The organism is Paralcaligenes sp. KSB-10 (assembly GCF_021266465.1).
Lineage (GTDB): Bacteria > Pseudomonadota > Gammaproteobacteria > Burkholderiales > Burkholderiaceae_B.
In genome coordinates this window covers 2628034-2739739 of sequence record NZ_CP089848.1, presented here as the reverse complement: position 1 = coordinate 2739739, position 111706 = coordinate 2628034, and the positions used below count along the sequence as shown (strand labels likewise).

Annotated in this window: 112 protein-coding genes (1 of these 112 cut by a window edge); 52 read left to right on the top strand and 60 right to left on the bottom strand. The window is 60.1% G+C overall.

Annotated elements, in window-relative coordinates:
- A protein-coding gene (locus LSG25_RS12530; RefSeq protein ID WP_232741260.1) for a winged helix-turn-helix transcriptional regulator crosses the window boundary here: on the bottom strand, positions 1 to 233 show its 5' portion. Its footprint begins 16 nt before the window's first position; 233 of the gene's 249 nt are visible here — the first part of the coding sequence; it begins with the start codon at positions 231 to 233; its stop codon lies beyond the left edge, outside the window.
- Positions 234 to 339: 106 nt separating this feature from the next.
- Between LSG25_RS12530 and LSG25_RS12525 the strand changes: the two genes are divergently transcribed.
- Together LSG25_RS12525 and LSG25_RS12520 are read left to right on the top strand one after the other, a co-directional pair.
- Complete coding sequence (locus LSG25_RS12525) at positions 340 to 1605, top strand: diaminopropionate ammonia-lyase (RefSeq protein WP_232741259.1); 1266 nt, start codon at positions 340 to 342, stop codon at positions 1603 to 1605.
- Positions 1606 to 1640: 35 nt separating this feature from the next.
- Entirely contained in the window at positions 1641 to 2414 is a 774-nt protein-coding gene (locus LSG25_RS12520) for a LamB/YcsF family protein (protein ID WP_232741258.1), read from the top strand.
- A gap of 159 nt (positions 2415 to 2573) precedes the next feature.
- Here LSG25_RS12520 and LSG25_RS12515 read toward each other — a convergent pair whose 3' ends face one another.
- From LSG25_RS12515 to dprA, 3 genes are all read right to left on the bottom strand, one after another.
- Entirely contained in the window at positions 2574 to 3095 is a 522-nt protein-coding gene (locus tag LSG25_RS12515; protein WP_232741257.1) for a hypothetical protein, read from the bottom strand.
- A gap of 1 nt (position 3096) precedes the next feature.
- Complete coding sequence (locus LSG25_RS12510; RefSeq protein WP_232741256.1) at positions 3097 to 4005, bottom strand: hydroxymethylglutaryl-CoA lyase; 909 nt, start codon at positions 4003 to 4005, stop codon at positions 3097 to 3099.
- A 114-nt stretch (positions 4006 to 4119) separates the two neighbouring features.
- A complete protein-coding gene (gene dprA, locus LSG25_RS12505) occupies positions 4120 to 5259 on the bottom strand; it encodes a DNA-processing protein DprA (RefSeq protein WP_232741255.1) in 1140 nt (379 codons plus the stop codon).
- A gap of 135 nt (positions 5260 to 5394) precedes the next feature.
- On the opposite strand from dprA, the gene def reads away from it, so the two are divergent.
- Both def and fmt read left to right on the top strand, forming a co-directional pair.
- A complete protein-coding gene (gene def, locus LSG25_RS12500) occupies positions 5395 to 5910 on the top strand; it encodes a peptide deformylase (RefSeq protein WP_232741254.1) in 516 nt (171 codons plus the stop codon).
- Positions 5911 to 5999: 89 nt separating this feature from the next.
- Positions 6000 to 6944: a methionyl-tRNA formyltransferase gene (gene fmt, locus LSG25_RS12495; RefSeq protein WP_232741253.1), complete on the top strand. Its 945-nt coding sequence runs from the start codon at positions 6000 to 6002 to the stop codon at positions 6942 to 6944.
- A 73-nt stretch (positions 6945 to 7017) separates the two neighbouring features.
- Here fmt and rimO read toward each other — a convergent pair whose 3' ends face one another.
- Positions 7018 to 8334: a 30S ribosomal protein S12 methylthiotransferase RimO gene (rimO, locus tag LSG25_RS12490; protein ID WP_232741252.1), complete on the bottom strand. Its 1317-nt coding sequence runs from the start codon at positions 8332 to 8334 to the stop codon at positions 7018 to 7020.
- 180 nt (positions 8335 to 8514) lie between these two features.
- On the opposite strand from rimO, the gene rsmB reads away from it, so the two are divergent.
- Genes rsmB through LSG25_RS12470 form a run of 4 tightly spaced genes read left to right on the top strand, consistent with a single transcriptional unit; the run spans position 8515 to position 13476 of the window.
- Positions 8515 to 9819, top strand: coding sequence for a 16S rRNA (cytosine(967)-C(5))-methyltransferase RsmB (gene rsmB, locus LSG25_RS12485; protein ID WP_232744677.1), 1305 nt, complete (start codon positions 8515 to 8517; stop codon positions 9817 to 9819).
- A 48-nt stretch (positions 9820 to 9867) separates the two neighbouring features.
- A complete protein-coding gene (locus LSG25_RS12480; RefSeq protein ID WP_232741251.1) occupies positions 9868 to 10443 on the top strand; it encodes a DUF4390 domain-containing protein in 576 nt (191 codons plus the stop codon).
- Positions 10440 to 12779 carry an ATP-binding protein gene (locus tag LSG25_RS12475; RefSeq protein ID WP_232744676.1) on the top strand — a complete coding sequence of 780 codons (2340 nt, stop codon included), beginning with the start codon at positions 10440 to 10442 and terminating at the stop codon, positions 12777 to 12779. The genes LSG25_RS12480 and LSG25_RS12475 overlap by 4 nt, the downstream gene beginning before the upstream one ends.
- A 10-nt stretch (positions 12780 to 12789) precedes the next feature.
- The gene (locus tag LSG25_RS12470) at positions 12790 to 13476 is read left to right on the top strand and encodes a response regulator (protein WP_232741250.1); all 687 of its coding nucleotides are present in this window, start codon (positions 12790 to 12792) and stop codon (positions 13474 to 13476) included.
- Between the two features lie 856 nt (positions 13477 to 14332).
- On the opposite strand, the gene LSG25_RS12465 is transcribed toward LSG25_RS12470, so the two are convergent.
- Positions 14333 to 15241 (bottom strand): methyltransferase domain-containing protein, encoded by a 909-nt coding sequence (locus LSG25_RS12465; RefSeq protein WP_232741249.1) that lies wholly within the window; start codon positions 15239 to 15241, stop codon positions 14333 to 14335.
- 88 nt (positions 15242 to 15329) lie between these two features.
- On the opposite strand from LSG25_RS12465, the gene LSG25_RS12460 reads away from it, so the two are divergent.
- Both LSG25_RS12460 and LSG25_RS12455 read left to right on the top strand, forming a co-directional pair.
- Entirely contained in the window at positions 15330 to 16109 is a 780-nt protein-coding gene (locus LSG25_RS12460; RefSeq protein WP_232741248.1) for a ComF family protein, read from the top strand.
- Positions 16110 to 16122: 13 nt separating this feature from the next.
- Positions 16123 to 16593: a tRNA (cytidine(34)-2'-O)-methyltransferase gene (locus tag LSG25_RS12455; RefSeq protein ID WP_232741247.1), complete on the top strand. Its 471-nt coding sequence runs from the start codon at positions 16123 to 16125 to the stop codon at positions 16591 to 16593.
- 46 nt (positions 16594 to 16639) lie between these two features.
- Here the strand turns inward: LSG25_RS12455 and LSG25_RS12450 are convergent, their stop codons facing one another.
- From LSG25_RS12450 to LSG25_RS12430, 5 genes are read right to left on the bottom strand one after another with little or no spacing between them, the layout of a single operon-like run.
- Complete coding sequence (locus LSG25_RS12450) at positions 16640 to 17641, bottom strand: tripartite tricarboxylate transporter substrate binding protein (protein WP_232741246.1); 1002 nt, start codon at positions 17639 to 17641, stop codon at positions 16640 to 16642.
- Between the two features lie 37 nt (positions 17642 to 17678).
- Entirely contained in the window at positions 17679 to 18782 is a 1104-nt protein-coding gene (locus LSG25_RS12445) for an NAD(P)H-dependent glycerol-3-phosphate dehydrogenase (RefSeq protein WP_232741245.1), read from the bottom strand.
- Positions 18783 to 18793: 11 nt separating this feature from the next.
- Positions 18794 to 19306, bottom strand: a complete 513-nt coding sequence (secB, locus tag LSG25_RS12440; protein ID WP_232741244.1) for a protein-export chaperone SecB — start codon at positions 19304 to 19306, stop codon at positions 18794 to 18796.
- A gap of 32 nt (positions 19307 to 19338) precedes the next feature.
- Positions 19339 to 19596, bottom strand: coding sequence for a glutaredoxin 3 (gene grxC / locus LSG25_RS12435; RefSeq protein ID WP_232741243.1), 258 nt, complete (start codon positions 19594 to 19596; stop codon positions 19339 to 19341).
- Positions 19597 to 19630: 34 nt separating this feature from the next.
- A complete protein-coding gene (locus tag LSG25_RS12430; RefSeq protein WP_232741242.1) occupies positions 19631 to 20041 on the bottom strand; it encodes a rhodanese-like domain-containing protein in 411 nt (136 codons plus the stop codon).
- An 89-nt stretch (positions 20042 to 20130) separates the two neighbouring features.
- On the opposite strand from LSG25_RS12430, the gene gpmA reads away from it, so the two are divergent.
- The 4 genes from gpmA to LSG25_RS12410 all read left to right on the top strand — a co-directional run bounded on the left by gpmA (position 20131) and on the right by LSG25_RS12410 (position 24753).
- A complete protein-coding gene (gene gpmA, locus LSG25_RS12425) occupies positions 20131 to 20883 on the top strand; it encodes a 2,3-diphosphoglycerate-dependent phosphoglycerate mutase (protein ID WP_232741241.1) in 753 nt (250 codons plus the stop codon).
- A 1-nt stretch (position 20884) separates the two neighbouring features.
- Complete coding sequence (locus LSG25_RS12420) at positions 20885 to 22360, top strand: peptidoglycan DD-metalloendopeptidase family protein (protein ID WP_370635866.1); 1476 nt, start codon at positions 20885 to 20887, stop codon at positions 22358 to 22360.
- A gap of 66 nt (positions 22361 to 22426) precedes the next feature.
- Positions 22427 to 23989 (top strand): S41 family peptidase, encoded by a 1563-nt coding sequence (locus LSG25_RS12415; protein WP_232741240.1) that lies wholly within the window; start codon positions 22427 to 22429, stop codon positions 23987 to 23989.
- A complete protein-coding gene (locus LSG25_RS12410) occupies positions 23989 to 24753 on the top strand; it encodes a molybdopterin-synthase adenylyltransferase MoeB (RefSeq protein ID WP_232741239.1) in 765 nt (254 codons plus the stop codon). The genes LSG25_RS12415 and LSG25_RS12410 overlap by 1 nt, the downstream gene beginning before the upstream one ends.
- Here LSG25_RS12410 and slmA read toward each other — a convergent pair.
- From slmA to LSG25_RS12375, 7 genes are all read right to left on the bottom strand, one after another.
- Complete coding sequence (gene slmA, locus LSG25_RS12405; RefSeq protein WP_232741238.1) at positions 24748 to 25317, bottom strand: nucleoid occlusion factor SlmA; 570 nt, start codon at positions 25315 to 25317, stop codon at positions 24748 to 24750. The two genes, LSG25_RS12410 and slmA, sit on opposite strands and share 6 nt — an antisense overlap.
- Before the next feature lie 17 nt (positions 25318 to 25334).
- The gene (locus LSG25_RS12400) at positions 25335 to 26063 is read right to left on the bottom strand and encodes a pyrimidine 5'-nucleotidase (protein WP_232741237.1); all 729 of its coding nucleotides are present in this window, start codon (positions 26061 to 26063) and stop codon (positions 25335 to 25337) included.
- 6 nt (positions 26064 to 26069) lie between these two features.
- On the bottom strand, positions 26070 to 26975 hold the full coding sequence (gene argB / locus LSG25_RS12395) for an acetylglutamate kinase (protein ID WP_232744674.1): 906 nt from the start codon (positions 26973 to 26975) through the stop codon (positions 26070 to 26072).
- A gap of 153 nt (positions 26976 to 27128) precedes the next feature.
- Positions 27129 to 27623 carry a peroxiredoxin gene (locus LSG25_RS12390; protein ID WP_232741236.1) on the bottom strand — a complete coding sequence of 165 codons (495 nt, stop codon included), beginning with the start codon at positions 27621 to 27623 and terminating at the stop codon, positions 27129 to 27131.
- Positions 27620 to 28333, bottom strand: a complete 714-nt coding sequence (locus LSG25_RS12385) for a BON domain-containing protein (protein ID WP_232741235.1) — start codon at positions 28331 to 28333, stop codon at positions 27620 to 27622. Before LSG25_RS12385 ends, LSG25_RS12390 begins: the two co-directional genes overlap by 4 nt.
- Positions 28333 to 28926, bottom strand: coding sequence for a phosphoheptose isomerase (locus tag LSG25_RS12380; protein WP_232741234.1), 594 nt, complete (start codon positions 28924 to 28926; stop codon positions 28333 to 28335). Before LSG25_RS12380 ends, LSG25_RS12385 begins: the two co-directional genes overlap by 1 nt.
- Positions 28927 to 28990: 64 nt before the next feature.
- Positions 28991 to 29479 (bottom strand): YraN family protein, encoded by a 489-nt coding sequence (locus tag LSG25_RS12375; RefSeq protein WP_232741233.1) that lies wholly within the window; start codon positions 29477 to 29479, stop codon positions 28991 to 28993.
- A gap of 34 nt (positions 29480 to 29513) precedes the next feature.
- On the opposite strand from LSG25_RS12375, the gene rsmI reads away from it, so the two are divergent.
- On the top strand, positions 29514 to 30455 hold the full coding sequence (gene rsmI / locus LSG25_RS12370) for a 16S rRNA (cytidine(1402)-2'-O)-methyltransferase (protein WP_232741232.1): 942 nt from the start codon (positions 29514 to 29516) through the stop codon (positions 30453 to 30455).
- Here the strand turns inward: rsmI and LSG25_RS12365 are convergent.
- From LSG25_RS12365 to LSG25_RS12320, 10 genes are all read right to left on the bottom strand, one after another.
- The gene (locus tag LSG25_RS12365; protein ID WP_232741231.1) at positions 30431 to 31507 is read right to left on the bottom strand and encodes a septal ring lytic transglycosylase RlpA family protein; all 1077 of its coding nucleotides are present in this window, start codon (positions 31505 to 31507) and stop codon (positions 30431 to 30433) included. The genes rsmI and LSG25_RS12365 overlap by 25 nt on opposite strands.
- Positions 31504 to 32376 (bottom strand): RNase adapter RapZ, encoded by an 873-nt coding sequence (gene rapZ / locus LSG25_RS12360; protein WP_232741230.1) that lies wholly within the window; start codon positions 32374 to 32376, stop codon positions 31504 to 31506. Before rapZ ends, LSG25_RS12365 begins: the two co-directional genes overlap by 4 nt.
- Positions 32377 to 32482: 106 nt before the next feature.
- The gene (gene hprK / locus LSG25_RS12355; RefSeq protein ID WP_232741229.1) at positions 32483 to 33412 is read right to left on the bottom strand and encodes an HPr(Ser) kinase/phosphatase; all 930 of its coding nucleotides are present in this window, start codon (positions 33410 to 33412) and stop codon (positions 32483 to 32485) included.
- An 11-nt stretch (positions 33413 to 33423) separates the two neighbouring features.
- Positions 33424 to 33882, bottom strand: a complete 459-nt coding sequence (locus LSG25_RS12350; RefSeq protein WP_232741228.1) for a PTS sugar transporter subunit IIA — start codon at positions 33880 to 33882, stop codon at positions 33424 to 33426.
- 205 nt (positions 33883 to 34087) lie between these two features.
- A complete protein-coding gene (gene hpf / locus LSG25_RS12345) occupies positions 34088 to 34414 on the bottom strand; it encodes a ribosome hibernation-promoting factor, HPF/YfiA family (RefSeq protein WP_232741227.1) in 327 nt (108 codons plus the stop codon).
- A gap of 204 nt (positions 34415 to 34618) precedes the next feature.
- A complete protein-coding gene (gene lptB / locus LSG25_RS12340; protein WP_232741226.1) occupies positions 34619 to 35407 on the bottom strand; it encodes an LPS export ABC transporter ATP-binding protein in 789 nt (262 codons plus the stop codon).
- A gap of 37 nt (positions 35408 to 35444) precedes the next feature.
- Positions 35445 to 36125, bottom strand: a complete 681-nt coding sequence (gene lptA, locus LSG25_RS12335) for a lipopolysaccharide transport periplasmic protein LptA (protein WP_232741225.1) — start codon at positions 36123 to 36125, stop codon at positions 35445 to 35447.
- Positions 36122 to 36742, bottom strand: coding sequence for an LPS export ABC transporter periplasmic protein LptC (gene lptC, locus LSG25_RS12330; protein WP_232741224.1), 621 nt, complete (start codon positions 36740 to 36742; stop codon positions 36122 to 36124). The genes lptA and lptC overlap by 4 nt, the downstream gene beginning before the upstream one ends.
- A gap of 5 nt (positions 36743 to 36747) precedes the next feature.
- A complete protein-coding gene (locus LSG25_RS12325) occupies positions 36748 to 37353 on the bottom strand; it encodes an HAD family hydrolase (RefSeq protein WP_232744673.1) in 606 nt (201 codons plus the stop codon).
- Positions 37350 to 38339 (bottom strand): SIS domain-containing protein, encoded by a 990-nt coding sequence (locus LSG25_RS12320; RefSeq protein WP_232741223.1) that lies wholly within the window; start codon positions 38337 to 38339, stop codon positions 37350 to 37352. Before LSG25_RS12320 ends, LSG25_RS12325 begins: the two co-directional genes overlap by 4 nt.
- Positions 38340 to 38522: 183 nt before the next feature.
- On the opposite strand from LSG25_RS12320, the gene LSG25_RS12315 reads away from it, so the two are divergent.
- From LSG25_RS12315 to LSG25_RS12285, 7 genes are all read left to right on the top strand, one after another.
- Entirely contained in the window at positions 38523 to 39065 is a 543-nt protein-coding gene (locus tag LSG25_RS12315) for a GbsR/MarR family transcriptional regulator (protein ID WP_232741222.1), read from the top strand.
- Positions 39066 to 39084: 19 nt separating this feature from the next.
- On the top strand, positions 39085 to 40665 hold the full coding sequence (locus tag LSG25_RS12310) for a cytochrome ubiquinol oxidase subunit I (RefSeq protein WP_232741221.1): 1581 nt from the start codon (positions 39085 to 39087) through the stop codon (positions 40663 to 40665).
- Positions 40666 to 40676: 11 nt separating this feature from the next.
- Positions 40677 to 41831 carry a cytochrome d ubiquinol oxidase subunit II gene (cydB, locus tag LSG25_RS12305; protein ID WP_232741220.1) on the top strand — a complete coding sequence of 385 codons (1155 nt, stop codon included), beginning with the start codon at positions 40677 to 40679 and terminating at the stop codon, positions 41829 to 41831.
- Positions 41832 to 41855: 24 nt separating this feature from the next.
- Positions 41856 to 41993 (top strand): cytochrome bd-I oxidase subunit CydX, encoded by a 138-nt coding sequence (gene cydX, locus LSG25_RS12300; RefSeq protein WP_232741219.1) that lies wholly within the window; start codon positions 41856 to 41858, stop codon positions 41991 to 41993.
- A gap of 20 nt (positions 41994 to 42013) precedes the next feature.
- Complete coding sequence (cydD, locus tag LSG25_RS12295; protein WP_232741218.1) at positions 42014 to 43786, top strand: thiol reductant ABC exporter subunit CydD; 1773 nt, start codon at positions 42014 to 42016, stop codon at positions 43784 to 43786.
- Positions 43783 to 45447, top strand: a complete 1665-nt coding sequence (gene cydC / locus LSG25_RS12290) for a thiol reductant ABC exporter subunit CydC (protein WP_232741217.1) — start codon at positions 43783 to 43785, stop codon at positions 45445 to 45447. The genes cydD and cydC overlap by 4 nt, the downstream gene beginning before the upstream one ends.
- A 104-nt stretch (positions 45448 to 45551) precedes the next feature.
- Positions 45552 to 46103, top strand: coding sequence for an adenine phosphoribosyltransferase (locus LSG25_RS12285; RefSeq protein WP_232741216.1), 552 nt, complete (start codon positions 45552 to 45554; stop codon positions 46101 to 46103).
- A gap of 10 nt (positions 46104 to 46113) precedes the next feature.
- On the opposite strand, the gene ilvA is transcribed toward LSG25_RS12285, so the two are convergent.
- On the bottom strand, positions 46114 to 47622 hold the full coding sequence (ilvA, locus tag LSG25_RS12280; protein WP_232741215.1) for a threonine ammonia-lyase, biosynthetic: 1509 nt from the start codon (positions 47620 to 47622) through the stop codon (positions 46114 to 46116).
- 141 nt (positions 47623 to 47763) lie between these two features.
- Between ilvA and LSG25_RS12275 the strand changes: the two genes are divergently transcribed.
- Both LSG25_RS12275 and LSG25_RS12270 read left to right on the top strand, forming a co-directional pair.
- Positions 47764 to 48300: a YqaA family protein gene (locus LSG25_RS12275; RefSeq protein WP_232741214.1), complete on the top strand. Its 537-nt coding sequence runs from the start codon at positions 47764 to 47766 to the stop codon at positions 48298 to 48300.
- Between the two features lie 165 nt (positions 48301 to 48465).
- Positions 48466 to 52407: an FAD/FMN-binding oxidoreductase gene (locus tag LSG25_RS12270; protein ID WP_232741213.1), complete on the top strand. Its 3942-nt coding sequence runs from the start codon at positions 48466 to 48468 to the stop codon at positions 52405 to 52407.
- A 457-nt stretch (positions 52408 to 52864) separates the two neighbouring features.
- On the opposite strand, the gene LSG25_RS12265 is transcribed toward LSG25_RS12270, so the two are convergent.
- From LSG25_RS12265 to phoB, 6 genes are all read right to left on the bottom strand, one after another.
- The gene (locus LSG25_RS12265) at positions 52865 to 53626 is read right to left on the bottom strand and encodes a LamB/YcsF family protein (RefSeq protein WP_232741212.1); all 762 of its coding nucleotides are present in this window, start codon (positions 53624 to 53626) and stop codon (positions 52865 to 52867) included.
- The gene (locus LSG25_RS12260) at positions 53607 to 54629 is read right to left on the bottom strand and encodes a biotin-dependent carboxyltransferase family protein (protein WP_232741211.1); all 1023 of its coding nucleotides are present in this window, start codon (positions 54627 to 54629) and stop codon (positions 53607 to 53609) included. Before LSG25_RS12260 ends, LSG25_RS12265 begins: the two co-directional genes overlap by 20 nt.
- The gene (gene pxpB / locus LSG25_RS12255; RefSeq protein WP_232741210.1) at positions 54626 to 55357 is read right to left on the bottom strand and encodes a 5-oxoprolinase subunit PxpB; all 732 of its coding nucleotides are present in this window, start codon (positions 55355 to 55357) and stop codon (positions 54626 to 54628) included. The genes LSG25_RS12260 and pxpB overlap by 4 nt, the downstream gene beginning before the upstream one ends.
- Before the next feature lie 13 nt (positions 55358 to 55370).
- Positions 55371 to 55802, bottom strand: coding sequence for a VOC family protein (locus tag LSG25_RS12250; protein ID WP_232741209.1), 432 nt, complete (start codon positions 55800 to 55802; stop codon positions 55371 to 55373).
- A 131-nt stretch (positions 55803 to 55933) separates the two neighbouring features.
- Positions 55934 to 57244 carry a phosphate regulon sensor histidine kinase PhoR gene (gene phoR, locus LSG25_RS12245; RefSeq protein ID WP_232741208.1) on the bottom strand — a complete coding sequence of 437 codons (1311 nt, stop codon included), beginning with the start codon at positions 57242 to 57244 and terminating at the stop codon, positions 55934 to 55936.
- A gap of 48 nt (positions 57245 to 57292) precedes the next feature.
- Positions 57293 to 57994, bottom strand: coding sequence for a phosphate regulon transcriptional regulator PhoB (gene phoB / locus LSG25_RS12240; RefSeq protein ID WP_232741207.1), 702 nt, complete (start codon positions 57992 to 57994; stop codon positions 57293 to 57295).
- A 109-nt stretch (positions 57995 to 58103) separates the two neighbouring features.
- Between phoB and ubiE the strand changes: the two genes are divergently transcribed.
- Positions 58104 to 58880, top strand: a complete 777-nt coding sequence (gene ubiE, locus LSG25_RS12235; RefSeq protein ID WP_232741206.1) for a bifunctional demethylmenaquinone methyltransferase/2-methoxy-6-polyprenyl-1,4-benzoquinol methylase UbiE — start codon at positions 58104 to 58106, stop codon at positions 58878 to 58880.
- 4 nt (positions 58881 to 58884) lie between these two features.
- Here the strand turns inward: ubiE and LSG25_RS12230 are convergent, their stop codons facing one another.
- Together LSG25_RS12230 and LSG25_RS12225 are read right to left on the bottom strand one after the other, a co-directional pair.
- The gene (locus LSG25_RS12230; RefSeq protein WP_232741205.1) at positions 58885 to 59676 is read right to left on the bottom strand and encodes a DUF2182 domain-containing protein; all 792 of its coding nucleotides are present in this window, start codon (positions 59674 to 59676) and stop codon (positions 58885 to 58887) included.
- Positions 59677 to 59729: 53 nt separating this feature from the next.
- Positions 59730 to 60080, bottom strand: coding sequence for a DUF899 family protein (locus tag LSG25_RS12225; protein WP_232744672.1), 351 nt, complete (start codon positions 60078 to 60080; stop codon positions 59730 to 59732).
- 128 nt (positions 60081 to 60208) lie between these two features.
- On the opposite strand from LSG25_RS12225, the gene LSG25_RS12220 reads away from it, so the two are divergent.
- The gene (locus LSG25_RS12220; RefSeq protein ID WP_232741204.1) at positions 60209 to 61429 is read left to right on the top strand and encodes a helix-turn-helix domain-containing protein; all 1221 of its coding nucleotides are present in this window, start codon (positions 60209 to 60211) and stop codon (positions 61427 to 61429) included.
- A gap of 9 nt (positions 61430 to 61438) precedes the next feature.
- Positions 61439 to 62080, top strand: a complete 642-nt coding sequence (locus LSG25_RS12215) for a glutamine cyclotransferase (protein WP_232741203.1) — start codon at positions 61439 to 61441, stop codon at positions 62078 to 62080.
- Here LSG25_RS12215 and LSG25_RS12210 read toward each other — a convergent pair.
- The 3 genes from LSG25_RS12210 to LSG25_RS12200 form a co-directional block, all read right to left on the bottom strand.
- Positions 62077 to 62871, bottom strand: a complete 795-nt coding sequence (locus LSG25_RS12210) for an exodeoxyribonuclease III (RefSeq protein ID WP_232741202.1) — start codon at positions 62869 to 62871, stop codon at positions 62077 to 62079. The genes LSG25_RS12215 and LSG25_RS12210 overlap by 4 nt on opposite strands.
- Before the next feature lie 64 nt (positions 62872 to 62935).
- Entirely contained in the window at positions 62936 to 63619 is a 684-nt protein-coding gene (gene pyrE / locus LSG25_RS12205) for an orotate phosphoribosyltransferase (RefSeq protein WP_232744671.1), read from the bottom strand.
- A 49-nt stretch (positions 63620 to 63668) separates the two neighbouring features.
- Positions 63669 to 64580, bottom strand: a complete 912-nt coding sequence (locus LSG25_RS12200; protein ID WP_232741201.1) for a LysR family transcriptional regulator — start codon at positions 64578 to 64580, stop codon at positions 63669 to 63671.
- A gap of 174 nt (positions 64581 to 64754) precedes the next feature.
- Between LSG25_RS12200 and LSG25_RS12195 the strand changes: the two genes are divergently transcribed.
- Positions 64755 to 65159: a DoxX family protein gene (locus LSG25_RS12195; protein ID WP_232741200.1), complete on the top strand. Its 405-nt coding sequence runs from the start codon at positions 64755 to 64757 to the stop codon at positions 65157 to 65159.
- Between the two features lie 30 nt (positions 65160 to 65189).
- The gene (locus tag LSG25_RS12190) at positions 65190 to 65981 is read left to right on the top strand and encodes a class III extradiol ring-cleavage dioxygenase (protein ID WP_232744670.1); all 792 of its coding nucleotides are present in this window, start codon (positions 65190 to 65192) and stop codon (positions 65979 to 65981) included.
- A 75-nt stretch (positions 65982 to 66056) separates the two neighbouring features.
- Here the strand turns inward: LSG25_RS12190 and gatB are convergent, their stop codons facing one another.
- From gatB to gatC, 3 genes are read right to left on the bottom strand one after another with little or no spacing between them, the layout of a single operon-like run.
- Positions 66057 to 67511 carry an Asp-tRNA(Asn)/Glu-tRNA(Gln) amidotransferase subunit GatB gene (gene gatB / locus LSG25_RS12185; RefSeq protein WP_232741199.1) on the bottom strand — a complete coding sequence of 485 codons (1455 nt, stop codon included), beginning with the start codon at positions 67509 to 67511 and terminating at the stop codon, positions 66057 to 66059.
- Complete coding sequence (gene gatA / locus LSG25_RS12180; protein WP_232741198.1) at positions 67511 to 69040, bottom strand: Asp-tRNA(Asn)/Glu-tRNA(Gln) amidotransferase subunit GatA; 1530 nt, start codon at positions 69038 to 69040, stop codon at positions 67511 to 67513. Before gatA ends, gatB begins: the two co-directional genes overlap by 1 nt.
- Before the next feature lie 3 nt (positions 69041 to 69043).
- Positions 69044 to 69352, bottom strand: coding sequence for an Asp-tRNA(Asn)/Glu-tRNA(Gln) amidotransferase subunit GatC (gene gatC / locus LSG25_RS12175; RefSeq protein WP_232741197.1), 309 nt, complete (start codon positions 69350 to 69352; stop codon positions 69044 to 69046).
- A gap of 268 nt (positions 69353 to 69620) precedes the next feature.
- On the opposite strand from gatC, the gene LSG25_RS12170 reads away from it, so the two are divergent.
- From LSG25_RS12170 to rodA, 5 genes are all read left to right on the top strand, one after another.
- A complete protein-coding gene (locus tag LSG25_RS12170) occupies positions 69621 to 70664 on the top strand; it encodes a rod shape-determining protein (protein WP_232741196.1) in 1044 nt (347 codons plus the stop codon).
- Between the two features lie 61 nt (positions 70665 to 70725).
- Entirely contained in the window at positions 70726 to 71616 is an 891-nt protein-coding gene (mreC, locus tag LSG25_RS12165; protein WP_232741195.1) for a rod shape-determining protein MreC, read from the top strand.
- Positions 71594 to 72175: a rod shape-determining protein MreD gene (gene mreD, locus LSG25_RS12160; RefSeq protein WP_232741194.1), complete on the top strand. Its 582-nt coding sequence runs from the start codon at positions 71594 to 71596 to the stop codon at positions 72173 to 72175. Before mreC ends, mreD begins: the two co-directional genes overlap by 23 nt.
- 24 nt (positions 72176 to 72199) lie before the next feature.
- On the top strand, positions 72200 to 74335 hold the full coding sequence (gene mrdA / locus LSG25_RS12155; RefSeq protein WP_232741193.1) for a penicillin-binding protein 2: 2136 nt from the start codon (positions 72200 to 72202) through the stop codon (positions 74333 to 74335).
- Positions 74332 to 75468, top strand: coding sequence for a rod shape-determining protein RodA (rodA, locus tag LSG25_RS12150; RefSeq protein ID WP_232741192.1), 1137 nt, complete (start codon positions 74332 to 74334; stop codon positions 75466 to 75468). The genes mrdA and rodA overlap by 4 nt, the downstream gene beginning before the upstream one ends.
- A gap of 3 nt (positions 75469 to 75471) precedes the next feature.
- Here rodA and mutY read toward each other — a convergent pair whose 3' ends face one another.
- From mutY to LSG25_RS12135, 3 genes are read right to left on the bottom strand one after another with little or no spacing between them, the layout of a single operon-like run.
- Positions 75472 to 76551, bottom strand: coding sequence for an A/G-specific adenine glycosylase (gene mutY, locus LSG25_RS12145; protein ID WP_232741191.1), 1080 nt, complete (start codon positions 76549 to 76551; stop codon positions 75472 to 75474).
- Entirely contained in the window at positions 76551 to 77459 is a 909-nt protein-coding gene (locus tag LSG25_RS12140; protein WP_232741190.1) for an ABC transporter permease, read from the bottom strand. The genes mutY and LSG25_RS12140 overlap by 1 nt, the downstream gene beginning before the upstream one ends.
- The gene (locus LSG25_RS12135) at positions 77456 to 78127 is read right to left on the bottom strand and encodes a cell division ATP-binding protein FtsE (protein ID WP_232741189.1); all 672 of its coding nucleotides are present in this window, start codon (positions 78125 to 78127) and stop codon (positions 77456 to 77458) included. Before LSG25_RS12135 ends, LSG25_RS12140 begins: the two co-directional genes overlap by 4 nt.
- 101 nt (positions 78128 to 78228) lie before the next feature.
- Between LSG25_RS12135 and LSG25_RS12130 the strand changes: the two genes are divergently transcribed.
- The 5 genes from LSG25_RS12130 to LSG25_RS12110 all read left to right on the top strand — a co-directional run bounded on the left by LSG25_RS12130 (position 78229) and on the right by LSG25_RS12110 (position 83841).
- Complete coding sequence (locus LSG25_RS12130; RefSeq protein WP_232741188.1) at positions 78229 to 79413, top strand: amino acid ABC transporter permease; 1185 nt, start codon at positions 78229 to 78231, stop codon at positions 79411 to 79413.
- Between the two features lies 1 nt (position 79414).
- The gene (locus LSG25_RS12125) at positions 79415 to 80515 is read left to right on the top strand and encodes an amino acid ABC transporter permease (protein WP_232741187.1); all 1101 of its coding nucleotides are present in this window, start codon (positions 79415 to 79417) and stop codon (positions 80513 to 80515) included.
- A gap of 47 nt (positions 80516 to 80562) precedes the next feature.
- The gene (locus LSG25_RS12120; RefSeq protein ID WP_232741186.1) at positions 80563 to 81303 is read left to right on the top strand and encodes an amino acid ABC transporter ATP-binding protein; all 741 of its coding nucleotides are present in this window, start codon (positions 80563 to 80565) and stop codon (positions 81301 to 81303) included.
- 739 nt (positions 81304 to 82042) lie between these two features.
- Positions 82043 to 83050, top strand: coding sequence for a Bug family tripartite tricarboxylate transporter substrate binding protein (locus tag LSG25_RS12115; protein WP_370635864.1), 1008 nt, complete (start codon positions 82043 to 82045; stop codon positions 83048 to 83050).
- A gap of 128 nt (positions 83051 to 83178) precedes the next feature.
- Positions 83179 to 83841, top strand: coding sequence for an OmpA family protein (locus LSG25_RS12110; protein WP_370635863.1), 663 nt, complete (start codon positions 83179 to 83181; stop codon positions 83839 to 83841).
- A 146-nt stretch (positions 83842 to 83987) separates the two neighbouring features.
- Here LSG25_RS12110 and thiC read toward each other — a convergent pair whose 3' ends face one another.
- The gene (thiC, locus tag LSG25_RS12105; protein ID WP_232741185.1) at positions 83988 to 85901 is read right to left on the bottom strand and encodes a phosphomethylpyrimidine synthase ThiC; all 1914 of its coding nucleotides are present in this window, start codon (positions 85899 to 85901) and stop codon (positions 83988 to 83990) included.
- Between the two features lie 184 nt (positions 85902 to 86085).
- Positions 86086 to 87336, bottom strand: a complete 1251-nt coding sequence (locus LSG25_RS12100; RefSeq protein WP_232741184.1) for a D-amino acid dehydrogenase — start codon at positions 87334 to 87336, stop codon at positions 86086 to 86088.
- A 157-nt stretch (positions 87337 to 87493) separates the two neighbouring features.
- Here LSG25_RS12100 and LSG25_RS12095 point away from each other — a divergent pair, with 157 nt between their 5' ends.
- Positions 87494 to 87982 carry an Lrp/AsnC ligand binding domain-containing protein gene (locus LSG25_RS12095; protein WP_305072083.1) on the top strand — a complete coding sequence of 163 codons (489 nt, stop codon included), beginning with the start codon at positions 87494 to 87496 and terminating at the stop codon, positions 87980 to 87982.
- Positions 87983 to 88106: 124 nt separating this feature from the next.
- Here LSG25_RS12095 and LSG25_RS12090 read toward each other — a convergent pair whose 3' ends face one another.
- Entirely contained in the window at positions 88107 to 88490 is a 384-nt protein-coding gene (locus LSG25_RS12090) for a DUF4148 domain-containing protein (protein WP_232741182.1), read from the bottom strand.
- A gap of 202 nt (positions 88491 to 88692) precedes the next feature.
- On the opposite strand from LSG25_RS12090, the gene LSG25_RS12085 reads away from it, so the two are divergent.
- Positions 88693 to 89613 (top strand): LysR family transcriptional regulator, encoded by a 921-nt coding sequence (locus LSG25_RS12085; RefSeq protein WP_232741181.1) that lies wholly within the window; start codon positions 88693 to 88695, stop codon positions 89611 to 89613.
- Between the two features lie 53 nt (positions 89614 to 89666).
- Here LSG25_RS12085 and proB read toward each other — a convergent pair whose 3' ends face one another.
- The 6 genes from proB to LSG25_RS12055 all read right to left on the bottom strand — a co-directional run bounded on the left by proB (position 89667) and on the right by LSG25_RS12055 (position 95170).
- Positions 89667 to 90848 carry a glutamate 5-kinase gene (proB, locus tag LSG25_RS12080; RefSeq protein ID WP_232741180.1) on the bottom strand — a complete coding sequence of 394 codons (1182 nt, stop codon included), beginning with the start codon at positions 90846 to 90848 and terminating at the stop codon, positions 89667 to 89669.
- 37 nt (positions 90849 to 90885) lie between these two features.
- Positions 90886 to 92034 carry a GTPase ObgE gene (gene obgE, locus LSG25_RS12075; RefSeq protein WP_232741179.1) on the bottom strand — a complete coding sequence of 383 codons (1149 nt, stop codon included), beginning with the start codon at positions 92032 to 92034 and terminating at the stop codon, positions 90886 to 90888.
- A 151-nt stretch (positions 92035 to 92185) separates the two neighbouring features.
- On the bottom strand, positions 92186 to 92446 hold the full coding sequence (rpmA, locus tag LSG25_RS12070; protein WP_232741178.1) for a 50S ribosomal protein L27: 261 nt from the start codon (positions 92444 to 92446) through the stop codon (positions 92186 to 92188).
- Between the two features lie 37 nt (positions 92447 to 92483).
- Positions 92484 to 92795 (bottom strand): 50S ribosomal protein L21, encoded by a 312-nt coding sequence (gene rplU, locus LSG25_RS12065; protein ID WP_232744667.1) that lies wholly within the window; start codon positions 92793 to 92795, stop codon positions 92484 to 92486.
- A 96-nt stretch (positions 92796 to 92891) separates the two neighbouring features.
- Positions 92892 to 94118, bottom strand: a complete 1227-nt coding sequence (gene argJ / locus LSG25_RS12060) for a bifunctional glutamate N-acetyltransferase/amino-acid acetyltransferase ArgJ (RefSeq protein WP_232741177.1) — start codon at positions 94116 to 94118, stop codon at positions 92892 to 92894.
- Between the two features lie 539 nt (positions 94119 to 94657).
- The gene (locus tag LSG25_RS12055) at positions 94658 to 95170 is read right to left on the bottom strand and encodes a MarR family winged helix-turn-helix transcriptional regulator (protein WP_370635862.1); all 513 of its coding nucleotides are present in this window, start codon (positions 95168 to 95170) and stop codon (positions 94658 to 94660) included.
- A 414-nt stretch (positions 95171 to 95584) separates the two neighbouring features.
- Here LSG25_RS12055 and LSG25_RS12050 point away from each other — a divergent pair, with 414 nt between their 5' ends.
- The 7 genes from LSG25_RS12050 (at position 95585) to LSG25_RS12020 (ending at position 104204) form a co-directional block, all read left to right on the top strand.
- The gene (locus LSG25_RS12050; RefSeq protein ID WP_232741176.1) at positions 95585 to 96667 is read left to right on the top strand and encodes a M14 family metallopeptidase; all 1083 of its coding nucleotides are present in this window, start codon (positions 95585 to 95587) and stop codon (positions 96665 to 96667) included.
- 213 nt (positions 96668 to 96880) lie between these two features.
- Entirely contained in the window at positions 96881 to 99220 is a 2340-nt protein-coding gene (locus LSG25_RS12045; protein ID WP_232741175.1) for a bifunctional salicylyl-CoA 5-hydroxylase/oxidoreductase, read from the top strand.
- The gene (locus LSG25_RS12040) at positions 99217 to 100005 is read left to right on the top strand and encodes an SDR family NAD(P)-dependent oxidoreductase (RefSeq protein WP_232741174.1); all 789 of its coding nucleotides are present in this window, start codon (positions 99217 to 99219) and stop codon (positions 100003 to 100005) included. Before LSG25_RS12045 ends, LSG25_RS12040 begins: the two co-directional genes overlap by 4 nt.
- A gap of 29 nt (positions 100006 to 100034) precedes the next feature.
- Positions 100035 to 100886, top strand: coding sequence for an enoyl-CoA hydratase family protein (locus LSG25_RS12035; RefSeq protein WP_232741173.1), 852 nt, complete (start codon positions 100035 to 100037; stop codon positions 100884 to 100886).
- Positions 100887 to 102059 carry an acyl-CoA dehydrogenase family protein gene (locus LSG25_RS12030; protein ID WP_232741172.1) on the top strand — a complete coding sequence of 391 codons (1173 nt, stop codon included), beginning with the start codon at positions 100887 to 100889 and terminating at the stop codon, positions 102057 to 102059. It abuts the gene before it with no gap.
- Positions 102060 to 102122: 63 nt separating this feature from the next.
- Positions 102123 to 103769, top strand: a complete 1647-nt coding sequence (locus LSG25_RS12025) for an AMP-binding protein (protein ID WP_232741171.1) — start codon at positions 102123 to 102125, stop codon at positions 103767 to 103769.
- Between the two features lie 24 nt (positions 103770 to 103793).
- Positions 103794 to 104204, top strand: a complete 411-nt coding sequence (locus LSG25_RS12020) for a RidA family protein (RefSeq protein WP_232741170.1) — start codon at positions 103794 to 103796, stop codon at positions 104202 to 104204.
- A 542-nt stretch (positions 104205 to 104746) separates the two neighbouring features.
- Here the strand turns inward: LSG25_RS12020 and hemL are convergent.
- From hemL to LSG25_RS12005, 3 genes are all read right to left on the bottom strand, one after another.
- Positions 104747 to 106024 carry a glutamate-1-semialdehyde 2,1-aminomutase gene (gene hemL / locus LSG25_RS12015; RefSeq protein WP_232741169.1) on the bottom strand — a complete coding sequence of 426 codons (1278 nt, stop codon included), beginning with the start codon at positions 106022 to 106024 and terminating at the stop codon, positions 104747 to 104749.
- Positions 106025 to 106095: 71 nt separating this feature from the next.
- Complete coding sequence (thiE, locus tag LSG25_RS12010) at positions 106096 to 106749, bottom strand: thiamine phosphate synthase (RefSeq protein WP_232741168.1); 654 nt, start codon at positions 106747 to 106749, stop codon at positions 106096 to 106098.
- Entirely contained in the window at positions 106746 to 107546 is an 801-nt protein-coding gene (locus LSG25_RS12005) for a hydroxymethylpyrimidine/phosphomethylpyrimidine kinase (RefSeq protein WP_232741167.1), read from the bottom strand. Before LSG25_RS12005 ends, thiE begins: the two co-directional genes overlap by 4 nt.
- A 146-nt stretch (positions 107547 to 107692) precedes the next feature.
- Here LSG25_RS12005 and LSG25_RS12000 point away from each other — a divergent pair, with 146 nt between their 5' ends.
- The 4 genes from LSG25_RS12000 to LSG25_RS11985 are packed head-to-tail and all read left to right on the top strand — an operon-like array spanning position 107693 to position 109650.
- Positions 107693 to 107857, top strand: a complete 165-nt coding sequence (locus LSG25_RS12000) for a rubredoxin (RefSeq protein ID WP_232741166.1) — start codon at positions 107693 to 107695, stop codon at positions 107855 to 107857.
- 30 nt (positions 107858 to 107887) lie between these two features.
- On the top strand, positions 107888 to 108481 hold the full coding sequence (locus LSG25_RS11995; RefSeq protein WP_232741165.1) for a YqgE/AlgH family protein: 594 nt from the start codon (positions 107888 to 107890) through the stop codon (positions 108479 to 108481).
- Complete coding sequence (gene ruvX / locus LSG25_RS11990) at positions 108474 to 108890, top strand: Holliday junction resolvase RuvX (RefSeq protein WP_232741164.1); 417 nt, start codon at positions 108474 to 108476, stop codon at positions 108888 to 108890. Before LSG25_RS11995 ends, ruvX begins: the two co-directional genes overlap by 8 nt.
- A 1-nt stretch (position 108891) precedes the next feature.
- Positions 108892 to 109650 (top strand): lysophospholipid acyltransferase family protein, encoded by a 759-nt coding sequence (locus tag LSG25_RS11985; RefSeq protein WP_370635861.1) that lies wholly within the window; start codon positions 108892 to 108894, stop codon positions 109648 to 109650.
- Between the two features lie 7 nt (positions 109651 to 109657).
- Here LSG25_RS11985 and LSG25_RS11980 read toward each other — a convergent pair whose 3' ends face one another.
- Both LSG25_RS11980 and lptG read right to left on the bottom strand, forming a co-directional pair.
- Positions 109658 to 110494, bottom strand: coding sequence for a symmetrical bis(5'-nucleosyl)-tetraphosphatase (locus LSG25_RS11980; protein WP_232741162.1), 837 nt, complete (start codon positions 110492 to 110494; stop codon positions 109658 to 109660).
- Positions 110491 to 111669: an LPS export ABC transporter permease LptG gene (gene lptG / locus LSG25_RS11975; protein WP_232741161.1), complete on the bottom strand. Its 1179-nt coding sequence runs from the start codon at positions 111667 to 111669 to the stop codon at positions 110491 to 110493. The genes LSG25_RS11980 and lptG overlap by 4 nt, the downstream gene beginning before the upstream one ends.
- Positions 111670 to 111706: the final 37 nt, after the last annotated feature.

Genomic DNA, 111706 nt, shown 5'->3' with positions numbered 1-111706 from the left:
TGCCTGGGCCGCCACCCCCGCTCGTGTGAGGTTTTTGGTGGGGTCGCATGCGCCGGCCCCGACAGCACCGCAGCTAGCTTGCGTATCACGCCCTCTTGCTGGAGGCGTCGCAGGCGGCGATTCACTGCGGCAGTCGACAAGTGAACTTGCTCGCCTAGCCCGCTTTGCGAAATCCTGCCGTCCTGCTGCACCAGTTCAAGGATTTTCAGATCCACTTCGTCCAATGATGTCATTTTTGATTTTTATGAAAAATTTTTGCGTTTTTGATGGCTAAATACGTAAGTATTACCTTGGCTAATTGAATAATATATCGTCATCCCTTATTTGTGGATGATATAGATGAAGCTATTGATGAATACGGCGCTTGCGGATGAACAAACCCGAGCATATGCCACAGGGCTCCCCAACCTGGACTCGGCTGACGTGCATGCCACGCTGCGGGCCGTCTTCGATTACACGCCCAGCCCATTGCGTGATCTTCCTACCCTGGCCAAGGATCTTGATATCGGCCGCCTATGGCTCAAAGACGAAGGCCGGCGTTTGGGGCTGCGCAGTTTCAAGGCATTGGGAGGGGCGTACACGGTCCTGCGCCTGGTCATGGAAGAGGCCACCAGATTGGACGGCAAGGCTATGACGACGGATGAACTTCCCCGTTCCGCGAGCGGGTCCCTGGCAATCGAACCCCGCGATGGCCGGCCTGCGCGGGACGCCCGTGCGCAACGCTTTTACCGTGCCGCCGCGACCATGACTTTTGTTTGCGCGACCGACGGCAATCATGGCCAGTCCGTGGCCGCTGGGGCACGCCTCGCTGGAGCGCGTGCCGTAATCCTGGTTCATGGAGGGGTGACGCAGGCACGGCGCAATGCTATCGCAAGATTCGGCGCCCAAATCGTGGAAGTAAAGGGAACCTATGACGATGCCGTGGCGGAGTCGATGCGCTTGGCGCAATCGAGTGGCTGGACCTTGCTCTCGGATACGACATGGCCCGGCTACGAAGACATCCCCAGATGGGTGATGCAAGGCTACACGCTCATTTCCCGCGAGCTTGCCGAACAGCTCGACACTGTGCCTACGCACGTTTTCTTGCAAGCGGGCGTAGGCGGATTCGCCGCGGCGCTCGCAAGATCCATGGCGCTGCAGTGGGCGGCGCATCCGCCCAAATTTATTGTTGTGGAGCCGTCCCGCGCCGCCTGCCTTTTTGAAAGCGCTAAGGCCGATCACCCCGTGCGGGTGGATGCGGGCGAGCCTACGCTGATGTCTATGCTGGAATGCTACGAACCATCGCTCGTGGCTTGGCGGGTCTTGCGTCAGTACGCGGCCGCGTATATGACCATCGAAGAAGAAGATGCCATCCAGGCCATGCGTGCCCTGGCAATGGCGAAGAAAGACGAAGAAGTCGTTCTCGCCGGAGAAAGTGGCGCAGCCGGCTTGGCTGGTCTGCTGGCTTTGGCTGGTGACCGCAAAGGGCGCGGGCAGTTGGGGTTGGATCAGGATTCACGCGTTCTTCTGGTGAACACCGAAAGCGCTACCGACGAAGCGCGATTCCACAGCCTGATGGGGTTTACCGCCTCTGAAGTGAGCCAGCGCGCCGGCGTCTTGGCTTGATGGTTCTTTTTTCAATCGATTAAAAGGAAGCCGCAATGACACAGCAGATCAACCTCAATGCCGACATGGGCGAAAGCTTTGGAAAATGGAAGATCGGCAACGATGCCGAACTGATCAAGATTATCCGTTCCGCCAACGTGGCCTGCGGCTTTCACGCCGGCGATGCCACGGTCATGGCCGAAACCGTTAATCTCGCCCTGAAGAACGGCGCTTCCATAGGCGCCCATCCTGGCTTCAACGATATCTGGGGCTTCGGCAGGCGGCAGATTCAAATGAATGCCCAGGATCTCGAATACATGATCACGTATCAGATCGGCGCCTTGCAAGCTCTTGCGGGGGCAATTGGCGCCAAGGTCACGCACGTCAAACCGCACGGAGCCTTGAACAATATGGCGCATCACGAAGAAGCCATTGCGCAAGCTATCGCCCGCGGCATCCGTGCCGCGGACCGTGAATTGATTTTCGTTGCCAACGCCTGTTCCGAAATGGTGAAAGCGGGACACAAGCTCGGACTGAAGGTCGCTGAAGAGGCCTACGTTGATCGTACCTATTCCGAAACCGGGCTGATGACTTCACGCAGTCTGCCTGGCGCCATGATTACCGATCCCGCCCAAGCGGCACGGCAAGTTCTTGCCATGCTTGAAGAGCAGGCCATCATCACGCCGTCAGGCAAGAGGATTCCTGCCGCGATACGTTCGTTCTGCACACATGGAGACGAACCCACCGCGGTGGCTGTCGCAAGCCACGTCCGTGTCGAGTTAGAAAAGAACGGCATTGCGGTCGTGCCATTGACCGAGATGAGCTTCTAAGCCATGCCGCCAAGATCTGCAGTGTGGTTTTCGAAAGACATCGAGAGATCCGCTGCTGTCGTCTGACCCATGTGCGCCGCCTTGAGTTCCAACTGCTAAAAGCCTTCTTCATGCATGCATGAAGAAGGCAAGAGTGGGCCTTATGGTGAAATGTCCGGGCTAGCGCCGTCGTCGATATACCAGCGCGATACGGGCAAAGGCGACTTGCAGTTCGCGTGTGCCGGCCTGGAAGACCACGGGGCGTCCGCGGCTGGTGAAGCACACCAGGCGCTTCGAGGTGAAAAGCGGAATGAACTTGGCGAACCGGATGTCTTCCCAGGCGACCTGGCGCCGCGTAATCCACGATTGCTCGATGCCGATCCGCGTGATTCGGGTTTCGGAAACCAGCATGAATCGCGCCACTACGAGCAGTGCCAGGAAGCACACCAGAATGCTGCCCGCCACCAGGGGGCTGACGTTGTGTCCGCCGGGACTGGTGGCGGTATAGGTGATTTGCATGCCGATAATCAGCACGATGATCCAGGCCAGTATTTTGATCCAGATGGGCCAGGCCTGGCCGTGCAATGGCAGAGGGCCGATTTCTTCGAGCAGGGCGGAACGCTCTTCGGGGCTGGGCATGGCCGTATCGAGCAGGGCGGAAAGATCCTGTTCGGCAGGTGCCGGCACCTTCGGCAAGCCCATCCTAGCCCGCCTTGCGCGCGGCTAGCGCATTGCCGGCCCGGCTTGCCGTCTTGCGGCCGAGATGGCCGGATATCCACATGCCGATGTCGACCACTTCATTCAGGTCGATGCCGGTTTCGATGCCGAGCCCATCCATCATGTACAGCACGTCTTCGGTCGCGACATTGCCGGTGGCTCCCTTGGCGTAGGGGCAGCCTCCCAGGCCGGCGACCGAGGTATGGAATATGCTGATCCCCGCTTCCAGGGCCGCCAGGATATTGGCCAGCGATTGGCCGTAAGTGTCGTGGAAGTGCCCCGCAATGCGCGTGGGGTCGACGACTTTGGTCACTGCGTTCATCACCTGGCTCACCCGTTTGGCGGTGCCTGTGCCTATGGTGTCGGCCACGTCGATTTCGTCGCAGCCCAATGCCAGAAAACGCCGGGCGACGTCGACGACCGATTCAATGGGGGTTTCGCCCTGGTAGGGGCAGCCCAGGGAGCAGCTGATGCTGCCGCGCAGGCGCAGTCCGGCGGCCTTGGCGGCCGCCGCGACCGGCTCGAAGCGTGCGATCGATTCGGCTATCGAGCAATTGATGTTTTTTTGCGAGAACGCTTCGCTGGCCGAGCCGAAAATAACGACTTCGTCCGATTGAGCCGCCAGGGCCCCCTCGAAGCCTCGCATATTGGGTGTGAGCACCGAGTAAATGGTGCCGGGCTGGCGTTGTATTCCAAGCATGACGTCGGCGCCGTCCGCCATTTGCGGGACCCATTTGGGCGACACGAACGAGGCGGATTCGACATTCTGGAAACCGGCGGCTGACAAGCGGTCGATGAGTTCGATCTTGATCTGGGTGGAAATGAATTCTTTTTCGTTCTGCAACCCATCGCGAGGAGATACCTCGACAATTTTGATTCGATCTGGCAAAGACATGGGGAGGTTCCTAAGTATGTTCGAGGATCTTTGTGCCGGATAAAGCCCCGAAAGACGAGTCTCGGCTCAAAATCAGGAGTTTATCCGCACTTTTCATGCTTAATGATAAGCTTTTTAGCGTTGTTGAAAGCGGCCGTCGTCAAGCCTTGCCACGGATTCGTTGAGTTCCAGCTCCAGCAAATGGGTATTCAGTGTGGCCAGATCGAGATGGGTGCGTTGCTGGAGCGTATCGAGATCGATGGGGTCATAGCCCATTGCGTCGAGCATCATCCGGCTATTGGCGTTGCGGCTTGCATGACGGTTGCGATCGGGCTTGGGGGGAAGAGCGGGGGCCGCGGCGGTGGAGTCGGGACGCGGCAGGCCGAGTTCGTCGCGGATGTCGGCCGCTGATTCGACCAGCTTGGCGCCTTGGCGGATCAGGGCGTGACAGCCGCGCGACAGTGGGGAATGTATGGAGCCCGGTATGGCGAACACCTCGCGGCCCATTTCCGAAGCGAGCTTGGCGGTAATGAGCGACCCGCTTTGCCGGGCGGCCTCGACCACCAGGACGCCACGGGCCACGCCTGCCACGATACGGTTGCGTTTGGGGAATTGATAGGGCAATGCGCGGGTACCGAGCGGAAACTCCGACACAAGCACGCCCTGTTCGGCGATCTGGTGGGCCAGATCGAGATTGCGGGACGGGTACACGATATCGATGCCGGTACCCAGTATGGCCATTGTGCCGCCGCCTTGGGCGCCGGCCCGCAGGGCGCCTTTATGGGCAGCCGCGTCGATGCCCAGGGCGAGGCCGCTGGCGATGCACCAGCCCTGCTCGGCCAGGTAGCGGGCGAAGGCCAGGGCATTGTCTATACCGCCTGCGCTGGCGTTGCGCGCGCCGACCATGGAAATGACCGGGCTGGCCAGCAGATTGACATTGCCGTTGACGTAGAGCATCAGGGGTGGGTCGTGGATATCGAGCAAGGCCTTGGGGTAAGCCGGATCGGCCAGCGTTACGATATGGTGATTGGGTCCGGACAGCCATTCGAGCGTACGGGCAATGGTTTCCTGTATTTCGGGCGTTGGTTCGGCGGCCAGGCGTTGGGCGAGTTCGGGCGGCACCAGCCTGGCAAGAGAACCGGTCGACATGGCGTAGATATTCTGCGGCAGCCCCGCTTCGAGCAGCAGGTGTCGCGCCTGGGCCAGGCCAAGGCCGGGCTCGAGCGACAGGCGCATCCATGCGGAGAATTCCTCGGAGGGTAAATTGAGCGACATAGTCTAAGTGTGACACAGCTCGCAGAGCTCGTGCGGCAGGCGTGACATGAAAAGCCATGCCTTCGGGCCGTGGATTACAGCTTTATTGCATCTTGTTTTATTATAAGAGCCTGGATGTTTTATCGGACGAGTTTTATGGCCTTACTTCCTATTCTTCGCTACCCCGACCCGCGCCTGCACAAAGTTGCCAAGCCGGTGGAGGTGGTGGACGATCGCATACGCGAGCTGGTGCGCGACATGGCCGAGACCATGTACGAGGCGCCCGGGGTGGGTTTGGCCGCCACTCAGGTCGACGTGCATGAACGGGTTGTCGTAATCGACGTTTCCGAAGAAAGCAATGATTTGCGGGTGCTGATCAATCCTGAGATTCTCTGGAAGAGCGACGAACTTCAGGTTTATGAAGAGGGTTGCCTATCGGTGCCAGGCGTATACGACGAGGTAGAGCGGGCGGCCCGCATTCGCGTGCGCGCCCTCGACGAACAGGGTGAAGGTATCGAATTCGAGGCGGAAGGCCTGCTGGCGGTGTGCGTGCAGCACGAGCTCGATCACCTGATGGGCAAGGTGTTTGTCGAGTACCTGTCCCCGCTCAAGCAAAATCGCATCAAGACCAAAATCCGCAAGCAAGAACGCCAGGACGCGCAGCGCATGTAGCGCGGCTTTGCTCCGCGGCGGCAGTTCCTCCGTGCAAGAGGGCGCCGCCTTGGTATCATGCCGATTCAGTCACCTGAATCGGCTTTTTTATGCGCATTGTCTTTGCCGGAACACCGGAATTCGCCCGTTTTGCCCTCGACGCCATTCTGGCGGCCGGCCATGAAGTCTGCCTGGCGCTCACGCAGCCCGATCGTCCCTCGGGGCGGGGCCTGAAGTTGACGCCAAGCCCTGTCAAGCAGGCAGCCCTGAATGCCGGTATTCAGGTGCTTCAGCCACGCAGCCTGCGCCTGGACGGCAAATACCCGGAGGAGGCCCGGGAGGCCTGCAAGGTCTTGTCTGCGCTGGCTCCCGAGGTCATGGTGGTGGCGGCCTATGGGCTGATTCTGCCCCAGTGGGTTTTGTCTTTGCCCAGGCATGGCTGCCTGAATATCCACGCCAGTCTGCTGCCGCGCTGGCGCGGCGCGGCGCCGATACAAAGGGCGATCGAAGCGGGCGATATGCAGACCGGCATTACCATCATGCAGATGGATGCAGGGCTGGATACCGGGGACATGCTGCTGGTGCGCTCTATGGGGATCAGTGGCGGCCACAACGCCGCACGCTTGCATGATGATCTTGCCGCCCTGGGGGCCGATGCAATTGTGCAGGCCCTGGATGATCTGGAAAAAGGCAGGCTGAAGGCAGTTCCGCAGCCCGCGGAAGGAGTGACTTATGCGGCCAAGCTGGACAAAGGCGAGGCTGCTCTGGATTTTTCGCAGCCTGCCCGGATTCTGGAGCGGCGCATTCGTGCCTTCAATCCCGTACCTGGATCCACCCTGCGCTTGCCCGGCTTGAGCGATCCGGTCAAGGTCTGGTCGGCCAGGGCATTGGATCGGCCCGCGCGGAAGACCGCCGGCCAGATCGAAGACGTAAGCCCCGCAGGCGTGGATATTGCAACCGCCGGCGGTGTTCTACGCCTGCTGGAATTGCAGAAAGCCGGCGGCAAGCGCCAGCCCGTCGAAGTTTTCGTACAGGGCTGGCACCCCGAGCTGTAGGGGCGCCCCTGCATCGATGAAGACCGCCGTCCGTGAACGAAGCCGATGAGGTGTCGGCGGAGGCGGCGGGAGGTCAGATCGCGTCGGCGTACAAATCGTATTCGTCGGAGTCCGTGACGCGCACGCGTATTTTTTCGCCGGGTTTGAGCTTGCCTTCGCTGCTCACAAATACGTTGCCGTCGATTTCAGGTGCGTCGGAGCTTGAGCGTCCGATGGCGCCGTCGGCATCGATTTCGTCGATCAGCACGTCGATTTCGCGGCCGACCTTGTAGGCCAGACGCGCCGTGGAGATGGCCTGCTGGTGCGCCATGAAGCGTTCCCAGCGATCCTGCTTGATGTCGTCGGCGACCGGGTCGGGCAGATCATTGGCACGGGCGCCTTTCACGGGCGAGTATTGGAAACAGCCCACCCGATCGAGCTGCGCTTCGGTCATCCAGTTCAGCAGATACTGGAAGTCTTCTTCGGTTTCGCCGGGAAAACCGACGATGAAGGTCGAGCGCAGGGTGAGGTCGGGGCAGATTTCGCGCCATTTCTTGATGCGGGCCAGGGTGCGGTCTTCGAAAGCCGGGCGTTTCATGGCTTTCAGGATGCGTGGGCTGGCGTGCTGGAACGGAATGTCGAGATAAGGCAGGATTTTTCCTTCGGCCATCAGTGGGATGACTTCGTCGACGTGCGGATACGGGTAGACATAGTGCAGGCGCGTCCAGACGCCGAACTCGGACAGGGCCTCGCAGAGCTGGGTCATGTGAGTCTTGATCGGCCGGCCATTCCAGAAGCCGCTGCGGAATTTCACATCGACCCCATAGGCGCTGGTGTCCTGCGAAATGACCAGCAGCTCTTTGACGCCGGCCTTGACCAGGCGCTCGGCCTCGCCCATGACATCGCCGATGGGGCGGCTGACGAGATCGCCGCGCATGGACGGAATAATGCAGAAACTGCAGCGGTGGTTGCAGCCTTCGGATATTTTCAGGTAAGCGTAGTGGCGCGGCGTCAGCTTGATGCCTTGCGGCGGCACCAGGTCGATGTAGGGGTCGTGCTCCATGCTTGGAGGAGCCGCCTCGTGCACGGCGCGTACCACTTGTTCATACTGCTGGGGCCCGGTAACGGCGAGCACAGCCGGATGAATGTTGCGGATCATCGATTCTTCGACGCCCATGCAGCCGGTCACGATGACTTTGCCGTTTTCGGCAATGGCCTCGCCGATGGCGTCGAGCGATTCGGCCTTGGCGCTGTCGATAAAGCCGCAGGTATTGACGACCACGACATCGGCATCGTCATAATCGGGAGTGATGGCATAGCCTTCAGTGCGCAACTGGGTCAGAATGCGCTCTGAATCGACCAGCGCCTTGGGACAGCCCAGGCTGACGAAACCGACTTTGGGGGAACTCATGGATAACCTCGTAGAGCCTTCAGGCTCGGTAAAGACAGGAATTTTAACGGGTAGAGCCCAATACCGGGGAGCCCGGCTCCATTTGGTGATACAGTCCGCTAGATATCTTCACCCCAATTGATGCCATAGCTCGTGCCCGATACTTCTTTCAAACCGTCCCGAATTTCCCTGTCAGACACTATGCTGGCCAGTGCGCACAATGTCCGGGCCGTGCTGTCGGGCCGGTCGCTGTCCGACTGTCTGGCGGCTACACCGGTCGAATTGCGCGCCGCAAGCCAGGCGATCAGTTTTCATGTGATGCGCCGCCTTGGCCTGATGTGCGAGGTCAGGAACCTTCTGGTGCAGCGTACGCCTCCCAATGCCGTATTCGATGCCCTGTTGCTGGTATCGCTGGCTTTGCTCGATACCGCCGTCGAAGCCGCCGAATCGCCGGGCCAGGAGCCGTTGCGGCGCGATTTGCCAGTATATGCCGTGCATACGGTGGTCGATCAGGCCGTTCAGGCAGCGGCAGGCCAGCGCAAGATGGTGCCTTACAAAGGGTTGCTGAATGCCACCTTGCGGGGCTTCTTGCGTGAAAGAAGCGCCATTTTAGCGCAAGCGCTGCAAAATCCCGAAGCGCAGTGGAATTATCCTGAATGGTGGATAAGGCTCGTCAAGCGCGCCTACCCCCGGCAATGGGAACGTTTGCTGGAAGCCGCCAACCAGCCTGGCCCGATGAGCCTGCGGGTCAATGTGCGCCGCTCCTCGCCTGCCCAGGTGCTGGAAGCCTTGGCGACAGCCGGGATTGACGCTTCACCGCTGGGGGATGCGGGCGTTGCCCTTGCGGCGCCTCGGCCCGTCCAGCAGATTCCGGGGTTTGAACAAGGCTGGTGGTCGGTGCAGGATGCTTCGGCACAACAGGCGGCGGTACTCTTGCAACCCGAATCGGGGTGGCGGGTACTTGACGCCTGTGCGGCGCCGGGCGGCAAAACGGCCCATTTACTCGAGTTGGCCGACATAGAATTGCAGGCGCTGGATACCGATGCGAGCCGCCTGGACAGAGTCGGACACAATCTGGAACGTTTAGGCCTGATGGGTTCGAATGTGTCCTTGCGCTGTGCCGATGCCGCCGATCCGGATGCCTGGTGGGATGGCCGCCCCTTTGATGCGGTGCTGGCCGATGTGCCTTGTACGGCATCGGGCATTGTGCGTCGTCATCCCGATATACGCTGGTTGCGGCGCGAAGCCGATGTGGCCAGGACTGCCGGCTTGCAGCGCAAAATAGTGGATGCTCTATGGAAAACGGTCAAGCCGGGGGGGCGTTTGCTGTATGCGACATGCTCCATTTTTCCGCAGGAAGGCGAACAGCAGGCCCTGCAGTTCTTAAAACGCCATGCCGATGCCCTGCGTTTGCCGGCGCCAGGGCAATTATTGCCTATCACCGAGACCGGCGATGCGAGTCTGTATGATGGGTTTTTTTACGCCTTGTTTGCCAAACTGCCTTGAGTCGTCAAAAATAGCGCACAGTCTTTGCATGTAATGTGCAGGTAGCCGATGATATTCCGAGTCTTGTTCTCCGTCGTGTTATGCGTATGCCTTGCTTCCCGGGTCGGACCGGTGTGGGCGGCGGAACCGGCTCAGGTGATGCAGGTCGAGCCGACGGCGCGAGACGGCAAACTCTATCTCGATGCGGACGTGCAGTTCGAGGTCAGCAGCGAATTGCGCAATGCGGCGCAAAAAGGCGTGCCGATTTATTTCACCGCCGATCTGTCCATTGTTTCCAGGCGCTGGTGGTGGTTCGACCGCACGGTTGTCGACAAACAGCTTACCTGGCGTATTGTCTATAACGCCTTGACGCGCCAGTGGCGTGTCGGGACGGGCGACCTGTCCTTGCCGGAGTCGTCGCTGGATGATTCCCTGTCGCTGATCCGCCATATACGCGGATGGGCGGTCGCCGATATAAAAGATCTCAGCCCCGACAAGAATTATCATGGCCGGATCCGTGTGCGCCTGGATACCTCACGCCTGGCGCGCCCCTTTCAAATCAATGCCTTCAACAGTAGTGCCTGGTCTTTAGCGACCCCATGGAAAGATTTCACGTTTTCAATCTCCGCGCACGATCCCTCCTGAAGTGGGGTCTGCGGCTGGCACTGATCGTTGCGGCGATCAGTGCTTTGGCGCTGTTGGCCCTGCTGGTCTGGTCCACCGGCAACGCCTCCCGTTATGCCCAGCAGTACGATACCTTGCTGATGCTCAATGGCGTATTTGCCGTTGCGCTGATTTTTTGGGTTCTGGTGCTCGCCGCGCGGCTGGTGCGCCAGATTCGGCGGCGGCAGTTTGGCGCCCGCCTGACGGCGCGTTTTGCCTTGTCTTTTGCCTTGATAGGAGTCTTGCCGGGCGCACTGATTTATGTGCTCTCGGTTCAGTTCATGTCCCGGTCCATCGAGTCCTGGTTCAACGTACGGGTCGATACCGCTCTCGAAGCGGGCCTCAACCTGGGCCGGGCCGCCCTCGATTCGCAACTTGCCGATTTGACCGGCCGGGCCAAAGACATTGCTTCCAAGTTGGCGAACTCCAGCGATTCCGACATGACCATTGCGATCACGCGCCTGCGCGAGTCCAGTGGCGTGGCCGAGGCGCTGGTATTTACCGGCAGCGGCCGCCTGGTGGCTTTTTCTTCTTCGGCCTACGGCCAGTTGCTGCCTGACGTGCCTCCGGCCAATGTCTTGAATCAGCTTCGGGTATCGCGCAGTTACTCGGCTGCCGAGACCTATAACGAAAAGACTCAGGAAGGGGGGGGCGACGAAACGGGTGCCGGTTTACGCCTGCGGGTCGTGATTCCCGTCAACACCATGGACCGCTTTTCGTCGGCATTGGGCGTCTCGCCCGACACACGCTGGCTGCAGGTGATCCAGCCTGTTCCCGAACAGATCGCGCGCAATGCCAATCAGGCTCAGCAGGGGTTTCGCGATTACCAGGAATTGGCTTTGTCGCGCCTGGGCCTGCGCAAGCTGTATGCCATTACGCTGACTCTGGCTCTTATTCTTGCCGTGTTTGCGGCAATTGTGGTTGCGTTGGCCTTGTCGCGCCGCCTGGTCCGGCCTTTGCTTACCCTGGCGGCGGGAACGCAGGCGGTAGGCGTGGGCGATTACCGGCCCTTGCCTGAGCCTCCCGAGAAAGACGAGGTAGGGCAATTGACGCGCTCTTTCAATGCCATGACGCGGCAGCTCGACGAGGCGCGGCATATGGTCGAAAGCAATCGCTTGCAACTGGAACGGTCCAATGTCTACCTCGAGTCGGTGCTGAGCAATTTGTCGTCCGGCGTGCTGGTGTTTGACGAAGCTTTTCGCGTCACCATCCTCAACCAGGGTGCGCAAACCATCCTGATGACCGATTTGCGCTCGGTCAAGGGGCGTCCGCTCGAAACGGTCGATGGCGCGTTCGAGCTGTCCAAACTGATACGCCAGGCTTTTGTCGCGCACACGGCGGTGGGTTCCGAGCGCCAGTACTGGCAGCAGCAGTTCGAACTCGAAGTCGAAGCCGCCAGTGACAACGAAAAAAAGAAGCATGTCGTTACCTTGCTTGCCCGAGGAACCCATCTGAGCGTGGATGGCCGCAATAATGGCTACCTTGTGGTGTTCGACGATATCAGCGAGGTCATCTCTGCAAACCGGACAGTGGCCTGGGGCGAGGTGGCGCGCCGTCTGGCGCATGAAATCAAGAATCCTCTGACGCCTATACAGCTCTCGGCAGAACGCCTGGCGATGAAGCTTTCGAATCGATTGAATGAAGCCGATTCGGCCATGTTGATCCGTTCGACCAATACCATCGTCAACCAGGTGGCGTCACTGAAGAAAATGGTCGACGATTTCCGTGAATATGCCCGCACGCCGCCCGCCCAGATGCAGCAGATCGATATTAATGAGCTGATTGCCGAGGTATTGACGCTGTATGGCTGGGACCCTATCGGCGGGACCGTGCGCGATGATGGGCAAAGCGTCAAGATCGAGGTTGAATTCGATCCTGACTTGCCTGTGGTCGAAGGTGATCCGACCCAATTGCGGCAGGTCATACACAATTTGCTGGCCAATGCCCGAGACGCGGCAAGCCAGGATCAGCCTCTGGCCGATGCGCGGATTTATGTTCAGACTAAACTAACGCATTCGCGTACTGAAGAAGGAACCGAGCATCAGGCGGTTCGTCTTACTGTTTCAGACAATGGCCAGGGGTTTGCGTCGCAGGTTTTGCCGCGGGTCTTCGAGCCCTATGTTACGACCAAGCCAACGGGAACGGGGCTGGGCCTGGCTATTGTGAAAAAAATTATTGAGGAACATGGCGGTCGGATAGACATTTCAAACCGTCGTGAAGGTGGTGCACGCATTTCCATCCTCTTGACCCGTCTTGCGAATTCACTCTCCACTATGGACGAAGACGCACAAGGGAACGATAATGCGGAAAAAAGATAGGTGAGGCTTTATGGCCAGAATTCTGGTTGTTGATGACGAAATAGGTATCCGGGAGTTGTTGTCCGAGATTCTTTACGATGAAGGACACACGGTCGAGCTTGCCGAAAACGCGGCTCAGGCCCGGGCGGCGCGGTTGCGCGCCCGGCCCGATCTGGTGCTGCTCGACATCTGGATGCCCGATACCGATGGGGTCAGTTTGTTGAAGGAGTGGGGCTCGCAAGGCCTGCTCGATATGCCTGTCATCATGATGAGCGGGCATGCCACGGTCGATACCGCCGTCGAGGCCACGCGGATAGGTGCCGTCGATTTTCTCGAAAAGCCTATTACGCTGCAAAAACTGCTGAAGACCATTGCGGCGGGTCTGGCGCGGCCGGTGCTTTCCCCTGGCCTGGCTGCTGCTGCCCGCATCCCCGAAAAACGTTCCGAATTCGGCCAGCCTCTTACAACGGCGCCGGTCCCCGAGCTCTCCGCTCCGCCGGCCAAGGAGCATGGCAATTCGCTGCTTGGCAGTATTGCGCTTGATCAGCCTTTGCGCGATGCACGCGACGAATTCGAGCGGATCTATTTCGAATACCATCTGGGCCGTGAAAATCACAGCATGACGCGGGTCTCGGAAAAAACCGGCCTTGAGCGCACTCACTTGTATCGAAAGCTGAAGCAGTTGGGCATCGATTCGTCGCGCAAGAAGAATAACTAGGGTCTTTTGGGTTCGAGTGTTTACAGCGCTGGGCGCGTTTCAGTGATTTTCGTTTTGAGCTGTTTTAGGCTTGGGTAGTGACATTGAGTTGGCGCTTTGGGCTGCCTGTATTGGCTTGGACTGTGTGTGTTGCTGTGTTTGCTGTGTAGGCGGCGGTTAATTCTATAAAGACGCCGCAGGGTGGGCGGTGCTGTGCAGTCCGGCACGTCCAGCGGTCGTGGTGCTACGCACCCCGACTGCCCGGGTCTGCCTCGTCCAGGCGGGCGTCGGGCCAACTCGCAGTGCCTCGCGCGCGAGGCACTGCTCAGACAGGGCCCGCCGAAAGCCCCCGCCTTCCCTTCGTCAGCACCCGGCGCTGGACTACCGCCGGCCTGCACAGCACCGCCCACCCTGCGGCTTGCGTTGAGGAAATGCAGCGAGAGAAACGTTGAAGTCATGCATCGAGGTATACGTCGAGGCGTCGGGCGCTTAGTAAATCCAGGGTTTGGCATATCGTGGTGTAGTGGTCACGTGATAGAGGCATGGGTGCGGGCACGCTCATTCCAGGCATGCCATTACGTGAGCCGTCTATCGGGGCTTGGGGTCAGGACCGGCGTAAGGCGTGCGCCGGATGCTACCGTAGGGAAGGCGGGAGCCTTCGGCGGGCGCTGTCTGAGCCCAGCCTCGTGAGGCTGGGCGAGTTCGCCCGACGCCCGCCTGGACGAGGTAGATCCGGATCAAGCACGCCGTGCCGGTCCTGACCCCAAGCCCCGATAGACGGCGTCTTAAGATACCAATACCCACCCATCGAATCCCGTAAACAACTCAAACCAAAAATACTCCAGCCATCCGCCCTCATGCCCGCAAGCCGCTTTCGCTATGGCGAGGACTTGCGTTTGATCGAATCGATGGAAATGCGAGTCTCGCCAGGGATACTGCGGTTGACAGCCGAACGCCATGCATGACCATAGGCAACTTCCAGGCTAAGGTGGATGGTGCCATCCTGGTGACGCTGTTTCTCCAGTGAAGCCAGCAGGCGGTTCCGCCATTGCCGTCCGACCAGGCCGGGTGTACGGCCCAGGCTGGGGTTGCCGCCCAAAGCCCGCAAATCGCTCAAGAGCTTCTCGGCGTTGCGGTAAGTCAGGGTAAGGATTTCCTGATCCATGACGGGATCGGCGAAGCCGCGTTCGATCAGCAGGTCGCCGAAATCGTGCATGTCGACAAAGCTGGGCGTAATGGTCTGGATGCCGGCGTCGGCCAGCGCCAGGCGCACTTCCTGCAGCGAGCCTGGCCCCAGGCAGGAAAACATGACCAGCCCGCCGGTTTTCAGTGTGCGCCGCCATTCGCCCAGCACCAGGTGCGGCTGGGGGTGCCAGTGCAGCGCCATATTCGACCAGACCATGTCCAGGCTTTCGGGGGCAAGCCCGGTATGAGCCAGATCGGCTTGCACGAACTGTGCCGCATTGGTGGGTTTGTTGCGCAATTTCTGCCACAGGCTAGGCTTGGCGGCATAGCGCTCCGTGGCTACCTGCAGCAGTGCGGAACAGGAGTCCAGGCCGGTATAGTGCAGGTCGGGATAGCGCGAGCGCAGCGGTTCGAGCGCATGCCCCGCCCCACAGCCGGCATCCAGTACGGCCGACGGAGTGATGCGTATGTAACTCAGGCGCTGCAGCATGCGCTGCGCCACTTCGCCGTACAGGAACTGGGCTTCGTCCAGAGGGCGGCGGCGGGCAAATTGCTGGGTGACGTGTGCGGGGCTTAATGGAAGGGTAGGAGGTTGTGACATTTTTGCGTACATCGGCGGGGCGCTATAACAGGAATCGTGCTCAGATGAGGGGCATCGGCTCGCCTGAGCTTTACCTCTTGGCACTATTATGGCTTATCTGCAATTCCGGCGCGAATCCGAGGCCGGCGGGGTGGGGAGATTTTACGGCCTGGTTCGACGCCACTGGGAACATCTGCTGGAGCAGGTGCCGGCCGATTGCGCTCTATGCCGAGGCAAGTCGCGCGGCTTGCAATTGTGCGATGCCTGCCGTCTCGACGTTACGCGGTCCATGGCGGCGCCGACGCTGCGGTGCGCGGTATGCGCCCTGGCTCTGGAGCAGCCGGGCTGCCCTGATTGCGCCGCGCGTCGCCCCGCTTTCGATCGCGTAATAGCGGCATTCGATTACGCCGCACCGGGCGATTTGCTGATCCAGCATTTCAAGGCACGGCATCGCTTTTCGCATGCGCGCATGTTTTCCGATCTGGTGGCCGGTGCCGTGCTGGCGGCAAAGCCTGCCTTGCCGGAGCATACAATCATGGTTCCCGTGCCGGCCAGCCGTGCCTCTTTGAGGCGGCGCGGATTTAATCCCGCGGCCGAAATTGCCCGTGGGCTGGCCCCTCGGCTCTCGTTTGCCTTGCGGCCCGAGCTGCTCGTGCGGGCCAGAGAGGGTGTGCGGCAAACCGGGCTGTCCCGAGCTGGCCGGATCGCTGGCGTAGAGCGGCTATATGAGTGTCCGTACAGGGTCGAGGACGCGGTCATTGCGGTTGTCGACGATGTCCTGACCACCGGCAGCACCCTGGACAGCATAGCGCGTGAATTCAAGGAGGCTGGCGCCGCTTCGGTGATCGGGCTGGTGGTGGCGCGTACGCCTTACAGTTTGCAGGTCTGAGGAATAGGAAATCATGTTTCACATTGTTTTGGTATCGCCGGAAATTCCGCCCAACACGGGTAATGTGATACGGCTGGCCGCCAATACGGGTGCGTATTTGCATTTGGTGCGCCCTTTGGGATTCGAGCTCGACGACAAGAAGCTGAAGCGAGCCGGGCTTGATTACCATGAGTGGGCGGCCATGCAGGTGCATGACAGCCTGGATGACGCTTTTGCACAGATAGGCGGGGCGGCGCAGCGTCGCTTTGCCCTGACGACCAAGGCTGGGCGCAAGCTGGGCGATCTGGCTTTTCAGGCCGGAGATGTTCTGGTGTTCGGGCGCGAGACGGCCGGGTTGTCGGCCGAGCAATTGGCCTTGTTCCCGCCTGAGCAGCGACTGCGCCTGCCGATGAGGCCGGAGCAGCGCAGTTTGAACCTGTCGAATGCCGTGGCCGTGACGGTATATGAGGCGTGGCGGCAAATGGGGTATGCGGGCAGCGTTTGAGCGCCGTGGGCCGGGGGTGGGTCTTGCGCCCACCCGTTCGGGCGGTTTAGTCCAGCGACAGGTGCAGCCGGTCTATGACTTCGTCCCAGCGTTTTTTCTCTTTATGAACCAGGGCGCTGAGCTGTTCAGGCGATGAGGGGGCCGGGGTGAAATACAGTGCCGCCATTTTTTTACTGACTTCGGGTTCGGTCAGGATTTGCGTGATGGCCTGATTGAGCCGGTCCAGGATATCCACAGGGGTGCCGGCGGGCGCGTACATGGCGTCCCATGAAATGGATTCGAAGCCCGGATAGCCTGACGATGCCATGGTGGGTATGCCTGGCAATATTTCGCTGGGTTCCAGGCTGGTAATGGCCAGCGCCCGCGCTTTGTTGGCGGTGATTTGCGGCATGGCGATGCCTGGCACCATGAAGCTTGCCTGGATGTCGCCGCCGATGATCGACGAAATGATTTGCGGAAAGCCGGTGTAGGGAATTTGCTGCAGCTGGATTCCGGCTTGATGTTCCAGCATGGCCATGCTGAGGTGCGACGAGCTGCCGGGGCCGACGGTGCCGTAGTTCAGTGTGTCCGGCTTGGCCTTGGCCAGCGCCACGAATTCCTGGACGGTTTTGGCCGGAGAGTCCATGGGCACCACCAGTACATTCGGGCTGGTGCCCACCAGGGTGATCGGCGCCAGGTCGGTTTCAGGGTTGTAGCCCAGGGTTTTTTTGTACAGGGTGGGGGCCGTGACCATGGGACCATTGATGGTCATCAGGATTGTATAGCCGTCGGGTTTGGCCTGGCTGGCATAGCGGGTGCCGATATTGCCGCCGGCGCCCGGCTTGTTCTCGACGATAACGGCCTGGCCCAGCGCTTTGGACAGGGGGTCGGCAATCAATCGCGCCAGTGTGTCGGGCGAGGATCCGGCCGGGAACGGAACCACCATTTGTATGGCTCGGTCCGGCCAGGGCGAGGCCATGGACGGGGCAGCCAACAGCACTGTCGCGCCTGCGGCAAGACTCAGAATGGCTTTATGCGCGATTCGGCGAGTCGGCGAGAACTTGGACATGAAAAAATTCCTTGTGGAGATCATAGGAAAGCGGGTTTCAAGGGGTCGGTGTTTCGGCCCGGGCTTCGCGGGCCAGCAAGCGGGACACGGCGTGCCTGGGCGCGACGCCATTGAATAATACTTCGCAGACGGCTTCGGTGATAGGCAAATCGACGCCATGGCTACGTCCAAGAGCCAATGCGGCGCGGGCGCAACGCACGCCCTCGGCGGTCATGCCGCTGGCCAGAATATGTTCAAGGGTTTGGCCCTGCCCAAGGGCGAGGCCTACCTGGCGATTTCGCGACAAGGCCCCGGTGGCGGTCAGGACCAGATCGCCCAGGCCGGTCAGACCGGCGAAGGTATCGGCACGACCGCCCAGTGCGGTGCCCAGGCGCTGCATTTCCGCCAGGCCGCGGGTAATCAGCGCGGCGCGGGCGTTGGTGCCCAGGCCGATGCCGTCGGCTATCCCGCAGGCAATGGCCATGACGTTCTTGAGTGCGCCACCCACCTCGACGCCAACGACATCGTCGCTGGTATAGATGCGCGCACTGCCGCCGTGCAGGGCCGCGGTAGTGATTTCTGCGACCCAGGCTTGCCGGCTGGCAATGGTGAGCGCCACCGGCAGGCCTTGTGCGACTTCGCGGGCAAATGAAGGGCCTGAAAGCACTCCCAGGCCCAGTGTTTGCGGTGCAGCCCCGGGTTTGTCGCCCTGGCCGGGCAGGGCGGCCTGGACGATCTGGTGCGGAAGTTGTCCGGTTTCCTGATGAAAGCCTTTGCAAGTCCAGACGACGGCCAGAGGCATGGCGGCGGTGCCGGCATGATGTTGCGGCGACGCCTGGGCTTGCCGTGTCGCGGCCAGGCGCACGCAGACCTCGTTGAGGCCGGCGACGGGAACGCTCAGTATGATCAGGCCGCCTGCATGGCCGGGGGCGCGGGCATGGGCGACCGCCCGATCGAAATCGTGGGTGCAGGACAAGCCATCGGGCAGCGTCACCTCAGGCAGGTATTTGCTGTTCCGATGCTGTTCGCCGATACTGTCTGCCAGTGCCGCATCGCGTGCCCACAGCATGGTGTCGGCATTGGCGCAGGCCAATGCCGCGAGCGCTGTGCCCCAGCTTCCCGCTCCGAGTACTGCAACACGCAGGCGGCCTGGCGCGCTCATGGGCTTTGCCTTTACTGGCGAGTCACGCCGGGGGGCAGCACCAGGCCGGACTCTTGCTTGCCCTGTTCTTCCGCCATTTGTGCCAGCCGCTGCTCGTACAAATTCTGGAAGTTGACTTCGGCCAGATGCAATGGCGGCAATGAGGTCCGGTTGATGGCATCGGCGATATTGGCGCGCAGATAGGGATAGAGCATGGTTGGGCAAACAATGCCAAGCAAGGGGTCCAACTGCTCGTCGGGAATGTTGGCGGCTTCGAAAATGCCGGCCTGTGTGGCTTCGACCAGGTAGAGCACTTTATCGGTAATGCGGGTGGTGACGGTTGCGGTGACTGAGCATTCGTACACGGTGTCGGCCAGGCGCTGGCCGCCTACATTGATGGAGACCTCGACGGTCGGGCTTTCCTGCTCGAGAAATATTTGAGGAGCATTGGGCATTTCGAGCGACAGGTCTTTTACGTAGGTGCGTTGCAGGCTGAAGCTTGGGTCTTGACTGTCTTGCTGTGTGTTTTGGTCTTGATCGGCCATAAGATTTTCCTGAAATGGATAATGTGTGGGTTTTAGGTGTTCAACAAAGGAACCAGACCATGGGAGCGGTCGAGTGCCGATAGATCGTCGTATCCGCCGATGTGGGTATCGTTGATATAAATTTGCGGTACGGTGCGGCGGCCCGTACGTTCCATCATAGCCGCACGCTGCTCGGGATTCTGGTCGATGCGGATTTTTTCGATTTCCGTTACGCCGCGCTGCTTCAGCAGCATTTCGGCGCGGACGCAGTAGGGGCACACGGCGGTGCAATACATAGTGACAGTTGCCATGATTTCTTCGTGTAAGCGGATTAAGACAGGGTTATCAGGATTTTTTTAGGGGCAAGCCATCTTTGGCCCAGCTGCGCAAGCCGCCATCGAGGCTGACTGTTTCAGTCAGCCCTTGCTTGCGCAGGCTGGCCGCGACGCGGGCGGAGTCCCGGCCCTGGTCGCAAACCAGGATAATCGGCTTGTTTTTGGGTAGGGTGGCCAGTTTTGCGTCGATTTCGGCGGCGGGCAGGTTGCGTGCCTGTGGGATACTACCTGTTTTGAATTGTTCGGCCGTGCGAACGTCGATGAAAATGGCCTGTTTCTGGTTGGCCAGCTGAATGGCTTCCTGAACGCCGACACTGCTGCCGCTGCGTCCTTTGTTCAGGGTGGGCCATAGCAGCAAGCCGCCTGAAACCAGGGCGATTATCAAAATATATAGGTTGTTTTGGCTGAAAAGAAAGTCCACGATGTATCCCGAATTGGCTCTTGGAATAAGAGTCGAACAAGTCGATTATAAAATGGAGAAGATAATTCAACTTTTAGGCGCTTTTTACCATGCATAAACTCGTGCTCATGCGACACGGCGAAAGCCAGTGGAATCTTGAAAACCGGTTCACAGGCTGGACTGATGTCGATCTGACCGAAACCGGGCGCCGGCAGGCCTGGGAGGCGGGCGAATTGCTCAAGCAGAACGGCTTCGAATTCGATCTGGCCTATGCGTCCGTGCTGAAGCGCGCCATACGCACGCTCTGGATTGCGCTGGATGCGATGGATGCCATGTATACCCCGGTGGGCCTGAACTGGCGCTTGAACGAACGCCATTATGGCGCCCTGCAAGGCCTGAACAAGGCCGAAACCGCGGCCAAGTACGGCGATGAACAGGTGCTGATATGGCGCCGCGCCTATGCCATTGCGCCTAATCCGCTCCAGCTCGACGATGAGCGCCATCCGCGTTTCGATCGTCGTTATGCCAAAATTGCGGCCGACAAGCTGCCGGCAAGCGAGTGCCTGAAAGACACGGTGGAGCGCGTTCTTCCGTTCTGGAACGAGTCGATTGCGCCCGCGCTGCGGGCCGGCCGGCGCCTTCTGGTGGCCGCCCACGGCAATAGCCTGCGCGCCCTGATCAAACATCTGGACGGCATTTCCGACGATGATATCGTGCATCTGAACATTCCTACCGGGCAGCCCCTGGTCTACGAGCTGGACGACGAATTGCGTCCAATCCGTCACTATTACCTGGGCGATCCAGCCGAAATCGAGGCGGCGATGGCAGCCGTGGCGGCTCAGGGCAAGGCTAAAAAGAACTAGCATGCGGCGTTTGTTTGTCTGGGCCTTGCTGATTTTGTGGACGAGTGCGGCGTTTGCCGCCGATTCGTCGGCCGCGCTGACGGCCAGGCAGGCTCAAGCCAGGAAGCAGCAGGCAGAGCTGCGCGGCCGTATCGAGTCTTTGCAAAAGGCCATCGATAGCCAGGAGTCGTCGCGACGCGACGCGGCCGACGAGCTCAAGGCCTCCGAGTCGGCAATTTCCTCGATCAACCGGCGTCTTGACGAATTGATGCAGCAGAAGCATGGCGCCGAGGCCGACCTGGCCGATATTGCCAAGAGCATTGTCGAGCAGAAGCGGCAATTGGCGCAGCGCCAGAACGAGCTGGCCGATCAACTGAGGGCGCAGTATGCCAGCGGCCTGTCGCCCTGGACGGCGCTGTTGTCCGGCGACGACCCGCAAGCCATAGGCCGGGAACTGGGGTATCTGGGCTATATTTCGGCGGCGCAGGCCAATACTGTCAGGGCGATTCGCCACGCCATCGACGAATTGGCCCGCTTGCAGTCTCGTTCCGAGGCCCGCAAAAAAGAGCTTGAGAAAGTCGCGCAAGAAACCGTCGAGCAGAAGAAATCGCTTGAGGAGCAAAAACAGGAACACCAGCAGGTATTGAGCAAAATCGAGGCTCAGTTGAAGGCCCAGCGGGCCCAGGCGCAAGGCCTGGAGCATAACGAGCAGCGTCTTGGAAAATTGATTACCGGCCTGGACGCGGCGATTGCCCAGCAGGCCGAAGAAGAGCGCCTGGCCGAGGAAAAGCGCAAGGCCGAGGAAAAGCGCAAGGCCGAGGCGGCGCGCAAGGCGCAAGAGGCTCGCAAGGCCCAGCAGGAACGCCAGCGTGAAATCGAGCGCAAGCGGGAAGCCGCCCGTCAGGCCGAGAAAGCGGCCCAGGACGCGCAGGCCCGCGCGCAGCAGGAACAGAGCGAGCAGGAAGCACGGCAGGTTCGCGAGCAAGTGGAAAAGGCGCGCGCCCAGGCGCGAGCCGCCGAGCAGGCGAACCGCGAGGCGAACAAGCCCAAGCCCGCGCCGGCCGAACCGGCCGCCTCGTCAGGCACGCGGCTTATGCCGGCGGGCGGTTTCGGCGGCTTGAAAAAAGGCCTGCCGTATCCGGTACATGGGGATGTGCAAGGCCGTTTCGGCGTAGCGCGGCCCGATGGAGGCATCTGGCGCGGGATTGTTTTGCGCGCCGATGCCGGGACGCCCGTGCACGTGGTTGCCGATGGGCGGGTGGTTTACGCCAACTGGCTGAGCGGGTTCGGCAATATCATGATTGTCGACCACGGCGACAAATACCTTACCGTTTATGCGTATAACCAGAGCCTGCTCAAGCGGGTTGGCGACATCGTTCACGCGGGAGAAACCATTGCCAGGGTGGGGGCCACCGGCGGGCAAGTGGAGTCGGGTCTATACTTCGAGATCCGGCATCAGGGTACGCCGGTGAATCCTTTGCTTTGGTTAGGGCGTTAATTTCGGTACTATTTGCCTTGCGTTGATTGGCATATTGATGATTTTAAAATTTATTCGGGAATGTGCATGGGCACTCGCAGGTATCGCAGTTTCGGTTTAGTGGCGCTGGGCGTGGCCGGCGGCGTTTTGGTCAGTCTGGGGATTTCCGCGGCGGCACAGCGCGGCGAACCCCTGCCGCTCAAAGAATTGCAGCAATTCGCCAACGTGTTTTCTGCCATCAAAAGCAGTTACGTTGAGCCGATTTCCGACAAAACGCTGATCAACGATGCAATCAAGGGGCTGTTTTCCGACCTGGATCCGCATTCGGCCTACCTCGATCCCGACGCCTACAAAGAAATGGAATCCATGACGCAGGGTGGGTTCGGCGGCCTGGGCATCGAAATCGGCAGCGAAGACGGCATGCCCAAGGTTATTGCGCCCATTGAAGACACTCCTGCGGCCAGGGCCGGAATCCTGGCGGGCGACCTCATTACCGAGATCGACGGCAAGCCCACCAAGGGCATGACCCTGAACGACGCGATCAAACTGATGCGAGGCGAGCCCAAAACCTCGATTGTCCTGACGATCAAGCGCGACGGCAAGGACAAGCCCCTAACATTCAAGATCGTCCGCGATCTCATCAAAGTGCGCAGCGTGCGCAGCAAGATGCTGCCCAACGATATCGCCTTTGTGCGTATTTCGCAGTTCCAGGAAACCACGGTGTCCGACCTGGTCAAGCAGTTGCACACCCTGGGCGAGAAAAGCACGCCCAAGGGCCTGATACTCGATTTGCGCAACGATCCGGGCGGCCTGCTCGAAAGCGCCATAGGCGTATCGTCGGCCTTCCTCAAGCCCAATGCGCTGGTGGTGTCGACCAAAGGCCGCGTGCCTTCGTCCAATCACCAGTATCTGGCCAAGTCTATCGGCACGGTTTCCGAGCTTGGCAACTGGACCAAAAAAGTGCCTATGGTTGTGCTGGTCAACGTAGGTTCGGCGTCGGCTTCCGAAATCGTGGCCGGGGCCTTGCAGGATCACAAGCGGGCCAAAATCATGGGTAACCGCACTTTCGGCAAGGGGTCGGTGCAGAGCGTCCTGCCGCTCAGCGACGATACCGGCATCAAGATCACCACGGCGCGCTATTACACGCCAAGCGGGCGCTCAATTCAGGTTACCGGAGTAGAACCCGATATTACCGTCGACGACACGGCGCAAGGGAATTTATTCCAGCTGCCGCGCGAGGTCGACCTGAAACATCATTTGCTCAACAGCGCCGTCACCAAGGAAAACACGGCCGAAGAGAAAGATGTCGGCAAGCCCAAGGTCGAGCCCAAAATGTTCGAGTTTGGCGGCACTGACGACTTCCAGTTGCGGCAAGCGGTCAATTATCTCGAAGGGCGCTCGGTACATAAAATCGAACCTGGCCTGATCCTGACTTCGTCGGCCAAGCCGGGCACCGCGGGAGCGCCCAAAGAGGCTCCCGCCGGCAAGTCCGGGGCGGCTGAAAAAAAAACTGAAATAATTCCCGAAAAGGGCTCCAAAGCCCCTGCCGGCAAGCCTGTCCAGCCGCAATCGGACATGCCGGCGCAACCTTCGGGTCAGAAAATCGAGCGTTTCAAGATTACGCCCGACGGACTGATCAAGATTCAGTAATGGATGACCCGCAGCTGCTGCGCTATGCCCGTCATATCCTGCTCGACGAGCTGGGTATCGAGGGCCAGGAGCGCTTGCTGGCGTCGCGCGTCCTGATCGTAGGGGCCGGTGGCCTGGGTTCGCCGGCGGCGTGCTACCTGGCCTCGGCCGGGGTCGGCCAACTGATTCTGGCTGACGACGACGAGGTCGAGCTCAGCAACCTGCAGCGTCAGATTCTGCACACCACGGCACGCGTGGGTTGGTCCAAGGCGGAATCGGGCAAGCGGATGCTGGCCGAACTCAACCCGGAAATACAAGTCGATGCGAGGGTGGCCAGGCTTGCCGGACCGCTGCTCGATGAAGCCGTGGCGCAGGTTGATCTGGTGCTGGACTGTACCGATAATTTCGCGACGCGCCACGCCATAAATGGCGCCTGTGTCAGGCATCGCAAGCCTTTGGTGTCGGGGGCGGCAATCCGTTTCGACGGACAGGTAAGCGTATTCGATCTGAGGGACGATCGCTCGCCCTGCTATCACTGCCTGTTTCCCGAGGCGGATGGCGTTGAAGAGGTCAGTTGTGCCACAACAGGTGTGCTGGCTCCGCTGGTGGGCATTATCGGCAGCCTGCAGGCCGCCGAGGCCATCAAGGTACTGTCTGGTGTCGGCGAGCCCCTGGTGGGGCGCCTGCTGTGCCTGGATGCCCTCTCCATGCAATGGAACGAAGTGAAGTTCAAGCGCGACCCCGATTGCCTGGTCTGCGGCACACGGCCCTTGCCGGCCTCATAAGCCCAATAAAGCCAGTTCTGGGGCGTAGCCCTCGGCTGGCGGGACCCGCCAACTGGTTTGCACATAGCGCAGCCATCGGCCCAGTACCCAATGCATCAGCAGGCTGGCCATGATGCCCGCATCGGATCCGGGCGGCAGTTCGTGAGCGGCCTGCTGGGCGCTTTGCCTGAGCATGGCTTCGATATCGGCAATCAGATTGTCGAGCTGCGCCTGCAGTTGCCAGTCTTCGGTGGCCAGCGCATCGCCCGTAAGCACCCGTGTCAGCCCGCGGTGCCGTTCGGCGAACAACAGCAGGGCATGCACTTGTTTTCCAAGCTGTCTTCTGCCTCTGGGTTCAGTGGCATTGATATGATGCGAATCTTCGAAAATCAGGGTCTCGATAAGATTGATGAGGTCTTTGAATATGGCCGCCTTGCAGGAAAAATGACGGTAAAGAGCCGCTTCGGACAGATTGATCTCTTTGGCCAGTGCCGCCGTAGTGATGCGTGCCGAGTGCGGCTGCTCCAGCATGCAAGCCAGTGTTTCGAGTATTTGCGTCTTGCGGGCGCCGGGCTGGCGATTCATGGGTGGGTACGCGGGGCTTAGCGGCGCAAGGGCCGGCGGCTGAGGAGCAGCTCGCCGATTGAATTGACCCGTAGGTCCACATAGGCGCTGCGCCCGCTGTGCTTGCCCGAAAAAGGAGTTCCAGGATGGAAGATGTGGACGGTTCCCATGCCGATCTGCCTCGCGGTTTTCAGATTTCTGAGTGTGTCTTCGACCAGTACGACCTGTTGTGCGGGAGCGCCTATCCTGGCCAGGACCTGTTTCATGAGCGCGGCCGAAGGCTTGGGTTTGAGCTGGCCTTGCAGGCGCATATGGTTGATGGACCACAGGCTTTCGAAGTAGTGCAGCACCCCCAGCGTTTTCAGGACCTCGCGAGCATAGTTGAGCGGTGCGTTGGTGAGCACGATCTTGCGGCCCTTGAGCCGCCCGAGCTTATAGGCCAGGCCGGATTCGGAATGCACCAGAGAGGCGACATCGAACGCATGGCTCAGGTTTAAAAAGGTTTCGGCGTCGACCCCATGATGGCGGACCATGCCTATGACCGTGGCTCCGTATCGTTTCCAGTAGCGGGTGCGCAATTGCGTCGCCGTATCCAGATCCAGGCCCAGGCTTTGCATGACGGCTGATGTCATGCTGCGGTCGATTGCTGGAAACATGGCCCTGGATGAATCGTGCAGCGTGTTGTCCAGGTCGAAGAGCCAGACGGTCTCGGCTGCCGCCGGCCGCCGGGACCGGTGTGGCGCGATGGGAGTGAGAAGCGCCCGCATCGCGGCCTAGTGAGAGCTGATCATGGTTCCCACGCCGCGATCGGTCAGTATTTCGAGCAGGAGGCAATGTGGAACACGTCCGTCGACGACATGGACCGAGGTGACGCCGTTGCGGGCGGCGTCGAGCGCCGATGAGATTTTGGGCAGCATGCCGCCTGAAATGGTACCGTCTTCGAACAGTTCGTCGATGGTCTGGGCCGACAGGCTGCGCAGGAGATCGCCGTTTTTATCGAGCACCCCTGGCGTGTTGGTCATCATGACAAGCTTCTCGGCGCCCAGCACCTCGGCCATTTTCCCGGCCACCACATCGGCATTGATGTTGTAGGCGGTGCCGTCTTCGCCGTAGCCTATCGAGGATATGACCGGGATGAACTGGTCGTCCTGCAAAGCCTTGACCACGGCCGGCTCGATGCGCGTGATGTCGCCCACATAGCCGATGTCGAGCCATTGCCCCGGTTTGTCCTTGTCGGCCAGCATTTTCTTCTGCGCCTGGATCAGGCAGCCGTCCTTGCCGGTCAAGCCCACGGCTTTGCCGCCCGCTTCGTTGATCATCATGACGATATCCTGCTGGACTTGGCCGCCGAGCACCCATTCGACCACTTCCATGGTTTCGGCATCGGTGACGCGCATGCCCTGGACGAAGGTGCCTTCCTTGCCGATGCGTTTGAGGGCACTGTTGATTTGCGGCCCGCCGCCGTGCACCACCACAGGATTCAGGCCGACCAGCTTGAGCAACACGACATCGTGCGCGAAACTGCGTTGCAGATGTTCTTCCGTCATGGCGTTGCCGCCGTATTTGATGACCACGGTTTTGCCGTGGAAGCGGCGGATATACGGCAAGGCTTCGGACAGGACGTCGGCCTTGACCTTGGAGGTGTACGTGGAGGAATCGGAGGAAGACGATGTAGTCATGGCGGCAGGAGGAAAAGGGTTGATGTCTTCAGGCAAGGCTTGCCCACGTTCGAGCGCAATTGTAGCCCCGTAGCGAGACGCCGGGGACATGTAAAAAACCCGAGAGTCGCGTTGCGGTCTCGGGTTGATGGCGCACAGCGGATTGCGCCGGGATCAACTGGCAAGAGCCTTTTCGACGGTGTTTAAAAAGGCCGTCTTGTCGTAGTTGCCCAGGTAGCGCTTGATGATATGCCCCTGCTTGTCGATGAGGAACGCGGTTGGAGTCAGCCTGATGTCGCCGAAAGCCTTGGCGATCTGCCCCTGCGCGTCGATGGCTACCGGAAAGGGCAATTTGCGCGTTTCGGCGTAGTTTTTGACATAGTTAGGGGGATCGTATTGCATGGCCACGGCAATGGCTTCAAATCCCTTGGGCGCAAGCGCATCGTAGGTTTTGATCATATCGGGCATTTGCTGGATGCAGGTGACGCAGTCGGTGGCCCAGAATTTGACCAGCACAACCTTGCCGCGCAAATCCTGCGGTGTGATTTTCTGCCCGCTCAGCGAGACGAAGGTGACATCGGGCGCCGCCTTGGCGGAACCGGAGAACTGCCATAGACCGATGCCTGCCAGCGCAACCAGGACGACGAGACTGACTAAGGTTTTTTTCATTTGATGGGTAGGGCTTGTGCGCCGCCGGAAGTACCGCCTGGCGCCGGGGTTGAACTGGGAGCTGCCGCGTTATCTTGGACCGGAGCCGGTGTTTGCCGTTGCAGAAGGCTTTCCGGCGTGACGATCTCGAATAATTTTACTACTTTATTGACGCCGCTCACGCCCGACGCCGCGGTGGCTGCCATCTGGCCTTCGGCATCGGTAACCTTGCCCATCAGATACACGACGCCGCGCTCGGTGAGAACGACGATCGTGCGGGTTGGAACCCCCTTGGTGTCGATCAGCGCCGCGGTTACTTTGGAAGTGATCCAGGTGTCGTTGGTGCGCACGCTGAACGGGGTGATGTCGCCCACTCTCAGCTCGTTGATGACTTTCTTGACCTTTTCGATCTTGCTGGCGGTCTGTTCAGCCTGCTGCTTGATCTGTTCGGTGGGCACATCGCCCACGAGCAACAGCCAGCCCGCATACGAGGTGGAGTTTATGCGCCCTTTGTCGCCCACCAGTTTGTTCATTTCGTCGGCGGATTTGATCTGGATGGCTTTGTCTTCCACTTGCTCGCCGGTGGTACGGCGGTCGCTGGCGACCGAGGCAGTGGTGGCGGCCGCGCCGCCCACTACCAGCAGGCCGCAACCCGACAGGGAGGCGAGACTGAGTGTGGCCAGCGAGGCCAGCACGAGCGAACGGGCGGTGAAATGTTTGAGCTTAGGCATTACAAGGTGTCTCCCAGTAGCAAGGCGTCAATACCGTCACAGAGTGCATGCAGGAGCAGGATGTGGACCTCCTGGATGCGCATTGTGCGTTCATGCGGGACGCATAAGTGAATATCGGTTTCGTGCAGGAGGGAGCCGATTGTTCCGCCCCCCTTGCCGGTAAGGGCGATGATCGACATTTCGCGTTCGTGGGCGGCATCGATGGCCTGGACGACGTTGGCGGAGTTGCCGCTGGTGGAGATTGCGACAAGCACATCGCCCGGTTGTCCAAGCGCGCTGACCTGGCGTCCGAAAATGGTGTCGAAACCGTAATCGTTGCCCACCGCGGTCAGGATCGAGGTGTCGGTATTCAGCGCAACGCCCGCCAGCGGCAGGCGGTCGCGTTCGAAGCGGCCGACCAGTTCGGCAATAAAGTGCTGGGCATCGGCCGCCGACCCGCCGTTGCCGCAGGCCAGGATCTTGCCGTTGTTGGCCAGGGCGCCAAACAGCAGGTCGATAGCCGCCGCAAGTGGGGCGGCAAGCTCTTTGGAGCTGGCCTTGAAAGCATCGATGGCATCATCGAAGTGCGAGTTCATGCGTGATGTCATATCCATAGTGGGTATTATCTCATGTTCGACTGAAAAGAATGTCAACGGACGTAACGGATGGCCGTCGGCTTCACCAGGCGGCAAATGCATGTTTGAGCCAGTTTATGCCATCAGGTTCCACGGCCACCACATCGAAACGGCAGGGCGGAACCGCGCCGCCGAAGTATTGCCGGCTCAGGGCAGGCAAAAAATAATTTGCGGCCTTGATCAGGCGTTTCTGCTTTTCGGGGTTTACACTGGCTGCTGCGCCGCCATGGCTTCGGGAATGCCTGTGCCTGACCTCAATGAAAATCAGGACTGCGCCATCCAGGGCGATGAGGTCGATTTCACCGCTTTTGCAGCGCAGATTCTGCCTTACTATGGTCAGGCCGGCAGCTTCCAGATGGCGCCTGGCATGTTGTTCCGCCTGCTGCCCGGCGCGTTGAGACGGCGACAGTACTGCGGTCGGACTCGCAGGAGGCCTGGTTTTGGCGCGGGATAGTCGCCTGCGCCGTTTGCGTACGGCTTCTTTTTGGGCGGTTCGAGCCAGCGCATGAATGAATTGATCCTCGCCAGGCATGGCTATTGTCCTGTTTTAACGCTTATTTCCTAGTATGAGTGAAACTCCTGATTTTGTAGATTCCCAAACGACATGGAATCGTCTCACTGAACGTGTCGCAGGCCAGACCTGGCCTCAGGCGACGCTTTATGTGGTGGCTACCCCGATAGGCAATCTGGGCGACTTGAGTTTACGCGCCTGGCAGACGCTGGCGCGTTGCGATGTGATAGCCGCCGAAGATACCCGTGCGAGCCGTTCCTTGCTCGATGCCTGGGGGGTGAGAACACCTCTAATGGCTGCACACCGCCACAACGAGGCGGGTGCCGCCGAGGCGATTGTGGCGCGATTGGCCGGGGGGGAGCGTGTGGCGCTGATTTCCGATGCGGGGGCTCCCGCAGTCAGCGACCCGGGCGCCAGGATCGTTCGTGCGGTTCGCGAGGCGGGATATGGGGTTGTGGCGATTCCCGGCGCAAGCGCCGTCATTACGGCGCTTATGGCCAGCGGAGTTACGTCCGACGAGAATCCTGCCTTTGTATTCGCGGGGTTCATGCCTCCCAAGGCAACGGCCCGGCAAAAATGGCTGGCACGCTGGTGCGCCGTTGCGGCTCCGGTTGTGATGTTCGAGTCGCCCCACCGTCTTGAGGCCGCTGTCAGGGATTTGTTGCAAGTATGCGGCGCGGATCGTTTGCTGACGTTGGCCCGCGAACTGACGAAGCGCTTCGAACAGGTGGTCACGTTACCCCTGGGCCAGGTGGCGGCCTGGCTGGCCGACGACGCGCACCACAGCCAGGGCGAGTTCGTATTGATCGTGCACCAGCCACCCGCGGATCAGACGGCGGCAGAGGCCGATCCGCAGACGCTGGTATTGTTGGATGCCCTGCTGGAATCAGTGAGCGTGCGGGATGCCGCGCGGATTGCCGCCAAGGTAACAGGCGTGTCGCGCGATACGCTGTACGCGTTGGCGCTGGCTCGTCAACGCACCGCAATCGTGGACTGAGCCCCGGTTTCCTGCTGGATACGCACGGCGGCGTTAACGGCCGCGGTGCGGTTGGGGTACGGGCCGATCTGTACACGGAACAGATTGTTGTCGGTTTCCACCCGGACCGGCCGGCTTTCTATCTGACCGATTTTCTGATTGAGCTTCTGCGCCATGTGTTGAGCGTTTTCCGAACCGCTGAAGGCGCCGAATTGCAGATAGATCTGGTTGTTCCCGACATTCATCGCCTGTGCGGAGTTGTCGGAGTAGGCAAGCAATGCCGGCCTGGGAGTGTTGGCGGGCGTGCTCTCGGGCGCCCTGGCGAATTGCGGCGTGGGTGTGGCGGGCGCGGCTTCGTTTGAGATGGGGTCGGGCGGCGTTGACGAGGCATCTTCCCGTGTGCCTTGCAGGGCAGCCATGACATTGGGCGTAGGTTCGGCGACGGCCACGGCGGTGGCGGGAGCTGTTTCGGGGATGGTGCCCCCGGCCGCGGCAATGTCGTCGATATGCGTTTCACCCCTGGCAATATCCTGGTTGGTGATCGCATCGACAATCACTTCGCCGCTCCCGGGGCCGATAATGCCCAGCTTTGCCGCGGCGACATACGACAGATCCATGATACGGCTGCTGTGGAAGGGCCCGCGGTCATTGATGCGCACAATGACGGATTTGCCGGTTCCGACCCGGGTGACCCGCGCATAGCTGGGAATCGGCAATGTGGGATGGGCTGCCGTCATGGCGTACATATCGTAGGTTTCGCCATTGGAGGTTTTTGCGCCGTGGAATTTTTTTCCGTACCAGGAAGCGATGCCGCGCTGCCGGAAGGGGCGGTCCGAGCTCAGCGGAACGTAGCGTTTGCCGAAAACGACGTAGGGCTTGCTGGTGGCGCTGGAATGGGTTTCGATGCGGGGGACAGCATCTGGAATGGCATCGATATTGGAGGGGGGATGGGCGCCTGGGCCGTCGTCTTTATAGTATCCGCCGCCTCGTGTGCGTGTCGTCGAGCAGCCTGCCAGGACAAGCAGGCATGTCAGCGTCAGGGCCGCGGTGATCGTACGTAATGGCGTCGTCATGGGATGTGGGAGGGAGGCTGGTTGCGATGCCGCACCAGAAGCGGGGAGTGGTCGGCAAACCGCCTTGCGAGCTGTTCCACGACGTAAACCGATCGGTGCTGCCCACCTGTGCACCCTATGGCGACGGTCAGGTAGTTGCGGGTGTCCTGCATGTACAGGGGAAGCCAGCGCCGGATGAATCCGGCAATATCCTCGACCATGGTCTCGACGCTGCCAAACTGGCTCAGCCATTTTGCGACAGGTTCGTCTTTCCCGGTCAGTGGTCGCAAAGCCTGGTCGTAATGAGGATTGGGCAGGCAGCGCACGTCAAAGACCAGATCGGCGTCTCCGGGGACGCCTCGTTTGTAGGCAAACGACTCGAATGTCAGGACCACGGCGGCGCGGTCGGCTTGAACCAGATCGCGCACCCAGGCGCGCAACTGGCCGGGCGTGAGGTCGGACGTGTCGATGACGTGCTCTTGCTCGCGCAGCGGGGCCAACAGCTCGCGCTCGGCATTGATGCATTCCTGCAGCGATGGGGTCGTGCCGCCTTGCTGCAGCTTGTCGGTAAGCGGATGGCGCCGGCGCGATTCGGAATAGCGCTGCTGCAGCGTATGATCGTTGGCATCCAGGAAAATGACCCTGAAGGCCGTGCCCATGGCGCGCAGGCCGGTGATGACATCGGGCAGTCCGGCGAGTTCGCCGGGCGAACGTACGTCGATGGCGACGGCGACGCGCTCAAGGCCGTCTTCCCGGGTGCTGGCGATAAAATCGTGGAGAAACCGGACAGGCAGGTTATCGACGCAGGTATAGCCGGCGTCTTCGAGCAGGCGCAGCGCGACAGACTTGCCCGAACCTGAAATACCGGTAATAAGAACGATACGGAGCATGACGATAAAAAGGTTCCACTAAAAACGGCTGGTGGACGGGCGGCAACCCGCTTGCCTTATTCTAAATGACTCGGACGGGCCGTGTTAAGAGGGCCCGGCTTGAGGCTTACTCTTTGCGGCTGTTCTCCATAATGGCCAGAGCTTGCCGTTCGATGAACTCACCCATGGTATCGATGCCGCGCAGGGCGAGAATCGTGTTGCGCACGGCTGCTTCGACCAGTACCGCCAGATTGCGGCCTGCGGCAACCTGCAGCATGACACGCCGTATGGGCACGCCCAGTATGTCTTGCGTAAGGTCCTGCATGGGCAGGCGCTCGAAAGCATCGGCCGTCGAGCGCACCAATTGCACCACGAGCTTCAGTTTCATTTTCCGGCGTACCGAGGTTTCGCCGAAAATGGTGCGGATATCGAGCAGGCCCAGACCCCGTACTTCGAGCAGATTCTGCAGGAGCGAGGGACACATGCCTTCTATCATGTTCGGGGCGGTGCGCGACAGCTCGACGGCATCGTCGGCGACCAGGCCGTGGCCGCGCGATATCAGTTCGAGAGCCAGTTCGCTTTTCCCCAGGCCAGACTCGCCGGTAATCAGCACACCCACGCCCAGTACATCCATGAATACACCATGCACGGTGGTTTTGGGCGCCAGCCGCTTGCCCAGATAAATTCGCAACAGGTCGATCAGTTGGGCCGCATCGATGGAGGTGCTCAGCAAGGGGATTTGCTGCAAATTGCAGAATTCGCGCAAATCTTCGGGAACCGGCATGCTTTCGGCGATAAGAATGGCGGGCACGCCGCCCACGACCAGATCTTCGAGATGATGGATACGCCGCTTGGTGTCGAAACGGGTGTAATAAGACAGCTCTTCCTTGCCGAAAACCTGTATGCGGGAGGGGTGAATCAGGTTCAAGTGGCCCACCAGGTCGGCCCCGGACATGCCGACGTCGGGGATCAGGCGATGCGCGGCCCCCAGTCCGGCCACCCAGGTAAAGGAGATCTTGTCGGCATTGTCACTAACGAGTTCTTGGATGGTGAGCATGGCGGTGTTTTTTAGACTGGCGAGTCGGTGGTGAGCAGGGTGTGAATCACAGAGACGTCGGTTTCGGTTGCCAGCGATTGGCGCAATGCCGGGCTGGAGACCAGTTTGGCTATTTCGGCCAGCAAGTCCAGGTGCAGTTGGGTCGCGGTTTCAGGCACCAGCAGAAAAAACAGCAGGTTTGCGAGCCGGCCGTCGCTGGCATCGAAACGTACCGGGCTGGCGAGCCGGATAAAGGCGGCACAGGGCTCCTTGAGGCCTTTGATCCGGCCGTGTGGCACAGCAATATGATGGCCCAGCGCGGTCGAACCCAGGCGTTCGCGCGCGATCAGGCTGTGAAACACCGAGGTCCGCGCAATGCCGTGGTGGTTTTCAAAAAGCAGACCTGCTTGCTCAAAAGCCCTTTTTTTGCTGGTAACGGCCAGGTCGAGCACAACGTTTTGCGGTGGCAGGATACGTGACAGTAGGTTCATGTGACCCATTATATGGGCTTATCGAAAACCATATAAAAAAGAACGAAAATCCACGGGCGATCAACCCTGGATCGTGCTTTTTAGGTACAAGTGTTTGCAACGCCATGACTCAACCGAAACAGCGATTGGAGCCATGGCAAGTTTGCAAGGTCAAGCCCGGCCTGCTTGCCCTGGTGTGGGGCCAGCGTGCATGGTCTGTTTGGGTTTATTCGACGGGGGCTTCTTGTCGTTTGACGGGTTCGTGTGCGTGATTCTGGATTTTACTTTTGTATTTTATGACCTGACGGTCGATTTTGTCGGCCAGAAGGTCGATAGCTGCGTACAGATTCTCGTCGTTTGCTTCGCAATGGATATCTTTGCCGCGTAGTCGCATGGTGACTTCGGCGGTGTGCTTCAGGGGCTCTACCGAGAGCATGACCTGGGTGTCGATGACGCTATCAAAGTGTCGAGAAACTCGGGCCATTTTATTCATGACGTACTCATGGATGGCGGGGGTTACTTCGAGGTGACGACCGCTAATGCTCAGGTTCATACTGTGCTCTCCTATAAAAAAACACGGATGCGCGACGACGCGCGTTTTTGAAATAAATTGCTCTCCTTGTAATGAAATGGCAATGACTTCAGTTTATAGATTATGCAAACTAAATCAAGTGGGCCAGGGCCGGCACGAATCCCCGGCCGGCACGGTTGCGCAGGGGCGGCCCTTGTGGCGGCCCCGGACAGTGCGTAATAACAATTACATCTTGAAATTCTTGCCCAGATACACTTTGCGTACGGCTTCGTTGTCGATGATTTCGCTGGGATGCCCGTTGGTCAGGACCTTGCCTTCGCTGATGATGTAGGCCCGGTCGCAAATGCCCAGGGTTTCGCGTACGTTATGGTCGGTGATCAATACGCCGATGTTGCGGCTTTTCAGGAAATGCACGATGCGCTGGATTTCGATGACGGCAATAGGGTCTACACCGGCAAAAGGTTCATCAAGCAAAATGAAGCGGGGGTGCGTGGCCAGCGCGCGCGCGATTTCGACACGGCGCCGTTCTCCGCCCGATAAGGAAATGGCCGTATTGCGGCGTATGTGTCCGATTTGCAATTCGTCGATCAGGGATTCCAGGTTTTCACCGATGGTGGCCGAGGAGATGGGTCGCCCGTCTTCTTCGACCTGAAGCTCGAGTACGGCGCGTATGTTTTCTTCGACCGTCAGGCGCCGGAACACCGAGGCGTCTTGCGGCAGGTACGACAAACCCATACGCGCGCGCTTGTGCATGGGCAAGCCGGTGATCGATGTGCCGTCGATTTCGATGCGCCCGGCATCCGTTGGAATAATTCCGACAATCATGTAGAAGCTGGTTGTTTTGCCGGCGCCATTGGGGCCCAGCAGGCCCACGACTTCGCCGCTGTCGACGGCCAGGGACACATCGTGCACGACGGTGCGTTTGCCGTAGGTTTTTCGCAAGCCTGTGGCACGCAGGCTGCGATGAGGAAGCTGCGGTGCCGAAGCGTGGCCGGCCGGTGGGGAAGATGACATAAATTATTGTTTGCTTATAGAAATGGGCGGGGCGTTTTCAGCCCTTGGCCGATTTTTTGCTGCATTCGGCAACCGCCGCATCGATTTTGGCGCCGGGCTGGGCCACGGAGCGCACGCGGCCGCCTGCCGCTGCCGAATTGGGGCCGCCATAGGCCTCGTAGATGTCGGTTTTCTGGTTGTACTTGACGCGTTCGCCGCTGATGGTGTCAAAAGGCTTGCCGCATACAAAGCGAGTGACAACGGCTTTGCCTATCATTTCGAAGTCGTCGGTTTTGCCGTTGTATTCGGCGCGCAGGCCCTTGGCTTCGATGACTTCGTATTTGGCGGGGTTTTCCTGGCGTACGAAAACCAGTTTGTTGGGGCCGACGGTGGCCGTGCCGTATTGAAAGCCGTTGGCGTCTTCATGCATGGAGAGCGTATCGGAACGCAGCGTCATGAGGCCACGGGTCATGACGACGTTGCCGGTAAAGACGCTTTCCTTTTTGAGGTCGTTGTAGTTCAAGGTGTCGGACAGGACCAGGGTGTCGGGTTCTTCTGCCGGCTTCTTGCCGGTTTTGGCAGGCGCCTTGGCATTGCCTGGTTCAGCCTTGGAGGGTGCGGTATTGCCCGCGGCCGGCTGGGCCGCGGACGCGGCGTACGCTGCATTGCCCGCAAGACCGGACAGCACTATTGACGCGACTAGCCATGCCGAGAGTAAAAGGGGGCGTCGTGGATTCATGGTTTCGTTTTGCGCGAGGGTTTGGAGTTTCGTTGATTTTGAGTGTCCTGGCCCGATATCTTGACGTCGGTAGCCGAGTACACCTGCAGGGTTCGGGTTTTGTTATCGTAACGCATCCCTTTGCCGTTCATGGTCGAGTTGCCGTTGACCACCAGGGCGGGCAGGTCGGTAAAAGCGACGTCTTTGTCTGGAAGCAAGGTCAGTTGCTGGCTGGTGACGTCAAGAGCGGCATGATCTTTATCGGCAAGGCGGTGCAGGTGCGCGTCGCCCTGCATGATAATCCGTGCGCCATCCTGATCCATGACAGCCACTTTGGATGTGCCTATGGTGACCGGCGAACCGGGTTGCTGGCCTATGGCTCGCGCGGTGGTGACTTTGTACGAATTGTCGTCGGGGTAGTGTTGCATGTATACCCCTTCGAGCCGGTTGATGGGGGTTCCGGCGGCGTCGGTACGCACCATGACGAATTGATCGGCCCAGGAGTCGGGTTCGTGGGTCAGGCGCCGGGGCGGGTCGACCGGGATGGAGCGCTGGGCATAGTCGGCCGCCCACCAGGTTCCAAAAACCAGAGCGATGAGCAGAGCGAATGCGATGAAGGTGGGAATGCGGTCTTTCATTGAATTTATTGCGTGGGCCCGCTCGTTGTGAAGGGGCGGGAGGCAAAGAATGTGCGCAGGCGCCCTTGGGCGGCCAGGATGACGTCGCAGCATTCGCGCACCGCCCCAAAGCCACCGGCCGTCGCAGTGACCCAATGGGCGGCCTGCGCCACGTAAATCGGGGCATTGGGCACGCTGATGGCCAGGCCTGCACGCTGCATGGCGGCAAGGTCGATGATGTCGTCGCCCATGAAACCGACTTGTTCCAGAGTGCAGCCGTGCTGCTGGGCCAGTGCGACCAGGGCCGTGGCTTTGTCGCGTACGCCCTGCAGCACGATCGAGATACCCAGTTCGGCTGCCCGGCGCGCCAGGATCGGACCCTGGCGCCCGGTGATGAGGGCGATGGTGATGCCGCTTTCACGCAGCAGCGAAAGCCCGTGCCCGTCCAGGACGTTGAAGCTCTTGAAGGCTTCGCCATGCTCGCCGTACCACAGGCGCCCGTCGGTCAGGACGCCGTCGACGTCGAAAGCCATGATCCGGATCCGGTTGGCGCGTTCTATGACGGCCGGCGCGATTTTGGCCAGAACCAGAGCCTCGGCGGGGTGAGGGACAGTGGGAGATTTCATGATCAGATGACTTTCGCGGCAAGGAGGTCGTGCATGTGCAGAGCCCCTAATAATAGCCCGGTATTGTCGACCACGAGTATCTGGTTGAGGCGCCCCGAATCCATCAGTGTTGCGGCTTCGACCGCCAGCGCGGTGGGCGGAACGCTTTTTGGGTGCGGGCTCATGCCGTCGGCCACCGTCAGGGGGCGTATATCGCCGTGGCGGGTAATCAGCCGGCGCAGGTCGCCGTCGGTAAAGATGCCTATCGGGCGATTGTCCTTGTCGATGACGATGGTCATGCCCATGCCTTTGCTGGACATTTCCTGGAGCGCATCGGTTACGGCTGTGCCGGTGTGTACGATGGGCAGGGCGCTGCCCTGGCGCATGACATCGCGCACCAGTGTCAGCAGGCGTCGGCCCAGCGCGCCGCCCGGGTGCGACCGGGCAAAATCTTCGGCGGTGAAGCCCCGGGCCTCGAGGCAGGCCACGGCAATGGCGTCTCCCAATGCCATGGAAGCGGTTGTGCTGGCTGTGGGCGCCAGATTCAAAGGGCATGCTTCTTGTTGCACATGCACATCCAGGTGCAGGTCGGAGTTCCGGGCAAGCTCGGATTGCGGGTTGCCGGTGATGGCGATGAGCTGGATGCCCATGCGTTTGGTCACCGACAGGATGGTCAGCAGCTCTTGGGCGGTGCCCGAGTAGGACAGGGCCAGCACGATATCCTGGGCGGTCAGCATGCCCAGGTCGCCGTGTATGGCTTCGGCGGCATGCATGAAAAAGGCCGGTGTGCCGGTGGATGCCAGGGTAGCGGCAATTTTCTTGGCGATATGGCCCGATTTCCCTATGCCGGTTACCACCACGCGGCCCTGGCAGCCAAGCATCATGGAGACCGCGCGGGTAAACGAGTCGTCTATGCGTGCATCCAGCGCTTGCAGCGCTGCGATTTCGATGCCTAGCGTGCGGTGCGCCGAAGCAATAATGTCGGATGAGACGGGAGCCGGTGTGGATTTCATGGCTGGATTTTAAACGCAGTCGGGCAAGTTCTGCGATTTGTGCGTCCGAGTCCGTTTCGCTGTGTTTCAGTCGGGTTGCGGAACATGCCGGGCCCCGCCGGTTTTGCCGCTTGTGTCCCTGGCATTTTTTGGCTATATTCTGTCTTTACAGTTATTTCGGTAATTACTGAAAGAAAAGAAATCATGATACTAGGTCCGCAGGCCGAACGATTTGTATTGCACTTTGGCGAGATGGGTAGCCGCTGGGGAGTCAACCGCACCGTAGGGCAGATATATGCCCTGGTGTTTTTGTCTCCCAGGCCGATGAATGCCGACGAGATTGCCGAAACGCTGGGCTTCTCGCGCTCCAATGTCAGCGTGGGCATTCACGAACTGCAGTCCTGGCGTCTGGTGCGCATGGTGCATCAGATTGGCGATCGGCGCGATTATTTCGAATCGCTCAAGGATGTCTGGGAAATTTTCCGTGTGCTGGTTGAAGAAAAACGCAAGCGTGAAATCGATCCTACGCTGACTTTGTTGCGGGGATCCCTGCTTGAAAAGCCCGCCGATGCCGACGAGGCTTATGGCCAGCAGCGCATTACTGAAATGCTCGAGCTCATCGAGCTCAGCACTGCCTGGTTCGATGAAGTTCAGCGCTTGCCGCCCGAAACTCTCGAAAGCCTGATGCGGCTCGGCAGCAAAGTACAGAAAGTTTTAGGGTTTGCCGGAAAGTTGCGCAGCAAATAAATCACTGGGGAGCATTGCCATGCCTGATTTCGACGTGGTCACTCTGTCGCGAATCCAATTCGCCGCGACGGTGATGTATCACTTTCTGTTTGTGCCTCTGACCTTGGGGCTGTCATTTCTGCTGGCCATCATGGAAAGCATCTATGTGATGACCGGGCGCGACATCTGGCGTCGCATGACGCTGTTCTGGGGTACCTTGTTCGGCATCAATTTTGCGCTGGGCGTGGCGACCGGCATTGTGATGGAGTTCCAGTTCGGCATGAACTGGGCCTATTACAGCCACTATGTAGGAGATATTTTCGGCGCTCCGCTGGCGATCGAAGGCCTGATGGCGTTTTTTCTCGAAGCCACGTTTGTGGGCTTGTTTTTCTTCGGCTGGGACCGTCTGTCCAAGACGGGTCACCTGGCAGTCACCTGGCTGGTCGCTCTGGGGACGAACCTGTCCGCTCTATGGATCCTGATCGCCAATGGCTGGATGCAGAACCCGGTGGGTGCCATCTTCAACCCCCTGACCATGCGCATGGAAATGACCGATTTCGCAGAGGTCATCTTTAACCCGGTGGCGCAGGCCAAGTTTGTTCATACGGTCAGCGCGGGCTATGTCATGGGCTCCGTTTTTGTGATGGGCGTGAGCGCCTGGTATATGTTGCGCGGTCGCCATTTCGAGATGGCCAAGCGTTCCATGGTGGTGGCGGCCAGTTTCGGCCTGGCCTCGGCCCTGTCGGTGGTGGTCCTGGGCGATGAAAGCGGCTACCTGACGACCGAGCATCAGAAAATGAAGATTGCCGCCATTGAAGCGATGTGGCAAACCGAGCCGGCACCGGCCAGTTTCAATTTGTTTGCCATTCCCGACCAAGCCACGGAAACAAATCGTTTTGCGGTCGAAATTCCATATCTGATGGGTATTATCGGCACTCGGTCCTTGACCACACCCCTGTTGGGAATTGACGATCTGGTCAAGCGTGCCGAAGTGCGGGTAAAAAACGGCATCGTGGCCTACGACGCGCTGCAAAAGGTTCGGGCAAGCCCGCACGATGCCGCGGCGCGCAAGCTGTTCGACGACAACTGGCGCGACCTGGGCTATGGTTTGCTGCTCAAGCGCTATAGCGCCGATATCAGCAAGGCCACCCCCGCGGATATTGCCCGGGCGGCCAAGGATACGGTTCCCCAGGTGGCTCCTTTGTACTGGACTTTCAGGATCATGGTGGGCCTGGGTCTGTATTTCATTCTGTTTTTCGCCGTGGCGTTCCTGCTGGCATCCACCGGGCGGCTGCAAAAATATCCGCGCTTCCTGAAATTTGCCGTATGGACTCTGCCTTTGCCGTGGATCGCCATCGAGTGCGGCTGGTTTGTGGCCGAGTTCGGCCGCCAGCCCTGGGTGATTGAAGGCGTGCTGCCCACCTACTATGCGGCATCGGGGCTGACGGTGGGCGATCTGGCGCTCAGCCTGGGCATATTTCTGGTGCTCTACACCATTCTGGCGATTGTTGGCGCCAAGGTCATGCTGCATGCCATCAAGGCCGGACCCAGCGACGGGACTGGCGCGCGACAAGCCTCGCTGGCGGCAGCCCTGGCGCCGGCGCTGCCGGCAACCGAATAGGAGCAAATTTCATGGAACAGCTTATTCCTTTCGACTATTCGACTTTGCGAGTGATCTGGTGGGCGCTGCTGGGCACGCTGCTGGTCGCCTTCGCCGTCATGGACGGATTCGATCTGGGCATGGCAACGGTCCTGCCTCTGGTCGCCAGGCAGGATATCGAACGCCGTGTCGTGATCAACGTTGCCGGTCCGGTCTGGGAGGGTAATCAGGTTTGGCTGATTACCGGGGGAGGAGCGGTTTTCGCGGCATGGCCCCTGTTGTATGCGTCGGCCTTCTCGGGGTTCTATCCGGCCATGATGCTTTTGCTGATTGCGCTGATCCTGCGTCCGGTCGGATTCAAATATCGCAGCAAAATGCCCTCGCGGCGGTGGCGCCGCGCCTGGGATGCTGTGTTGTGCGGTTCGGGATTGATTGCCTCGCTGGTGTTCGGGGTGGCGGTGGGAAATGTAATGATCGGCGTACCGTTCGGCTTCGATGCCGACTCCATGCGCCCCCTCTACCAAGGCGGATTTTTTGATCTGTTCACGCCGTTTCCCTTGCTGTGCGGCCTATTGAGCGTGTGCATGCTGGCCATGCACGGCTCGGCGCTGTTGTTCTGGAAAACCGATGGCGCATTGGCCGCGCGGGCTCGAACTGCCGGCAGCCTGTTTGCGCTGGCGTCTCTGGTGCTGTTTGCGTTGGGTGGTTGGTGGGCGGCGCATGGCCTGGTCGGTTTTTCGATTACCAGCGCCATCGACCCCAATCAGCTGTCCAATCCCTTGGCCAAGTCGGTGGTCGCCATGCCCAGTGCGTGGTTTCACAATTACGCCTTGTGGCCGGCGATGTGGATAGCGCCCATCCTTGGTCTGGGCGGTGCCGTTCTGGTGATCCTGGCGCTGCAACTCAGAATCGCGGCGGCGGCGTTCCTGTCCTCAGCCCTGAGTGTGGCCGGAATTGTGCTGACCTTCGGGTTTTCGATATTTCCGTTTTTGCTGCCTTCCTCGCTCGACCCTCATGCAAGCCTGACCATCTGGGACGCGTCCTCCAGCCGTCTGACCCTGTGGGTCATGCTGCTGGCAACTGCTGTTTTACTGCCGATTGTCTGCCTGTATACCGCTTGGGTATACCGGGTCATGCGCGGCAAGGTCACGTCGGCATCTGTCGGCGATGCCCCGCATGCCTACTAACTTTGAATCGTATAGGGTGTCTGTATGTGGTATTTTTCGTGGATCCTGGGACTGGGACTGGCCTGCGCGTTTTCGATTCTGAATGCAATGTGGTTCGAATTGCGCGAAGGCGAATCGCATAATCCCCGCAACCTTGGCGCATTTACAGATCATCAGGCTTGAGTGCCGAGTCGCGGAACGCCATGCCGGGTTCTGAAAATGGCCCTGGCCTGTCGTCGTCCCGGCTGACCCGCCATCAGTCGCGCTGGTTGTCGTCGCTGATACGGCTGATCCCCCTATACATGGGGTGGGCATTTCTGGCTCCGATCGTCGCGGGCCTGCTTTTGCTGGTTCAGACGTGGTGGCTGGCCCAGGTGCTTGGACTGACCATAGGCGGGGGGCTGCCGCTGGCCGCGGCATCATCCATGATTTATTCGATTGTGCTTCTCATCGTGTTGCGGGCCGTCATTGTCTGGTCGGGCGAGCGGGCGGCCAGCCGAGGCGCTGAAAAAATCAAGACCCGGCTCAGGCTGGCACTTTTCGAGCAAATGCTGGCGCGCGGCCCTCAATGGACCCGGCAAGGAATTTCCGGAGAGCTGGCCAGCACCGTGATCGAGCAGGTTGAAATACTCGATGGCTTTTTTATCCGCTACGTGCCGTCGGCGATTGCCGCCCTGTTCTTGCCGTTGGCGTTTGGCATTGTGCTGTTGCCGGTGGACTGGATTGCGGCGCTTATTCTGCTGTTGACCGCGCCGCTCATTCCCGTTTTCATGGCGCTGGTGGGTTGGGGCGCCGAGGCGGCAAGCCGCAAGCATCAATTGGCCCTGGCGCGTTTATCCGGATTTTTCGCTGATCGCCTGCGCGGTGCTTTTACCCTCAAGCTTTTTGGCCGCGCCCAGGCTGAAATTGAAACGGTGCGCCTGGCCAGCGAGAGCCTGAGCAGGAAAACCATGGCGGTGCTGCGTATCGCTTTCCTGTCGTCGGCCGTACTGGAATTTTTCGCGGCCCTGGGCGTGGCTGCCGTGGCTCTTTACGTAGGCTTGAGCTATCTGGGCTACCTGGACCTGCGTTCCAGCGCCTTGACACTGCCTCTGGGCTTGTTTTGCCTGCTTCTTGCCCCCGAGGTCTATAACCCCTTGCGGCAGTTTGCGGCGAATTATCATGATCGCGCGGCAGCCCGTGCCGCGGTCGGGCATATCGCCGCGGCGTTTGACGTTCTGCCTGAAGTGAGTCTGGGGGACAAGCGCGAGCTGTTGTTTCCCGGGGCGGCTCCAAACTCTTGTGCGCCCGACGCCGCGCCTTTTGTCGATCGGGAGACGGCTCAGGCGGTATCGGTGCGGTGCGTGACGATTCGCGCATCGGGCCGCACGACGATACTGAACGAAGCGAGCTTTGCCCTGGGCAAGGGTGAGAAAGTGGCTCTCATGGGAGCAAGCGGGGCGGGCAAAACCAGCCTGCTCGAGGTTTTGGCGAATTTGCGGGAGATTGGCTCCGGCGAAATCCGGCTCTTTGGCCGGCCTTTGCATCAATGGCCAAATGTCGAATTGCGGCGCCGCGCAGTGCTGATTGCCCAGCGGCCGTTTTTCCTGCCGGGCTCAATTGCCGACAATCTCAGATTGGCCAGGACGGATGCTTCCGAGCAGGCTTTGTTCCAGGCTCTGGAATCGGCTTGTGCGAAAGAATTTGTCATGGCTTTGCCGCAAGGGCTGCAAACCGTACTCGGCGCCCAGGGTTACGGTCTGTCGGGCGGGCAATTGCATCGATTGGCGCTGGCCCGCCTGTTCTTGACTTCCCCCGACTTGATTCTGCTCGATGAACCGACTGCGCATCTGGATGCGGCCAGCCGCGACCGGCTCATGGATTCGCTTCTGGAATTTGCGGCCGATCGCACATTGCTGGTGGCTACGCACGATCCTTGTGTGGCGGATCGTTTGGGGCGTATTTTGCGGATACATGAACATCAGGTGTCGGCATGAAAGCCCTGGTGCTGCTGTGGCCCTGGTTCGCGCAGCGTTGGCGCGCCCTGTTGGGGGCGCTGTCGCTGGCGATGCTGACGCTGGCCGCAGGCATGGGTTTGCTGTCGGTGTCGGGCTGGTTTCTGACTGGAGCCTTTTTGGCGGGGGCCTCGATTGCCTTCAATCTGTTTGCTCCTTCGGCCCTGGTGCGCGGCTTTGCCTTTGTACGCATCGGCTCCCGTTATGCGGAGCGTGTGGTCGGACATGCCGCCACCCTGGGTTTGCTGGCCGATATGCGCACTACCGTGTTTGGCCGGATCATGGGTTTGAGCCCAGGCCAGTTGGCCGGCTATCAAGAAGGGGATCTGGTGGCTCGCCTGGTGGGCGATATCGATGCACTGGATACGCTGTTCCTGCTGGTGATTGCACCGGTTCTTGCGGCGCTGACCCTGGGATTGGCATTCAGCCTGGTCTTGGGAGGGCTGGTGCCGTTAATGGGCTGGCTGGTATTTGCCGCTTTGCTGCTTGGCGTTTGCGTGATCCCCTACCTGCTGGCGCGTTGGGCCAGGGTTCCGGGGGCCTACGCCCAACAGGCCGCGGCTCAAGCCAGGACGCTTATGCACGATGCGATTGCCGGCCATGTGGATTTGGCGGTTTTTGCCGCGGAGCCCCAGGCGACGGCGCGGTTTCAAATGGCCGTACAACAACTTTCCAGTGCGCGCGACAGCCTGTCGGCGATTGGTTCGGCGGGGCAGTTGATGCAGCAGTTGGTAGCCGGGTTTTGCGTAGTGGTGCTTTTATGGCTCGGGCTGGTGGCGTTTCAAGCCCACATCCTGAGCGGCCCGGTCTGGGCCGGCTTGTTGCTTGGGGCGCTTGGCTTGTTTGAAGTGTTGGGGCCGTTGATGCGCGGTGCGGCCCGGCTGGGGACGGCCGCGGCCGCGGCCGTCCGCGTGCGGGCTATCCTGCGCGATCAGGCCGCGGTGCCCGAGGTGGATGATCCGCGACCCCTGCCGCGGAATGGGGCGATCCAACTGTCCGGCCTGCGATATGCCTATCCTGGCGCGCGCGATCGCAAGGTATTGGAGGGTGTGGACTTGCTTGTTCGCGAAGGGGAGCGCGTTGCCATCGTAGGGGTAAGCGGATCCGGCAAATCGACACTGCTGTCCCTGTTGATGCGCATAGTCGATCCGGACGCGGGCGCGGTCGAGTACGGGGGCGTCCCGGTAAGCCAGGTCAGGCTGGCGGAATTGCATAGTCGCATCACCCTGCTGTCGCAGAATTCGCCGGTGTTTCTTGGGACGCTGCGCAGCAATATGCTTATCGGAAAGCCCGACGCCAGCGAGGCTGAGCTCTGGCAAGCGCTGGAGCACGCTGGCTTGGCCGAGTTCGTCAGGACGCTGGAAATGGGCCTCGATACCTGGGTAGGCGAATCGGGTTGCCGGTTGTCGGTTGGACAGGTGCGACGCTTATGCCTGGCGCGCACCTTGTTGACGTCGGCCCGGGTGTGGTTGCTGGACGAGCCGACCGCCGGCCTGGACGAGCGGGCCCAGCGGGCTTTCTTTGCCGATCTGGCCAGGGTGGCCATAGGCAAGACGGTGATTCTGGCAACGCATGCCGAGATCCCGCCCGGCACCGTCGACCGGATAGTGCGCTTGGGCGATGGTGTCCTGGGCCCGGTCTGAGGCAAAGGTGTGACGCGTTTTGTAACAAATGTGTTCGTGCACGCTTTGCCCGCACGGGCAAGGTATAGTGAGCCTTGCCTCCGTTCCGCTTTCTGGCCAATCCCATGAGTACTGATCCCGTCGACTACATTCGCAACACGATTCGCAGCGTACCCGATTGGCCCAGGCCGGGGGTCATGTTTCGCGACATCACGCCGGTACTGCAGGATCCGCGCTCGTTTCGCGTGCTGATCGACTTGTTTGTGTATCGCTATATAGGCCAGCGGCTGGATCTGGTGGCGGGTGTCGATGCCAGGGGTTTCATCCTGGGATCGGTATTGGCGTACGAGCTGAATCTGGGCTTTGTGCCGGTGCGCAAAAAGGGCAAGCTGCCGTTTCGCACCGTGGCCGAGGAATATACGCTGGAGTACGGCAACGCGACCGTCGAGATGCATACCGATGCCGTGCGGCCCGGGCAGCGGGTTTTGCTGATCGACGACCTGGTCGCCACCGGCGGCACCATGATGGCCGCCACCAAATTGCTGCAGCGCCTGGGAGCCAATGTGGTTGAGGCCGCCGCCATTATCGACCTGCCTGAGTTGGGCGGCTCGCAAGCGGTCAGGGCCACCGGCCTGCCGTTGTACACCGTCTGCAGTTTTTCCGAAACAGCGCCCTGAGGGGCAGTTTCTACAGGAACAATTGATACGCCGGGTTGTCGGTCTCGTTCCAGTACGGGTAGCCCAGGGTTTCCAGGAAATCCTTGAAGTGTTTTTTGTCGCGGGGTGGGACCTGGATGCCGACCAGAATCCGGCCGTAGTCGTCGCCCTGGTTGCGGTAGTGGAACAGGCTGATGTTCCAGTCGGGGTTCATGGCATTGAGAAACTTCATCAGGGCCCCGGGACGCTCCGGGAATTCAAAACGATACAGCACTTCATTTTCGCTCAAGGCCGAGCGTCCGCCCACCATATAGCGCAAATGCGCCTTGGCCATTTCGTCGTGCGTCAGGTCCAGCGCAGGAAAGCCCTTCTTGCGGAAATTCGCCGCGATTTTATCGGCCTCCGGCAGGGAGGAGATCTGCAGGCCGACGAATACGTGGGCTTTTTCAGAGTTGGAAATGCGGTAATTGAATTCGGTGACGCTGCGGTTTCCAACCGCTTCGCACAGGCCGCGGAAGCTGCCGTGCTTTTCTGGCAAAGTGACCGCAAAGATGGCTTCGCGCGCTTCGCCCACTTCGGCCCGTTCCGCCACAAAGCGCAATCGGTCGAAGTTCATGTTGGCGCCGCAGGTAATGGCGACTATGGTTTTGTTTTTCCATTTGTTCTGGGCCGCGTAGCGCTTTGCGCCGGCCAGCGCGAGGGCGCCGGCGGGCTCCAGGACGCAGCGGGTGTCCTGGAAGACATCCTTGATGCCGGCGCAAATGGCGTCGGTGTCGACGGTGATGAAGTCGTCGACGTATTTGCGCGTCAGCCTGAAGGTTTCCGCGCCGACCAATTTGACCGCGGTGCCGTCGGAGAACAGGCCCACGTCGGTAAGCTCGATGCGTCGCCCGGCCTTGATGCTGCGGATCATGGCGTCGGAGTCGGTGGTTTGCACGCCTATGATCTTGATCTCGGGACGCAATTGTTTGACATACGCGGCCACGCCCGAGATCAGGCCGCCACCGCCTATGGCCACGAAAATGGCGTCGATCGGACCGGAGTGCTGGCGCAGGATTTCCATCCCCACCGTGCCCTGTCCGGCGATGACATCGGGGTCGTCAAAAGGATGCACGAAGGTCAGTTTTTCTTTCTTTTCCAGCTCTTTGGCGTACAAGTACGCATCGGAAAAGCTGTCGCCCATCAGGATCACTTCGCCGCCGAAGCCACGTACCGCATCGATTTTGACTTGCGGAGTGGTGGTGGGCATGACAATGACCGCGCGGCAGCCCAGGCGCCGGGCCGACAAGGCCACTCCCTGGGCATGATTCCCCGCCGATGCCGCAATAACGCCATGCTTGAGTTCGGCCGCGCTCAAATTGGCCATTTTGTTGTAGGCCCCGCGCAGCTTGAAACTGAAAACCGCCTGAGTATCTTCACGCTTGAGGAACACCTTGTTATTAATTCGTGCCGATAGCTGGGGGGCCAGTTCCAGAGATGATTCGACGGCAACGTCGTAAACTTTCGAGGTGAGTATGCGCTTTAGATAGTCGGTTGACATGGTGAGGAGAAAGAAGGGGCCGATGCAGAAAAAATACAAAGAAGCAGATTACCACATGGCGATTCCCGGCATGGGCAGGGCAAAGTCGCGTAAAGCCTCGGTTTCGCAAGCCTGCGCCGGTCGAGGCTAAACTACCGCACTATGGAAACTTGGCTGGAATCTTCGATACAGTGGTTATTGCTTGCCCTGGCGCTGCCCAAAGTGGGCCTGAGCGCTATTTTTCTTGTCAGCCTGGTGTCGGCGACCTTGCTGCCGATGGGCTCCGAGCCGGCTGTTTTCGCTTACGTCAAAATGGCTCCCGACATGTTCTGGCCGGCGATGCTGGTTGCCGCCGCGGGCAATACGCTGGGCGGCATGATTACCTACGGCCTCGGCGAGGCGGCGGAAAAAGCCTATAGGCGCTGGCACGAGAAGCATGGGCATTTGCCCGAGAGCCAGGCTGGCCTTCGGCACAAGGCGGGCGGGCGCTGGCATGCTCAAATCAGCCGCTGGTCGCATCGAGTAGGCCCGCCCATTCTTTTTTTCGCCTGGCTGCCGGTTGTGGGGGATCCTTTATGTGCCGTAGCCGGCTGGATGCGCTTGTCGTTCTGGCCCTGTGTTTTTTACATGGCGGTGGGCAAGTTTTTGCGTTATGTGGCCCTCACCGGAGGACTCCTGTGGGTTTTTCCGCATGCGTGACGCATGCGGCCTTGGCCCGGGTCCACAGGTTTTGCGCTGGAATCGATTAAAATCGGGCCTGGATCTGAAAGCTTGAAATATCTAGTCCCCTGTCGGGAAATACCGCTGTGTTAAGGTGTTAACCCTTACACTGTCTCTTTAATGGCTTTTCACTTTTTCAACGCCATGAACGCGCCCCTTGCCAGTCATTTGCTTTGCACTACGGCCCCTCTGGCCGATACGCCTCGCCTGCGTGAAATTCCCTACAACTACACGTCTTTTTCCGACCGCGAAATCGTTTCCCGGCTGCTCGGCGAAGATGCCTGGCAGTGGCTCTCGGATTTGCGCGACGAGCGCCGTACAGGCCGTTCGGCGCGCATGCTGTTTGAAGTGCTTGGCGACATATGGGTGGTTCGGCGCAACCCCTATCTGCAGGACGATCTGCTCGACAATCCCAAGCGGCGCCGGCTGCTGATCGAGGCCCTGAACCACAGGTTGACCGAAATCGATCATCGCCGCGATGCCGGCGATACAAGCCGCGACGACAAAGTGGCGCGCCTGCTGCATGCGGCGCGCAGGGCCGTGACGGCGTTCGAGAGCGAGTTCGTACAGACACATGATTTGCGCAAGCAAGTGTTGCGCCGACTGGCGCGCGCCACGGCCAAGGACAACATCAAATTCGACGCCTTGTCGCGCGTTTCGCACGTTACCGATGCGACCGACTGGCGTGTCGAATACCCGTTCGTGGTGCTGACCCCCGATTCCGAAGCCGAAATGGCAGCCCTGGTGCGCGGTTGCATCGAACTGGACATGACCATGATTCCCCGCGGGGGCGGCACCGGCTATACCGGAGGAGCCATCCCCCTGTCATGGCGCTCGGTGGTCATTAATACCGAGAAACTCGACACGCTGGGTGCGGTCGAGGCAAGCTCCCTGCCGGGGCTGGCCGAGCCGGTCACCACGGTTCTGTCCGGCGCCGGTGTGGTTACCAAGCGGGTTGCCGAAGCGGCCGAAGCCGCCGGTTTCGTCTTTGCGGTCGATCCTACATCGGCCGATGCCTCGTGCGTGGGTGGCAATGTCGCCATGAACGCGGGCGGCAAAAAGGCTGTGCTGTGGGGCACTGCGCTCGATAACCTGGCCTGGTGGCGCATGGTCGACCCGGAAGGCAATTGGCTCGAAGTGACGCGGCTGGAGCACAACCTGGGCAAGATCCACGACGTTGCGCAGGCTCGATTCGAGTTGCAGTGGTTCGACGGCAACTCGGCTCCCGGCGCCCGCCTGCTGCGCAGCGAAATACTGACCATCGACGGTTCGCGTTTCCGCAAAGCGGGCCTGGGCAAAGATGTGACCGACAAATTCCTGGCGGGCTTGCCGGGTGTGCAAAAAGAGGGCTGCGATGGCCTGATTACCTCCGCGCGCTGGATCCTGCATCGTATGCCTAGCCATACTCGCACGGTTTGCCTGGAGTTTTTCGGGCAGGCCCGGGATGCCATTCCATCCATTCTCGAAGTCAAGGGCTATCTCGATGGCGAAGGCCGCGAACGCGGCGCCATCCTGGCCGGGCTGGAACATCTGGACGAGCGCTATTTGCGCGCCGTGGGCTATGCCACCAAAAGCAAACGCGGCGGCTTTCCGAAAATGGTCCTGTTCGGCGATATCGTCGGCGACGATCCCGATGCGGTAGCCGTGGCGGCCAGCGAGGTGGTGCGCATTGCCAACACGCGTCACGGCGAGGGCTTTGTAGCGGTCAGTGCCGAAGCGCGCAAGAAATTCTGGCTCGACCGTGCGCGTACGGCCGCCATCGCGCGCCATACCAATGCCTTCAAGATCAACGAAGATGTGGTGATTCCCCTGAATCGCATGGGTGAGTACACCGATGCGATCGAGCGCATCAATATCGAGCTGTCCACGCGCAACAAGCTGCGCCTGCTCGATCAGCTTGAGTCCTTCCTGAATGGCGATTTGCCCATAGGTAAAAGCGAAGATCTTGAAGATGCCGAGCATACGCGCGATGAAATACTGGCGGCCCGTACGCACGATGCCATCCAGACCCTGCACGCGGTTCGCGAGCGCTGGTCATGGTTGCTGAAAAATCTCGACATGCCGCTTGCGCAAGCGCTTCCGGCACTGGAAAGTCAGGGCTTGGGCCACCTTGCCGCGGCCCTGGGCGAGCGGCTGGCCGCGCAACCCGAGGCGAGGCTATTCGATGTGGTGCAGGACCGCAGCATACGCATCTCCTGGAAAGTCGAAGTGCGCGCTCTTATGGAACGCTATTTCGCCGGAACCGACTTCGCCGCAGTGCTGGCCGAACTGCAGGCTATCCATGACCGGGTTCTCAAGGGCCGGGTGTTCGTAGCGCTGCACATGCATGCCGGCGACGGCAATGTGCACACCAATATTCCGGTCAATTCCGATAATTACGATATGCTGCGCGAGGCCAACGAAACAGTGGCCCGCATCATGCAGATCGCGCGTGATCTCGATGGCGTGATTTCCGGCGAGCATGGCATAGGCCTGACCAAGTACGAATTCCTGACGCAAGAAGAGCTTCAACCGTTCCAGGACTACAAGCGCCGCATCGATCCCAGTGGGCGTTTCAATGCCGGCAAGCTCATGCCGGGCGCCGATTTGCGGCATGCCTGGACCCCCAGCTTCAATTTGCTGGGCTATGAATCCTTGATCATGCAGCAAAGCGAGATTGGCGCCATTTCTCATGCCATCAAGGATTGCCTGCGTTGCGGCAAATGCAAGCCGGTCTGTGCGACCCATGTGCCGCGTGCCAATCTGCTCTATTCGCCGCGCAACAAGATTCTGGCCACTTCGCTGCTGATCGAAGCGTTTTTGTACGAAGAGCAGACCCGGCGCGGCGTTAGCCTGAAGCACTGGGAAGAATTCGAAGACGTTGCCGATCATTGCACGGTGTGTCACAAATGCTATAACCCCTGTCCGGTCGATATCGATTTCGGCAATGTGTCCATGGACATGCGCGCCTTGCTGCGCCGCATGGGCAAGAAGTCCTTCAACCCAGGAACTACGGCCGCGATGTTCTTTTTGAACGCCAAGGATCCGCGGGTTATCAAGGCAACGCGCAAGGCCATGATCGATGTGGGCTACAAGGTGCAGCGCCTGGCCCACGACTTTTTCTCGATGCCGTCCCGCAAGCAGACGGCGCATCCGCCGGCAACTCTGGGCAAGGCGCCGATACGCGAGCAGGTGGTGCATTTCGTCAACAAAAAAATGCCGGGCGGTTTACCTAAGCAGACGGCGCGCAAGCTGCTCGATATCGAAGATGCGGATTACGTGCCCATCATCCGCAACCCGGCGTCCACATCGCCGGAAAGCGAAGCTGTGTTTTATTTTCCTGGTTGCGGTTCGGAGCGTCTGTTTTCGCAAGTGGGGCTGGCTACGCAGGCCATGCTGTGGCATGTGGGTGTGCAAACTGTCCTGCCGCCCGGCTATCTGTGCTGTGGTTATCCGCAGCGCGGCAACGGCATGTACGACAAGGCCGAAAAAATCATTACCGATAATCGCGTGCTGTTCCATCGCATGGCGACCACGCTGAATTATCTGGATATCAAGACGGTGGTGGTCAGTTGCGGTACTTGCTACGATCAGTTGGCCGGCTATGAATTTGAAAAGATCTTTCCCGGTTGCCGGTTGATCGATATTCACGAATATCTGCTTGAAAAAGGGATGCAGATTCAGGGCGTCAAGGGTGTGCGCTATATGTACCACGATCCGTGCCATACTCCGCTGAAGCTGCAGGATCCCATGAAAACGGTTAAATCGCTGGTGGGCGACAGCACCATCAAGGCCGATGGTTGCTGCGGCGAATCGGGCACTTTGGCGGTGTCGCGCCCCGACATTTCCACGCAGGTGCGGTTCCGCAAGGAAGAGGCGCTTGCCAAGAATACGGCTGCGATACGGGCCGACGGTTTCGAGGGCGAGGTCAAGATACTGACTTCCTGTCCGTCATGCCTGCAGGGCTTGTCCCGTTTTGAAGGGGATACGGGCATGGAGGCGGATTACATCGTGATTGAAATGGCGCGGCATATTCTGGGCGAGGGCTGGATGGAGTCGTATGTGAAAGAGGCCAATGCCGGCGGGATAGAGAGGGTGTTGGTGTAGGGGAGTGATAACGCCCCGCTCGGGGCTGTTTTGCCTTTTTATGGCGGCCATATTCGTTCTTAAGGCGCGGGGGTGGCGGCCCAGGCAGGGTGGAGCTCGCATCGTCCGGCCCTGGCGTTGCCAGGACTGCCCGCGGCCGGCGCCTGGATCGGGCGGTCGCGGAACTCGCGTCGTCCACAGCCCCCCGGGCTGTGGACACCCTTGACGCTCAAATAGCCGCTCCCTTGCATCCCGATCCAGGCGCCGGCCGCGGCGGACTCAAGCTCGCCCACCCCGCCTGGGCCGCCACCCCCGCTCGCATCTGAGTTTTTGGGCGGTCGCAGGCCTATGTTTTTTGCGGGATCATGGGCCAACGCGGCTATGAGGGGATCGTACGGGCACTTTGTGCGGATGCGCGTGAATCTGTGGGTACTTTGTTAAATGGGGCGGCCATTGCGACCGCACGTCGTCGGCCCGTTCAAACAGTAACGATGCGGATACCCTTGGCTTCGAGCGCTGTGCGGATTTTTTTGGCAAACACGGCGGCTCCGGGCTGGTCGCCGTGCAGGCATAGGGTATCGGCCTGCACATCGATTTCGATGCCCTGCTGGGTAGCCAGGCGTCGGCGCTGCACCATGGAAAGCACTTGCTGCAGCGATGCGTCGGCGTCTTCGATCATGGATCCCGGTTGCGAACGCGGTGTCAGGCTGCCGTCGGACTGGTAGGTGCGATCGCCGAAGACCTCGTGCGCGGCGCGCAGCCCCAGTGCCTGCGCCGCCTTGACGAGCTCGCTGCCGGCCAGTCCGTACAGGACCAGGGCGGGGTCCACGTCTTTTACCGCGCGGCAGATTGCGTCGGACAGGGCCGGGTCTTTGGCCGCCATATTGTAGAGCGCGCCGTGTGGCTTGACGTGGTGCAGTTTGGCTCCCTGGCTGGCGGCCACGGCGGCGAGCGCGCCGATCTGCACGACTACGCAGTCGTAGGCTTCTTGCGGGCTGAGGCGGATTTCGCGGCGGCCGAAGCCAAGCAGGTCGGGCAGGCTTGGGTGGGCTCCCAGCGCTACGCCATGTTCGAGGGCGGCGGCTACGGTCTTGCGCATGGTGGTCGGATCGCCGCCGTGGAAGCCGCAGGCAATATTGGCGGAGCTGACAAACGGCAATACGGCCAGGTCGTCGCCCATTTTCCAGGCGCCGTAGCTTTCGCCCATATCGCAGTTCAGATCAAGTTCGAGACTGCTCATTGAGTTCTTCCCGAAATGGTTTAAACAGTTCGCGCAAGGGGGCCAAGGTTTGGTGGAGTCGGCCAAAGGCTTCTTCGCGCTGGCTGTCGAGTTGTTGCGCCGCGTCCAGGTCGATTTCGACGAAGTGCAGGATTTCGCCCGGCATGCACTGGGCAAGTACCGGTAAATCGACCGTGGCGACATGGGCAATTTTAGGATAGCCGCCTGTGGTCTGCCGGTCGGCCATGAGGATGATGGGATTGCCATCGGCAGGCACCTGCACGCTGCCAAAGCTGATGGCCTCGGAGGGGAGTTGCTGTGGTGTGTTCAGCTTCAGCCTGGCACCTTCGAGGCGGTAGCCCATGCGTTCCGAGTGTGGGCTGATGCGAAATCCGGTATTGAAGAAATCGTTCATGGATTGCGGGCTGAACAGGCTGCTGTGCTCTCCGGACAGCGCACGTATGGCCGTTCGTGGCATCAATCCCAGGATTGCCGGCAAATACACTTTGGTATTCCAGAGGCTTTTGGCCAGCGTATCGAGGCTGTCGGCGGCGATGTGGCGGCGCAGGGCCAGCGTATCGCCTTTTTTCAGGGCCCGCCCTTGGTAGCCGCCGAATTGGCCACGCAAGTTCGTGCTGCGGCTGCCCAGGACATTCGACAGGGCGATTCCGCCGTGAATGGCCAGGTAGGCGCGGGCTCCGTTGTTGCGCTTGCCGAATTCCAGCACGTCGTCGGGCCGGATGATGATGGGGCGGTTATTGGGTATGGCTTTTTGGTTCAGGCTTGGGCTCAGGTCGGCACCGCTGATGGCTATGCAGCACGCCGAATTGAAGCGCAGTTTCGGCCCGGTAAGCGTGATTTCCAGCGTGGCTTCGCTATCGGGATTGCCCGCCAGAAGGTTGGCAAGCCGGTGGGCGCGGCTGTCCATGGCCCCGCCCACCGGGACTCCAAGGTGTTGTGAGCCGGTACGGCCCAGGTCCTGGAAACTTGAAAGCATGCCGGGCGCGATGACGGAGATGCTCATGCCTGGCTCTCTTGCAATGCCTTGAACTCGGCCTCCGAGACAGGTACGAAGCGAACGGTATCGCCGGGCGCCAGGAGCGAGGGAGATTCGTGTTGCGGGTTGAACAGGACGACGGGGGTGGTTCCTATCAGGTGCCAGCCGCCGGGGTACTGGTTGGGGTAAATGATGGTTTGCCGATTGGCCATGGCCACCGAGCCCGCGGGTACGGCTGTTCTGGGTGTGTTGCGACGCCCAATGGCGAGCCTGGCATCGTGTATGCCCAAGTAAGGGGCGCCCGGCGCGAAGCCCAGCATGAATACGTAGGCGGGCGTCTCGCTGTGCAAGCGTATGACCTCGGCCTCGCTCAGCCCGCAGTGGGTCGCGACATCGGCCAGATCGGGCCCGTATTGGCCGCCATAACAGACCGGGATGTCGATTTGCCGGGCTGTGTATGCCTGGGGACCGCCGGCCAGCGCCTTGCCGAGCAATTTTTCGATTTCGATCGCCAGGTGCCGGAATTTAGTGTTGGCCTCGAAAGCCAGTGGATGATAATGCACGGCCACGGTATTGAAGGTAGGGACAATATCGCCGATTCCCTTGATGCCGGCCGCGCGCAGGGCGGCAGCGGCCGCAATGCAGCGCTGGCCCGTCTCTACGTCGATCTGGGTGCCGAAAATCAGCAGCAGGGTTCTATCCCCCTGAGGGACAATTTTCCATGCGGGAGACGTGTTTTCAGCGGATGGAGGCATGCGCGATAGAACGTTATTTGGCAAACAGCGAGTCTATGTTCCGGAAGGCCTTGAATTCCAGGGCATTGCCCGATGGGTCCATAAAGAACATGGTGGCTTGTTCGCCGGCTTCACCTTTGAATCGTACATAAGGCTCGATTACAAAGCGGGTTTTTGCGGCCTGCAGCTTCGCGGCCAGGGCTTCCCAGGCACTCATTTCGAGTACGGCGCCAAAGTGGCGCACCGGTACGTTGTGGTCATCGACCTTGCTGGTTTGGCTGCTGCCGCATTCTTCGGGCGACAGGTGTGCGACGATTTGATGTCCATAAAAGTCGAAGTCAACCCATTGGTCCGACGAGCGGCCCTCGGGGCAGCCCAGCAGATTGCCGTAAAAGGCGCGGGCTTCGGACAGATCGCGTACCGGGAAAGCAAGGTGAAAAGGAGGGATGGCGGCTTGGTGGGGCATCAGAGACTCCGAGTCTGGCAAGAAGTTGAGTGACTTATCTGCCATGATAGCGCTGTTGCGGCAGTTTTGCCCTCTCGGCTTGCGAGTCTGCCGTTGGCCAATTTGAATACACGGGCTAGGCAAACCGCACACTAGGCGGTGGCGGTCGTGGCGATGGTGGTCACGCGCGAACGGGGAAACTGCAGCGAGAACAGGCTGCCGGCTCCAAATCGGCTGTGAATCGTTAACTCGGCATTGTGGCGCATGGCTACGTGCTTGGTAATGGCAAGCCCCAGGCCCGTGCCGCCGGTGGCCCGGGAGCGGCCGCGGTCGACGCGATAAAACCGTTCGGTGAGCCGTGGAATGTCCTGCGACGCTATGCCTATGCCGGTATCCTGCACTGAATAGCAGGCAAACCCCTCTTCAGTGATGTACCAGCTCACGGTAATGGTGCCGTCTTTCGGGGTATAGCGAACGGCGTTGGTGAGCAGATTGGACACCGCCGAGGCCAGTTCGGTTTCGATGCCGACGATACCCAGATCGTCGGCGATGTTTTCGACGAAGACGTGCTGGTCGTTCGAGATGATCTTGGCTTGCTGCAGCGCCGTTCGGATGAGCGCGCTGACCTGCACCGGCTCGCCGCCGGCCGTGGGTGAGGATTCGAGCGTGGACAAGGTGAGCAGGTCGTTGACGATAGCCTGCATGCGTTGCGCCTGTTCCAGCATGAGCGTCTGGTAGTGGGCTCGTTGTTCGCCGCTGAGCGACTCGGCCGGCATGTCGCGCAGCGTTTCCAGAAAGCCGGCCAGCACGGTCAACGGAGTGCGCAGCTCGTGAGACACGTTGGCCACGAAATCCTTGCGGGTGGTTTCCAGTTTTTCAACCTGGGTGACATCACGGGTGACGATGAGAAATTGCTTGACGCCGTAGGGCGTCAGTTGCACCAGCAGTGATTTGTCGCGGCCGTCTTTGCTCAGATGCAGCAAGACCGGTGTCGGCCAGTTGGCTTGTCTGCAATAGCGCGCAAACTCGGGTGTGCGCAGGATGTTCAGGATGCTGAAGTTGCGATCGGTTTTCAGATTCAGCCCGATATGTTCGCTGGCGGTCTGGTTGCACCAGGTAACGAGCAGTTCTTCGTTGAGTGTGATGGCGCCGTCGGGCAATGCCTCGGCGGCCAGCATAATGCCAGCGACGTGGCGATTGAGCAGGTCGATTTCATTGGAATCCTTGCGCAACTGCCGGTAAATCGGTGCGAGGATATCATCCCAGGGCCCGACGGACGGAGGCGGCGGGGAGTTGATGTCTTTGACCCACCTGGATATGCGCGCGATTTGCAGGCCGCCCACCAGGGTCATGATGAGCAGGCCGAAGGCAAAGACTGCCCAGCCGATACTGGCGTTGATCCATGTGCCGCAAGCCCAGCCCAGGACTCCCCACAGGCAGATCGAGATTAACGTTTTAATCATGCTGATATTGTCGCATTGATGTGTGCGGGGATTTGTTGCGGTCCGGCCTCAGGCGGGATTGACCATGTGCACGGTAAAGCGGTAGCCCGCGCCCCGCACGGTTTCAATATGGTTTTCGTGCCGGCTGGGTTCAAGCGCCTTGCGCAGTCGGCGGATATGGACATCGACCGTGCGTTCTTCGACAAACACATGATCGCCCCATACCTGATCCAGCAGTTGGGCGCGCGAAAATACCCGCTCGGTGTGCGTCATGAAAAAATGCAGCAGGCGGAACTCGGTCGGCCCGATGGTCAGGGATGTGTTGTGGCCCGTAACCCGGTGAGTGACCGGATCGAGCGTAAGAGTGCCGATCTTGATGATGTCGTCGGTCAGCTGCGGCGCGCGCCGGCGCAGCAGCGCCTTGATGCGCGCCAGCAGTTCTTTGGGAGAAAACGGCTTGGTAATGTAGTCGTCGGCCCCGGCTTCCAGGCCTTCGATCTTGTCGTTCTCGGCGCCTTTTGCGGTCAGCATGATGACGGGCACCTGCCGGGTACGCTCGTCGGAGCGCAGTTTTTTCGCCAGCGTGATGCCCGAGGCGCCGGGCAGCATCCAGTCGAGCAGAATCAGGTCGGGCAATTCGGCCCGGATCAGCGTTTGCGCCTGTTCCGCATCGAATGCGCGCAGGACTTTGTGGCCGGCAAAGCTCAAATTGACGGAAATCAGCTCCTGGATGGCCGGTTCGTCTTCAACAACAAGTATGGTTGTGCTCATAACGCGCAATAGTATATTAAGTAATCGGGTGGCTTAAGAGAGATAATATGGCGTTAATGTTTCAGGTTTGTGAAAATCGCCTCGTTGTGAATGAGGTACGATAATCAATATGCAGAATTCAACCCCCAAGCAGCCCGGACCGTCTCCCGAAACGACGACTCATTTCGGCTATAAAACCGTCCAAGAGGCTGAAAAAGCCGCCAAAGTCGCCGAAGTGTTTCATTCGGTGGCCAGTCGCTATGATGTCATGAATGATCTCATGTCGGCAGGCCTGCACCGTGTCTGGAAGGCATTCACCATCGGCCGCGCCGATATCCGTCCGGGCATGAAGGTGCTCGATATTGCCGGAGGCACGGGCGATCTGGCCAAGGCCTTCGCCAAACGGGCAGGCGCTTCGGGCGAGGTCTGGCTGACCGATATCAACGATTCCATGCTGCGAGTGGGGCGCGACCGGCTTACCGACAAAGGCCTGCTGGTGCCTACCGCGGTTTGCGATGCCGAAAAACTGCCTTTTCCGGACGGGTATTTCGATAGGGTAAGCGTGGCTTTCGGCCTGCGCAATATGACACACAAAGATCGCGCCCTGGCCGAAATGCGGCGGGTATTGAAACCGGGAGGAAAACTGCTGGTGCTCGAGTTTTCCCATATAGCCAAGCCCCTGGCTCCGGTTTACGACTGGTATTCGTTCAATATTTTGCCCTGGCTGGGTAAAAAAGTGGCCGGCGACGAAGCAAGTTACCGATATCTGGCCGAATCGATCCGCATGCACCCCGATCAGCAGACTTTGGCGGGCATGCTCGAAACGGCCGGTTTATCGCGCGTACGCTTTTTCAATCTGAGCGCTGGGCTGGTGGCCCTGCACGAAGGCGTGAATCTGGGCGCCTAGCCCGTCATCCGAGTCCAGCCGAGCGCACGATCAGGAACAGGCCGGCTACGACGGCGACAGCTCCGATGGCTCGCGCGACGCGCTCGCCGGCCGGTGCGAGACGTTCGGCGGTAATGGCCGCCGTTACGACAGCCATTGCGCGCAGGTCCATGACTCCAATGACGAGGAGGATTGCTGTCAGGCCGGCACAGCATCCGCTGCAGCGGAGGCCGAGACGCAGGCCATGGCGCCAGGCCGCGACGGCGTTCGCCGGCAAGGCACGGCCGCACCCGGGCAGTTCCCGGCAGCAGGCGAGCTGACGTATCTTCCATGCGCTGAACTGGAGCGCGCCGGCGGTCAAGACGACCACGCCGACCGCGATCGGAACGGCGCGCGCCAGCGCCGGCATTTGCATTTCGATCATTGTCAGCGCTGTGCCCAGCGGAAAGACGGCCATTCCGAACGCGGCCCACACGCAGAAGTACCCCATGCCCATCAGTGCGGCCAGCCGGCCCGGCCGTGTCCCGCCTGTCGCGGCTATGGCTTGGCGATAGCGCCACAGCATAGGGGCCAGGGATGGCAGCATCATTGCCACCATCATCAGGGCCCACATGCCGAGGAACGATGCCGCGGCGCCGGGCCACGTTTGTCCAGGCATCCGCATCCAAGCCATGGACATCGTCCAGCCGCCGGGCATGGGCATCTCGCCCATTGTCGACATGGCCGTGCACCAGGAGATCGTCACCGCCGCGCTGGCGGCGAAAAGCAGGGCGGAGGCGCTGAAGAAGGCATGCCGGGCAGCTCGCCCGGAAACCATGTATCGCGAGATCCCCTGTCTATCGCTTGCGCAATGGGTACCCATGATTGGGCTCAACGATTGTTGTATTCGTCGTGGCGGCGCCACCAGACGCCTGTCTCGTTGCGCCCTTTTGGGGTGCGGTCGAGCCACTGGTACATGCCCCAAAGGCCGTCCAGTCCGCGCGCATAGGTGGAATAGGTGTGGTAGACGAGGAGTTGCGAGCGACCCTTGAAGAGGTCTGTGAGCGTGGCGCTTCCTTCATCAGTATCGAATCGGTACGCCTTGTCGATCCGGACCCAGGGCAGAGCCTGGCGTTGCTTCGCAAGTTCGTCGCTGTGCCGCGTCAGCGCTTTCTCCGCATCGAGCAGTTCGAGCCGCGCCGTCATCCACTCTTCGGGTGTTCCGATCATGTGTTCTGTCATCATTTTGTGCTCCTTCAGGTGTTTCCCGTCGTTCGTTCCGTTCTGGATACGACGTGATGGTGGGTCCTTGTGTGATAGATTAATATCGGTCATCGAATGGCGGGAGTGACAAGTGTGGCGGGATTCAGATGGACTTGCTGATTGCGGCGGCGGCCCGTGCGCTCGCGGCGGGTGATCCCCTCGGCGCATTGAACCAAGTCGCCTTGCGCGACGACGCATCTGCGCTGGCGCTTCGGGGCGTCGCGATGGCGCAGCTGGGCGATTTCGTTCGAGCGAAGGCTCTATTGCGCAGTGCGGCGCGAGCCTTCGGCCCGAAAGAAGCCGTGGCCCGCGCAAGGTGTGTCCTTGCCGAGGCCGAGGTCGCACTCGCCTCGCGCGATCTCGGCGGGCCTGAGAAGGCGCTCGATGCGGCGCGAGCGACGCTCGAAGAGCACGGCGACCGCGTGAACGCCGCTCATGCGCGGTATCTGAAGGCGCGGCGCCTTCTCCTGATCGGGCGCCTCGACGAGGCCGAGCGTGCGCTTGCCGAGCTCGACCCCGCGGCCTTTCCGCCCGCGGCCAGAGCCGCCCACGAACTGGTCGTTGCGGGGATCGCGATGCGGCGTCTCCAGACGAAGGCGGCGCGCGCTGCATTGGCCCGGGCCGGGCGCGCCGCGCACCTCGCCGGTATCCCTGCGCTGGCGGCGGAGGTCGAAAGCGCGTCTCTTGCTCTGAATATGCCCGCTGCGCGCCTGATTGCGCATGGCGAGCAACGACCCCTCCTGCTCGAGGAGGTTGAAGCCTTGCTGGCGTCGGAAGCGCTGGTCGTGGACGCGTGCCGTCATGTCGTGCGCGACGCCCGCACGGAGATCTCGCTTGCAAGGCGCCCGGTGTTGTTCACGCTCGCGCGCGCATTGGCTGAAGCATGGCCCGCGGATGTATCGAGGGACGCGCTTGTTGCGCAGGCGTTCCGGGCGAAGCTCGCCGATGAGTCCTATCGCGCGCGCTTGCGTGTCGAAATCGGGCGGCTTCGCACGGCGCTTCGGGCACTGGCCGGTGTGAGTGCGACCAAACGAGGGTTTGCACTGATGCCGCGTCGTGCCGCCGAGGTCGTCGTGCTGGCGCGGCCGGTCGAAGAAAAGCATGGGGCGGTGCTTGCCTTCCTCGCCGACGGCGAGTCGTGGTCGAGCTCGGCCCTGGCGCTTGCGCTGGGAGCCAGCCAGCGCACTGTGCAGCGGGCGCTCGACGCGCTTGCGGCCTCGGGCAAGGTGCAATCGTTTGGCCGTGGGCGGACTCGTTGCTGGATGGCCCCGCCCGTGCCGGGATTCACGACAACTTTGTTACTCCCCGTTCCCCTCCCTATTGATTAGGATGCAAGCATGAATCGATCAGCAGCCAAAATCACGCGTGAATATGGGCCCTTTCCGGATGTCGGCAATGTGGGAGGGGTCGCGTATGACGGCCGGCAAGTCTGGTTTGCAGCCGGAGACAAGTTGTGCGCCTTCGATCCAGCCGGCGGGACGACACAGCGTTCGATTGATGTCGCCGCGCAGGCGGGAACGGCCTTCGACGGCCAGCACCTGTTTCAGATCGTCAAGGATCACATCCAGAAGATCGACCCGGCGACCGGCCATGTGCTCGCCACGATCCCGGCCCCCGGTGGCGGCAGCGACTCGGGGCTGGCATGGGCCGAAGGCACGCTCTGGGTGGGGCAGTATCAAGACCGGAAGATCCATCAAATCGACCCCCGGACCGGGGAGATTCTTCGTACTATCGAGTCCAATCGCCATGTCACGGGAGTCACCTGGGTCGATGGTGATCTCTGGCACGGCACGTGGGAAGATGACGCCAGCGAGTTGAGGCGGATCGACCCTGGAACCGGAGACGTCCTGGAGAGGCTCGAGATGCCGCCTGGGGTGGGCGTGTCGGGGCTTGAGTCCGACGGCGGCGATCAGTTCTTTTGCGGCGGCGGAAACAGCGGGAAGGTGAGGGTCGTCCAGCGGCCCCGTCGAGATTCCTAGGTGCCCCAGTCGTAATCGATCGTCAGCGGCGCGTGGTCGCTGAAGCGTTCATCCTTGTAGATCGCCGCGCTGACTGCCTTGGCGGCAATGCCGGGCGTGGCGATGTGGTAATCGATGCGCCACCCAACGTTCTTGGCCCAGGCCTGGCCGCGATTGCTCCACCAGGTGTAAGCCTCGCCGGTGGTGTCCGGATGCAATTGGCGGTATACGTCGACCCAGCCCATTTCGCTCAGGACCTTGCTGAGCCAGGCCCGTTCCTCGGGCAGGAAACCGCTGTTCTTCAGATTGCCTTTCCAGTTTTTCAGGTCGATTTCATGGTGGGCAATATTCCAGTCGCCGCAGATCACGAATTCGCGCCCGGTTTTTTTGTACTCTTTCATCATGGTGTCGAGCCAGGGCGCAAAATGATCGAGGAAACGATATTTGGCCTGTTGCCGTTCGTCGCCGCTCGAGCCTGAGGGCAGGTAGGCGCTGACGACACTGAGGTTTTTCCAGTCGGCGCGGATAATGCGGCCTTCGTTGTCGAATTCGTCGCAGCCCATGCCTGTGGTAACGGCCTGCGCGGGTTTGGCCATATACAGGCCTACGCCGCTGTAGCCCTTTTTTTCGGCATGATAGAAATGCCCGCTGAAGCCCGGCGGGTGCAGCAGATCGTCGCTGAGATCGTCCGCGTGGATCTTGATTTCCTGCAGGCACACCACATCGGCCTGCTGGCTGGCCAGCCAGGGTTGCAATCCTTTGCGAAAGGCGGATCGGATGCCGTTGACGTTGAGTGAAGTGATGCGTAGCAAAGCAGTGTCCTTGATTGGCTGTTGAGCTGCGGAGGTCCGGCCGGCGCGCGGGCTGCGCTCGGCCTCAGTTGTCTTGTACTCCGTACCTGGCGCGATACGCGGCCACCGCTGGGCGGTGTTCGGCAAGTTGCGAGTCGTGATCCAGCACTCCCATTATGTCGCCCAGGGACGCGATGCTGACAACGGGCATGTTGTAGATTTTACTGACGTCCTGTACGGCCGAGTGCGGCGACAGGGCGTCGTCGGCCCCGGCCCGTTCCATGCGGTCCAGGGCGATCAGGACGGCGGCGGGCTGGGCGCCGGCCTGGCGGATGATTTCGACCGATTCGCGTACCGAGGTGCCTGCGGTAATGACGTCATCGATAATGACCACTCGGCCCTGCAAGGGGGCGCCGACGAGCGTGCCGCCTTCGCCGTGGTCTTTGGCTTCCTTGCGATTGAAGGCGAAGGGCACATCGCGGCCGGCCATCGCGGGGTGGGCGGCCAATGCGATGGCGGTAGCTGTGGACAAGGGGATGCCCTTGTAGGCCGGGCCGAACAGCATATCGAATTGCAGGCCGGAGTCGATCAGCGCCTGGGCATAGAACCGGGCGAGGCGGCCCACCGACAAACCGGAGTTGAACAGGCCCGCATTGAAAAAATAGGGGCTCAGGCGCCCCGATTTGACCTTGAATTGCCCAAAGCGCAACACACCTTGTTCCAGGGAAAAACGTACAAAATCTTTGCGGTTCTGAGTAGGGTCGGCCATGGCGGGAAAGTCGGGAATTAAAAGCGCCATTATCGATGATTCTGGCTTTTTATGGTGGCAGAGGGGTAGAGGCCAGGACTTGCTGGCACAGGGGTTCGGTCAGGAAATCGATGAAGGTGCGTACTTTCGGGGTCAGGTATTTGCGGCTGACGTAGGTGGCATAGAGCTCTTGCGGCGCCTGATGGTACTGCGGCAACACCCGTGTCAGCGTGCCGCGCTGCAGGTCTTCCTCGATCAGCCAGGATGGCAGGAAGCCGATGCCTGCGCCCGCGCACACGGCATGACAGGAAAATGTGGTGTCGTCGGACTTCATCAGGGGGGTGAGGCGAATCAGCGCCTTGCCCTTGGGGCCGTCGAACTCGAAGCCTTCGGTATTGAGGTAATTGGGCAGTATTCCGCCGTAATGGCTCAGATCCGATATGGTTTTGGGGATTCCGTGGGCCGCCAGGTAGGCAGGCGCGGCCACCAGATAAAAGGGCACTTCGCAGATGCGCCGAACGATCAGGTGAGGGGACGGGTCGCGTGTGACGCGCAGCGCCAGGTCGTAGCCCTCGGCTGCCATATCGACCTTGCGGTTGGAAAAATGCAGATCCGGTACGACTTCGGGGTAACGTCGCTTGTATTCGGCCATGATCCGTACCACGCGCGGGTTGGCGAACCAGACGGGGGCGGTGATCTTGAGAATGCCCTGCGGCACTTCCACACTGCTTCCGATGGCGGTTTCGGCAAGCAGGAGTGTGTCCAGGGCGGCCCGGCATTGCTCATAATAGAGTGCGCCAGCCTCGGTCAGGCTGACGCGCCGGCTGGTGCGGTTGAGCAGCCTTACACCCAGCTCTTTTTCCAGATGGGCCATGTGTTTGCTGATCATGGGCGCCGATAGAGACAGGCGCCGCGCCGCCGCGACAAAACTGCCGCCGGCGGCAATTTCACAGAAAACCTTGAGGCTTAGCAATGTATCCATTGTTTCCTGTCAGGAAATGAATTGTTAATTATATAGACGTATATTTCTTAATAGGATTTTTGTAAACTTTGCCCGTGTTGCAGGAATTCGTGATTCCATGCCGGTTTCCCGGCGGCGAGTCGCGCTACGTTGCTGAACATACACAATTTATTTTCTTTTTTATACGGGATCATTATGTCAAACGCCAATTGTCAAATCTGGGCTTCACGTGCGCAGGCCTTGCTCCGCATTGTTGCCGGATATCTGTTCCTCTCTCATGGCAGCGCCAAACTGCTTCATATACCGCATGTGGCCATGTTCGATAATCTTCAGCTGTTTTCGCTGCCGGGCCTGGCCGGCGTCCTGGAACTGGTCATGGGCACTCTCATTCTGGTCGGCCTGTTTACGCGGTTCGCGGCGTTCATTGTTTCGGGCGAGATGGCGGTTGCCTATTTCATGGCGCATGCCAGCCAGGGACATGTTCTGGCCCCGTCCTTGAACGGAGGCGATGCGGCGGTTTTATTCTGCTTTGTATTCCTGTTCCTGGTTGCCGCCGGCGCTGGCGCCTGGAGCCTGGACGGTCTGCGCAACAAGGCTTAACGAAGAATTTTCAGGAGCGTCATCGTGAAGATGCCCAGCTATTTTATTTCCCATGGCGGCGGCCCCTGGCCGTACATGCCCGAGGCGCAGGAAAGCAATGCCTTGCTGGCGGCTTCGCTGCGCAATATCCCACAGCAATTGCCCCGGCGTCCGGTAGCCATACTGGCCGTATCGGCGCATTGGGAAACGCAGGCCGGGTTCAAGGTGATGGCGCATCCCCAGCCTCCCATGCTCTACGATTATTACGGCTTTCCGGCGCACACCTATCAGGTCAAGTATCCCGCGCCGGGCATGCCCGGCCTGGCGGGACGCGTGCACGATTTGCTGCAGGCGGCGCGTTTGCCGGTGCAGATCGATCACGAGCGAGGCTTCGATCACGGTACGTTCGCCCCCCTGGCCGTGATGTATCCCGATGCGGACGTGCCGGTTGTGCAGTTGTCGATCGAGGCTCATTACGATCCGTCGGTCCATATTGCGCTGGGCCGGGCTCTGGCCCCGTTGCGCGATGAAGATATCCTGATCCTGGGCAGCGGGTTGAGCTATCACAATCTGCGCAATATGGGGGCGGGGGGCACGCTGCCCTCGGCGCAGTTCGATGCATGGCTGCAACAGGTAGTGGTGCAGGGACCCATCGACCAGCGGATAGCGCAGCTTGAAAAATGGGCTGCGGCTCCTTCCGCGCGCCAGGCCCATCCGCGCGAAGACCACCTGATTCCCCTCATGGTGGCGGTGGGGGCGGCCGAAAACGAAGCGGCAACCTGCATTTATCACGAAACTCACGCCTTTGGCGGAATTACCGCGTCGAGTTTCCGCTTCGGTTGACGCAAGCCGGCCCTGTGCCCGCCCATTGCTGCCGACCCGTTGGCCACGGACACCCGCAAGAGGCGCCGCCGTGGTTCAGCCCAGCTTTTGTTTCAGCAAATCGTTGACCTGCTGCGGGTTGGCCTTGCCCTTGGCGGCTTTCATTACCTGGCCGACCAAAGAGTTGAAGGCTTTTTGCTTGCCGGCCCGGAACTCTTCGACAATGGCCGGGTGAGCGGCCAGCACTTCGTCGACGAGGGCGCCTATGGCGCCGGTGTCGCTGATTTGCCGCAAGCCGCGCGCCTCGATAATGGCGTCGGGATCGCCTTTCTGTTCGCCCGACCACATGGCGGCAAAGACATCGCGCGCTATTTTGTTCGAGATGGTGCCGTCGATGATGCGCGCAATCAGCGCGGCCAGCGCCGCCGGTGCGACCGGGCTGTCGGCCAGCGCGATTTCGTCGCGATTGAGCGCGGCCGAGAGTTCTCCCATGACCCAGTTGGCGGCCAGCTTGGCTTGGCCTTGCGGCAACAGGGAAGCGACGGTCTCGAAGTAGCTGGCGCTATCGCGATCTATGGTCAGCTGTGCCGCGTCGTAGCCGGTCAGTTCGAATTCCCGTTCGAAACGGGCCCGTTTATGGGCCGGCAGCTCTGGCATCGAGGCTTTGACCTGTTCGATCCAGCTATCGGCGATGACCAGCGGCGGTAAGTCGGGATCCGGGAAATAACGGTAATCATGCGCATCTTCCTTGCTGCGCATGGTGCGTGTTTCGTCGGCGTCGGAGTCGTACAGGCGTGTTTCCTGCCGTACCGTGCCGCCGTCTTCGATCAGTTCGATCTGGCGCCGTACTTCGTACTGGATGGCGCGTTCCATGAAACGGAAGGAGTTGAGGTTCTTGATTTCGCAGCGGGTGCCGAATTCGGCCTGCCCCTTGGGGCGCACCGACACGTTGGCGTCGACGCGAAACGAGCCTTCTTGCATATTGCCGTCGCAAATACCCAGCCAGACGACCAGGCCATGCAGCGTGCGCGCGTAGGCAACCGCCTCGGCGGCCGAGCGCATTTCCGGTTCTGAAACGATTTCCAGCAAGGGTGTGCCGGCGCGGTTCAGGTCGATGCCGGTGGACGATTCGCCATGCGGACCGGTGAAGTTTTCATGTAGCGACTTGCCCGCGTCTTCTTCGAGGTGGGCGCGGGTAAGATTAACGGTCTTTTCCTGATCGTCGACAAAAAAGCTGAGCTTGCCGCCCAGGACTACCGGGATTTCATACTGGCTGATCTGATAGTTTTTGGGCAGGTCGGGGTAGAAATAGTTTTTGCGGGCAAAGATGGAACGAGGTGCGATTTGGGCGTCCACGGCCAGGCCGAACTGGATGGCGCGCTCAACCGCACCCACGTTCATGACGGGCAGGCTGCCCGGCAATGCCATGTCGACTTCGTTGGCTTGCGTGTTTGGCGCCGACCCGAATCGTGTGCTGCTGTTCGAAAAGATTTTCGATTCGGTGGAGAGCTGGGTGTGTGTTTCCAGCCCGATCACGATTTCCCATTCCATTATTGCTGTTCCGGTTTGCGTTGATGCCAGTCGGTAGTCTGCTGGAAACGATCTGCTATGGCCAGCAGCCGTCCTTCACTGAAGTAGTTGCCGATGATTTGCAGCCCGATGGGCAGCGAGTTGGGCGCTCCGCCGAATCCGCAGGGGATCGACATGGCCGGCAGACCGGCCAGGCTTACGCCCAGCGTATAAACATCGGCTAGCCAGTCGGCGGTCGGGTCGTCGCGATTGACTCCGATGGGCTTGGCCACGGAGGGGGTGACGGGACCCATGATGACATCGCAATGCTGGGCAAAGGCTTGCTGGAAGTCGTTGGCGATCATGCGGCGCACGCGCTGGGCCTGCAAGTAGTAGGCATCGTAATAGCCGTGGGAAAGGACATAGGTGCCGACCATGATGCGACGCAGCACTTCGGCACCGAAGCCTTCGGCACGCGAGCGGCTGGTCATATCGGCCAGATCGCGGTACTGCGCCGCGCGGTGGCCGTAGCGTACCCCGTCGTAGCGCGACAGATTGCTCGAAGCCTCGGCCGGGGCAATCACATAATAGGCAGGAATCGAAAGCTCGGTACGCGGCAGCGAGATGCTGACGCGCCGGGCGCCCAGCGACTCGAAGGTTTGCAGGGCGGCTTCGATGGCCTGGGCGACATCGGCGGCCAGCCCACCGTTGAAAAACTCGGTGGGTACGCCGATGCGCAAGCCGCCCAGGGGAAGTTTGCCTGATTGTTGTTGCGTTGCAGCATCGAAATCGTTGCGTACTCGCCCCGGCGCGTTGGCGGCGCCGTCGCAGGTTTCGAGGCTGGTGGAGTCCCGCGGGTCGAAGCCGCTCATGACGTCGAGCAGCTCGAGCAGGTCTTTGGCATGCCGTGCGATCGGACCCGCCTGGTCGAGGCTGGAGCCGAATGCCACCATGCCGAAACGCGAGACCGTGCCGTAAGTAGGCTTGATGCCGCTTACTCCGCACAGGGCGGCGGGTTGGCGCACCGAGCCGCCGGTGTCGGTGCCCGTGGCGGCGGCGACCAGTCCGGCCGCGACGGCGGCGGCCGAGCCGCCGGAAGATCCACCCGGTACGAAAGCCCGGTTCCAGGGGTTTTTGACCGGGCCGAATGCCGAATTTTCATTGCCGGAACCCATGGCGAATTCGTCGCAATTGAGCTTGCCGATCGATACCGCGCCAGCCTCGAGCAGGCGGCTGACAACGGTGGCATCGAAAGGGCTGGTGTAGTCGGCCAGCATTTTGCTGGCCGCCGTGGTGCGCCAGCCGCGGGTGACAAAGACATCTTTGTGTGCAATGGGTATGCCGGTAAGGGCCTGGCCCTGCCCTTTGGCCAGCAAGGCGTCGGCGGCGCGCGCCTGGGCCCGGGTAAGCTCGGGGTCGATATGCAGGAACGCGTTCAGGCTGGAACTGGCCTCGGCCGCCGCCAGGGCGCTGTCGGCGAGCTCCAGGGCGCTGAGTTGACGGGCCTGCAAGGCCGTACGCAAAGCTTCTATGCTGGAAAATTCAGTGTGTAGCGATGAAATAGTGGACATGAGTTATTCGATTACCGTGGGCACCAGAAACAGGCCGTCTGCTTCGGCGGGGGAGTTGGCCATCAGGGCCTTGCGCTGTTCCTGCGAGTGTGTCGCCGCAGCGCTGTCGGGCCGCAGGCGCAGAGTGATGTCCTGATGCGCCGACAGAGGATGAGCCATGGGTTCGATGCCGCTGGTGTCGACCGCCTGCAACTGCTCGATTAAGCCTAAAATACCGTTCAATTCAGCCTGCGCGCGGCGGCTGGCCTCGGCAGAAAGTTCGATGCGCGCAAGCCGCGCAATGCGTGCAACATCTTGATCAGTGATAGCCATGTGTGTCCTGGACCGTAAAAAACGGCTTGTCCGGCATCGGTTCGAGGCTGGGCAATACCTGAATGTGGGTGGCGAGCCAACGCGTTACAAAAATTAACAGCGCTTCGATAGACTCTTAACAAAGGTAAATTATAAGTTATCATTGTCGGTTTAATCGCTAACCAATTCCCGCCTTACTTTCCTTGCGGCAAAGTGACGTGAAAACCGGCTATGCGGAACCCTTCCCCAATCAGCGGGCTTTTCTTAATTCTGACTTAACTGAGCGTCCATGTTCGGATTTCTACGTAGTTATTTCTCCACCGATATGGCAATCGACCTTGGCACGGCCAACACGTTGATTTATGTCCGCGGCAAGGGGATTGTGCTTGACGAGCCATCGGTGGTGGCAATACGCCACGACGGCAGTTCCAACGGTAAAAAAATTATCCAGGCGGTAGGACGAGAGGCCAAGCAGATGCTGGGGCGCGTACCTGGAAACATTGAAGCCATACGGCCCATGAAAGACGGCGTCATCGCCGACTTCACCGTTACCGAGCAAATGCTCAAGCAGTTCATACGCATGGTGCATCCACGCAGCATGTTCGCGCCCAGCCCGCGTATTATTGTGTGCGTTCCCTGCGGCTCCACCCAGGTCGAACGCCGGGCAATACGCGAGTCGGCACTGGGTGCCGGCGCCAGCCAGGTCTACCTGATCGAAGAACCCATGGCTGCCGCCATCGGAGCCGGCCTGGGCGTTTCCGACGCCAGCGGCTCGATGGTTGTCGACATCGGCGGGGGTACCACCGAAGTCGCGATCATCTCGCTGGGCGGCATGGTCTATAAAGGCTCGGTGCGCGTCGGCGGCGACAAGTTCGACGAAGCCATCATCAATTACATACGCCGCAATTACGGCATGCTGATCGGCGAACCCACCGCCGAACTGATCAAAAAAGAAGTCGGATCGGCTTTCCCGGGATCCGAAATCCGTGAAATCGAGGTAAAGGGGCGTAACCTTTCCGAAGGCGTGCCGCGCAGCTTCACGGTGTCGTCCAACGAAATCCTCGAATCCCTCACCGATCCTCTCAACCAGATCGTGTCGGCGGTCAAAACGGCGCTCGAGCAAACACCTCCCGAGCTGGGCGCCGATATCACCGACAAAGGCATTTCGCTGACCGGCGGCGGTGCCCTGTTGCGCGATCTGGACCGCCTCCTGCAAGAAGAAACCGGCTTGCCGGTGGTCGTGGCTGAAGACCCGCTGACTTGCGTGGTTCGCGGCTGCGGCGAGGCTCTCGAGCATCTCGAGCGCCTTGGCACGGTGTTTATTTACGATTAATTCAGTTCGGGTTCGGGTGCCCCCGGGAGTGCGCCGAGCGGCTTGAGGCGCAACAATTGCCATGCAATACAATAGGACGATCAGGCTGTTCAGGCATGGACCGACTGCCGAGTTCCGGGTTTTCGTCCTGGTCGTACTGGCTCTGTCGCTGCTGGTGGTCGATGCCCGCTGGCGCATCCTCGACCCGGCCCGCCAGGCCATTTCGGTGGTCATATATCCTTTTCAGCGCCTGGTGCTGGCTCCGCGCGACGCTGTAGCCGCTTTCAACAACTGGGCCGATGCGGCCGCGCTGGCCCGCACCGAACAAGAAGCGTTGCAGCGACAGCGCATCGAACTTGCCCAGATCGCCACCCATGCAGCCCAGCTTTCCGCCGAAAACGAGCAATTGCGCCGCCTGCTCAATGTGGCCGATACGGTCAAGCAGTCTTCGGTGGCCGTCGAAGTACTGTACGAGCCGCCGAATGCCTTTGTTCACCATCTTGTTTTCAACAAGGGAACGGCAAACGGGATCCGCCCGGGGATGCCGGTGATCGACGAAGGCGGGGTGGTGGGGCAGATTGTGCGTGTTACGCCTTTTACCTCCGAAGCGGCGCTGCTGACCGACGATAATGTATCGATTCCCGTGCAGGTATTGCGCAATGGCTTGCGCCTGATTGCCTTCGGCGGCAGTGTAAGCGGCAAGGTCGAGGTACGCTACCTGACAACCAATGTCGATATCGAGCCTGGCGACACGCTGATCACCAGCGGTATTGGCGGTTTGTTCCCGGCGGGCCTGTCGGTGGCTAAAATCGATAAGGTCGAACGCGACGCCGCCACCGGCTTTGGCCGGGCGGTGGCGACCCCTCTTTCTCATCCCGAGCGTTATCGCCATTTCCTGGTGTTGCGTGTTGATGTGTCGAAGTCCGACACTAACCAGGAGGCCCAGAGCCATGGTTCGCAAGCCGAACAGTGATGCCATCTCAACCGGGGGCTTCGGGCGTTCGTCGTTAAGCTCCCTGCAGCCCATCGATGCCGCGCCATTCAAGCGGCCCGCCCATCCTCTGTTTGTCTGGGGGACTTTGCTGCTGGTCTGGCTGATTTCCTTCTTGCCCTGGCGCCTGTGGCAGCCGTCCCCGGATATTCTGCTGCTGGTGATCGCTTTCTGGTGTCTCAACGAGCCGCAGCGCGTCTCGATGCTGACGGCGTTCGTATTTGGCCTGCTCATGGATGTGCACGATGCTGGCTTGCTGGGCGAAAAGGCCCTCACTTATACGCTGGTGGCTTATGGCGCGATTGCATTGGCCCGCCGCCTGCAACGTTTTGGCGCAGTCATACAGGCCATACATTTGTTGCCGGTGTTTGTATTTTCCGAAGCGGTGTCGCGGTTGATGCATGCCTGGCTGGCGGGCCAGTGGGCGGGCTGGCAGTGGCTGTGGTCGGCATTGTTGACGGTGCTGCTCTGGCCTATTGTCGACGTGTTGCTGCATATGCCGCAGCGTCGCCTGGATGCCGCGGATTCAGGCTCGGTATAGCCGGGCGCACGTACAGATCACTTTATGTTCGAGTTCAAAAAAACATCGCACCACCAAAAACGGCGTATCGTTTTGCGTATATGGGTGGCCGGTGTTTTTGCGCTGCTGTGCTTCGGCGCGCTTTTGGGGCGCTTGTGGTTTCTGCAGGTCGACCGCTACGAGGGCCTGGCGGCGCGCGCCGATCAGAATCGCATCGCCGTGGTGCCCATACCGCCGCGCCGCGGCGAAATAGTCGATCGCAACGGCGTGGTGCTGGCGCGCAACTATCGCGACTACACCCTCGAGGTGACGCCCGCCCACGTCGGAAATATGACCAAGATGCTCAATGCACTGGAGCAAGTGGTTTATTTGAGCCCGCTCGATCGTCGAAGGTTCAAGCAGCGGCTGAGCCAGACTGGGCGTTACTCCCATGTTCTGCTGCGCAATAACCTGAATGACACCGAGGCCGCCTGGTTTGCCGCGCATGCCTATAAATTTCCGGGGGTCGAGCTGCGTGCGCGCTGGGTGCGCGAATATCCACAGGGCGAGTCGGCTGCTCATGTGCTGGGTTTTGTCGGACGGATTTCGGAGGCGGACCTGGCCACTCTCGATGAAGAGGGGCGTTCCGGCAATTATCGCGGCACCAATGCGATCGGTAAAAAAGGCATAGAGAAAACCTGGGAAGAGTCGCTGCATGGGCGCACCGGCCTCGAAGAGGTCGAGGTGACGGCGGCCGGCAGGCCAGTGCGTACTTTGCGGCGCGTCGATCCGGTACCTGGCTCCAATCTGGTTTTGTCGCTCGATATAGGTTTGCAGAAAGAAGCCGAAAAATTGTTCGAAGGCAAAAGGGGCGCTCTGGTTGCCATCGATCCCAAAACCGGAGATGTGCTGGCGTTCGTATCGGCCCCGTCGTTCGACCCCAATCTGTTCATAGACGGCATCGATGTCGAGAACTGGCGCAAGCTGAACGAATCGCCCGACCATCCCCTCATCGATCGTCCGCTGTATGGTACGTATCCCATCGGTTCGACTTACAAGCCGTTTGTGGCGTTGGCCGCGCTTGAATTGGGCAAGCGGACGGCCACTCAGCGCATTCCCGATCCGGGTTATTTCGAGTTCGGCGGGCAGAAATTCCGCAATGCCGCCGGCGCTGTTTATGGGCCTACGGATATGCACCGAGCTCTGGTGGTCTCGTCCGATACGTACTTTTTTTCGCTGGGCCCGGAAATTGGAGTCAATGCGCTGCACGACTTCACCAAGCAGTTCGGCTTCGGCCAGATCACTGGAATCGATCTGGACGGCGAGCGGCGCGGAGTGCTGCCCTCGACGGAATGGAAGCGCCATGCCTATAAAAAACCTGAGCAACAGCGCTGGTACGCGGGTGAAACGGTTTCGGTCGCGGTGGGTCAGGGATATAACGCATTTACTTTGCTGCAGCTTGCCCAGGCCACGGCAGTGCTGGCCAATGATGGTGTATACATGAAGCCGCACTTGGTCAGCCTGGTGGAAAATCCTCTCAACGGCAAGGCAGTTCGCACGGTTACCAAGCCTTCCTACACGATTCCGCTCAAGCCGGAGAACCTCAAGGTGGTAAAGGATGCGCTGGTCGACGTGGTGCGATACGGCACGGCGCGCCGGGCATTCGTGGGCGCCAAGTATCAGGCCGCGGGTAAAACCGGCACCGCACAGGTATACAGCCTGAAGGGTGCCAAATACCATGTCGGTTCGGTTGATGAACGCTTGCGCGATCATGCTCTGTTCATGGCCTATGCGCCGGCGGACAATCCGCGCATTGCGCTGGCATTGATTGTTGAAAATGGCGGCTGGGGCGCAACCGTGGCGGCGCCGATTGCGCGCCAGGTGTTCGATTACTGGCTTTCACCCGACCGCAAGGAAAATGAAAACGAGGTAACCATGCCTGCGTCGCTGACCGATGCATTGCCCACGGCGCGCGGCCCTATCGCGCCGCCTCCAGCCGCAGACAATGCCGACACTTCGCCTCATGTGCCGGCAGGCGCTGCCGATGACGTTCCGGAAGAATCGCCCGATGCCGTTGTGCGGCCCGAGGATCAACCTCCGGACGAAGAGGAGGATCCGCAGGATCCTGTCGCACCCAATACCACTCGCGGCCCGGCGCGAGCCCTGACACTGACAGAATCCCGCGCCACGGAGCGTCCATGAAGCGCATTATCGATTGGGCCATCAGGGCGCTTACCGCGTTCGACTGGCCACTTCTGGCCCTGCTGATCCTGATGACCCTGCTGGGCATGACGGTCATGCAGTCGGCGGTGGGGGGAACCGACTGGCGCTTTGCCGACCAGTTGCGCAATTTCATGATTGCGTTTGTCGTCATGTGGGCGGTGGCCCTGGTGCCGCCGCCGCAACTGATGCGCCTGGCGCTGCCTTTTTACATCGTCGGTATTGTGCTTTTGCTGGGCGTGGAGTTTGCGGGAGAAACCAGCAAAGGGGCGACCCGTTGGCTGAATCTTGGATTTGGCCGGATTCAGCCGTCGGAGATGATGAAGATTGCCGTCCCCATGATGCTGGCCTGGTATTTTCATCGGCACCAGGGCAAACTTCGCATCCTGGATTTTCTGGTGGCGATTGTGTTGCTGGCGATTCCGTTCGCGTTGATCGCCAAACAGCCCGATCTGGGCACTGCGCTGCTGGTATTTGTCGCGGGATTCTGCGTGATCTATTTTGGCGGGCTGTCGTTCAAATTGCTGATCCCACTGGTGGTGGTGGGTGCGATCGGGCTGGGCTCGCTGGTGTATTACGAATCGCGGATATGCCAGCCGGACGTCAGCTGGGTGGTATTGCATGACTACCAGAAGCATCGAGTGTGCACCTTGCTCGATCCCAGCTCCGATCCGCTGGGCAAGGGCTTCCATACGATACAGTCGATGATTGCCGTGGGTTCGGGCGGCGTCTACGGCAAGGGCTATATGCAAGGCACGCAGTCGCATCTGGACTTCATCCCGGAGCGAACCACCGATTTCATTTTCGCCGTGTATGCCGAAGAGTTCGGACTGTATGGCGGCATTATGCTGCTGGTGCTTTACGCCCTGATCGTCATACGCGGCTTATCGATTGCCATCAAGGCACACACGCAGTTCGGCCGTCTTATGGCCGGTTCCATGTCCATGATGTTTTTTGTTTACGTGTTTGTAAACATCGGCATGGTCACGGGTATTTTGCCGGTGGTGGGTGTGCCTCTGCCGTTCATGAGCTATGGCGGGACGGCCTTGCTGACCCTGGGTATTGCCTGCGGAATCCTGATGAGCATCAACCGTTATCGGCCGGTACGCCCGTAGTGTTCACCCCGGGCCGGGGAACAGGCCGCACAAGAGCTTCCTGACGGGAGCGGGCAGGGCGGCCGCGGGCAGATCTTCGATGGCGACCCAGGCCTGTTGCGGTCTCGTTTCGGCGACGAACTGGGCCGGGCTGCGCAAATACCAGGGCTCGATGTGCAGCCTGAAGTGTGAAAACGTGTGCAGCAGCGCCGCTATTTTCCGGGCTTGCGCAGGGTCCAGCCCCCAGTTCAGGCAGGCTCCCTGCAGACTCTCCAGGTCGTCGTATTGCGGCAGGCTGCGCAAACCTCCCCATATGCCGGGCGAAGGCCGCTGTTCGAGCAGAATCTTGCCCTGGTGTTCCAGGATCAGCATCTTGCATTGGCGCTCGGCGCCGGTTTTCCTGGTTTTAGGGGTAGGTAATTCGCGCTGCATGGATTCGATGCGCGCATAGCAATGGCTGCCGAGCGGGCACAGGCCGCAGGCGGGCCGCGTGCGCGTGCAGCAGCTTGAGCCGAGATCCATCAGGCCTTGCGTGTAGGCCGCCATGTCCAGTTCGGGCGGTGCCGCATCGATCGCCGCATCGGCGGTCTGCCACAGCTCTTGTTCGATTGCCCGGACGGCCGGATTGCCGATTATTCCAAAGTAACGGGTAAATACGCGTTTGACGTTGCCGTCCATGATGGGCTGGCGTTCACCATAGGCAAAGGCGGCGATGGCCGCCGCGGTCGAGCGCCCTATGCCCGGCAGTTGCACGATTTCACTGACTTGCCGGGGGAATTTGCCCCCCCACTTTTCGCACAGCACCTGGGCGCAGCGGTGCAGGTTGCGGGCGCGGGCGTAATAGCCCAGGCCCGCCCAGTAAGGCATGACCTCATCCTGTGTCGCCCCGGCCAGTGCCTGCAGGGTGGGGAAGCGCTCCAGAAACCGCTGGTAGTAGGCAATGACCGTACTGACCTGGGTTTGCTGCAGCATGATCTCGGACAGCCATATTTTGTAGGGATCGGAGGTTCCCTGCCAGGGCAAATCGTGACGTCCGGCCTGTTTTTGCCATTGGACTATCGTTTCGGCAAAGCGCCCGATCGCGGGCTGGATGTTGGCGGGCATCAGAAGCGGGTGCTGCGGGTGACCGACCAGCGTGCCGAGAGGGCGCCTAAAATCGCCACCACTATGACAGCCAGGCCCAGGCTGAGGCCGTCGGGCAAGTGCAGGGACAGGCTGGTGCCATAACTCTGCGCCAGACGAGCCAGCGCGGCGTTGAGGGGAATCAGGGCCAGGGCCGAGAGCAGGACGGCAATCAGGCTGGCCACGACACCGGTCAGCGCGCCCAGGTATAAAAAGGGCCGCCGCACAAACGATTCGGTTGCGCCCACCAGGCGGGCAACGCCGATTTCCTCGCGTTGAGTCAGCGCCTGCATGCGCACGGTATTGAAGACGGTGGCCAGGACGACCAGGGCGACGCCTATGGCCAGCAGGCCCAGCCCGATGCGCACGAATTGCAGGATGGCTTCAAGCCTTTGCACCCAGGCGCTGTCGAGCTGGACGGCATCGATTTGATCCCAGCGGCGCCATTCCTGGGCAAGCGAGCTTGCGTGCTGCGCCAGATCGGCGCCGTCCTTGAGCGTGATCACGACAGCGTCGGGCAAAGGATTGCTCTGCAGGACCGACAGGGCATCGGCCCAGCTTGGGTTCGACTTGAGCTGCTGCAAAGCCTGCTGGCGGGGTACGAGACGTACAGCCTGCACCTCGCGCTGGTATTCGGCCTGGATTCGATCCAGCACTTTTTTGCCGGCATTGGCCGGCGCATTGGGTTTCAGGAACAGCGTGACTTCGGGCGAAACCGAAACCTGCCTGGCCACGGGCTGGGCCGAAACCAGGACGGATGCGCCGATAATTGGCAAGGCCAGGGTCAGCGCAATAACCAGCAGGTTGGACAACGATGAGAAGGGTTGGGCCAGCAGGCGGCGAATTGCCACGAGCAGCGCATAGCGGTGTTGCCTTAGCCAGCGTGTCATGCCTGCACCCCACGCAAGTCCGTGAACTTGCCTTGCTCGATGCGCAGCGTGCGTGTGGCGTATGAGGCCATGAGGGCGCGGTCGTGAGATGCAATGAGCGTGGTGACGCCCACACGGTTGAAATCGCGGAATACTTCCATGATGCGCCGGGCACTTTCCTGGTCGAGATTGGCGGTGGGCTCATCGGCGATCAGTATGGCCGGGCGATTGACAATGGCTCGGGCAATGGCCAGGCGCTGCTGCTCGCCGCCCGACATCTCGATGGGATTGAGGTCTTCCTTGCCCGAAAGCCCTACTTTTTCCATCGCGGCTCGGGCGCGTGTTGCGGCTAGGCTGCTTTCCAGGCCAATGACGGTCAGGGGCAGCAAGACGTTGTTGATGGCGTTGCGGTCGTAAAGCAGGTGCGTGTCCTGCAAAATGATTCCCACCGCCCTGCGTAGATAGGGGCGCGCGCGGGTAGGCAGTTTTTCGATGCGGTGGCCGTTGACGTGCACCGAGCCGCGGCTGGCGGGCTCGAACCCGCCAATCAGCTTGAGCAGCGTCGACTTGCCGGCGCCGGAAGGCCCGGAGACAAAGATAAACTCACCGGGTTCGATGCGGAAGTTGATGTCTGCCAGAATATTCCGGCTGCGTCCGTAGGATTTAAATACGTGTTGAAATTCAATCATAGTGGGTATCGTGGTGAGCGCCCTAATAGTAACCATTAGCCCTTAGAATATGCAAAATGCCGCGCGGCCTGTCATTGGGCCTACTGTACTGCTGGAACCTTATGACGATAAAAAAAACCACGCCTTCCGCATCGCGTCCACGCCTTTCCTGGAGCGACCCGGCGGTGCGTTCATGGGTTTACCAGGCCATGATACTGGGTCTGGTCGGTTTCGTTGCCTGGTATCTGGTTTCCAACACGCTGCATAATCTGGCGGCCCGCAATATCAAGACCGGTTTCGACTTCCTGCACCGCGAGGCCGGCTTTGCGATCGGCGAAACGTCCATCCCGTATTCTCCCGCCGACACATACGGCCGGGCCATCCTGGTGGGTTTGCTGAACACCTTGCGAGTGTCCGTCCTGGGCATTGTCGCGGCAACGCTGCTGGGCACGATCCTGGGTGTGGCGCGCCTGTCGCGAAACTGGCTGCTGTCGCGCATGGCCGGCGCCTATATCGAGATTTTTCGCAATATTCCCTTGTTGTTGCAGCTTTTTTTCTGGTATTCCATTATTACCCAAAGCATGCCTGGCCCGCGTCAGGCACATCATCCTTTGCCGGGGGTGTTTTTATCGAACCGTGGCTTGAAGCTTCCGGCCTTGCAAGGCGATGCGCTGGATTGGATTCTGGCTGGGCTGGCCCTGGCCATTATCGCGGTGGTCGTGACCGGGCATTGGGCCAGGAAGTACCAGGACGCGACGGGGCGGATTTTCCCTTTCGGCCGGGTTGCGCTGGCCGTGCTGATTGTATTTCCGCTTATCGGCTGGCTCGCAAGCGGCGCCTCGCTGGCCCTGGATATGCCTTATCTGAAGGGTTTTAATTTCAGCGGCGGGCTGACCCTGACTCCCGAGTTCACGGCATTGCTGGCGGGACTGGTTTTTTATACGGCGGCCTTTACGGCCGAGGTGGTGCGCTCCGGCATCCAGGCGGTCGACCGTGGGCAATGGGAGGCCGCCGGATCGCTCGGCTTGCCGCGGGCGCGCATACTGCGCCTGGTCGTCCTGCCGCAGGCCTTGCGGGTAATTGTGCCGCCCATGACCAGCCAGTATCTGAACCTCACCAAAAACAGTTCGCTGGCGGTGGCCATCGGCTATCCGGATATCGTCTCGGTGGTCAACACGACATTGAATCAAACCGGGCAAGCCATTGAAGGCATATTGATCATTATGGCGGCCTACCTGACCGTCAGCCTGTCGATTTCGATTTTCATGAACTGGTACAACCGGCGTATCGCGCTGGTGGAGCGCTGACATGAACGCGAACCTTGCCCGGGCGTCCGGCGTATTGCCGCCGCCGGACGCGCATCGAGGGGTATGGGCTTGGTGCCGGAACCGGTTGTTTTCATCGCCGCTCAATACGGTACTGACGGTCTTGCTGGTGTGGTTGCTGCTGATGTTCGTGCCGGGGCTGGTCGATTGGGCCCTGGTCAACGCCAATTACACGGCCGGCAGCGCGCAAGAGTGTCGTGCGGCAACCGGCGCCTGCTGGGCATTCATAGTTGAAAAGCATCGCCTGATCTTGTTCGGCACCTATCCCTACGACGAGCAGTGGCGTCCCTTGCTGGCAGCTGTCATTCTCATCGCGGTGATTGTCTGCAGTTGCATGCGCCGTTTCTGGCGTCCTGCCCTGGGGGCGATCTGGGCGGTCGCGCTGGCGGCGGTGGCGGTGCTGATGTGGGGCGGGGTGCTGGGCCTGGCGCCTGTTGAAGACAGTCGCTGGGGAGGGCTGCCGCTGACGCTGATTCTCTCGACGTTCGGCATCGCCTTTGCGTTTCCCCTGGGCCTGTTGCTGGCGCTGGGCCGTCGTTCGCGCATGCCGGCAGTCAAGGCCTTGTGCGTGGTGTATATCGAACTCATCCGCGGGGTGCCGCTCATCAGCCTGCTGTTCATGTCTTCGGTCATGTTGCCCTTGTTCCTGCCGGAAGGCGTCAATATCGACAAGCTGCTGCGGGCACAAATTGCCATTATCCTTTTTGCGGCGGCCTATATAGCGGAAACCGTCCGGGGCGGTTTGCAGGCCATTCCCAAAGGGCAGTACGAGGGCGCCGATTCTTTGGGGCTGAGTTATTGGCAGCAAATGCGCAAGATCATTTTGCCGCAGGCCCTGAAAATAGTGATTCCGCCACTGGTCAGTATTTTCATATCCCTGTTCAAGGATACGTCCCTGGTTGTGGTTATTGGTATTTTCGATTTGACCCAGGCCGCCAAGGCGGCGCTGGCCGATGCCGCATGGCGGGGTTTCGATATCGAAACCTATTTATTCATCGCGCTGATTTATTTTGCATTCTGCTTTTCGATTTCTCGCTATAGCCGTTCTCTGGAGAGATCCTTGCAGGCAGGAAATCAGCGCTAGCAACGGCGCTGCCGTGTGTAGTGGCGGGTTTAACGGGGAGTACGGGCATGTCCGAGGCAATTGTGAGCCTGAAGGGTGTCAATAAGTGGTATGGGCAGTTTCATGCATTGCGCGATATCAATCTGGATGTTGCGCAGGGCGAGCGGATTGTCATCTGCGGGCCATCGGGTTCGGGAAAGTCCACCATGATACGGTGCATCAATCGCCTTGAAGAGCATCAGCAGGGCAGCATAATGGTGGATGGCATCGAGTTGACCAGCGATTTGAAGCATATCGAGATCGTGCGTCGCGATGTGGGCATGGTGTTCCAGCACTTCAATCTGTTTCCGCATTTGACGGTGCTCGAGAATCTGACTCTGGGGCCGATCTGGGTGCTCAAGAAATCCCGGGCCGAAGCCGAGGCGGCGGCCATGAAGTATCTGGAACGCGTGCGTATTCCCGATCAGGCCCGGAAGTTTCCCGGGCAGCTTTCGGGTGGTCAGCAACAGCGCGTGGCGATTGCCCGGTCTTTGTGCATGAGTCCCAAGATTATGCTGTTTGACGAGCCCACGTCGGCGCTTGATCCGGAGATGGTCAAAGAGGTTCTGGATGTCATGGTGGGGCTGGCTGAAGAGTCGGGCATGACCATGCTGTGCGTGACTCATGAAATGGGTTTTGCGCGGAAAGTGGCCGATCGGGTGATTTTCATGGATGAGGGCGAGATCATCGAGCAGAATACGCCCGATGCATTTTTCGACAACCCCAAAAATGCGCGTACGCAGTTGTTCCTGAGCCAGATTTTGCATTGATCTGTCGTTTTGGGCTGGTTGTTGGCTTGATCTGTGGCTTTGGACTGTGTTGTCTGTGTGGGCGCGATCGTATCTCTATTGAGACGCCGCAGGGTGGGCGGTGCTGTGCAGTCCGGCACGTCCAGCGGTCGGCTAGCTGCGCTAGCCGACTACCCGGGTCTGCCTCGTCCAGGCGGGCGTCGGGCCAACTCACTACGCCGCTGGCGCGGCTCCGTTCAAACAGGGCCCGCCGAAAGCCCCCGCCTTCCCTTCGTCAGCACCCGGCGCTGGACTACCGCCGGACTGTACAGCACCACCCACCCTGCGGCTTGCGTTGAGGCAATGCATAGAGAGAGGCATTGGGGCTATGCATCGAGGTATACGCTGAGTCGGCAAGTTCATTCCAGGCATGCCATCACGTGAGCCGTCTATCGGGGCTTGGGGTCAGGACCGGCGTAAGGCGTGCGCCGGATGCTACCGTAGGGAAGGCGGGGGCTTTCGGCGGGCGCTGTCTGAGCCCAGCCTCGCGAGGCTGGGCGAGTTCGCCCGACGCCCGCCTGGACGAGGTAGATCCGGATCAAGCACGCCGTGCCGGTCCTGACCCCAAGCCCCGATAGACGGCGTCTTTAAAGACCAAACCGTAAATGCCAAAGCTACCAATCCATCGAGTGCCGTAACCACTCGAACCAAAAATACTCTAGTATTGAGTCCTTACAATTTTGTTACCATGTTATTTCTTGCTTTTAATGAGGAATTCCCCATGTCGTTCAGTTTCAAATCATGGCCCATGTCTCTTGCCGCAGGCCTGGTTGCATGCACGGCTTTTTCAGCCGCGATACCCAGCGCCATGGCGGCCGATTTCCCCTCCCATCCCCTGCAGTTCATCGTGCCGTATTCGCCGGGAGGCCCGCTGGATACCATTTCCCGGCTTCTGGCGGAGAAAGTCCAGCCCGAGCTTGGGCAAACCGTGGTCGTAGAGAACCGTCCCGGCGCGGGTGGCAATATTGGTGCGAGCGTTGTCTCCAAGGCCAAGCCCGATGGCTATACGCTGATGATGGGGGCGGTGGCTATCAATTCGATCAACCCCTGGCTGTATCCCAAATTGCCGTTTGATCCGGTCAAGAGCTTCGAGCCGGTAACGCTGGTGGCAGCTGTGCCCAATGTGCTGATCGTCAATAATGCATTTGCCGAGGCGCACCATATCAATTCGGTACACGACCTCGTCGTCTATGCCAAGGCCCATCCCGGAGAGCTCAATTTTGCTTCGGGCGGCAATGGCAGCGCGGGCCATCTGGCTGGAGCCCTGCTGAACGTGCGGGCCGGTATCGACGCCGTGCATGTGCCGTACCAGGGAGCTTCCCCGGCCAAGCTGGCCTTGCTGGCCGGGCAGGCCAATTTCATGTTCGATAATCTGGCTTCGGCCGCGGGGCTGATCAACGAGTCCAAGGTCAAGGCCCTGGCCGTAACCACGGCGCAGCGCTCGTCGATCTATCCCAAATTGCCCACCATGGAGCAGGAAGGCATCAAGGATTTCGATCTGGGTACCTGGTTTGGAGTGTTCACCACGGGCGGTACTCCCAAAGCCGTGGTCGATAAACTGAACAAGGCCTATGTGAAGGCGCTGGAGGATCCGGCGGTGCGTAAAAGCCTGCTGGTCATGGGGTCGGATGCCAAACCGACCACTTCCGAAGCCTTTGCCGAGCTGGTCAAGCACGATCTGGCCAAATACAAGGACATTGTCAAAGTCTCGGGCGCCAAGATTTTTTAAGCATGCCATGCAAAATAACGTCAAGTTTGGTCGACAGAATTAAAATGTAACACTCGCGGTCGATGGAGCTTGCTAGCATATTGTCAGCAGAGATCATCCTGCTTACCGATGGACACAAGGAGAATTAAATGAACGTATCTATGCGTGTTAGCCGAGTCGCCGCATGCCTCAGCGTGGTTGCTTTGATGGGAGGGTGTGCCCAGATGAATGACATGAGCACGGGGGGTAAAACGGCGGTCGGGGCGGGTGCAGGTGCCGCTTTGGGCGCCGGCCTGGGTGCCTTGATCGGAAATACAGGCGGTGCCGCCCTGATTGGCGCCGGTATTGGTGCCGTGGCCGGCGGGGTCGTCGGTTATAACTGGTCGGGCATCAAGAACGATGTGCAAAAATCGGGCGCCAAGAATCTCGGCGTCGATGTCACCGAAATGCCCGATGGCACGCTGCGGGTCAATATCCCAAGCAATGTGTCCTTCGATACGGGGCGTTATACCTTGAAGCCAGCCTTGTTGCCAGTGCTCGACAGCGTGGCTCGCGCCCTTGTCCAGCATCCTGAACTGCGCGCCAAGTCTATCGGCTATACCGACAGCACCGGTTCGGCCGCGACCAACCAGACCCTGTCGGTCAATCGCGCCCAAAGCGTGACCAACTACCTCGGCCAGCAGGGCGTGGCGCCAAATCGTCTGTCTGTTGAAGGCCGCGGCGCCGGCAATCCAATTGCCGACAACAATACCGCTGCCGGGCGCGCAATGAATCGTCGCGTCGAGTTGTATCTGTATGCCGTCAAGCAGTAAGTTTTGGTGCTGGTGAGGTAAAAAGGGCGGCCCTTGTGGCCGCCCTTTTCTATTGTCGCCATCCTTAGCTATGGGCTCTTTATCGATGCGGATCGCCCGCATTCGCCCCGAATGGGATGGATGCGGCGGCACTCCGAGTCCAATCGTCAGGCCTGGTGATAGATTTCCGCCCCTTTCTTGACGAACTCGATGGCTTTTTCCTGCATGCCCTGCTGCAGCGCCTGCTGCTGGTCGATTCCCAATTGCTGGGCATACTCGCGTACGTCCTGGGTTATCTTCATGCTGCAGAAATGCGGGCCGCACATGGAACAGAAATGGGCCACCTTCATCGAATCCTTGGGCAGGGTTTCATCGTGGAAATCCTTGGCCGTGTCGGGGTCCAGGCCCAGGTTGAATTGGTCGTCCCAGCGGAACTCGAAGCGTGCCTTGGACAAGGCATTGTCGCGTATGGCGGCGCCGGGGTGTCCCTTGGCCAGGTCGGCGGCATGGGCGGCGATCTTGTAGGTAATGATGCCGTCCTTGACGTCTTTCTTGTTGGGCAGGCCCAGGTGTTCCTTGGGAGTCACATAGCACAGCATGGCGGTGCCGTACCAGCCTATGAGCGCCGCGCCTATGCCTGAGGTGATGTGGTCGTAGCCGGGGGCGATATCGGTGGTCAGGGGGCCAAGTGTATAGAAAGGAGCCTCGTGGCAATGCTCGAGCTGCAGATCCATGTTTTCCTTGATAAGGTGCATGGGCACGTGGCCGGGGCCCTCGATCATGACCTGGACATCGTGTTTCCAGGCGACCTGCGTGAGCTCGCCCAGGGTCTTGAGCTCGGCGAACTGCGCTTCGTCGTTGGCGTCGTAGCCCGAGCCGGGGCGCAGGCCGTCGCCCAGCGAAAAGCTGACGTCGTACGCCTTCATGATGTCGCAGATGTCTTCAAAGCGTTCGTACAGGAAGCTTTCCTTGTGATGCGCCAGGCACCATTTGGCCATGATCGAGCCGCCGCGCGATACGATGCCGGTCATGCGATCAGCCGTCATGGGGATGAAGGGCAGGCGAACGCCGGCGTGAATGGTGAAGTAGTCCACACCCTGTTCGGCCTGTTCGATAAGCGTATCGCGGAAGATTTCCCAGGTGAGTTCTTCAGCCTTGCCGTCGACTTTCTCCAGCGCCTGGTAAATGGGCACGGTGCCTATGGGTACCGGCGAGTTGCGAATGATCCATTCGCGGGTTTCGTGGATATGCTTGCCGGTGGACAAGTCCATGACGGTGTCGCCGCCCCAGCGTATGGCCCAGGTCATTTTCTCGACCTCTTCGCTGATGCTGGAGCTGACGGCCGAGTTGCCGATATTGGCGTTGATCTTCACCAGGAAATTGCGGCCTATGGCCATGGGCTCGATTTCCGGATGATTGATATTGGCCGGGATAATCGCGCGGCCGCGGGCGATTTCGTCGCGCACGAATTCCGGTGTGATGGTGGTCGGGATCGAAGCGCCGAACGACTGGCCGGGATGCTGGCGCAGCAGGCGTTTGGCGATTTTCTCGCCGTCGGGGCCGCTGGCGCGCAATGCCTCGATGTAGTGTTCGCGGCGCATGTTTTCGCGGATTGCGACGAATTCCATTTCGGGAGTGATCAGGCCGCGTCGCGCATAATGCATTTGCGAGACATTGGCCCCGGCGCGCGCGCGGCGGGGGGGGCGGTGCAGTTCGAAGCGCATGGCGGTGAGCTTGGGGTCCTGCAATCGTGCCTGGCCGTATTCGCTGGTGGGCCCGCCGAGCTGTTCGGTGTCGCCGCGTTCTTCGATCCAGGCCTGGCGCAAGGCCGGCAGGCCTTTGCGGATGTCAATCTTGATGGCGGGATCGGAATAGGGGCCGCTGGTGTCGTAGACGATCAGCGGCGGATTTGTTTCGCCGCCGAACATCGTGGGCGTATCGCTTTGCGTGATTTCGCGAAATGGAACTTGTATATCGGGGCGCGAGCCTTGCTGGTAGGTTTTGCGCGATTGGGGGAGGGGATGTATGGCGGCCGCGTCGACTTCGGCGGTGGCGGCCAGGAATTTGGGGTTGGCGTTCAAGGTGTGCTCCAAAAAATAAATAGCTGGAGCCGAATCGGGATGGATCTCGTGAAGAGCGCTCCCAGCATCGGCATTATCCGTACTGGTACGAGGGTTTTTCTCAACCCGTTGAATCAACGAGTACCCCTGCGTGGAAACTAGTATACGGTTTAAATGCCGGTGTGTCTGCGCTTGTATGCGGTGGTTACTGGTAGCGGAGTACGGACAGATCGTCGCTGCGGATGGCGGTGGGCAGCCCCGAGACGATGTCGGATAGCAATTGGCCGCTGCCGCAGGCCATGGTCCAGCCCAGCGTGCCGTGCCCTGTATTGAGGAACAGATTGCTGATCCGGGTGGCGCCGATAATCGGCGTGCTGTCGGGTGTTTTCGGCCGCAGGCCGGCCCAGAACGAGATACTGTCGGCCTGGTAGCTGCCGGGAAAGAGATCGCCGAGCACCATCTCCAGCGTTTTTTTTCTGCTTTCTTTGAGCGTCTTGTCGAAACCGACGATTTCCGCCATGCCGCCCACGCGAATCCGCTTGTCGAAACGGGTGATCGCAATTTTATAGGTTTCATCGAGCACGGTGGAAACGGGGGCGGCCGCTTCGTCGGCGATGGAGCTTGTAATGGAGTAGCCCTTGAGGGGATAGACAGGCAGAGCGACCATGTCCTTGAGCAGTGTGGTCGAATAGGCGCCCAATGCCACAACATAGGCATCGGCGCGTACGACTTCGTTCGAGCACTGCACACCGCTGATTTTATTGCCGTCGTGCTCGATGCGCAGAACATTGACCCCGTAACGGAATTTCACGCCCAGGCCTTCGGCAAGCGCGGCCAGGCGCGTCGTAAACAGATTGCAGTCGCCGGTTTCATCGTCGGGCAGGCGCAGGCCACCCACCAGTTTGTCCTGGCTGGATGCCAGGGCCGGCTCGGCATTGACAAGCTCTTGCCGCGACAGTTCCTGGTAAGCGACGCCGGCTTCTCGCAATACCTGAATGTCGGCGCCAATCCCGTCCATTTGTTTCTGGGTGCGAAATACCTGCAAAGTGCCTTTTTGCCGCCCCTCATATTCAATGCCGGTCTGCGCGCATAGTTCATGCAGGCAATGCTGACTGTGTTCGGAAATCCGTACGAGCCGTTCTTTGTTGACGGCATAGCGGCCTGCCGTGCAGTTGCGCCACATCTGGTATATCCAGCGCAACTGGAACAGGGTGCCGTCGGGGCGGATGGACAAGGGAGGATGTTCGGCGAACATCCATTTCAGGGCTTTGAGCGGAACCCCGGGCGCGGCCCATGGCGAGGAGTAGCCGTAGGATACTTGTCCGGCGTTGGCAAAGCTGGTTTCGAGCGCCGGGCCTGCCTCGCGGTCGAGCACGGTGACTTCGTGGCCCTGGTGAGCCAGGTAATAAGCACTGGTAATGCCGATGACTCCGGCGCCTAAAATAAGAACTTTCATTGTCCGCGATTGCTTTATGGTGATAATTACCACGATAATAGGCGACAATAAGTAGTTATTTTTATTAAAAAAATCCAATTTTCAGAGGTTTCTGTTGTACGGCTTCGCGCAGCGCGTCCGGCACACGGCACAACCCATGTTTCTGGTGGAGAAAACCTTGAGGGTACAGCGTTATCCGGTTCATGCGCTCGACAAGCTGGATCGGCATATTCTTGATCTGCTGCAGCGCGATGGCCGCATGTCCATGACCGACCTGGCCGAAGCGGTAGGCTTGACGGTCACACCCTGCATAGAGCGTGTCAAACGACTGGAGCGCGACGGGGTCATTACGGGTTATCACGCCCATGTTTCACCCGCCGCGCTGGATGCCGGGCTACTGGTGTTTGTAGAGGTCTCCATGTCGAGCAAATCCGACCGCACTTTCGATGATTTCCGGCGTGAGGTCCTGTGTATTCCGCAGGTGCTGGAATGTCATCTGGTTTCGGGGGATTTCGACTATCTGGTCAAGGCGCGTATCAGGGAGATAGGTCAGTACCGCACGTTGCTGGGCGATATCCTGCTGCGATTGCCTGGAGTAACCCAGACCAAAAGCTGCGTCGTCATGGAAGAAATCAAGGAAACGCTGTTCATAGCCGCGCAAAAATGAACGCTGAGGCGGTTCGGGCCATGTGGCCACACGTTTTCCGGGAACTCCAGTGACTGCAGTTCCCGGAAAACGTGTGTGTGTGTTCAATAGGGCGATTTGCCGGTTGATACGGCTCGATGCCCACTTAGAACGTGGTTTGAGGCAATTGGCCCGCTGCGGCCAACTGAGCGTACTCGGCTTCTACTGCGGCGCGAGTCGTGCTGCTGGCATTGGTTTGAGCGGCAAGCGGAGGATAATCCGATTCGCCGGTGCTGACTTGGCCGGCTGCCTCGGCAACCACCAATTCAGACTCCACTTGAGCGCGCGTCTTGGCGCCGGCATTGGCTTGAACGACAGCGGGATAATCCGCTTCACCAGTGCTCAACAGACCTTCGGCACGAGCTTGCTGCAGTTCGGCGACGACTTGCGCACGGGTTTTGGACACAGGCGCATCAGCCGAGGTGGCAGCTTGCGCGGCACCGGCGATCAGGGAAGCGGAAATCATTAGTACACTTGCAAAGGCTTTCATATAAAACTCCATCACTAATCAAAAAATCGAAGGCTTTTTGTTGCCCCGCTTGCGGGATGCAAGCTGTAATCGATGGATGAAGTGTGTGCTTTTTTTGATTAGGTATAAACCCTAATTATTGCAAATATATTTCCATTCATGGAATAATAAAGGGTGTATGCTAGGAAATTGAAAAAAACTATCACTGTTTTTGGAATAAACAATGGACACATCGCTGGATGACATCGCACTGTTTGTCGAGGTAGCCAAGCGCAAGAGTTTCAGCCGCGCCGCCGAGGCCCTGGAAATGCCGGTTTCGACCTTGTCCCGGCGTATCAATGAGCTGGAACGCATAATTGCCGTGCGCCTGCTCAACCGCAGTACCCGGAAGATCGAGCTGACCGAAGCCGGCAGCGTCTATTTCGAGCGCTGTCAGCACATAGTTGCCGAGGCGCGCATCGCTCATGAACAGTTGCTGGAAGTGGCCCAGCAGCCCAAAGGCCGTTTGCGCATATCCATGCCGACCAGCTTCTCCGTGAGTTTCATGCCGGCCATATTGCGGGGTTTCTGTGAGCTTTATCCCGATATCGAGTGTGAAATCGACCTGGGCATCAGCCCTATCGATTTATTGGCCGATTCGTTCGATATCGTATTTCGTTTTGGCGCTCAACCCGATTCCGGCGTGATTTCACGCCGCATCTCCAACGTGGCTGTGTGTCTTTATGCTTCCAGCGCCTATCTGGCCCGTCATGGAACGCCGGCGGTGCCCGCCGATCTGGCTCAGCACCAATGCCTGCGCTCCAGTGCGGGGAGGGAAGGGTCCACCTGGGTATTGACCTCGGGCTCGAAAGTCGAGGAAGTCACGGTATCTGGACGGCTGGCCATCAATAACATCGGCATGCTGCAGCGCATGACTACGCAAGGCATGGGTATTGCTCCATTGCCCAATCACTGTTCCGTTGCGACGGACCTGGCGGAACGCTTGCAGCGGGTGCTGCCCGAGTGGGAGTTCAAGCCTATTCCGCTGATGGCCCTGTTCCCTTCGCGCATGATGCCGGTCAAGGTGCGTGCGTTCATCGAGTATTTGCAAGCCCGCCTGGCGGAACTGCCGTCGCAGGAAAAACGCCCGCTGAAGCTGGCCTGACGCGGGCCACCCGCAAGCTATTCCGCGGGCGGGCGACGAGCGGGCCGTCTGGCTCAGTCGGGTTGGGCCGCCTGATTTGCGCCCGCGCGCAGGGCCGGCCGGGCAAATACCATGTTGTCGCGATGCATGAGTTCCTGGTCGGACATGCTGCCCAGAATATCGGGAATGCGGCTGCTGGGCTGGCGCATGATGCGGCGCGTGTCGTTGGCCGAATAATTGATCAGGCCGCGGCCGCATTCGACGCCATGCTGGTCGACGCAAGCCACTACGTCGCCGCGTTCGAATTCGCCCTCTACCGCAACCACACCTATGGATAGCAGGCTTTTATGATCTTGCGTGACGGCTCGCACGGCGCCGGCATCAAGCGTGACACGCCCGCGCAGTCGCAAATGATTGGCCAGCCAGCGCTTGCGCGCCGAGCGCACCGGCAGGATGGCCCGCAGTTCGCTGCCTATGCGCTCGCCCTGGGCCAGGCGGATGAGCACATTGGGCTCGCGTCCGGAGGCGATGATGGTATGGCCGCCGCTATTGGCGGCACGCTTGGCGGCCAGCACTTTGGTGAGCATGCCGCCCGTGCCGATGCCGCTGCCGGCGCCTCCGGCCATGGCTTCAAGAGCCGGATCTCCGGCCTGGGCCACCGAAATGAATTCGGCATCGGGGTTTTTGCGCGGATCGGAGCGGTACAGGCCGCGTTGATCGGTCAGGATGATCAGGGCATCGGCTTCGATCAGGTTGGTGACCAGCGCACCGAGCGTGTCGTTGTCGCCCAGCCGAATTTCGTCGGTGACCACCGTGTCGTTTTCATTGACGATAGGCACGACACCGAGCGACAGCAGGGTATAGAGGGTGGTGCGTGCATTCAGATAGCGGCGGCGGTCCGCCAGGTCTTCATGGGTCAGCAGAATTTGCGCGGTGCGGATGCCGTGTTTGGCGAATGCCACCTCGTAGGCCTGGATGAGGCCCATTTGGCCTACCGCGGCGGCGGCCTGCAGTTCGTGCATGGTGTGCGGGCGTTTGGTCCAGCCCAGGCGCGCCATGCCTTCGGCAATTGCGCCGCTGGATACCAGTACCATCTGCCGGCCCTGCGCATGCAGAGAGGCAATCTGGGCCGCCCATTCGGCAACCGCTACAAGGTCTATCCCCTTGCCTTCGTTGGTAACGAGCGAGGAGCCTACTTTGGCTACAAGGCGCTTGGCCTTGGCAATGGTGGATGAGGCAGTATTGGCGGCAGACATGGTCGGAACAGCGGACTTGGGGTAGGAGACGATACCACTAGTTTCTAAAGCGCGGGTCTTCCGGGACGGGCGGCGGCGCCGGCTCGGCATCGCCACGGCTCGCATCGAAGCGCGGGTCTTCGGCAACGAAAGTGCCGTCGGCCTGATCCTGAGCGATGTGCATCCTGGCGCGTTCGGCATCCAGCCAGTCCTGCAGTTGCCAGATGAGTTCCTGGGTGCCGTCGCCGGTGAGCGCGGAAATAGTGAAGACCGGGCCGGTCCAGTCCAGGGCTTCGCAGAAGCGCCGCTTGGCGTCGTCGGGATCGGCAACCATATCGAGCTTGTTCAGGACCAGCCAGCGGGGCTTGGCGTACAGGTCCGGATCGTAAAGGCGCAGTTCTTCGACTATGGCGCGAGCGTTGGCAACCGCCTGTTCGATGGGATCGTTTTCCAGGTCGGGCGAGGATATGTCGACCAGGTGCAGGAGTACCCGGGTACGCGTCAGGTGCCGCAAAAACAGATGCCCGAGGCCGGCCCCTTCGGAGGCGCCTTCGATCAGCCCCGGTATATCGGCCACGACAAAGCTGCGCGACGGCGAGGTGCGCACTACACCCAGGTTGGGATGCAGCGTGGTAAAGGGGTAGTCGGCGATTTTGGGCCGCGCATTGGAAATTTTGGTGATGAGGGTCGATTTGCCGGCATTGGGCAAGCCGAGCAAGCCCACATCGGCCAGTATCTTGAGTTCGAGGCGCAGTTTGCGCTGTTCGCCTTCTTTGCCTGGTGTGAACTGGCGCGGGGCGCGGTTGACGCTGGACTTGAAGTGGAGGTTGCCCATGCCGCCTTCACCGCCGGCCGCAAGAGTGACTTGCTGCTTGTGGTGATCGAGGTCGAACAACTGTTCGCCGGTTTCGGCGTCCTGAATGATCGTGCCCACCGGTACGCGCAGCACGATATCGGGTGCGGCGGCGCCGTATTGATCGGAGCCTCGGCCGTTTTCGCCGTTTTTGCCGCGATGCAGGCGCGCATAGCGAAAATCGATCAGGGTATTGATATTGCGATCGGCAACCGCATAGATGCTGCCGCCTCGCCCGCCGTCGCCGCCGTCGGGCCCCCCCTTGGGGATGAATTTTTCGCGGCGAAAGCTCGCGGCGCCATTGCCGCCTTTGCCGGCGATGACTTCGATGGTGGCTTCGTCTACGAATTTCATGATGATGGGTTCTATGTGTAAGGGTGCAAGTCGGGCGATGGAAATGGCCGGCATGCGGGCTTGCGCATACAGTTGCCAAGCCTGACTATTCTAAAACAAAAAGCCCTGCCTTCACGGCAGGGCCTTGGCTGACAAGCTGGCTGGCTGAGTATTACTCGGCTACCACCACGGATACCGTGGGCTTGTTCAGGGCGCCTTTGACGGCAAACTTCACTTTGCCTTCGACCAGCGAGTACAAAGTATGATCTTTGCCCATGCCGACATTGGTGCCGGGGTGGAAACGGGTGCCGCGCTGACGCACGATGATCGCACCGGCCGAAATAAGCTGGCCACCGTACATTTTGACGCCGAGCCGCTTCGATTCCGAGTCGCGACCGTTATGCGTAGAGCCGCCGCCTTTTTTATGTGCCATGTTTAGCTCCTGCTATACAAAACCGTTGAATCGAACATCAGGCCGTAACGGCGTCGATGCGAAGTTCGGTGTAGTTCTGACGATGACCTTGACGCTTCTGATAGTGCTTGCGACGGCGCATCTTGAAGATCTTGACCTTGTCGTGGCGGCCTTGCGCAAGAACGGTTGCTGTGACCACGGCCCCGGAAACCAAAGGCGTACCAATTTTCAATTGATCGCCTTCGCCAACCGATAATACCTGGTCTAGCGTAATTTCTTGCCCAATGTCTGCCGGTATCTGTTCTATCTTGAGTTTTTGACCTGCAGCAACACGATACTGTTTGCCGCCGGTTTTTATGACCGCGTACATGTGGGAAATACCTCGAAAAATATCCTTTGGCAAAATGCCAAGCTCTACATAATAACGTGATTTTGTTTTTGAAGTCAAGGTGTTGCGGGTTTTGCCCTAGGATCTGTAGTCTGCGTTGATGCTTACATACTCGTGCGAAAAGTCGCAGGTGTACACCGTGTCGGACACATTACCCCGGCCCAGCGCGATGCGCACCAGGATTTCCGGCTCTTTCATGATGCGTTGTCCGTCGGCCTCCTGGTAGTCGGGGTGGCGCCCCCCCTGGCTGGCCACCAGTACGTCGCCCAGCCAGAGATTGATCTTGTTCACGTCCAGGTCGGCGATGCCGGCGTAGCCGATGGCCGCGAGGATCCGCCCGAGATTGGGGTCGGATGCATAGAACGCGGTTTTGACCAGCGGCGACTGGGCCACGGAATAGGCCACTTTCAGCGCTTCCTCGCTGGTCCCTGCTTGTTCGACCCGGATGGTCATGAATTTGGTGGCTCCCTCGGCGTCGCGCACGATTTTCTGCGCCAGTTCGGCGGCGGCTTCCGCCAGGGCTTCGTAAATGGCTGGGTAGAGAGGGTCGGAGTCCGACTCGATCTGCAGGCCCGCCTGTCCGCTTGCCATGATAATGAAGGAGTCGTTGGTCGAGGTGTCGCCGTCGACGGTGATGCGGTTGAAGGAGCGGTTGGCAATGGCGGCGGCGGCGGTTTTGAGCAGCGCCGGGGCTATGCCGGCATCGGTTGCCAGGTAGCCCAGCATGGTGGCCATATTGGGGCGGATCATGCCGGCGCCCTTGCTGATTCCCGTGATCGTAATGGTTTTGCCGCCGATATTCAGGCGGCGGGAAACGATTTTTGGCTGTGTGTCGGTCGTCATGATGCTGTGCGCGGCTGCGTACCAGTTGCCCGAGCTCAGGCTGGCGATGGCCTGCGGCAGGGCCGCGGTCAGGCGGTCGACGGGCAGCGGCTCGAGAATCACGCCGGTTGAAAAGGGCAGGATTTGTTCGGGCTGGATGTGCAGCAGCCCGGCGAGCGCGGCGCAGGTCTGGCGGGCGGCCTGAAGGCCGCTCTGGCCCGTGCCGGCGTTGGCGTTGCCGGTATTGATGACCAGCGCGCCTATGCCTTTGGCGGCGGCAAGGTGGCTTTCGCAGACTTGTACGGGGGCGGCGCGAAAGCGGTTTTGAGTGAAAACACCGGCAACGGACGTGCCCGGCGCCAGGCGGAACAGGGTCAGGTCGCGTCGATTCGCCTTGCGTATGCCGGCTTCGGCTATGCCGATTTCAATTCCCGCAACGGGGAAGATGTCGGATTCGGGCGGGATGTACAGGTTGACGGCCATGGCGGTTTACTCGACGGTAGGAGGGCGTGAAAGTTTCAATCCGGCTGAAACGCCGGTTGCGGTATTTTATGGGACGGCGGTTCAGGGCTTGCCTTGCGACAGAATAGCTTTGTCTGGCGACAGGGAAGCGAAAATTTTAACAGCGCTTGTTTGTTTTATGGGGGGGCGCTTGTGGGTTCGTTATGGATGCGTAGGCGTGGGGTTCTTGTGGCTGGCTGTTTTCTGCGTTCTTAAGACGCGGGGGTGGCGGCCCAGGCGGGGTGGGGCTCGCATCGTCCGGTCCTGGCTTTGCCAGGACTGCCCGCGGCCGCGGCGGACTCAAGCTCGCCCACCCCGCCACCCCCGCTCGCATCTAGGTTTTTGGGCGATCACAGGCCTATGTTTTTTGGGCGATCACGGGCCTGCGTTTTTTGAATGGTCACGGGCTTGCGTTTTTTGCACGATCATGGGCCAGCGCGGCTATAAGGGGATTGTACGGACACTTTGCGCGGCGGCTTGTGCTGCCTATACGACGACGGCTCGCCGCTATAACCTTGAGTTCAAGGGCGGCTGGAGCGTCGCGGCTGGGTCAGCAACTTGAGCTCGCCCAGGGCTTCGAACAGGGCTTTGCCGCTCTTTTCCGACAGGCCGCCCAACAGGTCCTGGATCCATTGCTCGTGCGACTGGGCCATTTTCTTGAATGTCCGCTTGCCTTTGACCGTCAGTTTGATGAGAGAGCTGCGGCGATCGGTGGCGACCTTGATGCGCTCGACCAAACCTTCTTTTTCAAGCTGGTCGGTAATGCCGGTGATGTTGCCGTTGGTCACCATCATATGCCTGGAAAGTTCGCTCATTTTCATGCCCGATGGTGCGCGCAGCAGTTGTGCCATCAGATCGAAGCGCGGCAGGGTGGTTTCGAATTCGATGCGCAGGCGGGTGCGAATTTCGCTTTCGATCAGGTTGCAGCAGGTCAGCAGGCGCAGCCATAGCCGCAAGTCGTGATGATCTTCGGGAATAGTGCGGCTTTCCAGGTCGGGTATGAGTTCCAGGTCGGTTTCGTGAGTGTTGCCCATGACTTTTATCGAGAAGGCCGGAACTGCCGTGTGACGGTGTGTCCGGGTACAGACGAATTCAACACCGCCGGGGCGCAAGCCGTCTGGCAGTGCGCCCGCGCCGGCACCATTGAGTGCTGGAGCAAACGGGACATGCCCCGCGGGCATGAGCGCAATTGCTGGTTGCCCGCCATGCGGGATGCCCATAATATGGACGGCCATGCCTGCATGCGGCAGTGAAACATACTTGAATTTACACTGTTTCAATCAATACAGTTTAAATTATAAATACGAATACTATTTAACCCTAAACCATAAAAGTGCTTGCCGGTGTTGCGTCATGCCCCGTGCGGATGGGTCAAGGCCTGTCCCCGCAGGCGCGGCCGGCAGTCGGCTTTGGCCGGATTTATTGCGCCGGCCTTTCCAGGAGTGCATATGCTTGAAAAATTCTTTGCCGCGTCCTATGCCGAGGCCAAAGCCATTTTCATGGCCACGGCAGAGGAAAAGGAGTTCGATCTGCAGACTTTCATCAATCCGGTCGGCCTGGGTATCGACGGTGAGGTCCTGTCGATCGATGTTGCGTATTCGGGGCCGGCCGACGCGCCGGCCATGCTGGTGCTGACTTCGGGCACTCATGGCGCCGAAGGGTATTGCGGTTCGGGCTGCCAGGTCGCGCTGATGAACGACGCCGCCCTGTTGCGTAAGGCGCGTGAGGCCGGAATCGGCGTGCTGCTGGTGCATGCCCTGAATCCTTACGGCTTTTCATACGGGCATCGTACCAACGAAGAAAACATTGATTTGAATCGCAATTTCTGCGACTTTACGGCGGCCTTGCCGGAAAATCCCCATTACGATGCCCTGCATCCTTATCTGATCCCCGCAAGCTGGCCTCCAGGTGAAGATAACGCACGGGCCATTCAGGAGTTTATTCTCACCCGGGGCGAGCAGGCCTACCGCGACGGCATGATGCAAGGCCAGTATACGCACGCCGACGGCCTGTTTTACGGCGGCCGCGCGGCCTCGTGGAGCAACCGCAGCTTGCGCGAAATCTTCCGGCAGTATGGGCGGCCGCGCAACCGTATTGCCTGGATCGACTATCACACGGGCCTGGGGCCATACGGCCATGCGGAAAAAATCTTTGTGCAGGCCGATGGCCCCGATTACCAGCGTGCCCGGGAATGGTGGGGTCGCGACGTCGTGGCCATTTTCGATTCCGATTCGAGCACGGTGGATGTCCGGGGAACCCTGGTGCAGGCCATGCTCGAAGAGTGCGCCGCCGTGCCGGAATTGACGTTCCTGGCGCTGGAATACGGTACCGCGCCCCTGGACGAGGTGTTCACGGCTTTGCGCGCAGATCGCTGGTTGGCCAACAGGCCCGATGTGGATCCAACTCGCCGCCACGCACTGAAAGCCGCTCACCGGGCCGCTTTTTACCCTGAGAACGACGACTGGAAAGGGGCTGTCATAGGCCAGTCGCGAGCAACGCTGCTGCAAACTATTTATGGTTTGAGTGCATGATTCTGAAGAGAAAGCGGGCGGCATATGCTATGTGCCGCCTGTCGTGCCCGCGGAGTCGCCGCGGCGCATGTGCCGCCGCGGTTGAAAAATAGTGCTTGCCGGCTCTTTTTTTTGGCTATATAGTTTAAGCTTAAAGTATATGGCATCGGAATCAGGGCAGCACCAGTGGCCCGATGGCTTGTCGACAGGTAGGGCGTTCGTTCGGAGAAGATCTTGAAAATCGTATGCATAGGCGGAGGCCCGGCAGGCCTGTATTTTGGCTTGCTCATGAAGCTCAGCGATTCCACGCATGAAGTGACGGTGGTCGAACGCAATCGTCCGTACGATACGTTTGGCTGGGGCGTGGTGTTTTCCGACGCCACGCTCGAAAACCTGAAAGAAGCCGATCCCGTTTCCGCCAGGCAGATCAGCGCCGCTTTCAATCATTGGGACGACATCGAGATCCATTACAAGGACCGCAGCATACGTAGCGGCGGCCATGGCTTTATCGGAATAGGGCGCAAGAAGCTGCTCAATATTTTGCAGGCCCGCTGCGAAGAGCTCGATGTCAAGCTGGTATTCGAAACCGATGTGTCCGATGACCAGGCCCTGGCCGAAAAATATCAAGCCGATCTGGTAGTGGCTTCCGACGGCTTGAACAGCCGCGTGCGCACTCGCTATGCCGATACGTTTCAGCCGGATATCGATACCCGCCAGTGCCGTTTCGTATGGCTGGGAACCAAGAAAACCTTCGACGCGTTCACCTTTGCCTTTGTGCAGACCGAGCACGGCTGGTTTCAGGCCCATGCCTATCAGTTCGAGGCGGGGATGTCGACATTCATCGTGGAAACCCTGGACGAAACCTGGAAAGCGTCCGGCCTCGAGGCCATGAGCCAGGAAGAGGGTATTGCCTATTGCGAAAAACTGTTCGCCCCGTGGCTTGACGGCAATGCCCTGGTTTCCAATGCGACGCACCTGCGCGGGTCGGCGATCTGGATCCGCTTTCCGCGGGTAATCTGCAACACCTGGGTGCACGAGCAGGCCTTGTCCGATGGCCGGCGCGTGCCTATTGTTCTGATGGGCGATGCCGCGCATACCGCGCATTTTTCGATAGGCTCGGGAACGAAACTGGCGCTGGAAGACGCCATCGAATTGAATCGTTCCATTCTCGAACACAATAACGATCTGGAACAAGGCTTGCGCCATTATCAGGACGTACGCAGTATCGAGGTCCTGAAAATCCAGAACGCGGCGCGCAATTCCACCGAATGGTTCGAAAATGTGCGGCGCTATGCCAATTTCGAGCCCGAGCAGTTCGCCTATTCCTTGCTGACGCGGTCGCAACGGATTTCGCACGAAAACCTGCGATTGCGCGATACCGCGTGGATCGAAAGCTACGAACGCTGGATGGCGGGCAAGGCCGGCGCCGCGCCGCAGGGCGAGCAGTCGATCCCACCCATGCATATGCCTTATACGGCACGCGGCATGACCTTGAAGAATCGCGTCGTTGTGTCGCCCATGGCCATGTATTCGAGCGTTGACGGCGTTCCGGGCGATTTTCATCTGGTGCACCTGGGCGCGCGCGCCATGGGCGGGGCCGGGATGGTCATGGTCGAAATGACATGTGTGTCTCCGGAAGCGCGCATCACCCCAGGGTGCCCGGGGCTTTGGAACGATGGCCAAATGCATGCCTTCAGGCGCATTACCGATTTCGTGCACCAGAACACCAGTGCCAAGATCGGCATGCAACTGGGCCACGCGGGGCGCAAAGGGTCGACGCGGGTCAGTTGGGAAGGTACCGACATGCCTTTGCCCTCCGGCAATTGGCCTCTGGTGTCGGCTTCGCCCATTCCCTATATCGACGGCGTGTCACAGGTGCCGCAAGAAATGACGCGCCGGCAAATGGATACGGTGCGCGACGAATTCGTCGCGGCCGCCCGCCGTGCGCAGCAGGCCGGTTTCGATTGGCTGGAGCTGCATTGCGCGCACGGTTATCTGCTGTCCAGCTTTATTTCGCCGCTGACGAATCAGCGCGGCGATGAATACGGCGGCACTCTCGAAAATCGCCTGCGCTACCCGCTGGAAGTATTCCGGGCGGTGCGGGACGTTTGGCCGCAGCACCTGCCCATGTCGGTGCGCATATCGGCGCACGATTGGGTCGAGGGCGGTATTACGGCCGACGATGCGATCGACATCGCGCGCCAGTTCAAGGCGGCGGGCGCCGACATGGTGGACTGTTCGTCCGGGCAGGTCAGCAAGGAGGAAAAGCCGGTTTACGGGCGCATGTATCAAACTCCGTTCTCCGACCGGGTGCGCAACGAGGCCGGCGTGCCGACGATTGCCGTGGGGGCGATTTTCGAAGCCGATCACGTCAACAGCATCATTGCATCGGGCCGCGCGGATTTATGCGCCCTGGCCCGTCCGCATCTGGCCGACGCGGCCTGGACCTTGCGTGAGTCGGCGCGCATAGGCTTTGTCGATGTGGCCTGGCCCAAACAATATTTCCCGGCCAAGCGCCAGCTTGAAACCAATTTTGAACGGGCGGCCGCTTATGCGCAGCCGGTGGGAAAATGAGCCTTAACCATTCGCTCGACAAGCGCCATGCGCTGGTAACCGGCGCTTCGCGCGGCATAGGCTATGCCGTGGCGCGGCAATTGCTGGAGCAGGGAGCATGCGTCACGCTCATGGGGCGAGGCGAAGCTGCGCTCAAACAGGCGGCCGCCAGCCTTGCCGTTCATGGCGAAGTGAATTTTGCCAGCGGCGATATTGCCCGGCAGTCCGATGTGCATCAGGCCTTTGCCGCGGCCAAGGCACGTTTCGGCCCGATCGATATTCTGGTGAATAACGCGGGGCAGGCCGTCAGCCAGCGCTTCGATCGCCTGGATGAGGCGGCATGGCAGCAAATGCTGGCCGTGAACCTGACCGGCACTTTCCACTGCATGCAGGCAGCCCTGCCGGATATGCTGGAACGGCAATGGGGGCGCATTGTGAATGTGGCCAGCACCGCCGGCCTGGTCGGTTACGCCTATGTAAGCGCCTATTGCGCCGCCAAGCACGGCGTCATCGGGCTGACTCGCGCGCTGGCGCTCGAAACCGCAAGAAAGGGCGTGACAGTCAATGCGGTGTGCCCGGGCTACACCGAAACCGATATTGTGCGGGAAGCGGTTGCGAATATCACTGAAAAAACCGGCATGAATGCCGAGCAGGCCCGGGGGAAGCTGGCGGAGCGCAATCCCCAGGGCAGGCTCGTGCAACCGGACGAGGTCGCCGAAGCGGTGCTGTGGCTGTGCCAGCCCGGCTCGGCGGCCGTCAATGGACAATCCATCCCCATCGACGGGGGAGAGGTGATGGCGGGTTAGCGCCCGCTGTCTGAAAAAGGAGAATCTGCATGGAACAGGCAGTACATACAATGACCCACCACAAACGCCCTTATGCCGGCTATCGGGCAAAGAACTTCCTGTGGGAGGCGTCCGCCGACGGCAAGGTGGCAACCATTACCCTGAATCGTCCGGAGCGCAAGAATCCCCTGACGTTCGATTCCTATGCCGAGTTGCGCGATTTGTTTCGCGGCCTGGTTTATGCCGGCGATATCAAAACCATCGTTATCGCCGGGGCGGGTGGAAATTTCTGCTCGGGCGGGGATGTGCATGAAATCATAGGGCCCCTGACCACCATGACCATGCCCGAGTTGCTCGATTTCACGCGCATGACAGGCGATCTGGTCAAGGCAATGCGCGGCTGCCCCCAGCCCATCGTGGCCGCCGTCGATGGCATTTGCGCCGGCGCCGGCGCCATGGTGGCCCTGGCTTCCGATATGCGCATCGGTACGCCGCAGGCACGCACGGCGTTCCTGTTCACGCGCGTCGGCCTGGCGGGTGCGGACATGGGGGCGTGCTCCCTGTTGCCGCGCATGATAGGCCAGGGCCGGGCATCGGAATTGTTGTATACCGGCCGGGCGATGACGGCAGATGAAGGTTTGAGCTGGGGGTTTTTCAATAGCCTGCAGGCCTCCGGCGCGGTGCTCGGCACCGCCCAGGCGCTGGCGCGTCAGTTGGCCGACGGCCCCACGTTCGCGCATGGCGTCACCAAGAAATTGCTGCATCAGGAATGGGCGATGGGCGTCGACGAGGCCATCGAGGCCGAGGCCGAGGCCCAGGCCATTTGTATGCAGACCCGTGATTTTCGCCGTGCCTACGATGCTTTCGTCGCCAAGCAAAAACCTGTGTTCGAAGGTGATTGAATGAACGACACCAGTTGGCTGGAATGGCCTTTTTTCGATGAACGGCATCAGGAGCTGGCCCGGCAGCTTGAAGCCTGGTGCAACAGCACCCTGGCGCATGTGGACCATAGCGATACCGATGCGGCATGTCGCCGCCTGGTGGGCGAGCTGGGTGCCGCGGGATGGTTGCGCGTAGGCGTTCCGCAGGGGCCCGACGGCAGTTGGGGGGGGCGCTGGCCGGCGATCGATTCGCGCGCCTTGTGCATCGTGCGCGAAACCCTGGCGCGCCACGATGGGCTGGCCGACTTTGCCTTTGCCATGCAAGGACTGGGCAGCGGCGCTATTTCCATAGCGGGCAGCGATGCACTGCGATTGGCCTATTTGCCCAGAGTGGCCGGCGGTCAGGCGATAGCGGCTTTTGCCCTGTCCGAACCGGAAGCCGGCTCCGATGTGGCGGCCATGGCGTGCGAGGCGCGGCTGGACGGCGATGCCTACGTCCTGAACGGACAGAAAACCTGGATTTCGAACGGCGGAATTGCCGATTTCTATTGTGTTTTCGCTCGCACCGGCGAAGCCCCCGGCGCGCGTGGTATTACCGCGTTTGTGGTCGATGCGGACGCGCCGGGCCTGACTGTCTCGGAGCGTATCGAAGTCATTGCCCCTCACCCCTTGGCAACGCTGCGGTTCGACGAGTGCCGGGTTCCCGTTTCGCATCGGCTGGGCGATCCCGGGCAGGGTTTCAAGATTGCGATGATGACTCTGGACATCTTTCGCGCCTCGGTGGCCGCGGCCGCTCTGGGCTTTGCGCGCCGGGCCTTGCAAGAGGCGCTGGCGCGCGCCAGGTCGCGCCCCATGTTCGGCCAGATGCTGGGTGACTTGCAATTGACCCAGGCGGCACTGGGCGATATGGCCACGGAAATCGATGCCGCCGCCTTGCTGACGTACCGGGCCGCCTGGATGCGCGACGTCAAGGGAGTCCGCACCACCCGCGAGGCGGCCATGGCAAAGATGGCGGCGACCGAGTCGGCCCAACGCGTCATCGACCGGGCCTTGCAGATGTTTGGCGGAGCCGGTGTGGTGAGCGGCATGCCGGTTGAAAAACTGTACCGCGAAATTCGCGCCTTGCGCATCTACGAGGGCGCGACTGAAGTGCAAAAACTGATTATTGCGCGCGAGCTGCTCAAAGACGGCTAGGACGCAGAGCCCGCGCCGCAAGCTGGAAGCGGGCGGCGCAGCCGGGACAACAAGGAGACGGACATGGAAGTATCGGCATACCAAGACACCTTTGCGCGGGATCATCTGCCACCTCTGGATCAGTGGCCGGAACTGCTTCTCGACGGCAACCCCGACGTGGCCTATCCGGCGCGCCTGAATTGCGCGGTGGAGCTGGTCGATGCGATCGTGGGCCAGGGCCGGGGCGACCGGATCGCCCTGCGCTGGCGCGAGGGCGGGGAACACCGCAGCATGAGCTACCTCGAACTCATGGCCCTGACCAACCGGATCGCCCGGGTGCTGACCGAAGACATGCAATTGCAGGCGGGCAACCGGGTCTTGTTGCGCGGCCCCAATAATGTGATGATGGCCGCCTCCTGGCTGGCCGCCGTGAAGGCGGGCCTGGTTACGGTGCCGACCATGCCCCTGCTGCGAGCCTCGGAGCTCAAGCCGATTATTCAAAAGGCTCAAGTACAGGCGGTCTTGTGCGATGTGCGCCTGGCCGACGAGATCGAGCATTGCCTGGATGCCAGGCATCCCGATTTTTGTCCCGAAATCAGGCAGGTGCGCTATTTCAATGATCCTGGCGCGGAGGGGCTGGAAGCGCTTGCCGCGGCCAAGCCGGAGACTTACGCGGCCTGCGATGCCGCCATCGACGACGTATGCCTGATTGCCTTCACCAGCGGTACAACCGGCAAGCCCAAGGGTTGCATGCACTTCCATCGCGATGTGCTGGCGATGTGCGATACCTTTTCCCGGCACACCTTGCAGATGGATGCCGCCGACATAGTCTGCGGCACGCCTCCTTTGGCGTTCACCTTCGGATTGGGCGGCTTGCTGTGTTTTCCGCTGCGGGTCGGCGCGTCCGTTGTGCTGACCGAGCGGCTTACTCCTGACGAGATGCTGGCAACGGTGCAGGATTTCGGTGTCACCATGACTTTTACGGCGCCTACGTTTTACCGCCAGATGGCAGTCCTGGTGTCCAAATACGATCTGTCGACGCTGAAAAAGACCGTATCGGCGGGGGAAGCCTTGCCCGACGCCACGCGGCAGCTCTGGAAAGAGGCCAGCGGAATCGAAATGATCGATGGCATAGGAGGCACCGAGATGATCCATGTATATGTGTCGAGCGCGGGCGCCGAGGTGCGCCGCGGCTCTATCGGCAAAGTCGTGCCGGGCTATGTGGCGCAGGTGGTCGATCAGGACTTCAAGCCGGTCGCGCCGGGCGTCGTGGGCCGTCTGGCCGTCAAGGGGCCGACCGGCTGCCGCTATTTGAGCGATGAGCGCCAGGGCGTCTTTGTGCAGCAGGGCTGGAACCTGCCCGGCGATACCTTCAGCATGGATGAGGACGGCTACCTGTTTTACCAGGCCCGCAACGACGACATGATTATCTCGGCCGGCTACAACATCGCCGGCCCCGAGGTCGAGGGAGCCCTGTTGCGGCACGAGGCGGTTGCCGAGTGTGGGGTAGTGGGCGTCCCCGATGCGGACCGCGGCAATGTCGTGACCGCCTATGTGGTGCTCAAGCCCGGCTTCAGCCACGATGCTGCCATGGTCAAAACCTTGCAGGAACACGTCAAATCGGTAATCGCGCCCTATAAGTATCCGCGTGCCATTGAGTTTGTCGACAGCCTGCCGCGCACCGAAACCGGCAAGCTGCAGCGTTTCATGCTGCGTAAGAAATCATCATGATCAGAGTCTTATAAGGAAAATGGAATGAATACTTTGCAACCTCCCGACTGGTTGGCTCCGCGCGGCTACGCCAATGGCATCATGGCGGAAATGGTGGTGGGCAGCCGCCTGCTGTTTGTCGGTGGCCAGATTGGCTGGAATGGCCAGCAGGAGTTCGAGACCGACGACTTCGCCGAGCAGGTGGGCCAGGCATTGAGAAACATCGTGGCCGTTCTCAAAGAAGGCGGCGCAGGCCCGGAGCACATCGCCAGGATGACCTGGTACGTATGCGATAAAAATGAATATGTAGCAGCCTTGCGCGAAGTTGGCCGCCATTACCGCGAGGTGATTGGCCGCCATTACCCCGCCATGACCGCCGTTGAAGTGGGCGACCTGGTCGAAGACCGGGCCCGCGTGGAAATCGAAGTCACCGCCGTCGTGCCGCCCACCGCTTGATCCCTACGAACTGTCCGCGCGACCCCCTGATTGCCGCGTTGACTCATGCCCATAACTCATAGCCGCGCTGGCCCATGATCGTGCAAAAAACGCAAGCCCGTGACCATTCAAAAACCGCAGGCCCGTGATCGCCCAAAAAACATAGGCCTGTGATCGCCCAAAAACCTAGATGCGAGCGGGGGTGGCGGCCCAGGCGGGGTGGGCGAGCTTGAGTCCGCCGCGGCCGCAGCCTGGATCGGGATGCAAGGGCGCGGTTGTCTGAGCGTCAAGGGTGTCCACAGCCCGGGGGGCTGTGGACGACGCGAGTTCCGCGACCGCCCGATCCAGGCTGCGGCCGCGGGCAGTCCTGGCAAAGCCAGGACCGGACGATGCGAGCCCCACCCCGCCTGGGCCGCCACCCCCGCGTCTTAAGAACGCTTCTGCGCAAAAACACCCTCACGGACTGTCTGAACCCGCCACCCCCGCGCCTTAAGAACGCTTAAGAACGTGTTTAAGAACGAGTACAACCGCCAACCACACCCACGGCCAGAATGCCGCAGCAATCAGAGCTTGGCGAACGCCTGTTCCGCCGCATCCAGCGTGGCGCGGATGATGTCGTCGTCGTGGGCTGCCGATACAAAGCCGGCCTCGAAAGCCGAAGGGGCAAAATACACACCCTTGATCAACATGGCGTGGAAGAACATCTTGAAACGCTCCACATTGCAGGCCGACACCTCATCAAAGCTTTTCGGGATCGTTTCGCTGAAATAAAGGCCGAACATGCCGCCGACATGATCCGTGCTGAGCGTGATGCCCGCCGCTTTGCCGCGTTCCGCCAAGCCCATCACCAGCTTCTTGGTTTGCGCTCCCAGACGCTCATAAAACCCCGGTTCTGAAAGCAGCCTGAGCGTAGTCAGACCCGCCGCGACAGCCACAGGATTCCCCGACAGCGTACCGGCCTGATAAACCCCGCCCAGAGGGGCGATATGTTCCATGATGTCGGCGCGGCCGCCAAAGGCCCCCACCGGCATCCCGCCCCCGATCACCTTGGCCAGCGTGGTCAGGTCCGGGGTAATGCCCATAAGACCCTGCACGCCTTGCGGTCCGACCCGAAAACCGGTCATGACCTCATCGAAAATCAGCAGGGCGCCGTATTGCGTACACAAGGCCCGCAGACCTTCGAGAAAACCCGGCAAAGGCTTGATCAGGTTCATATTGCCGGCAATGGGCTCGACAATAATGCAAGCGATGTCGGCGCCGTACTGCTTGAATGCCGCTTCAACCGAATCCAGCTTGTTATAGTCGAGCACCAGCGTGTGCTGGATGAATTCGGCCGGCACGCCGGCCGAGGTCGGATTGCCGAACGTAAGCATGCCCGAGCCTGCCTTGACCAGCAGACTGTCGGCGTGGCCATGGTAGCAGCCTTCGAACTTGATGATTTTCGAGCGCCCCGTGTAGCCTCGCGCCAGGCGTATGGCTGTCATGGTGGCTTCCGTGCCGGAGCTGACCAGACGCACCTTGTCGATCGACGGGATGCGGGCGATGATGGCTTCGGCGATCTGGATTTCGGCCTCGGTCGGCGCGCCGAACGACAAGCCGTCGACCGCGGCCTCCTGCACCGCGCGGATGACTTCAGGGTGCGCGTGCCCGAGAATGGCCGGCCCCCACGATCCAACATAATCAATGTAGCGGGTATTGTCGGCGTCCCACAGGTAGGCGCCTTGCGCCCGCTTGATGAAACGGGGCGAGCCTCCTACCGAGCGAAAAGCTCTGACCGGCGAATTGACTCCGCCAGGTATGCTTTGACAGGCGCGTTCGAACAGTTCGGTATTGCGGGACATGGCGATTGGACTCGATGCAAAATATAAAAAGAAAGGCACAAACGCTATAGCATAGCAAGCTTGTTGCCTGGTTATCTGAACAGCTCGTCGCAGCGAGCGGCCGTGGCGCGAATTCGAGAGCCTCCGAACAGGCCGCTGATCAAGGCGATGCTGTCGGCTCCCGCCTGAATGACCGGAGCGGCATTGTCGGCCGTCAAGCCGCCTATGGCTACCACCGCAACGCGAGCGCCGGCACGTGTTTTTCCTTCGGCCAGTGCGCGTCCTATCCTGATGTGTTCGAGCGTGGCCCGAACTGCCTCAGGCTTGATGCTCGAAGGGTAGAGCGCTCCAAAGGCAATGTAATCGACATCGGCGGCCAATGCCTGTTGCGCCAGCGCCGGGTCGTTGTAGCACGAGCAACCCACGATTTTTCCCGAGCCGAGCCCTAGTCTGGCTTCGGCCAGCTGGCCGTCTTCGCGTCCCAAATGGACGCCATCGGCATCAAGCTCCGCAGCCAGACGCCAATCGTCGTTGATAATAAATAATATGCCCCGTTTTTTGCACAATTTGGCCAGCGCGCGCGCCTGGCGTTGCCGCTCACGCAGCGTGCCTGTCTTGCGGCGCCACTGCAGAGCCGCCATGCCGCCGTCGGCGGCGGCCTCAATCGCGGCAAGAAGCCGTTGCGTATCGGCCCATTCAGGCGTAATGCCATACACGCCGCGAGGGAATCGGAGGAGCGTCGTCATGAGTAGGATCGATTGATCAGCCTATGGCCCATGCCGGGCTGGAACGAATTCGTCGTCAGGGGATTCGCCTGTTTGATGGCCGCTTCGACGGCCTGGGGAATCTCCTGCCCCAGAGCCAGTCGGCAGGTGATGGCGCAGGCCAGCGGCCCGTCGGCGTCGTGCAGGCGCGTCGTGGGTGCTTGCCAGGCCCAGTTGAATGTTTGGTTTTCCTGCCCCTGCAGCAGATAAGAACCTTGTCCGGGGCGGATGGGCGATGCGGTGCTCAATACCCACTTTGCGCCGTATTGCAGCAGGGCTTGCGTTGCGCTGTCGGATTCGACACCGGACAGAAGCCCGTCGGTTTGCCATTGCAGCAGCAGATTGTGATCGGCAATGACGATATCGGTTTGCGGCAGCAATAGTTCTAAAATGGCGCCAAGCGTCTCTTCGGAGTCCATGTCTTCAAGCGCCGCTTCATCGGGCAGGGCATTCAGGTGCAGGACCAGCGGTACATTGCTATAGTCGGCGGCGATCTGCGCCAGTGCGCTGACCGACTCGGGGGTATACAAGGCGCCGATCTTGATGGCTTGCACCGGCATGTCTTCGAGCAGGCAGCGAGCCTGGTCGTCGATGAGTTCGGGCGTGACGGGATGGATTTCTTCGACGCCCACGGTGTCCTGGACATGGATGGCCGTCAAGGTGCTCAAGGCGTGGCATCCCAGTGTGGCGCAAGTAACCGCATCAGCGGGCAGGCTACTCGATCCGCTGGGGTCAAAAGGGCCGAAAATAAGAACTAATGGGGGGCTTGTCGCTTGCACAGATGAAAAAATCGCAGAAGTTGGCAAAAATCTTTGGTTATTATCAAAGTAATTGCTGTTGGGTTTAGTAAGATTGACCCCATTCTAATAGAAGCGCCTGAAAACCGTTGGATTTTGGGCTTGAATTTTTCAGTGAGTAACAAAAGATGCGTACTTGGATGTGTTTGATTTGTGGCTGGATTTATGATGAAGCCACAGGTGTGCCCGAAGAGGGAATTGCGGCGGGAACGCGCTGGGAAGATGTCCCGCCCAACTGGGTTTGCCCCGAGTGCGGGGCGCGCAAGGAAGATTTCGAACTGATTGAGGTTTAATCAGTCCAACAAATCAGAAAAGGACAAGTCATGGAACCATCTGCCAAACAGTCCCATAGCGGCGCGAGCGTCGACTTGTCCCGCCAGTTCCTGGTAGCCATGCCCGGCATGGTTCAGGGCAATCTGGCCGATACAGTCATTTATGTCTGCGAACACACCGAGCATGGCGCGCTGGGACTGGTGATCAACCGTCCTACCGACCTTACCGTGGGGAGCCTGCTCGAGCGCATCGATCTCGATTTATCCCTGGAAATCGGCCCCATCAAGGACTCGCCCGTGTTCTTCGGCGGGCCGGTTCAAACCGACAGGGGGTTTGTATTGCATGCGCCGGTGGGCGAGTATGGGTCCAGCATCCGGCTGGGCGAAATGGCCTTGACCACCTCGCGCGACGTCTTGCAGGATGTGGCCCAGGGACATGGGCCGGCGCATATTCTGGTGACATTGGGCTATGCCGGCTGGGGTGCCGGGCAGCTCGAGAGTGAAATGGCCCAGAACGCCTGGCTGAATGTTGTCGCCTCCGAGGCTGTACTGTTCGATACTCCCCCCGAAAATCGTTACGAGGCTGCCTTGCGTCTGCTGGGCGTCGATCCCCTGATGCTGGCGGGCGACGCGGGCCATGACTGAGGAAACCCTGCTTGCCTTTGATTACGGCACAAAAAAAATAGGGGTGGCCATCGGCAACACCCTGACGCGGCAAGCCCGGCCGCTGGAAATATTGACGCCCCTCACACGCCAGCAGCGTTTTGCCGCGATTGGCCGTTTGTTGGATGAATGGCAGCCGCAGCGGGTCATTGTGGGTTTGCCGCTTACCCTCGACGGAAGCGAACAGTATGCTTCCTTGCGGTGCCGGCGCTTCGCGAACCAGCTACGCGGCCGGTTCAGCCTCGAGGTCGAGCTGATCGACGAACGTGGCTCGAGCCTTGAAGCGCAACACATTCTGGGCTCGAACGCTCCCGACGATGCGGTGGCCGCCGCCGTGATCCTGCAGCGCTATTTCGATGTGCTTGCCCCAGAAATCATAAAGAGAGACTGATTTGAGCGTTCTGCTGTTTTCCGTGCGGGCAATTTTCGTGTTTATCTGGATTGTGCTGGGCTTGTTATCGGTAATTTGCATTTTTCCTTTTGCGTCCTTGCCAGTGCGAAAAAGCATGAATCACCAATGGTCGCGCGTCCTGCTGGTGTTCTGCGGGGTCAGGGTCCAGGTGCAGGGCGAACCCGGATCGGGCGGCGCGGCGCTCTGGGTGGCGAATCATGTTTCATGGGTCGATATTTTCGTGCTCAATGGTGTGAGGCCCATGAGCTTCATTGCCAAAAGCGATATTCGACGATGGCCGATCATCGGCCGGCTGGTTGCCGGTGCGGGCACGGTATTCATCGAACGAGGCCAGCGCCAGGCGATCATGGCGGTCGGCGAACAGATGAAGGCACGGTTCGAGCAGGGTGAAGTCGTGGGCCTGTTTCCCGAGGGGACGACCTCGGCCGGTTTCGACGTGGCGCCGTTTCATTCAAGCCTGTTTGAGGCGGCGATTCGCGCCAATGTCGATATTCAGCCGGTGGCATTGCGATTTCTGCATCGCGGCAGGCGCAGCGACTATATTGCCTTTGTCGGCGAACAGAACCTGCTGCAAAACTTGTGGTGCCTGCTGGGTACGACCGGGGTGCGGGTCGAGGCCGAGTTTCTGCCTGTCTTGTCCAACGCAGTGTGCCGTGAGCTGGGGCGCAGCAAAACGGCATCGCATACGCATCATGTCATCCGCGGCGCGGTGAAGGTCGGCGGGCATAAGCCGTCGTGACCCTGGTTTAATGTTCGGTGGGGTTCTGGTACTGCGAGCAGCCGACCTGCACGATTTTGTGATCGTGCAGCCGCAACGCGCTGAGTTTTCCGCCCCAAATGCAGCCGGTATCCAGACAAATGACATCCGGGCGAATCAGCAGGCCCAGGGTCGACCAGTGGCCAAATACAATGGTGTCGTCGCGAATGACCCGGTTGGGCACATCGAACCAGGGCATCAGGCCTGCACTCGAGCCGGGCGCTCCCTTGTGGGAGAACTCCATATGGCCCTTGCTGTTGCACATGCGCATGCGCGTCAGGGCATTGATAATGACGCGCAAACGCTTGCCCCCACTGTAACCGTCTTTCCAGCGCAGTGGTTCGTTGCCATACATCTTGTGCAGCATGTTTTTCCAGTCGGGGCCGCGCAACGCCGCTTCGACCTCGGCGGCCAGCGCCAGGGTTTTGTCGACGCTCCACTTGGGCAGTACACCCGCATGAACCAGCAAATGGCGGTGGGCGTAGTGGGCCAGCGGGCAATGCCGCAGCCAGTCGATGAGATCTTTGCTGTCCGGGGCGCCGAGCACATCGTTGAAGGTGTCCGACTTGCCTGGCTTTTTGACTCCGGCGGCAACGGCCAGCAAGTGCAGGTCATGATTGCCAAGAACGGTCACGGCGCGGTCGCCCAGACTGATGATGCGCCGCAGGGTGTTGAGCGAGTCGGGGCCGCGGTTGACCAGGTCGCCGGCAAACCAGAATTGGGCATCCGGGTCGCGGGCGAGATCCGGATGCGCCAGCAGCTCGACAAGCGGTGAGCAGCAGCCCTGAATATCGCCGATGATCCAGATATCCGACTTCGTATTCATGCTGCTCTTTTGCTCCATGGCCAGCGTGCCTGGCTGAAGCTGCGCACGCTATGCTGATTTTCCATAATGATGAGCACGCCCAGGGCCAGCCCGAGTGCGGCCAGATTCGGCACCAGAGCCGTTACCCAGGGAGCCCATTTGCTTAACATGCCCACATTGAGGGCGAGCTGATTGAGCATGAAAAATCCCACGCCCAGCAGAATACCGACAAAAACCTTGCTGCCGACGCCGCCGCGGCGTGTTTGCATGAAGCCGATCGGCGCGGCGATGGTAATCATGACAAGCAAAGTGAACGGATAGGCAATTTTGCGCCACAGAGCGACCACCTGGCGCTCGGTCTGCAGCTTATTGGCTTTCAGATAGCCGATGTAGTCGAGCAGATCGGCTATCGACATGCGTTCGGGGGTCAGGATACGGGCGATCAGGCGCTCAGGCGTCAGGGTGGTATTGAGGGACCGATCGGGCATGGTCTTGACATGCGCGATCGGAGCATCCGGTGTTTGGGCGTTGGCCAGCGCGGCGGGCGATCCGGCGTCGATCCGGGTTTCGGTGACATGATCGAGAACGAGTTTGCCGTCGCTGAAGCGGCCGCTGGTTGCTTGCGTCAGCGCGGTCAGTTCCTGGCCTTTGCGGAATTCGTAGAGAGTAATCCCTGTGACACCGCCGCCAGCCTGGAGTTGCTTGATGTTGATGATGCGCGTTCCGCCGTCGGGCGTGGGCTCCTTGAACCAGTAGCCGCTGTTCAGGCGACCGCCTTCGGTGCGGCCCAGCATGGTCAGATTGGCTTCGCTGGATTTGATTTCGGCCGCGGGAGTGATGACCTCGGACAATATGAACGCACCTATCACCATGGGCAAGGTAATAACCCAGAGCATATACAGCAGCCGCATCCCGCTAACGCCTGAAACCCGCAGGATGACCAGTTCGTTGCGCTGTGCCAGTCCCGCCAGGGCCAGGACCGCGCCGATCAGCAGGCCGATGGGCAGCAAATCGTACAGCCGGGTCGGGAAAGCCAGGGCTTGCAGATAAAACAGGCTGAGCAAAGTGAATTTCGGGCCAATGTTGTCGAGGTCGTCGATCAGGGCAAAAAAGGTGAATAGACCCACCAGTGCCAGCAGCACAACGGCGCTGGAGCGATAGATTTCGCGGGCTAGATAACGGCGGGCGGTACGCATTAGAGGGTTTTGGTGTCTGGAGTAAAGTGAACGGAAC

Bases quoted from the DNA above. Each gene is read 5' to 3' on its own strand.
- LSG25_RS12525 (WP_232741259.1), top strand. From the start codon at position 340: ATGAAGCTATTGATGAATACGGCGCTTGCGGATGAACAAACCCGAGCA.
- LSG25_RS12520 (WP_232741258.1), top strand. From the start codon at position 1,641: ATGACACAGCAGATCAACCTCAATGCCGACATGGGCGAAAGCTTTGGA.
- LSG25_RS12515 (WP_232741257.1), bottom strand. From the start codon at position 3,095: ATGGGCTTGCCGAAGGTGCCGGCACCTGCCGAACAGGATCTTTCCGCC.
- LSG25_RS12510 (WP_232741256.1), bottom strand. From the start codon at position 4,005: ATGTCTTTGCCAGATCGAATCAAAATTGTCGAGGTATCTCCTCGCGAT.
- dprA (WP_232741255.1), bottom strand. From the start codon at position 5,259: ATGTCGCTCAATTTACCCTCCGAGGAATTCTCCGCATGGATGCGCCTG.
- def (WP_232741254.1), top strand. From the start codon at position 5,395: ATGGCCTTACTTCCTATTCTTCGCTACCCCGACCCGCGCCTGCACAAA.
- fmt (WP_232741253.1), top strand. From the start codon at position 6,000: ATGCGCATTGTCTTTGCCGGAACACCGGAATTCGCCCGTTTTGCCCTC.
- rimO (WP_232741252.1), bottom strand. From the start codon at position 8,334: ATGAGTTCCCCCAAAGTCGGTTTCGTCAGCCTGGGCTGTCCCAAGGCG.
- rsmB (WP_232744677.1), top strand. From the start codon at position 8,515: ATGCTGGCCAGTGCGCACAATGTCCGGGCCGTGCTGTCGGGCCGGTCG.
- LSG25_RS12480 (WP_232741251.1), top strand. From the start codon at position 9,868: ATGATATTCCGAGTCTTGTTCTCCGTCGTGTTATGCGTATGCCTTGCT.
- LSG25_RS12470 (WP_232741250.1), top strand. From the start codon at position 12,790: ATGGCCAGAATTCTGGTTGTTGATGACGAAATAGGTATCCGGGAGTTG.
- LSG25_RS12465 (WP_232741249.1), bottom strand. From the start codon at position 15,241: ATGTCACAACCTCCTACCCTTCCATTAAGCCCCGCACACGTCACCCAG.
- LSG25_RS12460 (WP_232741248.1), top strand. From the start codon at position 15,330: ATGGCTTATCTGCAATTCCGGCGCGAATCCGAGGCCGGCGGGGTGGGG.
- LSG25_RS12455 (WP_232741247.1), top strand. From the start codon at position 16,123: ATGTTTCACATTGTTTTGGTATCGCCGGAAATTCCGCCCAACACGGGT.
- LSG25_RS12450 (WP_232741246.1), bottom strand. From the start codon at position 17,641: ATGTCCAAGTTCTCGCCGACTCGCCGAATCGCGCATAAAGCCATTCTG.
- LSG25_RS12445 (WP_232741245.1), bottom strand. From the start codon at position 18,782: ATGAGCGCGCCAGGCCGCCTGCGTGTTGCAGTACTCGGAGCGGGAAGC.
- secB (WP_232741244.1), bottom strand. From the start codon at position 19,306: ATGGCCGATCAAGACCAAAACACACAGCAAGACAGTCAAGACCCAAGC.
- grxC (WP_232741243.1), bottom strand. From the start codon at position 19,596: ATGGCAACTGTCACTATGTATTGCACCGCCGTGTGCCCCTACTGCGTC.
- gpmA (WP_232741241.1), top strand. From the start codon at position 20,131: ATGCATAAACTCGTGCTCATGCGACACGGCGAAAGCCAGTGGAATCTT.
- LSG25_RS12420 (WP_370635866.1), top strand. From the start codon at position 20,885: ATGCGGCGTTTGTTTGTCTGGGCCTTGCTGATTTTGTGGACGAGTGCG.
- LSG25_RS12415 (WP_232741240.1), top strand. From the start codon at position 22,427: ATGGGCACTCGCAGGTATCGCAGTTTCGGTTTAGTGGCGCTGGGCGTG.
- LSG25_RS12410 (WP_232741239.1), top strand. From the start codon at position 23,989: ATGGATGACCCGCAGCTGCTGCGCTATGCCCGTCATATCCTGCTCGAC.
- slmA (WP_232741238.1), bottom strand. From the start codon at position 25,317: ATGAATCGCCAGCCCGGCGCCCGCAAGACGCAAATACTCGAAACACTG.
- LSG25_RS12400 (WP_232741237.1), bottom strand. From the start codon at position 26,063: ATGCGGGCGCTTCTCACTCCCATCGCGCCACACCGGTCCCGGCGGCCG.
- argB (WP_232744674.1), bottom strand. From the start codon at position 26,975: ATGACTACATCGTCTTCCTCCGATTCCTCCACGTACACCTCCAAGGTC.
- LSG25_RS12390 (WP_232741236.1), bottom strand. From the start codon at position 27,623: ATGAAAAAAACCTTAGTCAGTCTCGTCGTCCTGGTTGCGCTGGCAGGC.
- LSG25_RS12385 (WP_232741235.1), bottom strand. From the start codon at position 28,333: ATGCCTAAGCTCAAACATTTCACCGCCCGTTCGCTCGTGCTGGCCTCG.
- LSG25_RS12380 (WP_232741234.1), bottom strand. From the start codon at position 28,926: ATGGATATGACATCACGCATGAACTCGCACTTCGATGATGCCATCGAT.
- LSG25_RS12375 (WP_232741233.1), bottom strand. From the start codon at position 29,479: ATGCCTGGCGAGGATCAATTCATTCATGCGCTGGCTCGAACCGCCCAA.
- rsmI (WP_232741232.1), top strand. From the start codon at position 29,514: ATGAGTGAAACTCCTGATTTTGTAGATTCCCAAACGACATGGAATCGT.
- LSG25_RS12365 (WP_232741231.1), bottom strand. From the start codon at position 31,507: ATGACGACGCCATTACGTACGATCACCGCGGCCCTGACGCTGACATGC.
- rapZ (WP_232741230.1), bottom strand. From the start codon at position 32,376: ATGCTCCGTATCGTTCTTATTACCGGTATTTCAGGTTCGGGCAAGTCT.
- hprK (WP_232741229.1), bottom strand. From the start codon at position 33,412: ATGCTCACCATCCAAGAACTCGTTAGTGACAATGCCGACAAGATCTCC.
- LSG25_RS12350 (WP_232741228.1), bottom strand. From the start codon at position 33,882: ATGAACCTACTGTCACGTATCCTGCCACCGCAAAACGTTGTGCTCGAC.
- hpf (WP_232741227.1), bottom strand. From the start codon at position 34,414: ATGAACCTGAGCATTAGCGGTCGTCACCTCGAAGTAACCCCCGCCATC.
- lptB (WP_232741226.1), bottom strand. From the start codon at position 35,407: ATGTCATCTTCCCCACCGGCCGGCCACGCTTCGGCACCGCAGCTTCCT.
- lptA (WP_232741225.1), bottom strand. From the start codon at position 36,125: ATGAATCCACGACGCCCCCTTTTACTCTCGGCATGGCTAGTCGCGTCA.
- lptC (WP_232741224.1), bottom strand. From the start codon at position 36,742: ATGAAAGACCGCATTCCCACCTTCATCGCATTCGCTCTGCTCATCGCT.
- LSG25_RS12320 (WP_232741223.1), bottom strand. From the start codon at position 38,339: ATGAAATCCACACCGGCTCCCGTCTCATCCGACATTATTGCTTCGGCG.
- LSG25_RS12315 (WP_232741222.1), top strand. From the start codon at position 38,523: ATGATACTAGGTCCGCAGGCCGAACGATTTGTATTGCACTTTGGCGAG.
- LSG25_RS12310 (WP_232741221.1), top strand. From the start codon at position 39,085: ATGCCTGATTTCGACGTGGTCACTCTGTCGCGAATCCAATTCGCCGCG.
- cydB (WP_232741220.1), top strand. From the start codon at position 40,677: ATGGAACAGCTTATTCCTTTCGACTATTCGACTTTGCGAGTGATCTGG.
- cydX (WP_232741219.1), top strand. From the start codon at position 41,856: ATGTGGTATTTTTCGTGGATCCTGGGACTGGGACTGGCCTGCGCGTTT.
- cydD (WP_232741218.1), top strand. From the start codon at position 42,014: ATGCCGGGTTCTGAAAATGGCCCTGGCCTGTCGTCGTCCCGGCTGACC.
- cydC (WP_232741217.1), top strand. From the start codon at position 43,783: ATGAAAGCCCTGGTGCTGCTGTGGCCCTGGTTCGCGCAGCGTTGGCGC.
- LSG25_RS12285 (WP_232741216.1), top strand. From the start codon at position 45,552: ATGAGTACTGATCCCGTCGACTACATTCGCAACACGATTCGCAGCGTA.
- ilvA (WP_232741215.1), bottom strand. From the start codon at position 47,622: ATGTCAACCGACTATCTAAAGCGCATACTCACCTCGAAAGTTTACGAC.
- LSG25_RS12275 (WP_232741214.1), top strand. From the start codon at position 47,764: ATGGAAACTTGGCTGGAATCTTCGATACAGTGGTTATTGCTTGCCCTG.
- LSG25_RS12270 (WP_232741213.1), top strand. From the start codon at position 48,466: ATGAACGCGCCCCTTGCCAGTCATTTGCTTTGCACTACGGCCCCTCTG.
- LSG25_RS12265 (WP_232741212.1), bottom strand. From the start codon at position 53,626: ATGAGCAGTCTCGAACTTGATCTGAACTGCGATATGGGCGAAAGCTAC.
- LSG25_RS12260 (WP_232741211.1), bottom strand. From the start codon at position 54,629: ATGAGCATCTCCGTCATCGCGCCCGGCATGCTTTCAAGTTTCCAGGAC.
- pxpB (WP_232741210.1), bottom strand. From the start codon at position 55,357: ATGCCTCCATCCGCTGAAAACACGTCTCCCGCATGGAAAATTGTCCCT.
- LSG25_RS12250 (WP_232741209.1), bottom strand. From the start codon at position 55,802: ATGCCCCACCAAGCCGCCATCCCTCCTTTTCACCTTGCTTTCCCGGTA.
- phoR (WP_232741208.1), bottom strand. From the start codon at position 57,244: ATGATTAAAACGTTAATCTCGATCTGCCTGTGGGGAGTCCTGGGCTGG.
- phoB (WP_232741207.1), bottom strand. From the start codon at position 57,994: ATGAGCACAACCATACTTGTTGTTGAAGACGAACCGGCCATCCAGGAG.
- ubiE (WP_232741206.1), top strand. From the start codon at position 58,104: ATGCAGAATTCAACCCCCAAGCAGCCCGGACCGTCTCCCGAAACGACG.
- LSG25_RS12230 (WP_232741205.1), bottom strand. From the start codon at position 59,676: ATGGTTTCCGGGCGAGCTGCCCGGCATGCCTTCTTCAGCGCCTCCGCC.
- LSG25_RS12225 (WP_232744672.1), bottom strand. From the start codon at position 60,080: ATGACAGAACACATGATCGGAACACCCGAAGAGTGGATGACGGCGCGG.
- LSG25_RS12220 (WP_232741204.1), top strand. From the start codon at position 60,209: ATGGACTTGCTGATTGCGGCGGCGGCCCGTGCGCTCGCGGCGGGTGAT.
- LSG25_RS12215 (WP_232741203.1), top strand. From the start codon at position 61,439: ATGAATCGATCAGCAGCCAAAATCACGCGTGAATATGGGCCCTTTCCG.
- pyrE (WP_232744671.1), bottom strand. From the start codon at position 63,619: ATGGCCGACCCTACTCAGAACCGCAAAGATTTTGTACGTTTTTCCCTG.
- LSG25_RS12200 (WP_232741201.1), bottom strand. From the start codon at position 64,580: ATGGATACATTGCTAAGCCTCAAGGTTTTCTGTGAAATTGCCGCCGGC.
- LSG25_RS12195 (WP_232741200.1), top strand. From the start codon at position 64,755: ATGTCAAACGCCAATTGTCAAATCTGGGCTTCACGTGCGCAGGCCTTG.
- LSG25_RS12190 (WP_232744670.1), top strand. From the start codon at position 65,190: ATGCCCAGCTATTTTATTTCCCATGGCGGCGGCCCCTGGCCGTACATG.
- gatB (WP_232741199.1), bottom strand. From the start codon at position 67,511: ATGGAATGGGAAATCGTGATCGGGCTGGAAACACACACCCAGCTCTCC.
- gatA (WP_232741198.1), bottom strand. From the start codon at position 69,040: ATGTCCACTATTTCATCGCTACACACTGAATTTTCCAGCATAGAAGCT.
- gatC (WP_232741197.1), bottom strand. From the start codon at position 69,352: ATGGCTATCACTGATCAAGATGTTGCACGCATTGCGCGGCTTGCGCGC.
- LSG25_RS12170 (WP_232741196.1), top strand. From the start codon at position 69,621: ATGTTCGGATTTCTACGTAGTTATTTCTCCACCGATATGGCAATCGAC.
- mreC (WP_232741195.1), top strand. From the start codon at position 70,726: ATGCAATACAATAGGACGATCAGGCTGTTCAGGCATGGACCGACTGCC.
- mreD (WP_232741194.1), top strand. From the start codon at position 71,594: ATGGTTCGCAAGCCGAACAGTGATGCCATCTCAACCGGGGGCTTCGGG.
- mrdA (WP_232741193.1), top strand. From the start codon at position 72,200: ATGTTCGAGTTCAAAAAAACATCGCACCACCAAAAACGGCGTATCGTT.
- rodA (WP_232741192.1), top strand. From the start codon at position 74,332: ATGAAGCGCATTATCGATTGGGCCATCAGGGCGCTTACCGCGTTCGAC.
- mutY (WP_232741191.1), bottom strand. From the start codon at position 76,551: ATGCCCGCCAACATCCAGCCCGCGATCGGGCGCTTTGCCGAAACGATA.
- LSG25_RS12140 (WP_232741190.1), bottom strand. From the start codon at position 77,459: ATGACACGCTGGCTAAGGCAACACCGCTATGCGCTGCTCGTGGCAATT.
- LSG25_RS12135 (WP_232741189.1), bottom strand. From the start codon at position 78,127: ATGATTGAATTTCAACACGTATTTAAATCCTACGGACGCAGCCGGAAT.
- LSG25_RS12130 (WP_232741188.1), top strand. From the start codon at position 78,229: ATGACGATAAAAAAAACCACGCCTTCCGCATCGCGTCCACGCCTTTCC.
- LSG25_RS12125 (WP_232741187.1), top strand. From the start codon at position 79,415: ATGAACGCGAACCTTGCCCGGGCGTCCGGCGTATTGCCGCCGCCGGAC.
- LSG25_RS12120 (WP_232741186.1), top strand. From the start codon at position 80,563: ATGTCCGAGGCAATTGTGAGCCTGAAGGGTGTCAATAAGTGGTATGGG.
- LSG25_RS12115 (WP_370635864.1), top strand. From the start codon at position 82,043: ATGTCGTTCAGTTTCAAATCATGGCCCATGTCTCTTGCCGCAGGCCTG.
- LSG25_RS12110 (WP_370635863.1), top strand. From the start codon at position 83,179: ATGAACGTATCTATGCGTGTTAGCCGAGTCGCCGCATGCCTCAGCGTG.
- LSG25_RS12100 (WP_232741184.1), bottom strand. From the start codon at position 87,336: ATGAAAGTTCTTATTTTAGGCGCCGGAGTCATCGGCATTACCAGTGCT.
- LSG25_RS12090 (WP_232741182.1), bottom strand. From the start codon at position 88,490: ATGAAAGCCTTTGCAAGTGTACTAATGATTTCCGCTTCCCTGATCGCC.
- LSG25_RS12085 (WP_232741181.1), top strand. From the start codon at position 88,693: ATGGACACATCGCTGGATGACATCGCACTGTTTGTCGAGGTAGCCAAG.
- proB (WP_232741180.1), bottom strand. From the start codon at position 90,848: ATGTCTGCCGCCAATACTGCCTCATCCACCATTGCCAAGGCCAAGCGC.
- obgE (WP_232741179.1), bottom strand. From the start codon at position 92,034: ATGAAATTCGTAGACGAAGCCACCATCGAAGTCATCGCCGGCAAAGGC.
- rpmA (WP_232741178.1), bottom strand. From the start codon at position 92,446: ATGGCACATAAAAAAGGCGGCGGCTCTACGCATAACGGTCGCGACTCG.
- rplU (WP_232744667.1), bottom strand. From the start codon at position 92,795: ATGTACGCGGTCATAAAAACCGGCGGCAAACAGTATCGTGTTGCTGCA.
- argJ (WP_232741177.1), bottom strand. From the start codon at position 94,118: ATGGCCGTCAACCTGTACATCCCGCCCGAATCCGACATCTTCCCCGTT.
- LSG25_RS12055 (WP_370635862.1), bottom strand. From the start codon at position 95,170: ATGGGCAACACTCACGAAACCGACCTGGAACTCATACCCGACCTGGAA.
- LSG25_RS12050 (WP_232741176.1), top strand. From the start codon at position 95,585: ATGCTTGAAAAATTCTTTGCCGCGTCCTATGCCGAGGCCAAAGCCATT.
- LSG25_RS12040 (WP_232741174.1), top strand. From the start codon at position 99,217: ATGAGCCTTAACCATTCGCTCGACAAGCGCCATGCGCTGGTAACCGGC.
- LSG25_RS12035 (WP_232741173.1), top strand. From the start codon at position 100,035: ATGGAACAGGCAGTACATACAATGACCCACCACAAACGCCCTTATGCC.
- LSG25_RS12030 (WP_232741172.1), top strand. From the start codon at position 100,887: ATGAACGACACCAGTTGGCTGGAATGGCCTTTTTTCGATGAACGGCAT.
- LSG25_RS12025 (WP_232741171.1), top strand. From the start codon at position 102,123: ATGGAAGTATCGGCATACCAAGACACCTTTGCGCGGGATCATCTGCCA.
- LSG25_RS12020 (WP_232741170.1), top strand. From the start codon at position 103,794: ATGAATACTTTGCAACCTCCCGACTGGTTGGCTCCGCGCGGCTACGCC.
- hemL (WP_232741169.1), bottom strand. From the start codon at position 106,024: ATGTCCCGCAATACCGAACTGTTCGAACGCGCCTGTCAAAGCATACCT.
- thiE (WP_232741168.1), bottom strand. From the start codon at position 106,749: ATGACGACGCTCCTCCGATTCCCTCGCGGCGTGTATGGCATTACGCCT.
- LSG25_RS12000 (WP_232741166.1), top strand. From the start codon at position 107,693: ATGCGTACTTGGATGTGTTTGATTTGTGGCTGGATTTATGATGAAGCC.
- LSG25_RS11995 (WP_232741165.1), top strand. From the start codon at position 107,888: ATGGAACCATCTGCCAAACAGTCCCATAGCGGCGCGAGCGTCGACTTG.
- ruvX (WP_232741164.1), top strand. From the start codon at position 108,474: ATGACTGAGGAAACCCTGCTTGCCTTTGATTACGGCACAAAAAAAATA.
- LSG25_RS11980 (WP_232741162.1), bottom strand. From the start codon at position 110,494: ATGAATACGAAGTCGGATATCTGGATCATCGGCGATATTCAGGGCTGC.
- lptG (WP_232741161.1), bottom strand. From the start codon at position 111,669: ATGCGTACCGCCCGCCGTTATCTAGCCCGCGAAATCTATCGCTCCAGC.